Here is a 115,343-nt window from a genome sequence, read left to right on the forward strand (position 1 = left end):
CTGAAATTACCTACGGAGAGGGTAAGGTAGACGTAACGGCAGATGCTAATTTAAATAATAAAAAATGGCAAGCAAGCCTAGACGCAAATTCTCTCAACCTCAGACCCTTTGCCGCTCAGTTTAGTAATCCTAATTTAAACCTAGATCGACCTCTGGCGGTAGATACGGCTCAGGCTAAGTTTAACGGCAGCTTAGATCGCCTAGGCTTAGAGCAAATTGCGGGGAGTGTGGATCTCAATCTAGATGTTAATGGTGGAGATGTTGTAGTTGATAGTCAGCTTAATGGGGGCAATATTCAAGCCCAAACTACTACCAACAATATTAAGCTAGATTCTTTCATTCCCAGTCTACCTGTTGCCACATCTTTGACAGGGGGAACAATTAATACTTCAGGCACAATCAAGCAGCTACTAGCATTTAAAGATAATCCTAACTTAAATAGTCTCCAAGCTGATGCCGATTTAGATCTATTGCTAGATGGTGAAGCCGTTGCGGTCAACAGCCAATTAAACTCAGGTAAGATTCAAGCAACAGCCAATACCAGCCAGATTAATCTTAATCGCTTTGCCTCTAATTTACCTATCCCCGCAAATATTAGGTCGAGTCAGCTAACGGCTTCTGGGGAATTACGACAGTTATTAACCTTGGCTGATGATTCTAGTCTCAGCACTTTTGTTGCCCGTGTAGATGCTGATTTAGATGTGGCTGAAGGAACGGTAAAAGCGATCGCCAATCTGAATAATAACCAGTGGCAGGCGAATGTTGATGCCAATGATCTTAGCTCCCAACTCTTGTTAGATCGATTTGCTCCCCCTAATCTGGCTGGGCTACAGGTAGATAATATTAATGCACAAGGTAATCTGGCGGGAGATATTCGCCCTTTAATCAACCAAGCTGCGAGGATTCCTGTGGCGGTTAATCAACTTACGGTGGATTCGGGAGTGCAAAACCTTCAGGCTCAGGGCAATATTACCTTAGCGAACATTGCCAGTAAGTTAGATGCTGATAGTAATCTTAATGTGATCGCTAACCTCGACTTCGATCGCCTACCCATCGATCAGCTGGTGGCAGCAACTAGCCAAAATAACGAGCTAATTAAAGAGAGTGTTAATTTCAAGGGGAAAGCTGCTTTTAACGGTCAATTTAACGGTCAACAATTACTTTCAGCGCCAACGGAAAACGTCAGTCTGACAGGAGATCTCAATCTCCAGAATTTTGCCTTCAACGATATTGTTTTTGACTCGATCATGACAGGGAGGCTTAATGTACAACCGCAGCAAGCAATTGCCCTCAATCTTCAAGGAGAACAGGATATCATCGCCGCTAGAGCCGTTCCCTGTACCAGGAGGGACTGTAAACTTCCCTATCTACCTACCAATTTAGAAATACGTCAGGGAGAAAATACCGAGCAACCTGTAATAGCTGTTGGCACGCGCCAGGGCGATCGCTTTGCTTTAGATATTGATAATTTTCCTCTAGCATTACTCAATGTTGCTCCAGGTAAAGCAGCAGGTATTGAAGGCCCGATCAGCGGTACAACTACAGGAGAAATAGATCTTAATCTCTATACTCTGGCAACCACAGGAAATATTCAAGTGGCTCAACCAGGGTTGGGCTATATTCAAGCCGATCAGCTTAACGCCGACTTTAACTATGACCCCGCTAATAGTCTTGCCGAAGTTAGCAGCGCTTCTTTGAAACTAGATCGGAGTCAATATGATTTCAATGCTGCTTTAAATTTAGCTACTGGCGCGATTGACGGTAGATTAAACATTCCCCAGGCATATATCCAAGATGCTCTGACTACCCTAAACTGGTTCACTGTCGAAGACGTAATTAGCCTATTGCAGACCCCCATCTATGCCGATCCCTCGGTGATTAGACCTGCACCAGAAAAAGATACAGTCGATCAGTCGATCGCCCGCAAGCTCAATCAGTTACGTCGGGTTAATCGCCAAATCCAAGCAAATGCAGCTATTCGGCAAGCAGGAAGTATTCCCACCAAGTTAGATATTAAGGGTAAATATGCAGGAGAAATAATTCTGGGGGGGACAATTCAAGTCCCTGAAGCTGATTTTCGAGTTGAGGGTAATAATTGGCAATGGCAACCTCGACAAGCTTACCCCGATCTTGTTAGTCCTCTGGGCTTAGTTATCGAAGAGTCACAGTATATTGCTTTACCCAAACTGTTAATTGATGGGGAGCTGCAAGGGACAACAGTAGATTTAGCCGAAGCCAGAATTGAGGTGCAAGAAGCAATCTTATCCCTCAAAGGTAAGTTATCTGCCCAACAAACTGATGCGAAGTTCGCCGTGGCTAATTTAACCGTGGACGACATCGACAGTTTCGTCGAGATTCCCGTAGATCTAGCAGGAGAAATCAATAGTGTCGGGACAATTAAAGGAACGCTAGAACAGCCACGACTAGAAGGTAAAGTAGCTTTCTCCAATGGAGCGTTTAACGGCAACCTCTTGCCCGCTAAAGTAGCAGGAAACTTTAATTATGACGGTAGCAAGCTGGGCTTTAAAACCACTGCCCCAGATGAGATTCAGGTCGAGGCTAATCTTCCCTATCCAATTATCCCTGGTAAAAGCGATCGCTTTACGGCAAAAGCCAATATCGAATCAGAAGCCTTTGTTTTTCTAGATGCTTTTAGTCAAAACTATCTTAACTGGGTAGGGGGTGAAGGAGATGCTCAACTTGAGGCGAGTGCGCGTTTGGATTTGAACCGAGCAGAAAAAATTTATGACTTGTCCGCTCAAGGAGTAGTAAATCTCGATGATGCCAACGTGATCGTCCAAACTCCCTTCTTTACTGAGCCATTTCAAGGTACAGGCAAAATTACCATCAACAACCAGATAGTTAATGTTGAGACTCTCGATGCTACCTTCGCTAATAAAGATTTATCAGCAACAGGTAAATTTCCCATTCTCACCCCAGTACGAGGTTTAAAAAATCCTTTAACAATTAATTTACCCAAAGGAGATATTGAGATCGATAAACTTTATCAAGGCGGAGTTGAAGGACAAGTAATAGTTACAGGGGTATCCCTTAAGCCAGTCATTAGCGGTGAAGTTACTTTAGCTGATGGAAAAGTATCTATTCCTCAAACGAAAACTCCAACGGCGGGAGATGCAGTCCAAGTTGGTAAATCTCAGGCAATTAATGCGGTGTCTAGAGTTAAAACCCGCAATAATTCCCGTACAGCACAGTCACAAACTACTGCTCCAAAGTCTGTGATCACAGCGTTAAACAATCTTAAAGTCAATCTTAAAGACTTTAAGCTACAGCAAACTCCCCTCTATGATTTTCAGCTAAAAGGTGGTTTAACTCTCAACGGCACAGCAGATGAACCCAACAATATTATTCCCCAGGGCAAATTAACACTGACCAAGGCAGATGTAGATTTATTTAGCAATACCTTTAAACTGGCTCGTAATCGGGATAATACAATTGTTTTTAGTCCCAAAGCAGGTGTTTTTAATCCCGAGCTTGATGTCGTTTTAAGGACTTCCGTCGAAGATGTCCAAGGTGATGCAAGCAGCTTACGTTTGGCAGACTCTAACGCCAACGAAATTAACGATCCTCTAACTCAAGGCAATGACAGTCAGACTGTTCGCATTAGTTTGACCGTTGATGGGGAAGCACAAGAAATTTTGCCTAATTTGGGTCAAACAGCTCGTTCTAATTGCGATATCCGCCCTAGCAATCAGCCTTTTGTCAAAAATCAAGCATCTTACAATCAAGCCGAATTAAACCGCTTCACTCAATGTTTTGGCGATAATTTTTCCCTTAACACCCAGAATAATCCTGGCGATGTCGGTTCACAGCGTAGTTTAATCAATTCCCCAGCGGTAGCACTAACTAGTACGCCTTCTCTTAATCAGGGAGAAATTGTCAACCTTTTAAGCAATCAGTTTGTCGGTTTTGCTAGAGACATTAGTAGTGCTAGCCAATCAGAACTATTTGATTTAGGGGTACAAAGGTTTGTGGTTAATCCTCTTTTAGATAGCGTTCTCTATCGAGTAGAAGACACAACAGTTGGTTGGGGTAAGAAAATTAATTTAGACTATCTAACCATCTACCCCGCTCTTGAAGGCACTTACCAAATCAATCAAGATTCTTCAATCCGCTTTATCTATAGCCACAACTTATTCACTAAATTAATTGAAACGATTAATAGTACTGGAGACGAGGAAACCAGTAGCAGTAATGAAATCAAACTTGAATACCAGAGAAATTTTTAACTCTAATCGTCTAGCATAGTTCGTGGAACATTAAACTTGTAGCAGAATGCAGCTCAAAATTACAGCTTTTCCGCGTATTATTGCCAGATATCTCATGATTGGCGTGATTTTTTTCACCATCGTCGGTGTGGTCATTCAAATCGGCAAATATGTATTTAACTATCAAGATGAATGGCTAAATCTGTTTAATGTCGATCGCGAATTAAACTTTCCTACTTGGTATTCCGCCTTGATGATTGCCTTTTGCGCAGTATTACTCAAAATTATTGCTACGGGTAAAAAACAACAGGGCGATCGCTATACTAAAGACTGGCAATTATTATCCCTGATCTTTTGGTTTCTGGCGATCGATGAAATAGTTAGTATCCACGAAATCTTGATTATTCCTGAAGTCAGTCAAGCGCTTAATTTACCTTGGTTTCTCCATTCAGCTTGGGTCATCCCTGGCATGATTTTTGTCGCCTGGTTTGCCCGACGCTATAGCAAATTTGTCCGCCATTTACCCGCCAAATCTCGACTGCACTTTATTTTTGCTGCCTGTATTTATGTTGGGGGGGCATTAATTATGGAAATGATTGGGAGCTATTTTGCTGAATCTCTTAGTCAACAGAACATCATCTATGCCCTAACTACTTCGGTTGAAGAATGCCTAGAAATGACTGGCATTGTCATTTTGATCTATTCCTTACTTTACTATCTAGGTCAATGGGCGCATCAACTCGATCTTCAGATCGATATTTTGGGGTAGTAGGTAGTGGTTATATCAAGTCCGCTTAATTACTTTTAATAAAATCTTTGCGTCTTAGTCGGTAGTGCGAGGCACACCCCACGCTACTTAAATGAACACAATATCTTAGCCTAGACGCTTTAGTAGGTTGGGGAGCCACTGCGTTGCCCTAAAGGACTGATTACTAATAGGTGAGCATCAACATTTGAAATAAACAAGTAACATTTGCTAGTTTACTCACCTTAATACCTCTACTACCTATATGCGAAGCGGTATCTCCAACTATACGACTTGTCCTAAAGGATACTGCTCCGCATATGCCGCTTAGTTCGGTAGACAAGTCCTTTAGGACTACCCACTACCCACTACCTACTACCTATTTCCCAAATGCTCCTCGATCTTTTGCACTAGCTCATCGGCATCAACGGTTTTACGTAAAAAGTCGGATGAGCCTACCATTCTTGCTCTCAGGCGATCGACCACTCCTGAACTGCTAGTCAAAAAGATAATTGGCGTTTGGGTAAATTCTGGATATCGGCGTAATTGAGCGCATAAATCGTATCCGCTAACTTTTGGCATCACAACATCCAAGAAAATTAAATCTGGTTGACAACTCATCAGAACTTGAGCTGCATCCTGCGGATCGTTAACTGCCAGAAAGCGATAGCCAGCCATACTAACAATTTGCTCCATCAGATGAGAAACCATTGGGCTGTCATCAACACAAGCAATTAAAGGACGATCTTGATGCTCATAATCCTTGCTTTGAAGATTAACTATCTCTAGCAAGTCGGGAATATCAACTAAACCAAAAATTCCTGACTGAATATAGGGTAAGAGAGAACAAATTACCTGTAAGGGTGAAGTTCGTAACTGGACAGATAGATCTCTGAGGGTTCGATTGCCATTAAGTAGTTTACAGAGGCTTTGATAAGCAGAAATTGAAGTTTTTTCTTGAAGCTGTTGAGGTTGTAGGATGACAGGAGCCATGTTGGGCAGGCGATCTACTACTTGAGCTTCTTGCCAAAGCGACCAAACCTGCTCTATTTGAGTGATTACACTCTCAGGTTCAATTAATTCTAAAGTTGCCGCTAAAACATTGTCTTGATTGAGACGACAGATAACTTGTCTTGCTTGAGTTAGATCAAAAATAATTTCACTAATTACAAAAGCGATCGTATTTTTAGCCTGCTGAGGGGTGATAACCTGCTCTTGTACCCAGCGGGATAATTGCTCATATTCCCAGATATTGTCCTTTAAGTCTGCTCTTTGCTGCGTCAGTTCTTCTTGTAGATGAGAAAGCTGCAAAGGAATTTGTGGCAAATTTAAAATTAGATTCCGCTGCCAACGACGAATCGGATGAATACCTCCCGTAGCATAGACAAAATCTCCCTGATAGAGATAAACATGCCATTCATCTCCTTTAACTGGATCGCTAAAGGTTAACCGCCCGCTCAGACGCGCTTTTTGTAAGGAAGTAAACAGTTTAATCTGCTTGGGAGCAGTGAATTCTCGAATGATTAAATTGTCGGAAGTATTTTTGGGACTCATGTGCTTATGCCCCTTCGCTGAAGAAGATTAACTATTTGGCTATTGGCGCTAGGAAATTGATATTGATTGATTTGGGCAGGTTCTACCCAGTGAATTTCTTCGCACTCCAGGGTTTGTGGTTGACCACTTAAGTATTGGCAGTCATGAACATATAAAGTTACGTCAAAGGTTTTATAGGTATGAGTAATTGTAATCAAGCGATCGCCTACTGCAATCTCAATCGCTAATTCTTCTCGGACTTCACGCTGAATGCATTCTTCGATCGTCTCTCCTGGCTCAATTTTGCCCCCAGGAAATTCCCATAGTCCACCCATCTCTCCTGATTGTTTTCGACGATCTATCAGGATTTTTCCCTGCTGATTGTTGATTACAGCTACTCCAATCTGTTTGTGTGTCAGAGGAAGTGAGTTTAATGACATAAAATGTTTGATATTTTTGTCTGGATTATAAGCTAATTTAAAATTGTAGAAGTTATAAATAGTACAAAGCAACCTTTAACTTAGTCAAGGTTGCTAATATTACATATATATTTACATATGTTCTTTTAAATTGATATTGAGATTTTTAACTATTGAGCTGAGTTTTCATTAGTGATTGTTCAAAGCCCATTCTTTGCTCGGCATTGCGTAAAAAATAACCACTGAGCATAGCAGATGCTAATAATTGCCCTAAATTCTGCCGATTGGTGCTGATTTCTACCTGAAAATCTGACTGGGGCATATTGCCTAACAAACCAGTAATGTTGTGTTCGATAATCTCAAATACCTCTTGAGATTCAGGCTGGGAGAGATGAGTGATTGTTTCTGGACTTAGAGATTGAACATAATACCATAGTGAGTTTTCATTTTCGCTACGCTTGAAAGCACTCTGAGAAATATCTTTATTGCTCACTTTGAGCCTCCTGATTAGGATTAATAGAACTACGACTGATATGCCCTATTAAAACACCCTGCTATTAATCTAAGGTTACGTAGAACCGAACTCCCAACAGCGAGTTTTCCGATCAATAGCAAGATTATTTGACTTTTAGCTGGCAAGATATTCTCTAATTGCCATTTTGCGTTTACGCAGCTTGGATAAAGCTTCTCGCTCGATTTGTCGCACTCTCTCACGGCTAATACTCAGACACTCACCAATCTTGGCTAATGTCATCGGTTTACCATCAGCCAAACCAAAGCGTAAGGAAATTACTTCTTTTTGCTGAGGGGTTAAATCTCCCATTAGTTTTTCCAAGTCTCTTTTTAAGGAAGAGGAAGTAGCAAAGTCTTCAGGGGATTGTCCTGAATCTTCCAGCATATCACCAAGTTCAGTATCATTATTGTCCCCAACTCTTACGTCTAGGGAAATTGGCTGACGAGACTTTTCTAAATAATCACGCACCTGTTTAGGAGTAAGCTCCAACTCAATAGCTAGTTCGGCAATAGTCGCAGTTCTCCCTTTTTGTTGAGCTAACTGTCTTTGAGCCTTTTTAATTTTATTGAGTTTTTCCGTAATGTGAATTGGCAACCGAATGGTACGACCTTTTTCAGCGATCGCTCTAGTAATTGCCTGACGAATCCACCAGTAAGCATAGGTACTAAAACGATATCCTTTGGTTGGATCGAATTTTTCTACTCCCCGCTGCATCCCAATTGTTCCCTCCTGAATTAGATCTAACAGGTCTAAATTCCGTTTGAGGTATTTTTTGGCTACAGACACTACTAATCGCAGGTTTGCTTCCACCATTTTTCGCTTAGCAGACTCTCCTGAGTCGATCGCCGTCAATAACTCACTTGGAGTTGTTGCCGCTGCTTTTGCCCATTCTTCTGTGGTAGGTTCTACGCCAAGCTCTTCGATTAAAGACTCTTTGACTTTAGTTAAAGCGATCGCTTTTTGAACCCTTTTGGAATAGAGAATTTCTTCCTCATGAGTTAAAAGAGGAACACGACCTATTTCTTTGAGATAGCTTCTAACCAAGTCGTTAGATTTTTGTGCTGTTTTCATTACGCGATATGCTAATTGATGTTGGTGGTGTAAGAAAAAGTTTTCAAGGTGTCATACTCATAATTACTATTTATGAGAACATGTGTTTACTTTTGTTAAAACTCTGATGCATTTCCATTGTCAAAAATTCTTGAATACTTGACCAACGGTCAGGCAGCGCGAAAAGCCGTTGCCCTAAAGGACTAGCCCTAAAGGATTAGCTCGCAAGCTCGCGTCCTTCGCGTCGCGGGGGTTTCCCCCGTTGAGGCTATTGAGTAAGCAAGCCCTGTCGTTCTAAGGCAGGGATCCTGACCTTTATTTTTTCATCTTAGCTATAACAGCTTTTTTTTAGTTCTATCTCCAACATTTTGGGAAAACTAATAGTATTTGTGTTCTTACTCACTTAGTTCTACAATACACGATTTTCATTAACTTATGTAAAGTTTATTTAAAATATTTGCGATTGAATAAGAACTGACATTTATTGGGCATTGTTTCTCATGGAAAGATCATATCGATAACATCGAGGCAAAAATGCAACGCAGGCAACAAAATCAGTCTAATTACCCATCTAATCTGGTATTGTGTCTAGTCCCTTTACCTAAGATACTACTATGGGAATTGGGGTCAGAAAACTGTAAAAATAATTAAGTGTAAGACACAAGAATTTTCCTCCAGCAAATTAAAATTTTATGAATACACCTCAAATGGCTTCTTGTGGTTCTTGGAAATCTCCCATAACCTCAGATTTAATTGTTGACCAAACTGTTGGCATTGGTAGTGTGGCTGTCAACCAAGGAAATATTTATTGGCTAGAAAAAAGACCCCAAGAACAAGGAAGAAATTTATTGATCGGCTACGGTAACCCAGAAGAGGTAAAAATTTTCACCCCAGCACCCTTAAGCGTGCGGAGCAAAATTCATGAATATGGGGGAGGTGCATTCGTAGTTGATGGAAATACAATTTATTTTTCTAACTATCAAGATGGCAAAATTTATCAGCAGGTAATTGGCACGCAGCCTTATCCTTTGACGGACAAATTGGAGCAACGTTATGGAGATCTGATCGTTGATCGATCCAGAAATCGCCTAATTTGTGTTTGTGAAGATCATTCTGTAGCTGGCGAAGCCGTTAATAATCTGGTGACGATTAATCTCAGTACTGGGAGAAAGCAAAATTTAGTTACAGGTAACGATTTTTATTCTTCTCCTCGTTTAAGTCCTGATGGCAGATATTTAGCGTGGTTGAGCTGGAATCATCCTGATATGCCATGGGATAGCACTTATCTCTGGTTGGCACAGCTTGACGCGGAGGGGATGGTTTTAAAGCCTGAATTAATTGCGGGAGGAATAGCCGAATCGATCTGTGAACCCAAATGGGGTGATGATGGTACGCTTTACTTTTCTAGCGATCGCACTAACTGGTGGAATTTATACCGACGACAACCCGATGGCAAGGTGGAAATTCTTCATCAAAAAGCTGCCGAGTTTGCCTATCCCCATTGGGTATTTGGCTTATCTACCTATGCTGTTGTGGGAGAGCGTCTAATTTGTGCTTATTCAGCGGATGGCTATTGGCATTTAGGCACAATTGACCTAAAAACTAAGCAGTTTAGCGAAATTAGAACTAGATACACCAATATTTCCGATCTTCAAGCTGGTAATGATTTTGTCGTCTTTATTGGCGGTTCGTCAACCGAAACTACTGCGGTAATCAAGCTAGATTTAAAGACCTTGAGAGAACAAATACTACGGCGTTCAGGAGAGCTGGAGATCGATCCTGGTTATTTATCCTTACCAGAGGCGATCGCTTTCCCTACTACTGATGGTCTTACTGCTCATGCTTGGTATTATCCCCCGCAAAATAAAGACTACATGGCGCTATCAGCAGAACTTCCTCCTCTAATAGTCAATAGTCATGGAGGCCCTACCGCAGCGGCTGCTGTCGAATTGAACTTGCGAATTCAATACTGGACTAGTCGTGGTTTTGCCTATTTAGATGTGAATTATGGTGGTAGTATTGGTTATGGTCGTCAGTATCGGCAGCGACTAGACGGCAAGTGGGGTATTGTCGATGTGGATGATTGTATTAATGCTGCTAAATACTTGGTTGAACGCAAAAGCGTCGATGGCGATCGCCTAGTAATTACAGGCAGTAGCGCTGGTGGTTACACTACCTTAGCAGCCTTGACCTTCCGTGATACTTTTAAAGCGGGAGCGAGTTATTATGGCGTGAGCGATCTAGAGATCTTAGCCAAAGATACTCATAAGTTTGAGTCGCGCTATTTAGATCGTTTAGTGGGCAAATATCCTGAAGACAAAGCTATTTATCAAGAGCGATCGCCGATTTACTTTATAGAACAGTTAGACTGTCCCGTAATTTTCTTCCAGGGATTAAAAGATCAAGTCGTACCCCCCAATCAGGCGGAAATGATGTTTGAGGCGATTAAACACAAGGGTTTACCCGTGGCTTATATTGCTTTTGCCCAAGAGGGTCATGGTTTTAGAATTGCTGAGAATATTAAAAAAGCTCTCGATAGCGAATTTTACTTTTATTCCCGCGTCTTTGGCTTTGAACCAGCAGATCGGCTCGAACAGATCGAAATAATTAATTTATAGTTGATTTTTATGGCGATTAACCAAGTATTCTTATATGTCCCTAATCTGATTGGCTATGTCAGATTTATTTTGTATCTGGCCAGCTTTATTAGTCATAGTTTAGGTTACTGGCAACTGTGTATTGGACTATATGCGATCGCCTTTATCTTAGATGAATTTGATGGTCGTGCTGCCCGTGCTTATAATCAAAGTAGTAATTTTGGTGCTGCCCTAGATATGGTGGCGGATCGTTCGGCAACTGCGGGTTTATGTCTGATTTTGGCGCAGCTATATCCTGATTATTTATTAGCTTTTATTGGTGCGATCGCTCTTGATATCAGTAGTCATTATTATTTAATTTATGCTACAGGAATGCGGGGATCGGCCAGTCATAAAGATTCGGCTCAATGGTCAAATAACGGACTATTGAAACTTTACTATGGCAATAAATCTTTCATGGATTTGCTGATTCTGGGTAATGAGCTATTTTATTTACTGCTATATCTCGATTTTTATCTGGTGGGTATGAGTTTCAATCTGGCTGGATGGCAGACCAATATTTGGCAGTTGGCGCTCATTGTTTCCTTGCCGATTTACTTATTAAAACAGACGACAAACATATTTCAATTACAGACAGCAGGACAAGAAATAGCCAAACTAGACTTGGATAATCGTGAATCTAAATCAGCGGCTGAATAATATTGTTCTATACTAATTAAGCCAATACTCAGCCTTAATCATATAGATAGAGCGCGATCGCTGATGAAACAGTCCCCTGAAGCAGATCTTCCTGAATCAAGCATTGCCAGCGCAGTGGATATTGCCCTTGCTTGTGCATTACTACAACGCACAGAGAATGGAAGCTTAACCCATTGTCCCTTAATGCTTTCCCCCGCTAAGGTCACTGACTTATTGATTACTCAACTAGAGTCTTTGGCTCAACCGCTAGCACTACTGATTCATCGAGTAGCCAACAATTTAGAGTTTCTGGAAGAACAGCTGCAATTTACTGCTGCTAATGATGAATATACAGGCTTTTTATTGTCTCTCGCTCAGTCACAAGGTCATCAGGATAGGCTACGGTTTTCGATTACCCGCAGTGACTACTTTATAACGCAACAGGGAGATAGCTTACGCCAGGTCGAATTTAACACCATTGCTGCAAGTTATATCGGTCTGTCCGAAAAAATCACTGAATTTCATCAAATATGGGGGAATCTCAGTAACGAAACCTGGGATTTACTACCCAATCAACCGATCGCTATAGTTGCTGATGCATTCGTGACAGTAATGAAGGAGTACAATGTTGATGATGCTTACGTGCTGTTTGTGGTTCAAGCTAACGAGCGTAATGTTTTCGATCAGCGCCTATTAGAAATCGCCCTGATTGAACGAGGTATAAGAGTTGTACGTGCTAGCCTAGAAGCTATTGGTGAACAGGGAGAATTACGTCAGGGTCATCTAGTATTGAACGGTGAAATTGCAGCTATTACTTATTTTCGAGCGGGTTATCGTCCTGATGAACTCGAAAGCGAAATAGCTCGTCAAGGTCGTCAGTTAATTGCTCGTTCAACGACAATTTCTGTGCCAGATCTACCGACTCATTTAGCAGGGACAAAGAAAATTCAACAAGTATTGACGAATCCCGAACTGTTAAAGCATTTCCTTAATGAGCAGGATATTGCTATAGTTAGAAGCGCCTTTGCTCAGATTTACCCCCTTGATGCTTCCATTGAATTTGCAGGCAAAACCATGCTAGCCAAAGAAGCTGCTATTTTACAGCCAGAGCAATTTGTCCTCAAACCCCAGCGAGAAGGAGGTGGTTTCAATCTCTACGGTGATGAACTGCGCCAATGTCTGCAAAATCTACCGACAGAAGCAGGTAACGCATACATCCTAATGGAGCGATTATATCCCCCTGTGTCCCAGGGTTGGGGTCTACGGGAAGGAAAACTCTGGCAAGGACAGGTTGTACATGAAATTGGTCAATATGGCGTTTTAATTGCCCAAGGCGAGCGCATTTTAACCAATCAAGCAGCAGGCTATCTCGTCCGCACTAAACTTGGCGAGATGAACGAGGGGGGTATATCGGCGGGATATGGACATCTTAATAGTTTGGTCAAAAGTAATATCAAGTCCGCTTGATTACTTCTTATAAAATCTTTGCGCCTTTGCGTCTTGGCGCGAGTTTTAATTGGAATTATCTAAACGGACTTCATATAAGACCTAGATTTTGGTTGGTCATTACATTCTTTCTAAGACATTAATACCTAATAAAGATAAACCTAACTTAATTGTACGTGCGGTTAGATCGGCCAAAATCAAACGAGATGTTCTTTGTGGCTCGGCTGCATTTAAGATCTCACACTGTTCATAAAATTGATTAAACTTTTGGCTCAATTCAAAAAGATATAAACAAATACGATTAGGTAGTAAACTAGATTCAACTTCTTTAAGCACTTCTTCAAATTGCAAAATATGTTTTGCCAAAGCTAATTCTGGTTCTGCCGTCAAGCTAATTTTCGTGTTCTGATCTAACGCAGAAAAATCAATATTACCTTTGCGACTAACCCCTTGAGGACGTACATAGGCATATAACAAGTACGGTGCTGTATTACCTTTTAAGTCGAGCATTTTATCGAAGTCAAACTTATAGTCTGAGGTACGATTCTGACTTAAATCTGCGTATTTTACTGCACTTAAACCCGTTACCTGAGCTACATGATTGATAAATTCTGGAGTTTCTTTTCTTGCTTCTGCTTCTAATCTAGTTTCTAATTCTGCACGAGCATAATCTACCGCTTCATCTAATAAGTCTTTAAGCTTAAATGTTTCACCAGAACGAGTTTTAATTCTCTTACCATCTTTACCCAATACTAACCCAAAGGGTACGTGAACTACTTCCACTTCATCGGGTAAGATTTTTGCTTTTCTAGCTACCTGAAATACGGCTGCAAAATGATTAGCCTGTCCAGAGTCAGTAACGTAAATAATTTTGTTAGCGCCATCTTCTTTGACTCGATATTTAATTGCTGCTAAATCAGTTGTGGCATAGTTAAAACCACCATCAGTTTTCTGGACAATTAGAGGTAGAGGCTCACCATCTTTATTAGTAAAGCCATCTAGAAAAACACACATTGCGCCTTCACTTTTTTCTAGTAAACCTGTTTGTTTTAATTCACTAACAATGTCTTCCAGAAAAGGATTGTAAAAAGATTCACCTCTTTCTTCTAGCTTAATATTAAGCAGATTGTAGATTACCTGAAACTCTTGGCGAGACTGATCGCATAATAACTGCCAAGCATGAAGGCTATCTTCAGCACCCGCCTGTAACTTAACGACTTCTTGTCTAGCGGTTTGCTTAAACTCTTCATCTTCGTCAAAACGAACCTTGGCTTGTTTATACAGAGATACCAAATCACCAATATTTAAAGCATTAGCAGTAGTTAGCGCTTCGGGATAAGCTTCTCTCAGGTAAGCAATCAACATGCCAAACTGAGTCCCCCAGTCGCCTACATGATTGAGACGCAATACCTGATAACCACGAAATTCTAAAATACGCGCGATCGCATCACCAATAATGGTTGAGCGCAAGTGTCCCACATGCATTTCTTTGGCAATATTGGGACTGGAAAAATCGACAATTACCTTTGATGTTGGCTGTACCTGGGGAATGCCTAATCTTTCGTCTGACTGGATCTGACTCAGCAACTGCTCAAGATAACTAGATTTGAGCATAAAATTGATAAAACCTGGCCCAGCGATGGTGGGGGTTTCGCACATATCCTCAATTTGCAGATGATCGATGATTGCTTGAGCGATCGCTCGCGGATTTTGCTTGAGGGGTTTGGCTAGAGATAAGGCTACATTAGACTGATAATCGCCAAATTTGGGATTATTCGTCGAGGTTACCAGAGGATCGGTATCTGCTAACTCATCACCAAAAGCAGATAATAAGGCTTGGCTAACAGAATCTTGAAGCTGTTCTAGTATGGAGGTCATAGTATTTGTTGATTTTAGCCTGAAGACAGTTTTAGCCGACCAGCAGCTATTCCTAGAATAATCAATTTATCATCAATCGATAATTTCAATGATTATTTTTGATTTGTGCCAAAGGTCTATTAAAGCAAATACTCTCTGTAATCTAAATCACGATCATCGATCATCATCTGTCTCACTCCAAAGGATTACACGCTAAGCATGATTACTATCCATCATTAGCAAGAAGCAACTCAAAGAGAACTTATTTAAGCTAAAAGAATATTTTACTTTAGTTCAACCTATGACTTTACAATCAATTGCCGAGTTTAGTCCCAACTATAATCAAGAAGATTTGATGGATAATGAGCTGATTTCAAAACCAGTGTTTATCGCTCAAACAGACGAAAAACTAGGTGTGGTCGAGGACGTTTTGGTAGATGAGTTTGGGCATTTTCGTTATTTGGTAGTCGGTGCGGGTTCTTGGTTAGCGGATCAAAAATTTCTGTTGCCTATTGGTAGATGTCGCGCTATTCAAGACGGTCAGGCGATCGCTGTTATGGATATTAACAATATCCAAGATCTTGAACAGTTACCTCCTTATCAAAGCGATAGTCAGCTTGATTATGATTATGAGGAAAGTATCCGCAACATCTATCGTCAATTTTTGGCAGGGGATAATTATGAGATCCCTAATTACGACAGAGATAGTTATAGTTATGACCATGAACCTGAACTGTATCAAATACCCACAGAAGAAGGTCAAACTATTAGATTTTACGAAGAAAGATTAGTTGCCGATAAACAACGCCATGAAGTAGGGGAAGTAACTATAGGAAAAAGAATTGAAACAGAAGTAGCGCAGGTAGAAATTCCTGTAGAGAAAGAAAAAGTCTTCGTTAAAATTCATGAAGTCGGCGATCAGAATATTGCTGTCTCTCCAGAAGAAGCCAAGTTTGAAGGAGGTACGGTAGCTACATTTAAAGTTCACGAAGAAACCGCCGAGATCAAGAAGCAGGCATTTGTTCATGAAGAGGTAGAGATCAAAAAAGAAGTCAAAAAAGAAATAGTTAATGCAGAAGAAACTTTGCGTAAGGAACAATTAGAGATGACAGGAGAAGAAAACATCGAAATAGAACAATCATCAACTTCAACTCCAGAAAATTACTAATTATTCATTTCCCGTAGCTATAAAAATTGCACCTGTATGATTTTGCGGTGCCGAAATATCTTCGACGGTAAGGGCAATTTTCTTAATCGTTCTAGGATTTAGATGGGGTTGAGGCACAGTAATTTCTTGGGTAAAATCTCCTGCTTTGTTTACCTGAAAAACCGCAGTCAAGATCGCTCCTTTTTCATCGGTGGTATAAGGAACATCTTTACCTACCACTGTCCACAATGCATAAGTTTTTTCTGGAGGTAATGGCGGTAAGTTGTTGGCAATCAAAGTAGCGTTCAATTGATTAGGATTAACTACTAGTTTGGCTTGTGTCGTCTTGGGTAGATTTTTGCCCCGAAGCAAATATGTTCTTTGATTTGTTACTTTAACTGTATCTTTGACTAGATCTGCCGTTTGTACAGAACGCCACAGTCGATAGTTAGCAATACTAAGCAAGGCAATTGTCAAGAGCGCGATCGCCATGAAGATTCTTGATAATCTGGCTCTGGGTGTCGTTGCCTTAATATTGCTTAAAGACTTTGCTATTGTAGGCTCGATTTGTGGGGAATTAGCCGCCGTCAAAATGCGATCGCGTAAGCTATTAGGAGGAGATACTTCTGGCGGATTATATACCAGATCTAATGCTTGCTGCATTGCTACTATTTGTTCAATCAGATGGCTATTTTCCGCTAACATTTCTTCAAACAGCAGAGCTTCAGCCGGACTCAAATTACCTAATACATAGCCCGAAATAAGTAGTTGTTCGCATTCTGGAGGAATTGACATGATCCTAAAACTCCTCGCTAAAATTAATTAAAGCTTGACGCAGTTTAAGTAAGCCACGACGAGATCTAGATTTAACTGTTCCTAGTGCAATGTTTAGCTGATTGGCAATTTCAGATTGACTTAAACCTTGATAATATGCCATTTTTAGCACTTCTTGTTCTTTGGTTGATAGTTGTTCTAAGGCTGATTGAACCTCTTGCGATCGCTCTGATTGGGTAATCTCTTCAAAGGGACTATCGGACAATACCTTAGCATTTTCATTGAGGGATTGATGATGAAGTCTTTGTTGTTTTCGGGTGCGAGATCTGAGGCGGTCTAAAGCTCGCGATCGCGTTAAAATTGCTAGGTAAGTGCGTAATGTTCCTCTTTTTGGGTCGTAAGAGCATTTTTTAGTCAGGAGCAAAAAGATATCCTGAGTTAAGTCCTCTGCTTCTGCCGTATTACCCAGGAGTTTCCCAGCTATCCCATAAACTAAGGCTGCATGGCGATCATACAAAATGCTTAAAGCATCAGTTTGCCCATGCTGCAACTGCCAAAATAAATCTGCATCAGTCTGATTAGGAAGATCATCCCCACAAGAATGGCTGGGTGGTTCAAAAGACATATATGAATGCAAAGTATAGCAATTATATAATATATGCTTTTAGCCTAGCCGAATTTTATTGCTTTGGAATTTTGAATCATTTGTTTACTCACGCGCTAAAAATTGAGGGAAGAAAAAGAGAGTAAAAAAAGCCCAAATAAAGTTTACTTCACAGCTATTTCTTACTCCTCTATTAAATTAAAATTATTACTTTAATTAAGCAAAGTCATATTCAACAGTCAAATCATCAAAACTCAAATTACCCCCATTGGGTAAATCCTCAAAGCCGAGAATATTGTCACCTAAGCTGCGAACATGTTCTGCTCCGTCAGAATTAGCTTCTAAGAAGGGAAAATACACCAGAGGATCGTTGCTACTGCCATCTTCTAGCTGTTCAATTGTGCCATCAACTACGATAAAGGGTGCGTAAGTTGAACCACCTGCAAGCTCTGTAGTAAATGTGCTAGTAACGCCATTGACTCCATTAAGACTGAGATCAGAGCGATTAGCGATCGCAGTAGCAGTGTAGTCTTCGTCTCCCACAGCGATCGTCTCACCTGATTCTGAGTCGATAATATTACCTGCTGCATCTACTGTATAAAAACCGACAGTATTATTGAACCCACTATCTCGGCTAACGGTAAAGTTAATTGTGGAATCTCCAAGCTCACTAAGATCGATTAAAGGAGCAGCAACTTCAGGTAATGTTTGAGCTTCTTCTGAGGATAAACTATCTCCATCATTGTCGCCAGATACAACAGCTAATCCCTGTAAATTGCGAGCATCTGTACCAATTTCTCCTAGGCTGAATGCCATACCTAAATCTAGATCGACATTATATAAAGTGCCATCAGCAACAGCAAAGGCTGTATTGTCACCATTGGGAGAAGAGACAATCTCAAATCCGCTTAAAGTATCAAGATCGATTCCCAAATCGCCTACTGTAACTAAAGTTCCATCATTAGGAGGGTTTTGCAAGACTAGATCGTTAAGTAAGGTATCAAGATTGTATAGCTGAGTACTGTCAGTCCCGTCAAAAGAATTAGTATAGGCAGCAGCAGTAATATTAGGATTGACTCCATAATTAGTATCTCCCTCAGCAAAAGCTAAAGTACCATCAGCGGTAACTTCTCCCGTGTCTACATTAATTCTAAAATTTTGGTCATTATCTCCTACTAGACGCAGGCGATCGGCAACAGGATTAAAGTCTAATCCTGAGATAGTTCCCCCTGTAAAAGGCAGATTTAAAGTGCTGACATAGGTTGCAGCACCACTTTCAGCATCAATTGTATAAATATTATTGGCAGTAGTAATGCCATAAATTAGACCATTGGCTGGGCGAGTATCAATACCGAATAGTACACCATCAACTCCTGAGACAGCTATTGAATCTATCTCGCCAGGATTAGTGGGATCAAAAGAAATTAAAGTATTGTCGTCGGTCAACGCCACAAATTCCGAGTTGAGGGCAATCTCTGATATTGGGGGAATTTCGACGTTATCGCGATTGAGAGTGGCTAAATCTGCGGTAAATTGCTGCATAATTGGTAATTTTTTGGATTTTTTCCCAGCAAAACCGTCCCCTCTATTAAGACAGGACAAGTTGTTTGCATCGGCTGTGATGCCCGTGAGCAATGAGTAAATAGTTATGAACAATTTGAACAATACCTAGGAGCAAATAGTATCTAGTTAATTAGCTATTTTCCCTAACTTCTCTGCAACCTATTGATGGACATCAATCAAAATTGTTCTTACAGACAAAAATAAAATTAATCATTTTTCCTGCTTGTATAACTAGTACGTCTGAGTAGTGCGATCGGATTCAAATCAATATTAGGGGAGAATTACAATGCAATAAACTTAAAAGCCTACTGCTGTATTTAATGGAAATCTGCCGACCACACAGCTAAGTAAATACGATCCTGCTGATTGCGTTGAATCGTACCCTGCAAATCTCCTGCGGTAAAATTGTAAACAGTTTGGCGACGTTGATACACTGCTTCTAATCCTTGCTTTAAATCAGGCTCGATTTTCGTTGATAAAAGAGAAATTAAAGCAGCTTGTAATGTATTGAAGCTAGTCGAAGGAGGAACAGCTATTTCTGCTTGACGTAATTTGTTAGTTTGAACGTCAAATATGTATCCCAGATCGATTCCCTGAGAAACAATATTTTTATATGACCAAGCAGCGCTATTTTGCCAAAACCCAGGTTGACGCCAGACAGGTTCACCCAAAGCCTGAAGAATTTCTCGATCTGAAGTGCCAACGGTAAAAATTATGCCTTGAAAAATATTCTCAGTCGCATTATCTTTAGTTAGCGCTACATTATCTTTAGTCGGCGATACATTATTTTTAGTTAAATCTGTATCATCTTCAGTCAGTAAAAGTGATTCTTCAGGAAATAGATCGGCAAAATTTAGAGGTGGTCGTTCATCTAATTTAGCCACAACTTGCCAACCTCTCCAGGCAATAGAAAATAATATCCCTAACGTTAAAAACATTGTCCAAGTTTTTAAGGCAGATTTTTGGCTATTGCTGCTGAGTAATACAGTTGAGGAAGAAGACAGTAGCGCCGAGCGCATTTTTGCTGCCGAAGCAAATCGTCGCTCTGGTTGAGGTGAGATTGCCCGACTAAGTACTCTGATTAAATTATGGCTAATTGAAATTTTTTGGCACTCAAAATCAAGATCTAAAGGCGATCGCCCTGTGAGCAAATGAATTGCAGTTAAAGCCAAACTGTAAAGATCGTTATTGTATGTTGCCTGTCCCATTGCTTGCTCAGAAGACATATATCCAGGAGTCCCAGCGACAACTCTTAGCTGCTGGTGATTACACCCATTCGAGGGCAAGTCCTTTGAGTACCCTAAAGGATTCCTCAAGGATATAGCTTCGCGATCGCTAATTGGTTGTGCTATGCCAAAGTCAATCAGTACAGGTAAATTGTCTTGAGAACGTAAGACAATATTATGGGGTTTAATATCGCGATGGACAATGCCCTGGCTGTGAATATACTCTAATACGGATAATAAATTGAGTAAAATATTTCTGGTTTCTAATTCAGATAGCTTCTTTTGTCGATCTAGCTTTTCTTTGAGAGTCTTGCCAGCAATCCATTCCTGGACTAAATATAAAGAGCTATCATCTCTAAAATAATGATAAAACTGGCTGATTTGAGCATGTTTGCCGCTCAGATGCTGGAGTATTTTAGCTTCCTGTTCAAATAGAGATATTTTGGTTGACCTAATTCTCTCAGAACAACAATTGAGATCGAGCCGTTTGACTATACATTTACGATGTTCAATAAAATCCCTAGCTACAAAAACCTGACTCTGATTGCTGTTTGCTATTGGTTCATAAAGATAATAGCGATTGTTAACTAATTTATTTGGCAAACTTAGGGTAAGGTTGGTCATATCCAATACGATATCGCTATGGTATTTCTATTTATTAAGTACGCCGAGCAACTAAAATTGGTTTCAAATAAGTAATTAAACTAAATCTTGTAAATCTGGTAAATTTTGCTGCTAAAATTTTGGGCTAAAAGTTGCCGCTTAAATTAAATGAATGAAGAACTAGAATCATTGCTTGGCTTGGCATCTCGTCGGGGAATTAGCCATGCGGAAGTATATCAAGTATCGTCTCAGTCTCAACCAGTCTTTTTTGAGGGAAATCGTCTCAAGCAATTAGAAAGCTCTCAATCAATGGGGACAGCCTTAAGACTGTGGCAAGATCATCGTCCTGGTTTAGCTGTAGCCTATGGCAAAATTGAACCTGAATTATTAATTGATAAAGCGATCTCCTTATCTCAACTCAATGCGCCAGAAATTATTGAGTTAGCACCACCGCGTCAAGTAACTTACGATTTAACTGGAGTGGGTGCATCGGTTCAAGATTTAATTACCTACGGCGATCGCGCAATTACTCGATTGCGGGAAGAATATCCTGAAGTAATCTGTTCGGCAGAATTGGAATTTGAACAAGAAAGTATTACTTTGCTCAATTCTCAAGGATTATATTGTCATTATTACGAGTCAGGTTTGAGTTATTCCCTAGGTGCAGAATTGATTCGGGGAGAAGATTTTCTGGGTATTTTTGACGGTGACTATAGCAAAGAGCAATTAAACCTCGATCCTCTGATCGAGGGAATTATTCGGCGTTTAGATTGGGCAAAATATAACGTCGATCCCCCTCAAGGAAATATCCCCGTAATCCTCACGGCTAATGTGGCAACTTTGCTGTGGGAAACTGTTTCCTCGGCTTTAAATGCTAAAAGAGTTAAAGAAAAATCTTCTCCTTGGAGTAATCTAAAGCAAGAATTAGTTGTTTCGGAGCAAATTAGCTTATCTCAACAGCCAGAATTGCGACCTTATGACTGTCCTTTTGACGATGAGGGAATGACAACCCAAAAGCTAGATTTAATTACCAAGGGAGTATTAAATCAATTCTATTGCGATCGCGCGATCGCCAGGGAATTAAACCTCAAACCCACAGGCAATGGCTTTCGTCCTGCTTTGGATAGTTATCCTAGTCCATCTTTAGTTAATTTAATCGTCGCATCGGGTAAAGATTCTTTAGACGAGTTAATCACTAAACTAGATAATGGGATCATTGTCGATCAAATACTGGGTGGGGGTGCAGATATCAGTGGTGACTTTTCGGTTAACGTCGATCTTGGCTATCGGGTAGTTAATGGCAATATTACAGGACGAGTTAAAGATACGGCGATCGCAGGTAACGTCTATCAAATCCTCAAACAAATTATCGCTTTAGGTAATGACTCAATCTGGGATGGTTCTTGTTTTACTCCTTCTCTATTAGTCGAAGGGATTTCGGTAGTCGGCTAATTTAAACAGCTTATGATTTAATTATTTCTCTGCATATTTAACAGATTGAATAATGCCATCCAAAACCAAGTTAATTTTTACATCATTTCTCAGCGGCATTTTAATGGGTTTAGCACCCGCACCATTTAATGCTTGGTATTTTGCCTGGTTTGCTTTGACCCCTTTATGGATCTTAATTAGACAACAAAAGTCGCTTCAACAAATAGCTATTCTGGCTCTGGCTTGGGGGATTGGTTATGACGGATTAGCTTTGTTTTGGATTACTGGGGTGCATCCGATGACTTGGATGGGAGTACCTTGGTTAGCTAGTTTAGCGATCGCTATTTTTTGCTGGGTTTTTATTACTTTATGGGGTGCAGGAGTTGTCGTTACTTGGGCAGTTTTATTCAGCTTTATTAATCAAAAATTAAATAATCAGAGCAATAAAAATATTTCCAGCAGTTTAATTAAAGCTTTAATTGGCGCAGCTTTATGGTCAGGTCTAGAAACATTATGGAGTCACACACCTCTGTGGTGGCCAGCGATCGCCTATACTCAAAGTCCGCATAATTTAATCATCCTGCAACTAGGCAAGCTATCAGGAGTTAATACCGTTGCTGTAGTAATAATTATGGTCAATGGTTTACTAGCAGAGGCAATCTTAGCTTGGCATAAATATTCTAGTTTTAAAAGCAAAATATTATTAATTACTGCTCCTTTAGTTATCTTAATTATTAGCCATTTATTAGGTTTTTATTTATATCAAATACCTGTAGCTAAAGATAATTTAGCACCATTAAAAATTGGTATTATTCAAGGCAATATTCCCAATGAAATCAAGCTATTTTCTGAAGGTTGGCGTAAAGCGATCGCTGGCTACACTTCTGGTTATCAAAGATTAGCTAAACAAGGGGTTGATGTTGTCCTTACTCCTGAAGGAGCATTACCCTTTTACTGGGAGGATATAATTGATGATTCTAGTTTTTATCGGGCTGTGATTACGGAACAAGTTCCTGCTTGGGTGGGAGCAAACGGTAGAGACGGCAACAGTTACACCAACAGTATCTTTACCCTAACAGGAGATGGTAAAACCTATAGTCGCTACGATAAATATAAACTAGTACCTTTAGGCGAATATATCCCGTTTGAATCTATTGTCGGTAAATTAATCGATCGCCTATCACCTTTAAATGCTCATCTAGCAGCAGGTAAACCAAACCAAATCTTCGACACTCCTTTTGGTCAAGCCATAATTGCTATCTGTTACGAATCGGCATTTCCTCAACATTTTTTACGTCAGGCACAAGCAGGGGGAGAATTTATCATTACCGCTTCCAATAATGCTCATTATAGTAAGACCATGCCCAGTCAACACCATGCCCATGATGTCATGCGGGCGATAGAAAGCGATCGCTGGGCTGCTAGAGCTACCAATACGGGTTATAGTGCGATCGTCGATCCTCATGGTAATACTCTCTGGATTTCTGCAATAGATCGCTATACCATTCACGCCGATACTATTTATCGTCGACAAAACAAAACGCTATATGTGCGTTGGGGAGACTGGTTAACACCGTCAATGATTTTACTCAGCGCATTGTCAATTTATAGTAAATTGATTAAAAGCTTATAGCTGCGAGCAGTAATCCTTTGTATAGCACTACTTAATCAGCAACGCTCTGCTATTTTGGCGAATTAGAATTTTTTTCGTGAAATATTTCTCTAACTTCATGCCAAAGTTCTTTTAATAGCTGTTTTACCTGCTTTTCTTTACGTGCTACGGCAGTACCTGTTGAGCCTAACTTTTCTTCAAATTCAGCTCTTTTGCGCTTGGTAGGCTCGGTAAAAACTTCAGGATCTTCTTTGGCTTTGTCGTACCAAACTTTTGCATCTTCTAAATATTTGCTAACTTCTCCATACTGTTCACCATAACGATTAGCTAAGTTTGCCTGGAGTACGGCAGTTTGCGCTTTCAGACGAGCATAATGTTTTTGCAGAATAGCAAACTCTTCGCTGTTGCTGATGTTAATCATCGCTTCGGCGATCGCTTCTTTAACTTTATCAGGTTGGGTATTATTAGTTTTAACTTCCGCTAAAGCCTCGTCGATTTCAGTTTGTAATTCTTGTTCGTCTTGAACTACTTGAGCCTCTAAAGTGGTGATTTCCGATTGGGTTTGTGCAATTTTCTGTCTTTTGGCTTGACTAACACCATCAATTACTCCTTGAATTGATGCTGTCACTTCGTCTTTAACTTCCCCACCAGATTCTTTGACAGTTTCTGTAACGGCAGCGATCGCATCTTGAACTAAAGCAGCTATTTCGCTTCTACCCGATTTGACTTCAGAAACCGCTTCGGCGATCGCATTTTTAATAATCTCGCGAATTCTTTCGGTTTTTAATTCTCCTGTTTGTTTTGCCCGCTGCAAATCGGCAACTATTCTTTCTTTGCTTGAGTCTGGCATAATTTAATACCTCTTACTATCTATATTGAATGAATCATAAGATCTGGTGATATTTTTATCTTAGAATTCTCACTAGAGTTTTGCACCTTTCTAAGGGTAGAAATTTCGCTACTCAAACTCCCGATTGGAAACTAATTTTAAAGTGAAAAGCGATCGCCAGAACAAAAATAATTGCTGATTTCGTAAAATATAGGTCAAAGCTGATAATTAGAATATGTAAACATTTAGCACTTCTATGCAAGCGTACAAACTAACAGGAAAAGTCGATCACTCTGGTCAATTAATTATTACTGAACCAATTAATCTTAATCCTGGTGATGTAGAAGTTATTATTTTGCAGTCAACTACTACGACAGAAAATCAACTTTTTGATGAGCAACTTCATACCGTTAAATCTGACAAAATCTTGAAAATGCGTGTTTCTGGAATTGATGAAGGACGTTTTGTTGTCCCAGATGATTTTGATGATCCTTTGCCTCCAGATATTTTAAAAGCTTTTGAGGGTAAAGATTAAACTAGTTTATTATGGTTGAGCTATAAATTAATATTTCACAGCAAGCTGTATCTAAATGACTAAACTTTTAATTTAGCTTTCAGCTTATATCTTACTAGTTCATGAACTGTTCGATAAGCTACATCAATTTCAAAACAGGTTCTTAACCACAGTTGAATTTCACTATAGCTTTGGAATCCTTCGGTATTTTTCAATTCTTCTTTTAATTTGGCGCTCGCCTGAGAAGGAATTGCCCTTGGTCTTCCTCCCTTGTTTTTCTTTGATTCTAGTAGTAGATTTATTCCACCAGTAGGAAATAGGAAATAGGAAGTAGGGCGAAATTCCTTTGCCCTAAAGGATATGCGAATATACTGATGAAAGTCAATTACATCTGAGCAATTGCACCTCTTGCCATATCGGCGATCGCTCGATCCGTAGCTTTAGGTAGATGATAATAAGTTCCACCAGCTTGTTTAGCTAGTTCTTTGGCAAAACCTGTGGACACAAAACGGCTTTCAGTGTCAATTACCAGGAGTTTCATGCCCATCCCGCGCACTTTACCTGCAATATCTAGTAGTTCTTCTTTGATATTGGGCTTTTCTGCTCCCTCTTCGGGGACTTCTCCTAATGAACGGGACAAAGGAATATTACCTCGTCCATCGGTAATAGCGACAATTACTACCTGTCCAATATCTCCCGACATTTGAGCATTGATACCGACGTTTACTGCTTGGGTTAAACCATGAGACAGGGGCGAACCACCACCACAGGGTAAGGATTCTAATCTACCTTTTGCCATCGTAATGGAACGGGTGGGTGGGAGTAATACTTCAGCACGTTCACCACGGAAGGGAATCAAAGAGATTTGATCGCGATTTTCGTAAGCTTCGGTTAACAAGCGCATGACCGCACCTTTAGCTGACTGCATTCGATTTAATGCCATAGAACCAGAAGCATCCACGACAAATATAATTAACGAACCAGCTTTGCGCGCCATCCGTTTGGAACGGAGATCACTTTGTTCCACAATTACATTTTTGCCAGGGTTACGCTCCCGTCTCGCTTTTTGATAGGGAGCAGCACTACGCAGGGTGGCATCGATCGCAATTCGTTTGACCTTTCCTTTAGGAATCATCGGCTTAATATAACGCCCGCGATCGTCGGAGAAGATTAAATTGCGCGCCCCTGATTTACCCTGTCGCTGCATAGTCTGGGCAAAGGTTAACACTTCGGGGTCTAACACCACACCTTCAATATCAAAGATAAACTCATCGGGAATTGCGGGTGGCTCTTGTTCTTGCTCCTGCTCGTCTTCCTGTTCATCTTCTGGCTCGTCTTCATCCTGATCTTGATTTGATTCGTCTTCTGGCTGCTGCTGTTGAGGTGGTGGGGGTGGTGGTTGAGGTGCGTCTTCTGGCGGTGCTTCAATCGTCGTGGCGCGAGGAATAATAACTAGCTCTACTGCTTTACGTAAATCATCAGCAATCACGTTATCTCGACCATCTAGGGCAGCACAGGCTTTGGCTACCCTGACAGCAAACAGTTCAGCGCGATGCCCTTCCACAGTTCCCCGAACTGCTTCCTGGACTAAATACATAATCTGATCGTGGCTGATTTTGACTTCCTTAAGCCATTCCCGCGCCAGGATAATATCGGTCTTCAGACTATCAATATCTCCTTCATAAGCAGCGATAAAGTCTTTGGGAGAATTAGTAAAATCAATCACTTGGTTTACCGCTTCAACTCGCTGTTCGAGGGACAACATGCTATCAGCAGAAAGAGCGATCGCAATGCGGTCTAGTAAATGTTCTCGCAACACTCCTTCTTCAGGGTTGTAGGTGGCAATCAAAATCGGTTTACAGGGATGCTGAAAACTAATGCCTTCCCGTTCAATGACATTACGTCCATCGGTTAAAACCGTTAATAGCTGGTTGGCAATCTGATCGTCTAGGAGATTAAGCTCATCGATATATAGAACTCCACGATGTGCCTGGGCTAACAATCCTGGCTGAAAGATTGGCTTCCCACGCTTAACCGATTCTTCCACATCCACTGAACCCAATAGCCGATCTTCTGTTACCCCCAAAGGTATCTGCACAAAAGGAGCAGGCACAATCTGCGTGGGTATATCTTCTACAGCGGTATCATTGTATTTAACTGCGGTGTCATCATCCCAGTTTTGCGGCTGATGGGGGTCACAATTATAGAGAGAACCCTTAATAATTTCAATCGGTGGCAAAAGACTGTAAATCGATCGCGCCATCACTGATTTAGCCGTTCCTCGACGACCAGCGATCGCCACGCCCCCTAATTCTGGATCGATTGCCGCTAATAATAAAGCCAGCTTAATTGATTCCTGACCAACAATGGCAGTGAGGGGAAAGTTAAAATTTTTGGGGGCAGTAGTTACAGCAGACATGCGATCGCCTTTTAGTTCCTTTGGGTAATAAAACCTAGACTCTTAACTTTAGTCTATTTAGGGGGTCAAACTCAAAGGTACAATTGCAACCGTGTTTGTCTTATCTCTATTTTTTACTCTATCGCTTAAGCATACACAACTAGTGTAATCAAACTTAGTTAAGCACTAGCTATTAATTGCAGTATCCCTCAACCAATTTTGCTGTTTAAGTCGTTCCCAGGCTTTTTGTAGATGACTGGGTTTGAATAGTTGGCACTTTCTTTCATTCCATTGTTGCACTAGGGCGATCGCTTTTTCACAATCTTCTGTTGCTTGAGGATCTTCTTTCATAGCTACCCAATGAATTGTGGCTAGCATTTCCATTCCGTAAGGAGTTTCAAACCCAGCAATCAAATTACTGACTTTTTCCAAACGTTCATTAGCTTCGGGATGCTATTCTAGAAAATGATGCGCTGCTTTTTTTCCTTCTGGTAAAACATACATTTGCGATCTTTGGGTTCGATCTCCATACCCACAGATAAAATGCCCATCTATTCTTTGTAAAACATGATTTAGGTTATTAGCATAGGGGCCGAATTGATGTTTTACATAGCGTAGTTTTAAATTTTCTCCCGCTTCTTGAAGAAAATAAGCAAGTTTTTGGATTTCCAGCTTTGTTAGTGTGTACCTAGGAATTTCATAAAGCTCCAGCAACCTTATGAATAAAACCTAGGCTTTTAACTTTAGTCTATTTAGGGGGTCAAACTCAAAGCAACAGTTTTTACCTTACAGCTTTGGTAGCCTCAAAATCCGCCAAATAAGTCGAAATAGAGCCGAACAAGTAGGATATTATCGCTTTTTGGAGAATGAAAACGTGACAGTATCAGAACAAAGACAAAGTATTGCCCAGCATTGCCAACAAAACTTAGAAGAACGTCACGTATTAGCAATAAGTGACAGGAGCGAAATTAATTTGCAGTCTCATGTAGGAAGACTAAAATCAGAAAACTTGGGAGTAGTAGGAAATAACATAGATGTCGGATTTTACATTCATCCAACATTAATTGTGGATAGTGAAAATGGATTTCCTTTAGGATTAAGCACTATACAGTTGTGGAGCAGAGATTTTAACCATCAAGACAAATACGAACGAAACTATCAAAAATTGCCTATAGAGGCGATTTGAATCTATTTTCTTAGGCTGGAAACTCTCTCAGAATCAACTTGTGTGTACACGGTAGCCGAAATTCGGGGGGAATCGGAATCAAAGTCCCCCTTAACAAGGGGATTTAGGGGGATCTACCCACTGAAAACGTAGCAATTAGACTTTTCAGATATCCTCTTATAACTCAATCTTTTAAAAGCAGATCTTGATTCGTATTACATATTAATCATACAGAGAAAATATTTAATTTTTTATTAGTATTGACGATTTGTAAAGTGTCATTGTTGCTGGCTTAATTTGTAATTACTGGGCATAATTGTTATTGAATACTAATATAATAATCGCCAAGCTAATTTAATCCATTTTGGCAAACTATTAGTAACAAGATAACCTCAAGTTTATAATTATTTAACTACTAAAAATGAAAAATCTCTTACAATTTTTATTAACAATAGGAATTAGTTTTGCTCCTCAATCAGTTTTGTTGGTTTCAGCTCAAGCTGAAGTTAAACCCAAGCCTAGTTTAGCTCAGTCGCCAACTCAAAATGACAAAATCAAACAATTTACCTTCGATTTCAAGAATACTTATGATTATGCTACCTGTTTGGACATAATTTTATTAGCCTACGAAAAACGTAACGCTGAACTAGAAAAGGCTTTTAAAAATGATTGTGCTAATAATGTTTTGCAAACCTTTGGTAACAATTTATCGAAAGATGTGGCTTTACAGTTGGTTAAATCAGCTAATTTATACGCTACGGAAAGACTAGAAAATCCACTTTATCCTTCTCTTGGTTTAAGAAGAAGAATCGCGATTAATCTGGGATATGTTTATGACACAGATAAAAACAATCCCGATATTTTGAAATATATTAATCCTGAGTCAGAATAAAGGAACTCTGTTCCAGCTATAAGCCATAAGCTATAAGTTTAAAGCCACTATATGCGGAGCGGTATACCATTTGCGAAGCTTATCCTTTAGGACAAGGGTATATCCGAAGGTGTATCCTTTAGGACAATGTGCCACGGCATTTGCGGAGCTTATCCTTTAGGACGCATTTAGTAGCATATCAGTGATAAATAAAGCTACAACGTAACATCAATCAAACGGCTTCAGGGCTATTTCATTCTCATATATCCAGAGAATAAATTCTCTGTCTAAGTACATTAAGTCCGTTTAAACGGACTTTGATTTTAAGCCAAGAAATTTATTTCTTGGTTCACTACAGTTAGAACGAAATAGCCCTGAAACGGCTTATAGCTTAAAGCGTATAGCTATCGATTAAAGTCCTCTAGTTTTTTGTGACCAAACTCTGGTGGGTAGACCCCAAATATAAATAAAGCCTTCTGCTGCTTTATGGTCGAACTTATCTTCAGCACCGTAGGTAGCAAGATCTGGTGCATAGATAGAATTATCAGACTGACGACCAACTATGGTTGCGTTACCTTTATGTAATTTAATTCTGACTTCTCCAGAAACTCTTTCCTGAGTCTGTTGAATAAAGCCATCTAAAGCAGCTTTTAGCGGACTGTACCACAAACCACGATAGATTAATTCACCATAAGATTGTTCAATGCCTCGCTTATATTGAGTAACATCACCTGTAAGAGTAAGGCTTTCTAAGTCACGGTGAGCATGAATTAAAACTAAGAGTGCAGGTGCTTCGTAGATCTCCCGCGATTTAATCCCGACCACACGGTTTTCTAACATATCGATGCGTCCGATGCCATGTTGACCAACGGTTTCATTAAGTTGAGAAATCAAGGCTACGGGGTCTAATTTCTTGCCGTTAATTGTAGTGGGTAAACCCTGCTCAAAACCAATGGTAATATATTCTGGCTCATCAGGAGTATCGGCGATCGCCTTAGTCATTAAGTAAATTTCTTCGGGAGGCTCTGCCATGGGATCTTCTAAGATACCTGCTTCAATACTGCGACCGAGTAAATTGCGATCGATACTATAGGGAGAAGACTTTTTCACAGGAAACTCTAAGCCAAACTGCTCACCATAAGAAATTGCTTCTTCTCGGCTCATATTCCATTCTCTTGCAGGCGCTAATACCTTCAGGTTAGGGTTTAGTGCCATAATGCCCAAATCAAAGCGTACTTGGTCATTTCCTTTAGCCGTACAGCCATGAGCTACCGCATCTGCACCATATTTTTCCGCAGCTTCTACCAGTAATTTAGCAATTAGAGGACGTGCTAAAGCAGTAGAAAGAGGATAGCGGTTTTCATAGAGAGTATTAGCTTGGATAGCAGGAAAAGCATAATCTGTCACAAAGCTGGCTGTGGCATCTACCACCAAAGATTCCGCAGCACCAAATTTTAAAGCCTTTTGTTGAATTGGCTCTAATTCATCCCCCTGTCCCAAGTCAGCAGCAAGGGTAATTACTTCTTTAACCCCCCACTCATTTTTGAGGTATGGAATACATACGGTGGTATCTACTCCCCCTGAGTAAGCTAAGACAACTTTATTGGCACGTCCCATGATTAGATTTCCTAGAAATATATAACTAAAGGGGTATTGTACATAAAAGCTTACTCTTTAAAATGTTTTTCTTGGTCAATTTTGAGTCATGTAGGTGAAAAATCTCAATCACTCAGTAATTTTTAACTGATCCAGATTCCAAAAAGCACCACCCAGAGCCGAATATTCCACTCCTTCGATGTTGTTGCGGACTGCTGCCATGGAGTAAGGATTAACTAAATAGATAAAAGGCACTTTTGCCGACACTAGCTCCTGAATTTCGGCATAGATAGCTTTACGTTTCTCAACCTCTAATTCTCTTGCTGCCTTAATAAATAATCGACCAATTTCGGTTTCCCAATCAGCAACGACTCTACCTTCTAGGGGTTTTCCTTCTGCTGGCGTGGCAAGATTGAAAATATGGGAGTTACCATCTGGCAACCATACATTTGCTCCGTTATTAGGTTCGTTACCCCCCGTAAAGCCTAGAATAATCGCTTCCCAAGCTAAGGAGCCACCCATTCTACTAGTCAAAACGTTGAAGTTAATAGTTTTAAAGTTTACGTCTATACCAATCGCTTCTAGGTCTTCTTCTACTTGATTACCAATCGCTTCCCGAATTTGGTTACCAGTATTCGTATTCAGACTAAATTTGACTCGATTCCCTTGAGCATCAAATAGTTGACCTTGTGGGTTGTATTTAAACCCTGCTTTTTGGAGCAATTGTTTTGCTTTCTCTGGGTTATAGTCATAACCCTTTAAATCGGGGTTGTAAAAAGGAGACTGAACAGAAATAAAAGACTGCTGTGGTTGACCCAAACCTCGATAAATATTTTTGACCATTCTCTGACGGTTCAGAGCATAAGCTACAGCTTGCCTAAAGTTGAGATTGTTAAACCAGCGAGACTTGATTGGATTAACTACAGGCTTGCCGTTTTGCTTACCTGTATTGAGATTAAATGTTAGATAGCTAGTAGTATAGTCGGGGCCACCATTATAAATGGTAAAATTGCCTTTTTCTTCTTCCTGTTTTAGTAACGAGAAATATTCAGGCTTAACTTCAACTGAATTGAGACTACCTGAACGAAATTGCGTCAAAAAGGTATCTGTAGATTCCACAATTTCCCAGATAACTCTTTTAATATAGGGAATATCTTTGTTTACTACTTCTTTTTTCCAGTAGTAAGGATTCTCTTCAAACACGAGTCTTTGAACAGTGGCGTAGCTTTTCAGCTTATAAGCACCACTGGCAACCAGTTTTTCTGGAGGTGTATCTACTGACCAGGTGGAAAGAAACTTCAAATTGCCAGATTCATCTTTTTGTTTAACAGTTTCTTTTAAGACATGAGCAGGAAAAATAGATGCTCCAGTTACCCCCAAAAAAGGCGCAAACGGTTCGGGGACAGTAAATTTAACCTGTCGATCATTAATCTTCGTTACTTGAGGAAAAGCTCCACTCTCACCAATTTTGAGTACATCTTGCATCCCCGTTGGAATATCAGGATTGAGGTAAAGCTGATTGTAGGTGAAGACAACATCTTCTGCTGTCAAAGGTTGACCATCAGACCATTTGAGGTTTGGTCGTAGAGTATAAACAATTTCTAAATTATCGTCAGAAATATCCCAAGATTCGGCTAAAGCAGGTTCGATCTCGCTCGTAATGGGATGCTGTTTGGTTAAACCCTCCAGCATCATTGCACCTACTAAGCTACTAGTTTGATCGCTAGCGATTACAAAGTTGAAAGTTTTAGGATCGCTTAAAATGACATCAACTAACTGAGGTGGTTGGTCGGGATTTGCCAAGAGAGTACTAGGATTACAGGCTGTCAGAGGAATTAACAACAGCACTGCTAAAACAAGAACCAGACAGTTAGTGACGAATCTTCGGAGTGAGTTGAGCAAATCCAAGACTTATATTTTCCCTTACTCATTTTTAGACAACATTTAGACCACATTATATTTGCTGCCACCAATTTTGAGGCATGAATTTGAGAGTAATATTGTTCAGAGCTATCAGTAGCAAATAAGTATTAAGCGATCGCAAATTATTATTAAATTATTAATTACGCCTAGTGTGAATTAAATTTTAGTAGGTAGACAAAGAATGAAAAGTCAAAACATCAATTTCAAAGGGACGTATAAGATTTGGGCGATTAGCAAAGATTAGTAAAGCTATGCCTTCGGCGATCGCCTTTATTCTTTTCCTTCGCCAAAATAAGCATCGAGTTTGTCTAAAAGGGCAATTCCTCTTGCGGGATTTCCCTTAGCTGCCATAGCTTTAAATCTAGTTTCTGCGTCAAATTCTGCTAGGGCAATAGTGCTTAATTCTTCCATTAACTTATTGAGACTCATTCCTCTAGCTTGAGCTAATTCTTTGAGCCGATCGTGTTTATCGTCTGGGATGCGAACCATAAAAGCTGCCATAGATATCTCCTAGATTATTTGTTCTGGTTTGAGGATTTTAATTTGAGGGAACTGTAATTGAGAACTCTGGAAATCATTGATATTTTTAGTTACGATTATCTGTGCATTACCAGCGATCGCCAACTCGACTAAATGATTATCGGCTTCATCCTTTAGATTTGGTCGCCACAGATAAAATATTTTTACCCATTGACAAACACTCATAAAATCTGTCGATAAATCTTCTGCTTCTTGGGTAGTTAAAGGACTTTTAGATTTGATTTCATCTCGATTCATTACGTCTAGGTACTCGTTAAATAAAGCATTACTCATTAAGAGTTGATAGTTTCCCTTTAGACATTGCCTTAGTAATTCCCGATTAGCCGCTCTTTCCCTGCCAATTAACGCGCCAATATAAACATTGGTATCAACTACTATTTTTGTCCCCATGTCTACATGATATCTTATATGATATCAAATATCAGAGTGTAGTTGTTTGCTCTCTTGGTAATTGGTCAGCTTAGTTAATTCTCAATTAACCTCGTTAATTATTTATATGACATCTAGTAATCAGATTGGTGTAGCCGTAGTTGGGACAGGATTTGGGCAAAAGATCCACATTCCAGGTTTTCAGCATCATCCCCGCACTGAAGTAGTCGCTATATATAATCGCGATTTAAATAAAGCTAAAGCAATTGCCGATCGACATCAGATTTACTATGCCTATAATGATCTAGCTAAAATTCTCTCCTTGCCTGAAGTAGATGCCGTAAGTATCTCCACTCCGCCGTTTTTACACTACGATATGGCGAAGCAAGTCCTATCAGCTAAAAAGCATCTGTTGTTAGAAAAGCCAATGGCAATGAACGCCACCCAGGTTAAAGAACTATATCATTTAGCTCAGGCTCAAGGAGTAACGGCGATCGCTGATTTTGAATTTCGCTATGTCCCCGCTTGGCTAGCTTTAGCTGAACATCTGGAAAATGATTATGTGGGCAAAAAAAGATTAATTAAAATCGACTGGTTGGTAACTAGTCGTGCTGACTCCCAAAGAGACTGGAATTGGTATTCTCAGCAGCAAGCTGGAGGGGGTGCTTTAGGCGCAGTGGCTTCCCATGCCTTTGATTACATCAACTGGCTGTTTGGCTCTGTATCAAAGCTCTGTGGCTATCTTAACTGTGCTATACCCGAACGTCCTGACCCCAAAGACGGCGGCATAATGAAGCCTGTCGATGCCGATGATACCTGCTTAATTATGCTGGAATTAGCCGATGGTACTCCCGTGCAGCTATCTATTAGCTCTGTTACCTATGGTGGTAGAGGTCATTGGTTAGAAATTTATGGCGAAACAGGAACTCTAGTTCTTGGCAGCAGTAACTTAAAAGATTATGTCCACGGCTTTGAACTGTTTGCTGCTCCCGCAGGTAAATCTTTAAAAAAGATAATCATTCCTAAAAATTTAGAGTTTCCCCAGATATTCACCGACGGTAGATTAGCTCCTTTTATTCGTGTAGTCGATCGCTTTGTGGCATCAATTGATACTGGAACATCTCTAGTTCCGTCCTTAAAAGAAGGGGTCTATTCGCAATTACTGATGGATTTAACCCATAGATCGCACCAACAAAAAACTTGGGTTGACGTGCCTAATCTCGAACAATTTATGACTAACTAGATCGCAGCCTAAAAGTCAAGACTTATTGACAATTCGCAATTGGCAAAATGAGAAAAGAAGCCTATTATTGAGTTAAGGTCAGTAAAAACACTTAATAGTATCAACTAAAGAGAGAATAACTCTGTAACAAATTTGACTGTCGCTCAAAGTATTATTTTTCATTGAAGTAGAACCAAACAATAATAACGCTGTTGATATTTAATCGCAGTTAATTACTGTTGAACTAGACTGAATTATTTAAGCAGAGAGTATCACCTATGCTATCCACCACTTCAATCAAACGTTATTCTATTTCCGCAATTCGCGAAGAAGCTATCAACCTGTTAGAAGTTGGCGCTATTGCACTCAATCAACCTTTAAGGATTTTATTTGAATATCTGCCCGTTAATGAATGGAATACGATTGAATCTGAACTTGAAAGATATGATTATTTCTTGCGCGATCGCATTATTGATTTAGTAGGTGAAATTAACTGGGAAAGTGACTAAGTTTTGCAGTTAAAAATAGATATTTCTGCGATCGCAGAATCAGATTTACAGGTAATAGACTTGTTGTAAAATAGGCTCTAAATTTGTCTGAAACGTAAAGACTGAAGGTGTTTCAAGCGACAAAACATTTTGATAGCTGTAAGCTAGATATAATAAGCGTTTCAGCGACTTTTTTCGTTATTACGCAACAAGTCTAATATCTCAGCTATTTTTACTTTAGAAGAACCAATAGTATCTTCCGCTCTTTCATAGAATGCGATCGCATCTTCTCCATTATGCGCTCCACTGAAAATCAGACCATCAACTCGGTCGTATAATTCTAGGTGTTCGTAGAAATAACGTCCCCATGCTTGGGTAATCTCTCTTTTATTAGTTACTACACAATTGATACGCTAAAATTCAAAGTTTGATTTCACTGAGCATCATCATACTATTTAAAGTGTATAATGTGCATAACAATACACATTAAGCAGATTAAGCAAACTATGCGTACCAACATTGAAATTGACGATGAGCTAATGGAAGAGGCTTTTAGACTGACTAATGTTAGAACGAAAAAAGAACTAGTTCATTTGGCTCTAATGGAATTTGTCAAAGCAAAAAAGAAGAAAGATCTTTTGGAATTGAGCGGAAAAATTCAGTTTCATGAGGGTTACGATTATAAGGCTCTAAGAGGCAGTTAACTATGCTGCTGATCGATACATCAGTTTGGATTAAGTTGTTTCGCAATCCTGATAACAATTTCAAGCAGATTTTGATTGAGGCTATTGATGGTCAAGACTATTATTTGTCTCGATTTACCCAAACTGAGTTGTTGCAAGGAGCTAGAAACGAGAAAGAATGGACGGAGTTGAATAATTATTTGTCAACTCAAGACTATATCGATCCTGGTGTTCAGTCATGGAGCCATGCTGCTCGAATCTATTATGAACTGCGTCGTCAAGGAATAACAGTTCGCAATACTATTGACTGTCTGATCGCAGCTTCAGCTATTGAGCATGATCTATTATTAGTACATGATGATCGCGATTTTGAAGCAATAGCTCACGGTACTCCTCTTAATGAAACTCGCGTTTGAATCAAACAATGGTAGAAAGCTTAATCCTACATGTGTTTACTGCGCCAAGAATTACCGCTAATAGTTATTGAGTGAACTAAAGTGAATCAGATTGATTGGCATCGGCTAGCTACTTTATATCGTCAAAAATATTTAAATAATCGACTAAAGGAAGGTGGCAAAAGTTATCAAGATGCTAATCTTGGTATTCCTATTTTTCCTAATAATTTGCAACTAAGAAAATATCAGCATCAAGCAGTAGCTAACTGGCTTGAAAATAAGGGCAGGGGAACACTAAAAATGGCGACAGGTAGTGGCAAAACCATTATTGCTTTAGCGATCGCCCAAGAACTTTATCAGCAGATTAGATTACAAGTACTATTAATAGTCTGTCCAACTCAGCATTTAGTTTCTCAGTGGTCAAGAGAATGTCAAAAGTTTAATCTTCAGCCGATTATTGCCATGACGCGGGTAGATAATTGGCAAGGAGAATTATCCAATCAGCTATATAATTTACAAAATTCAGCTCAATCTTTTCTGACAATTATTACCACTAACTCAACCTTAATTAGTGATAGTTTTCAATCCCAGTTAAAATACTTTCCTGCCAAAACTTTAATTGTAGGAGATGAAGCACACAACCTCGGTTCAACTCAAAGCGAATCCTGTTTACCTCGTAACATTGGTTTGCGTTTAGCTCTTTCCGCCACTCCAGAAAGACAATACGATGAATTGGGTACACAAGCATTATTAGACTATTTTGGGGCAATCCTTCAGCCAGAATTCACCTTAGCCGATGCCATTAAACAGGGTGCATTAGCTCGCTATCTTTATTACCCCGTATTTGTCGAACTAACCACCTCAGAAGCCTTAGAATATGCCAAACTTACCCAACGAATTGGCTGGAATTTACACAAAAATCCGAGTTTTCAGGGTAATGATACTTTAACCTCTTTGTTAAACAAGCGATCGCGTTTAATTGCCACCGCAGCGAATAAACTAACCTGTCTCAAAGAATTAATGGCATCGAGATTAAATACTAGCCATACTATTTTTTATTGCGGAGATGGACATCTCGATAATGATACACGCCAAATTGATGCTGTTACGCACTTGTTAGGTAAAGAGTTAGGCTATCGCGTCAATACCTATACTACCGATACCTCTTTAGAAGCAAGAGAACGTTTACGTCGTCAATTCGAGTCTGGAGAATTACAGGGTTTAATTGCGATTCGGTGCTTAGATGAAGGAGTCGATATACCTGCAATCAAAACTGCGATTATCCTTGCTAGCAGTAGTAATTCTCGCCAATTTATTCAGCGTCGTGGTAGAATTTTGCGTCCTCATCCTAGTAAACAACAAGCTACACTATTCGATACAATAGTCATCCCGCCAAATTTAGATCGAGAAACTTGGGAAGTAGAAAAGAATCTTTTACGTAAAGAATTACGCCGATTTCTCACTTTTGCCGAATTGGCTGATAACGCCGAAGAAGCGACAACACAATTATTGAGGCTACAAGAGCAATATAAACTATGAAGAGCAAAGAGTATTTACAGCAGTTTTCAATTGAGTAGACACATTAATTTATCGAAGTAATGAGTAATGAGTAATGGGTAATGGGTAATGGGTAACTGAAATTCGCTGTAACTTATTTACTATTAGTGAGACAAAAATTAGATAATGATGAAACGTGAGTATATCTAAGTAAAAATTAAAGCAAAATGATTACTAGTAATGAGTTAGATTGGTTGGCGGTATGTGGTTACTTGGGAGTAACTTTGTTTGTGATGTGGCGCATCTTTACTGCTGATTAAAAAGTCTAAAGATCGCTTTTCCCCTTAATACCTTTAAACTAGATAGAGCGATCGCTTTATTGTTTTTTGATGGTCATATTTAATTTAAACCGTCCATTTCAGTAATTAAAAACTCTCGCTCTATATTTGTTATTTCTGTTTGAATTTCTGAATCTTCAGCCATTGCTTGCAATTGCTTTTCTAGGCTAGTTTGATTAGCTTGTTTTTTGTTTTTGCTTTTAGTCAATAGCAAAAAATTTAATACTTCTTTGATCAAATAATCAGGAGCTTTTTCTATCTCTTTGAGCAATTGCTCTTTTTCCTTCATAGTTAACTCAAGCTTATATAATATTCAATATTGATTAATTTTTATTTTATCTAAAATATATTTCAAAGAGCGATCGCACTTTGAACTTAAATCATTTGTAATTTAAAAATCAGGAGAGTATTAAGTCAAACAATAACTTCATTTTGTAACGATCAATGTTTGTTGCTCACGCTATGCTGCATAACTCAGACAAGCTAATATATCCTCTATTGTTAGATAAGCAAAATCCTCAAGTATCTCTTCGTAAGTCATTCCCGCAGCTAAATAAGACAGCACATCATAAACTGTAATTGTCATGCCACGAATACAAGGCTTTCCACTTCGTTTTCCTGGTTCGATTGTAATGATGTCGCGGTAATCCATAATAATTTTTACTGTAGACTTGTTTGCTATCTTCTTATGTTATCCAATGCGATCGCAACTCTCCCAATATCTTTAAAACTAAATAGTGCGATCGCTTTTCATCTCAATAACTCTAAATCAGATTGAATCTATAAAACTGGCGATCGCGTTAATATTTTATTATGCCAAACAATTTTTTCATTTTGATCTTAAAATCAGGAATAATTAATTTAAATCAGCTATAAAAGCTTTAATATTTTCTCGCCATAAATTTTGATTTGCTGTTACTAATAACTCATGTTCGGCATTAGAAAAACTAACTATTTTTTTAGGAGCATTAATATTTTGATAAAGATTATCTATAGCTTTTTGATCGACTGTTAAGTCTTGCTGACCTTGCAATATCAAAGTAGGACAATTAACCTGTTGAGCATAATTAATGGGATTGTGAGTAAATCCGTTAAAGCCGTGCTGTATTCCTCCCCAAAAGACAATTAATTCACCTAAAGGAAAAGACGGGATTTGAGATTCGGTCAATCTATTTTTTACTGCACTTAGAAGAGTACTGAAAGGAAGCTCTAAAATAATTCCTTCAACTTGAATATTATCTTTAGCGATCGCTCTCAAAATAGCAGCACTGCCCATTGAAATGCCATATAAGATTATTGGTTGTTCGGGATATAAATTTTTAATATAATTAGTCACCAAAGTAACATCTTTACTTTCTTTGATTCCTACAGTAGTAACACTTCCACTTGAGCCACCCGATCCCCGAAAATCTACTAATAAAGTTGTATAATCTAGTTGATTAAAAATTTGAGCTGAAGTTAATAAACTACTTTTAGTACTATTTTTACCGTGGAATAAAATTATTGTACCTTTAGGTTTTAAAGCAGGAGATTTAATTAACCATGTATCCAACCATTCTTGTTGATTGATTTTAAGACGAATGCTAGTATATGCTAATTTTAAACTACTCGGTGTTTTATTATTTCCAGGACGAAGATATCCCAAACCAAATAAAGTGCGATCGTGATAATTAGTTAGAATATATGCACCTAAATAACCTGCAATATTGATACTTACAAGAGTAACTATAAAAGTTATCCAAAGATAATTTTTTTTATTGAAAAAACTATGTTTCATGTAGATATTAAATTGGTTTTAGCAACACACAATACTACATTTTGTTAAGATAAATTATTAAAAAGTTTTGAATTACAGCTGGAGGGTGGACATTTGCCCACCTTAGCCATTTAAAAACCTAACCAATTAATTCCATTGCCCGTTTAACAAAATTATCCGCAGGAAAGTAGGGTGGACATAGTCAAGTCTATAAAGACAAAAGACAATTGTTGATAATGCCCACCGCAATTCAATTGACATTGGATAATAAAATGATTCAGATTATTATTTGGTGGGCAATAAGCTAATTAATGAAACGTTAATTTAAATCTTGTGATTTTTTGTACCAAAGTATTTGTGGAGCTTATCTTTTAGGACTAGCTTCGCGTCGCCCATCCTACAAATGAGATCGCACTTTTAAATCAGACAGAGTGATAAATTAAAAACCTTGAGTTACACTTCGCTCAACATAATTATAAAAAATTATAAAAAACTTTAATTATTTTGATAGGGGCAAATATGGGGAAAGTTCTCTATGCTCTAGTAAATCAGGGCTATCTTCACAAGCTAATTGCCAATATTTAATTGCAGGTACTTCTATCAAAGCAATATTATCTAAATTTAAAAACTCACTGTACCCATCTTGTTCGTATTGCTCTAGAAACAATGCTCCTGAAGGAATTTCATTATTATCAGAGAAAAAAATTGGATCATTACATAATGTTCTTAAATCAGCCAAAGTCCACCACAGTCTTTTATCTAATAAATAAGAATCTTGTTCCCCATCCAACCAATAAACATTGGCTTCACTAAATGATATCCAATTCCAAGATTCTTGCTTCGTTTTTTCGTGATTCATAATTACTCCAATCACTTTTTCGGCAAAATCTTTAGAAAGATTATAATTGATTGCAATTTCTGAAGCCGTTACTCCATCTTCTAGTTGTTCTACATCGCAATCAGTAAGAAACCTATATATTTCTGGATGAGAAAATGGAGGAGAACCTTCATAATGATCTGTGTAAACTTGTACTGTTTTTAATGCTTTAGTATTAACGAATACTATCTTATTATCCATCGTTTCAAAAAATATCCAATTAAAGGATAAAAAACCCTCATCGGGTGCAGGGAAATAACTATGTATATTTTTTGCTGCAAGATCGTCAATAGGATAATCTTTAAGTTGAGAAATTCCTCGTAGTTTTAAATGAACTCCTCCATAATAACCAATTAGCTTTTGCCGACTTTTTTTTTCTGATTCGCTCAAAAACCAATTACCATATCTTGTTCGACTATATTTAGCTATTCCTAATAGTTCATCTACAGAGCAATCAAGAACAATAGCAAGTTCTTTTAATGACTCAGAGGGAATATTTGTTTTGCCTGTTTCCCAACGTTGAATAGTTTGCTGGGTTGTATTTAATCTCTCAGCTAGATTTGCCTGAGTTATGTTCTTTGCCTGACGAAGTTGTTTTATTCTAACCATAGATAGTATGGATTCAAATGGATAAAATAATTTTAACACTTTTAATGTGTATTAAGAGTGTTAAAACATCTTTTACGTGTTTTTTTAGCTAAATATCTCTTGGTAAATAAAACAACAAAGTAGTTGAGGGGCGGACAAAAGCCCACCTTCCCCATCTAAAAACCTAACCAATTAATTCCATTGCCCGTTTAACAAAATTATCCGCAGTAATCCCGTTAAACTGCATAATCTGTCCTGCACTAGCTGTAGTTTCGCCACGCTTCCAAGCAAAAACATCGCGTTTACTATTACTGCGTAACATCACAGGTTCTAACATGGCACTTGAACCACCAGTAACACCTAGTAAAGCATCGCCATCAAACAGGTTAGAAAATTCAGCATCACTAAGAAAATCACCATCTTGTTCGCGACTGCAACTATCCCAAGCAACATCAGTTGAGCGATATAAACGACGGGGATTAATTATCGAGATGATTTTTGAGCCAATACCCTGAGCTTTTAATTGTTCTGCTGCTTCAAAGACAGGAATTAAAGTCATGTCGCCAATTACGGCAAACACAACTTTACCCCCCTTATTAAGGGGGGATTGGGGGGGATCAATTTCTTGAAGGACGATGCCACCTTTAGCTAATCCCTCACGGGTTTGTTCGAGGGTAGTACGAATTTCTAGGGGAGATTTACTAGCGGTAATGGTAACGCCTTTATTTTTGGTGCTTAATGCCCATTCATAACAAGCCTGGATACTATTAGCATCACAGGGAAAGAGGGGAAAGATATTACCGTTACGCATCATCCCTGCAAAGTAATTTTCTACTTCAGGACGTTGATGTGTCCAGCCGTTGCGCCCTTGTTCTAATGCCCCTGCGGTAAATAAAGTGATGGTCGATGGTGTGGAACGGCGTAATTCTGCCATTGCTTGGGTTACTGTCTGCCAAATGGGTAAGCCGTTAATGACAAAGGATTCATAGGAACACCACAAAGTGCGCGCCCCAAATAAAGCTTGGGCAGCTGCTAATCCCGCACAGGCATCTTCGCTTAAGGGTTCATATACCTGTCCTTGAGGCTGTTGGAAATAGGTTGCGTCTGTGGTGGGGTGGATAATTTTTAGGGCAGTATTAATATTATTAATCCCTGATGCAGCATTGCCATCCGCATTAGCCACAATAAAGTCTTTGTCCTGTTGTCCTACATAACCAACGATCGCACCCATGGCTGTCGTGGCTACTTGCTTTTCCCCACCGACGCTATATTCTTGCAGGGGAATGTTACCTAAATCGCAAATTGGGTATTCATGCTCAGTTACAACTGTATTAACCGCAGCACCGCCATTCGAGCGCAGATAATTATCTCTGACCAGCTGCCAAGCTTCGGGAGTTAAGGCTCTTTCTTTCAAAGCTGCCACAATGTAGTCTTTGTCTAAACTATCTCCAGCATAAAGATTGTGGGATTGCGCGCCCCGCTTATGCACTCCTGCTCCTTTGAGCTGCTTAACAATCAAGACAGTCAATTTACCATCAAGAGCTGATTTGGCTGCCATATCGGTTGCTTCTAATACCGCTTGGGTAAATGCCATTCTCCCAGCTTGAGAAAACAGGGTGCTGTCTACATAGTCGCTGACTTGATTACTATCGTCGTAATCTTTTGCATTTACCAGAATCACCTCGGTAAAGCCATTACCTGCCCAATAGTCAATCATCTCCTCGTTGGTTTTAGTGGAAACCATGCTGTGATGTTCTTGGGAATAGCCATTCCAAACGAGAATGGGCAAGAAGTTGGTCACCTGGGGAAACGCCGTATTAAAGTGACCAAAGCTACTCATGATATAGGGTTCACCTAAGCCACCATCACCAATAGTTACGGGGAATAAGACCCCTGGATGTAATTTTGCCCCCGCCATGGCGAAATGTTGCCCCTGTCCCAATGGCCCTGCGGGGTTCAACAAGCCAGGAATTTGTCCTGAAAGATGACCGAGCAAACCATGAGTTTCTCGAAAGCGATCGCCCATTTCCTGCACATTATTAATGCCCATCGCCTCTAAAGAAGTATCGAGGAAGACGTTGCTATAGAAGCCTGGAGCGTGGTGTCCCACTTCCGTAATAATGTTTTTATGACCCAGCATTACCAAAGAAGCGATCGCCTCAGCAATAGAAGCAAAACCCCCAGGATGTCCTGACTGCTTACTGGCAGTAACTTGCAGGGTTAAATAACGTAAGGCATCAGCAGCCAACATGGTTTGGTAAACTGCTGCGGGATCTGTCGGGGAGGCGATCGCAGTTTGGCCTTCTTTAATGGCTGGAGAACTATATTGGTCAAAATCTGGCAAGCTATCTTTGAAATGTTGAATTCCTTGACAAAAAGTGGGAACATTTGTGGCAACAGTCATAAATCTATCCTTCTTTGAGGGAACTGCAAGTTTTAAGTAAATCTTACAGTTTTGGGGTGGCTCAAGGAAAATAATCTCGATCGAGACTGTGATCGATCGATGATCATCGATCATTGAGTTAGCTACTCTTGCTCTAGCAAACGACTCAACTTGTTTTTGACATCCTGAATCTTTTCCTCACATTTAGAGAGAGCAACCACGCGCAGATCGATTTCTAAAATATTGTCTAATCTGGTTGTTTTTTCCCACACTTTCACTTCCTCAGCCGACTCATGCTGATAACGGAAAGTTACTGTGTCTGATGCTACCTCTAATATTTCGACATTTTTGACCCAACCATTACTGCTTTTGACGTATAGCCAAACGTTAGGCTGACCGATAAGTTCCTGTAGTTTAGTTTCCATAATTAGAAATTAAATTAGTCGCATGGATGTATAAAATATTGCATCCACTATAAGATATATCTTTCTCCTTTGCACGATCAATTAAGACAAAATTTGTCTAACTTAGGATAGATGACTAAAAATGATCTAGTCAATTGGCGATCGCTTGTCACCGAGATAAATTAAGATCGTAGAGTCGAAAAGTAATTTAAGCCTACATGTCCAATATTCAATACGTCGGCATGACTGTTGCCAATATGGAGCAGTCAATCAAATTTTATTCAGAAGTCCTCTCGTTTCAAAAAATTAAGGATTTAGAAGTTGCGGGAGAAGATTGGTCTAAGTTACAAGGGGTATTTGGTTTAAGAATGCGAGTTGTCCAGATGCAGCTTGGCTCGGAAATTATTGCCTTAATGGAATATCTCACTCCTCAAGGACGACCAATGCCCGTAGATTCCCGTAGTAACGATCGCTGGTTTCAACATATTGCGATCGTCGTCAAGGATATGGAGCAAGCTTATCAGCACCTGCGTCAGTACAACGTGAAACATACCTCTACTAGCCCGCAAACACTACCAGAGAATTTAAAATCGGCGGGGGTAGAAGCGTTTTACTTCAAAGATCCTGATGGGCATAATCTAGAGTTAATTACCTTTCCTCCAGACAAAGGAGATCCTAAATGGCTACAAGAAACTGACAAATTATTCCTAGGCATTGACCACAGTGCAGTAGGGGTAAAAGATGCTCAAGCTAGTTTTGGATTGTATCGCGATCGCCTTAAGTTAGAATTAGCAGCAGATGTAGAAAACTACGGCATTGAATTTGAACACGTAACCTGTGTCTTTGGCTCAAGGGTTCACGTTAACAGTCTAAAAGGCAGTGATGGTATTGGGTTTGAATTATTGGAATACATTGCGCCTACCGATGGTAAAAGTATGCCTGTAGATAGTCGAGCTTGCGATCTCTGGCACTATCAAACCGTAATCTGTGTCACTGATTTGGCGAGTCTCGAACAGGAATTACGCTCTGCACCCTGTCAATTTATTTCCCCTGGCATAGTTAAGATGTCGAGTAATGAGCTGGGTTTTAGTCAAGCTTTATCAATTAGAGATTTAGATGGTCATGTTTTGCATTTAGTCGAAGCATAAACTACTAGTCGGTCAATTTGGAATTGATGGGTTGAGATTAGGTAGTGGGTAGGGGCGAACGGCGACGCGAAGGACGCGACGTAAGGAGCTAATCCTTTAGGGCTAATCCTTTAGGGCGTTCGCCCGTACAGGCAGTGGGTAGTAGGTAACAAACTCATTACTCACATTGTCCCCTTGTGGGATTACTATTCCTCAAATGTTATACATGATCTTAAACTAGCAACACTGCGATTAATGAGCGATATTCTGTTTAAGGAAATTCCGACTGTAGATCTTCATGATTTTGCTTCAAATCGTCCTCTGGTCAAGCAAAATTTTGTGCAAACTTTGGGCAATGCTTTTGAAAATATAGGTTTTGTTGCTGTGAAAAATCATGGTTTAACCGATGCCATGTCTGAAAATCTTTATCATGCAGTTAAACAATTTTTCGCCCTTCCCGAAGCAACCAAACTAAACTACGAAATATCAGGTATCGGGGGGCAAAGAGGCTATACCGCCAAAGGAAAAGAACATGCTAAAGGTAGAAGCGTCGGCGATCTCAAAGAGTTTTATCATGTGGGACAAGAACTAGCTGAGGCAGAGTTAACTCGCTTGAATTACCCTGCGAATATCTTTCCCTCAGAAGTACCAGAATTTGCTAATGCCACAATCACCGCTTATCGCACTTTAGAAGCAGCAGGAGTGCAAATCCTCAGAGCGATCGCCCTTTATCTTCAGCTAGAGGAAAACTATTTTGATCGTCAAGTCAAACTAGGTAATAGTATTTTGCGCCCAATTCATTATTTCCCCATTAATAATCCTCAAGATATTCCCGCCAATGCAGTACGAGCAGCGGCCCACGGCGATATTAATCTAATTACTCTATTAATGGGTGCAAGTGCGGAAGGTTTAGAGATTTTGCGTCAGGATGGCAACTGGATTCCTTTTACCGCCCTACCTAATCAGATAGCGGTTAATGTAGGAGATATGTTGGAAAGATTGACTAACAAAAAACTTAGGTCAACTATTCATCGGGTAGTCAATCCAGCGCAAGGATTTTGGGATACTCCTCGATATTCGATTCCCTTTTTTATGCACCCCGTTTCCGAGATGGATCTAAGCTGTTTAGCTGAATGTATTGATGAGCAACATCCTAAGCAGTTTGAAGATCTTACCGCTGGAGAGTTTTTGACTCAGCGCTTGCGAGAAATTGGCTTAATCAAAGAAGATGTTTGACTTAATCATGTTGTGTCGTTGCTGGCGATCGCTTTGCTGCTAGATAAATTGGCCAAACGTTTATGCCATTGCTGTTGATTTTTGTAGGCATCTTTCACATATGGCGAGTAACGAATTAAGTTGATTAAACAATGGTTGAGAATTGAAACAGGAAACTTGGTCGGTCTAATAATATCCATAAACAATATGACTCGAATTTCGTTAGTTTTATTCCAGACTTCATGGACAAAAGAATCATCAAATAAAAGACTTTTTCCTTCTGACCAATGGCGAAATTCAGTTCCTACCCGAATAAAGCAGTTGTCTCGATCCTGGGGTATTTTTAAGGCTAGTTGATAACGCAATAATCCTTTATAGGGACCACGATGTTCGGGAATATGTTTTCCTGGTAGCAAAATTGAAAAGAATGCTGTTTTCATCCCTGGTATGCTCTCGATGAGCAAAACCGTCAATGGGCAACGCTGGCAGTTTTGCTCTATTTTGATGCCATAGCCATACAAAAAGAAAGTTTTCCATAAACCATCGTTACTCAAGCGATATTGGTCCTGAGAAATATCGTGAAATCCAGGTAATTGCTCTGTAGATTTTAAAACTATATCTAGTTCTTTTCTAATAGTTTGCCAGTTCTCTTCAAGTTTGGATGACCAATCAAAGTAATTGGCATCGAAAAAAAAGTTATTGCCGATCGCCGAATAACGCGAGATCGTATCTTCTAACCAATTAAGAATTGTTTTACCAACTTTATAAATTAAAAAATATCTGATTGTTTGTTTGAGCTTCATAGCATCAATTTTCCAGACAACTAAACTTAATTAACTTAAAGTTATGAGATTACTATAACTATGTTTTTAATTTTGGTGCAGAATACTAATAAATTTAGGTAAAGAGACTTATGAAATCTTCAAATCTCTTTACCTCGACTTGAGCCAATTCTCCCAGTTGTACTAAGATTAAAATTGATTAAAATTTAATAAATTTTCGGGGAATATCATCAAAAGAATAATTATCATCACTATTTTGTTGATTAATAATCGGCTCTAATAAGCGATCGCCTTCGGGGATTAGCGCCTGATATTTATACTTGGTAATGTTTAATTCAGGCTGGCTCAGAATTTTACGGAGATAATCTTGCTGTTGGGGACTAGAACCATCGCTAATCAGATCTTGAGCTTGATTGCCTTGATGATCGCTAATCGTTACGGATGCTCCACTGCTAACTAAAAGCTCAACTACTTCTAAACGAGAATTAGCTACTGCATACATTAAAGCTGTTTTTCCCTCTGGTGTTTGAGCATCAATCTCTGCACCACTATCTAGTAGATGCATAATGATTTGTAGTTTGTCCTGCATCGGTCGAGCATCTTGAATACCTAAGATAGCAGCTTTCATTAAGGGAGTCTGACCGTTTTTTGCTTTAAAGTTGGGGTCAGCACCATTGAGGAGTAATAGCTTAACGGTATCAGTCAAACACCAAAGAATGGCAATGTTTAAAATAGTGCGCCCTTGACTGTCTCTAACATTAGGGTTAGCACCATGTTTAAGTAGTAAACTTAAGCACTTTGATTTAGCGGTGATCTTATATGAAGTCTTCGGGCGATCGCCTAGTTTTTCCAAAGGCAAAGTAAACCAGTCTTTGCTAAAAGCCAGAAAGATTAGAGGCTCATGAGCTTGACCGACAAGCCGTACATTTGGGTCAACTCCTTTATCTAATAGCTTTTTGACCATGCTCGGATCGTTATTCGCCACCGCCTCCGCTAACTTCAATTCCTGAGCCTTGCTAAAAGTGCGATGTTTTTTGACAAGATGATAAATGATCCAACTCACAAGCTTAAATTTCACCATTTCAAGATCTAACCTGTTGCCCTAGTGCTGGTTATATTGATAGATTACCCAACTCCTCAACTTAAATTTCATCTTTATTTTATCTTTGATTAGATCAAATGTATGTTAAGGGCTGGGTGATCAATACACGATCGCAATTCAGCTATTCAGGCTGGGTCGAGGTCAGGGTATGGGTCGGGACAGGGCTACGTCCATAAAGATGGGTTAAATATTTTAGGCGACCGCTCAATTCATCATTAAACGCCTCCGCGCGACAGCGCCAACTCCAGTTACCTGTAGGTTGAGAAGGAGTATTCATTTTAGCATCTGTGCCTAAACCCAAAATATCTTGAAATGGCAGCACGGCAGTATTGCCAACTGAACTAAGCGCTAACCGAATCATCGCCCAGTGAATGCCGTCGTTACCCACGCAGCCAAAATAATCGCTTACTTGAACATTAGCTTCAGGCGATCGCTCATTAAACCAGCCTACAGTAGTGTCATTATCGTGAGTACCTGTGTAAACAATACAGTTGCGGTCTGTATAGTTATAGGGTAAAAAACCATTAGCTGGATCGCCATCAAAGGCAAACTGCAAGATTTTCATACCAGGGAAGTTAAATTTATCCCGTAGCGCCTCAACTTCAGGAGTAATGACCCCCAGATCTTCTGCCACAATTGGTAGTTTGCCCAGCTGTTTGTCTAGCCGTTGGAAAAATTCATCTCCAGGAGCATCTAACCAAGTGCCATTCATCGCGGTAGTCTCTCCGTGGGGTACTGCCCAGTAAGCTTGAAAACCTCTAAAGTGATCGATCCGAATAATATCGACATATTCCAAGATGGCTTCTACTCTTCTAATCCACCATTTAAAATCGGTTTTTTCCAGTTCTTGCCAATTGTAGACAGGATTACCCCAAAGCTGTCCTGTCTCACTAAAATAGTCTGGAGGAACACCAGCCATAAGCGAGGCTTCTCCTGTATCGGGGTCTAGCTGAAAAATGTTGCGGTGCGCCCAAACATCTACACTATCATGAGCAACATAGATGGGGATATCGCCAAACAGCTGGATGCCTTTCTCGTTGGCATATTGCTTGAGATTTTGCCACTGAGCGAAAAACTGATACTGAACAAACTTGTGAAAGAAAATATCATCAGTCAATTTTGCTCCCCATTCTGCCATTGCTTGAGGTTGACAAGCGGAAATATCTGCTGGCCACTGATTCCACCCACTACCATGATGAGCATCTTTTAAGGACATAAATAGAGCGTAGTCACTCAGCCAATCATTTTGTCGGTTACAAAAACGTTGAAACTCTTCTTTGGCTTCGTCTGAGGCGATCTCCTTAAAGCGATCGCTTGCCTTGCGCAGCAAAGGCATTTTCATTTTAATCACCCCCTCAAAGTCCACCCGATCTTGAGGAAAGTCTGGCAAATTCTGTAGATCCTCCCAGGTTAATAAATCCTGTTGTTGGAGAATTGCGGGGCTAATTAATAACGGATTTCCTGCCAAAGCAGAATAAGATAGATAAGGAGAGTTGCCATAACCTGTCGGTCCAATTGGTAGTATTTGCCATATTTGCTGGTCACTATTTGCCAAAAAATCGACAAATCGATATGCGTTCTCGCCCAAATCGCCAATCCCAAAACGGCTAGGCAGAGAGGTGGGATGAAGTAATACACCGCTAGCGCGAAAATCTAACATTTATGATTGATGAATTTTAGTGATTTTTGTCTTTATGCTCTGGTTAGAGATTATTCTGTCGCGAGACGACAAACTAATCTTTGCCCGTTGCTGAAACCTTAACTTTTTCAAAGCTTTGGTATCTGTCTAATTTACAAAAGTTTGAATAAAGTTATCTAGCATTGTGTAACAAATTTCTGCTCAGATGTAGTCGATTTTTGGTAGCGTAATATATCAGGAAAAAATAACTAACCTCGACAATAACCTTATCCGAAGGTGTATGCTAAAGCACTAGCGGCGGCTTTTGGGTAAGAAGATTCTTACCCAAAACGCGCCTTAGCTTCGCGTCGTCCTTTAGGGCAACGGGTCACAGACCCGCAACGGTTTTGCGAGACAGCACGGTCTTGAGGGTTTCCCTCATAAAGTGACTGTCGAGGTTGTCTCACAAATTAAAACTTTATTTAAAGATTTGCCTTCGGCTATCTTGATTTAGGAGAATCAAACGATGACTATTTTATTTCAGTTGGTACTAGCTGCTCTAGTTCTATTTTCTTTTGTCATGGTAATTGGCGTTCCCGTTGCCTATGCTTCCCCCCAAAACTGGGAGCAATCTAAATCTTTGATCTATGTTGGATCGGGGATTTGGACTATTCTTGTGATAGCAGTGGCAGTGTTGAATTTTTTTGTTATTTAGACGACAAATGTAGGGGGAGAACAGTCGTTTCCCCTTACAAAGTTAATGCTCTAGTAAGCGCAAATTACTCTTAGATTTAAATTTATTTTATTTTATGGCTGTTTTTGAAGGAACGTTTGCTGGAGATGTATCAAATCTGCGGATGGCGATCGTAATAGGTCGTTTTAACGATCTTGTAACGGAAAAGTTAATTTCTGGCTGTCAAGATTGCTTAAAGCGCCACGGTATTAATATTGAGCCTGATAATGGTCAGGTAGACTATGTATGGGTTCCTGGTAGCTATGAGATTGCCATGGTAGCTCGACAATTAGCTTTCTCTGGTGGTTATAATGCCATCATTTGCTTGGGAGCAGTTATTCGAGGGCAAACCCCTCACTTTGACTATGTGTCGTCTGAGGCAGCTAAAGGGATCGCAGCAGCCAGCTTCCAATCAGGTGTCCCCGTAATTTTTGGCGTACTAACGGTGGATACAATGCAGCAGGCGCTTGAGCGAGCAGGTATCAAAAGCAACTTGGGCTGGAACTATGCTTTAAATGCACTAGAAATGGCAAGCTTGATGCAGCAGCTTAATAATCGAGTTTTGTCTACTTCTCCCGTTGGCTTACCACCAGGAAACGAGGCAATTACGCTACCTAAAGTTATTGGACAAAATGCATCTGATAGTTAGGATTATTAGTATTAGTTGATGTTGAAATTTTAATTTAGGCTAGATAGAGCGACAAAAACTAAAAATCCGAGAGAAAAAAGAATAATAAAAATAAGCAGCTTAAACTCAAAGCTCATCATCGTCTTCTTGGCTCGGCTGATGGTAACATCATGAATTCCAGAGTTTTGACGCTGCTGTTTAAAGGCAGAATACTTTTGCCTGACTTGATTTCTCGCGAGTAAAAGTTCTAATTCAGCTGACTTTTTATCTTCTTTGGGTGACGCCATAGATGATGTTGGTGAAGCTAAATTATGCTCGGCTGGAAATACTTTATGGGCTTTAGTCGAATTAGTTGATTTTAGCTTTATTGGCTGATTTTCTGGGTTGAGAGATGTTAACAATTCCGATTTAAATGCTGAGTATCCTTGATGTACTAATTTGATTGACCATTCAAGTTCTTCAGCCGATATATTTTTGAGCAGATATCCTTTGGCGCTTGATTTTATTGCTTGGCTGACATAGCTTTCGTCTTCATAGCTACTAAGCATAATAACCTTAATCTGGGGAAATTTAAGGGCAAGCTGATTAGCAACCGCTATGCCATCAATGCCTGGTAAATTGATATCTAATAACACGACATCTGGTTGAGTAGCTTCTATTTTAGCTAATGCAGTCTCACCATTTTCAGCAAAACCTACTAGTTCAATTTCGGCGGAATTTTCTAGCAATACTTTTATGCCTTTGCGGATGATATTTTGATCATCGACTATTAAGGTGCGAATCATATTAAATTAACAGGGTGAATAGAAAAAATAAAATATTGGGGAAATTTATTGAATTTAATTTAATTTATAGGTTACCATCATATATTTTTTTACCAAAATATACTAATTGGTATTATCTTTGAAAATTTTTAAACATCATAAAATAATTAAACGTATATAATATCGACAAACAAAATGCAGAACTTAGCTTAAATTCTGTGGAGATAGATCTAAAATTAGGTAAGTTGTTTTCTACAGAGCAAAAAATCTATGACTAGTGCTGCACCAGCCAAAACAGAGTACGAGGCAATTATTGGCTTAGAAACTCACTGTCAGTTAAGTACCGAAACCAAAATATTTAGTCGCGAAGCTACTAAATTTGATGGTGATAATCCCAATGCAAATATCTCTCCAATTTGCTTAGGTTATCCAGGAGTACTTCCTGTTCTCAACGAGAAAGTACTGGAATATGCAGTGAAGGCAGGGTTAGCTTTAAACTGCCAAATTGCGCCTTACAGTAAATTCGATCGCAAACAGTATTTTTATCCTGACTTACCCAAAAACTATCAAATTTCTCAGTTCGATCTGCCGATCGCCGAACACGGTTGGGTGGAAATTGAGATTGTGGAGCAACCTAACACTGAACCGATTAGAAAGAAAATTGGTGTTACTCGTTTGCATATGGAAGAAGATGCGGGGAAACTGACTCATGGTGGGAGCGAGCGCCTTGATGGTTCGACTTATTCTCTGGTAGACTTCAACCGTGCGGGTATACCTCTGGTGGAAATTGTTTCCGAACCCGATCTGCGTACAGGGAAAGAAGCAGCGGAATATGCCCAAGAAATTCGTCGGATCATGCTGTATCTTGGCATCAGTGACGGGAAGATGAATGAGGGTTCTCTGCGCTGTGATGTGAACATTTCGGTGCGTCCTGTGGGACAAAAAGAGTTTGGCACGAAAGTAGAAATCAAAAACATGAATTCCTTTAGTGCGATTCAAAAAGCGATCGACTATGAAATTGAGAGGCAAATTGCAGCAGTAACCAACGGTGAACCGATCTATCAAGAGACTCGTCTGTGGGAAGAAGGTACACAAAGGACGAAGAGTATGCGTTTGAAGGAAGGAAGTAGCGACTATCGTTATTTCCCTGAGCCAGATTTACCGCCGATTGAAGTTTCGACGGAACAGTTAGAAGCTTGGAAAGCAGAATTACCCGAACTACCAATCAGTAAACGTCATCGTTATCAAGCAGACTTAGGTTTATCAGCTTACGATACTAGAGTGTTGACGGACGATCGCGCTGTTGCCGAATATTTTGAAGCGGCGATCGCTGCGGGTGCCGATACTAAGCAGGTAGCTAATTGGGTCATGGGAGATATTGCTGCCTATGTTAATAGTAATAATTTAAAGATTACGGAAACTGAACTCAAGCCTGAAATTTTAGCCGAGTTAATCAGCTTGATTACGGACGGGACAATTAGTGGCAAAATTGGGAAAGAAATCTTACCCGAACTGTTAACTAAAGGCGGTTCAGCAAAAGCTTTAGTTGAAAGCAAAGGCTTGATTCAAATTTCTGATACAGGAGAAATCGAGCAAATTATCGATGCGGTCATTGCTGCACATCCCCAAGAGTTAGAACAGTTTCGAGCTGGTAAGACGAAGCTAAAAGGCTTTTTTGTCGGTCAAGTTATGAAGGAAACTGGTGGACGTGCCGATCCCAAATTAGCGAATCAATTGTTGGCTAAAAAATTACAAGGTTGATTAATAACTGACGTTACGCAGAGTTAGTTATTACAATTATGTAGGGAGATAGGGAGATAGGGAGATGGGGAGATGGGGAGATAGGGAGCTAATTATTGCCCCAAGTCCCCTAATTCCCGACGCGAAGCTAGTCCTTTAGGGCAACACCCCTACGTAAAAACTATATGGTATAACTCTTGAATTACAGCAACACCGCTGCTCTTTCGGCTAACCCCGATCGCTCTCCTTTAAATAGAGTAATATGACCTGCTAGGGGTTCGTGTTTAAATCTTTCCACCACATAGGTTAAACCGTTACTGGCAGCATCAATATAGGGATTATCAATCTGATCGGGATCTCCTGTGAGAACTACCTTAGTGCCTTCTCCTGCGCGGGTAATAATAGTTTTTACTTCATGGGGAGTTAGGTTTTGCGCCTCATCGATAATGAGAAACTGTTGGGGGATAGTGCGACCGCGAATATAGGTCAGAGGTTCAATTTGCAGCATTCCCATTTCGATTAATTCTTCGTGTCCTCGACGCCAATGTCCAGGTTTTTCCGAGATTTCTTGAGTACGAAAGATTAAGTCAAAATTATCGTATAGAGGCTGCATCCAGGGAGTGAGTTTGTCATTGATATCTCCAGGGAGGTAACCAATATCTTTGCCCATTGGGACAACTGGACGCGAGATTAATAGGCGATTATAGAGCTTTTCATCTGCCACTTTTTGTAGTCCTGCGGCGATCGCCAAGAGAGTTTTTCCTGTACCTGCTTTTCCCACTAAAGTAACCAGCTTAATTGAGTCTTGTAATAACAGGTTGAGGGCAAATCTTTGTTCCCGGTTACGGGGTTGAATGCGAGAAACACCAAGTTTTGGTAGCGCTATTAAAGGAATAATCTTGCTGCTTTTCCCTTCTGCCATGCCTAATGCAGTATGAGATGGATTCAGACTGTCTACTAGGGTAATATCCTGATTGGGTAAAAATTCTCGCTCCAGGGTTACCGAACCAGCTTGGAAAAATTCAGCTATCTGTTCAGCGCTAACTAAAACTTCTGTAGTGCCAGTATAAAGCTCATTAATATCTACTTTATCAGTTTCATAATCTTCAGCATGTAAACCTAAAGCATCGGCTTTAATTCTTAAATTAGTATCTTTGCTAATTACTACCACGGGACATTGACAACTGTATTTAGACTGCAATCCCACCGCCAAAATTGCATTATCAGCAACATCACCGCTTAATTCTAGGGGTAAAGTCTTGAGGGTATCGCGATCGCTCAAGGCAACTCTGAGAGTTCCACCATTGCTTAAGCTTACTCCTGTGGTTAAATTACCTTGTTGACGCAATTGATCCAAAGTACGGGCAACTTCTCTGGCGTTACGACCAGTCATTTCTGGCTGTTTTTTAAACCGATCTAATTCTTCAATTACAGCGATCGGCAAGACTATTTCGTTGTCTTCAAAGCGTAAAATAGCGTTGGGGTCATGAAGTATTACATTAGTGTCAATTACAAAGATTTTTTTCATTAATACTGATTACTGATTACTGATTGAATTTTCTAAAGCCTGTTGTAAATCTTGAGTTAGGTCGGCTACGGCTTGACGACGATTAGTTTGATATGGTTTCCAATAGTCAACAATTAAAAATGGGGGCATGGCGGTAATTTTTACCCATTTTTTGCCCAGATAGGGAGTTTTAGCTTTAGAATCTCCCTTTAATCTAGTGACCATAGTCCACAGTAGTAAAATTGTATCGGCAAATCTTTCGGCGCTGAGATTTTCTGCTAAATAATTCCCCGTAACGCTGACAAAGGTTTCTACTAGCCTCATATGCCATAGTCGCAATTCGGCTTCTGAAGCAACCAAATCAGCCAATCCTTTAACTGCGGGAGCGAGATTGGTTAATTTTGAGATATCTTCACGATAGATACGATTCCAGCCTGCTTGTTCAACTCGACGACAGCGATCGCTAATACTGCCGTTAGACTTGAGACCAAATGATTGTTCTGCGACTTTTAAAGCTGCATCCAATAGAGCTTGTAAACGTTGGGATAAGTCTTGACTAGACTCTAGCTGCTGTTGATAGAATTTGCGATAAAAATCTTCCATTAAAGCTAAAAGATGTTCGGCTAGGGTAATTAGCCGTTGATAAAGTTCCGTTTGTTGATTCTCATTCGGCGTTTTACCATTAACTAATCCCATGGTGCGGTTGGGAGTAGCTGGTAAACCGCTATCAACTTCTAGTTTAGTCAATAACTCATCTAAATATTGCCAAGGTGCTGTTTGATAGAAATACCTAATTCCGATCGGCGCGATCGCTACTGCTTCATCTCGTTTTGCTTTGATTAAATCTTCTTGACACCAAAAGCCAAACTGGGCAATACCAGGCTCAATCGGACTAACTATTTCATTATGACCATTAGTCGCTCCTTCGGGGGCAGCAGCCAGGGGAAACTGTCCATTGACAAACAACTCTCGAATTGAGCGCAAACCCGCCCGATCAACTGCTCCACGCCGAATAGGAGTCCCCCCCAGCTGAGAAATGCCCCAGCCGACTTTTGCTCCTGCCCATAGGGGAATACCGCGATCGTAGATAAAATGAGCATGTACAGGCGATCGCAAAGAAACTCCTGTTTGCTGTGCCAAGCTGGGCAATTGATTCCACAATAATTGAGCCAGACAAGGAGGATCGATCACGGTGGGATGACGAAATGCCAGCAGAAACCGCATCTTCCCCTGTTGAAACTGATGATATAGATCGATTAATTCCCCCGCACGATCTACCTCAACCCTAACAACACTGTGGTTATAGCGTAACCAAAAGGGATTGATTGCCTTAGCGATGTGCCAAATAACTGGGCTATAAGCGGGAGGAATAAACTCCAAGGAAGACTGGGCTTGGGCCATTGTGGTCAACTCAATTATTCAGATATTCAGACTGTATAGCAATACTAGACAATGTTAGGACGTTTTTTACTAATATCTATTTGCGAAGCTTATCCTTTAGGACTACCTGCTACCTACGAGCCGATCACCCTAATTGTCTATCGCTAATTTTGTACGGCTATAGCTGCCAGTTTAGTCCTTTTCGTTCATTGCACCAACACCTTGAAAGAGCAAAAATAAGCCACTAAGAACAATCAGCAGTGCAGCTACGCCGAAAGCAATGTCGGCCCAGTTAGTGTTTTCCATTTGCTTTTTCAAATTGAATATAGAATACTAAAAACATTATCTACTTTTCATCTACCGAATCGAACATAATGTTTCGAGTTATAACTCCTAGTTTTGAGGCGCATTATGAGCGTTGGACAGATGCGCTCAATCAAGCAAACTCACTAATTCCCAATTGCCACGGTCTTTTGCAAGATATTCGGATTTATTACGGCAAAAACTTGATCTGGCTTTATAGTCGCTCCCATAAGTATCCTCAATATATCGGGGCAGGAATTTACGATAAGTTAGCCAAGCTTTTTATTACCGAAGCAATGGAAGAAGCTAACCAAAACCCCAACCCGCAAGAATCTTAATAACCAAGGTAAAACTGAGCTGTCACCATAAATATAAATTTTGTTTTGCCCAAAGTGCTGCTTGAGTGCGATCGCTTACCCCAAGTTGATTGCACGCCGTTATCAATATATTCCTGTATTTTTTCTCGAAGTTCTTTGGGCTGTCTGATGAAGAACGCAGTTCAATCACAAAATCAGGACTAATGGAACTGGTAATCACTTTTAGTTTACAACTGGGGTGCTAGGATTCGAACCTAGGAATGTCGATACCAAAAACCGATGCCTTACCGCTTGGCGACACCCCAACGTTTCGCAACAGAATTCAGTATAGCAATTTCCTCTATAAGTTTGTCAAGTAATTGGGAAAAAAAATTTTATTAAGATTCTACTGCCCTATTTTGGATTGCCTTAATTGCCTGACGCAAACCCTTAGCATGAATTAAACCTACGTATCCTGCATAGAGACATTGCTGTTGTTGACCCAGATAAACATGATTAACGCCAAAAGGGTTATTCCAGGTATGAAGAGTAACGTCAGAAAAACGGACAACAATGCGCGATCGCGCAAAATCACGATAGTCGGTATCAGTCATCCCTCGTACTGTACGCAAACGTTGAATCAACTGATTAGTTAAAGTGGCTTCTGGTGCTAAACCGAGTTGGGGATTTGCCCAAAAATTCTGTATGATCGGCACCATCTCAGCATGGTGTCGCATGGCATTATGAGTAATATCGGATATTAGTAAGCAGTTAGCATAGTCAAACTTAGTATTTTCTACCGTAACTAAACCATCTGTCCCCATTCCCAGATCGCTTGCCACTGATAGGGTGGGAATATGCTGAGCTATCTTTTCTGCCATAGCACGGCGATTTTTACCCAAATCTGCTGCTGTACCCACACCAATAGCTAAAGGATCGACAATCCGCGCAATATTAGACCCCCCCACAGGAGAACCCAACAGAATCAGCGAGTGCACCTGATCCCACCATTGAGGATTACGTTCTAGTACCTCTAACCACATCAAACCCCCCATCGAATGCCCAATTATTTTAATTGGGGTGTTGGGATGACGCGCGATCGCCTCAGTAGCGATTTGTTCTAGGCGTTTAACTAAAGGCTCAATCCGAATAAAAGTTTTAATCAATCCCAAACTAGGTACAATTAATTTAGTCTGGGGATCGACTGCTGCTTTGACTAGCCGACCAAGATTATTGCCTGTATCAGCCCAGCCGTGTTGAGCAAATAATAAGTATTCAGGATGATCATTTACCATCGATTTTCAGAATTAGTTTAAAAGGCAGCTGTTTGACAAGGCTGCCAATGAGCGATCGCTTCGAGCAACTCTGAGGGTTCAGCAACTAGGTAATCTGGCTCATGCTCTTGGAGAATTTCGGCTGCATTAAATCCCCAACTTACCGCAACTACGGAAATGAGGCTTTTTCTCGCCGATCTAATATCTCTAGTTTCATCCCCAACATAAATTATGTCAGATTGAACAATGTTATGTTCCCTAATTACTTGGTTGAGTACTCGATGTTTGCCAAAGATTGCCGTACTAGAATATATATAGCTAAACAAATGATCTAACTGATTTTTTTCCAAAAATATATTGACATTTTCTTTATTGTTAGAAGTGACAATTCCTAAGATATAACCTTGCTTTTTTAACTCTAATAAAACCTGGGCAATACCTTTGATCGGTTGTAGTTCAGCAATTTCTTTACTCAATTCAGCGCGAACTCTTCTGACCAAAAAAGGTAACTTAAAGATCGATATTTCTGAGCGCTTAACTATTTCACGAGAGCTGATATTTTTGATTAAGATTAACTCTTCTTGGTCTAATGCTTTATAGCCAAATTCAGTTGATAGCTGATTGGTTATCTTAGCGATCGCTTGATACGTGTCAGCAATGGTACCATCAAAGTCAAATAAGATTACTTTCACAGTCATGAGAATAATTAAATATATAAATAAAACGCTAAAAAATTAAAGTAATGATAAATAATTAAAATCTTTATATTTGTAATATAATTACAGTTACTTCTCTTCATTAAGATTAGCACGAGCATTGCGTCGCCACATATCAGGCTTAATTCTTCTGAGGGCTGAAGCGCGAAATTGCCTATCCCATTGTACTTCATTAAGATTGGCTAATGCGCTTAATTGAGGTTGTAAATTACCAGTATAAGGCTGAAATTCATTAATGTCTGTCTCTTGAGCAAAACGCTGATTCCAGGGGCAAACATCCTGACAAATATCACATCCTGCCACCCAACCTGATAAATAATCGGCGATCTGTGGCGGTAATTCTGGCTCACGATTTTCGATCGTGTGATAAGCAATACAGCGATTAGCGTCAACAACATAAGGCTGAGTAATCGCCCCCGTCGGACAAGCTTCTAAGCAGCGAGTACAGGTACCACAATGACTAGTATGAGGAGGATCGTTTGTTAGAGATAAATTAGTGACAACTTCGCCTAAAAATACCCAACTGCCATATTTTTTAGTAATTACGTTACCGTTTTTCGCAATCCAACCCAAACCAGCCCGTTGCGCCCAAACTTTGTCTTGAATTGGCGCAGTATCCACTGCATAACGAGTAACAATCGATTCATCTTGCGATCGCAACCAGTTACATAAAGCCTTGAGCTTTTTACCCATAACTTTATGATAGTCTCTACCCCAACCATAACGAGAAATTTTACCGATTCCAGGCTGCTGGGAGTGTTGATGGGGAGTATAGTAATTTAACGCCACTGAAATAACTGACTGCGCTTCGGGCAAATAAGCACGGATATCGGCTCTGTTTGGATTAGCCATCCACGCCATGTCAGCTTGATAGCCAGAGTTCAACCAGTTATTGAGATGCTTGTTGGCTCCATCTTGATGGTTATCTACTGTAGTTATGCCTACTAAGTGAAAGCCAATTTCTCGCGCCTGTTGCTTCACCTGAAAACTATCAATCATGAGATTTTTGAGTTAGGAACATAGCAAAGACAATAATCATCTAAAAAATATACAATTAGCTGCTAAATTAAACCTCACCCTTATTAAGTTTAAATCTTACCGCGATCGCCATGCCATATTTTATTTATTCTCTCTTAAGTCTGGTTCTTCTAACCACAGGCGGTGTAGCAGTTGCCAGCGGTTTGGTGAATACGAAAAAAGCTCATCAATATCCTGCCGAGTTTGTTCAAAGCTATAACCAGGAATGTCTGCAAACTTCCATGCAGGAGGGATTAGCCGAAGTGGAAGCTAAAAGACTATGCGACTGTACCCTTGGTGAATTTGAACGACAATACAGTCTGACAGAATTTAAACAGCTTACCGCAGCCTCCGCAACAGACAAAGCGGCTGAGACTACTTTGGTGGAAGTAGGACAATTTTGCTTTGAACAAATCTTATACGAAGAATAGTTTGCTAATCTCTTTATTTAATCACCTCTTGATTAATAAACTGTTGGAAAAGTGCGATCGCCTCATCTCTGACTTCGTGAGCCATCTCAAACTCATGATACTGAACTTTGACACCGATCTTGCTTAGTTCATCTTTAGCCTTGACAGCAGCCTGTATCGGTACGACAGAATCTTGTCTCCCGTGAATAATTATGGTTGGGGGATAGGTTTTGTTTAATTGCCCTTGCGGTTCATAATGTAAATAGCCACTAAAGCTACACACAGCAGCCAGAGGCAAAGTTAACCCGACATCTAAAGTCATCGCCCCACCCTGGGAAAATCCTGCCATAATAGTTCTTTCAAGCGGAACACCTGTTGAAGCTTCTAGAGAAGTTAACCAGTCTAGGAGTAGCTGTCTGCTTTCGGCTAAACCTGTAAAGTCTTTATTTTCTAAAGCATACCAAGCCCTACCCCCTGGCACTTGAAAATGAGCGAAGGGAGCATTGGGAAACAGATAACCAAAGCCAGGTAAGTTTAACACCTTGGCAAAAGGCACAAAATCTTGATAATTTGCACCCCAACCATGCAGCACTACTAGCAGATAAGTCGGTTGAGTGTGGTTGGGTATAGCGGAAATAGCTTCAATCGTTGGCTTCATCGATTTCATTTAGTCAGATCATGATTGTCTCAACTTTCAGCTTATAGCATACAACTTTAATCCTGAATTGTTAGTACTACCCTTCGTTGGCTCACCTCTTTGGCAAAAACCCTTTATTTACCAAATCTTCAGCTAGTAACCTAGGAGAAACAACCATAACTCCTGCTATAGTCTTACCAAAAAAAAGCCCAAAATCTCGCTTATCTCCTGTTAATAAATAAGTGCATTGTTGAGCGATCGCACTACCGAGAATAGGAATATCTTTTGATTTGATCGTGACTGGTAAATCTAAAACTAACTTATTACTAATAGTAACTGTTGTTAGCAACAATTCAAATATTTCTAGAGAGCCAAATTGTTTTAATTGCAAGTTTTTTCGTGCTTCTTCAACCGCATAAGGGCTAGTAACACATTGTCCATGTTTTTGAACGAGATCGATCAGTTTGGCAACATTACTCTTGGGTGCTGCTGCACTGAATAAAATATTGGCATCGAGAAAAACCTTCACTCTAGATCGAAATCCTTAAGTTCATCTTCGTTACACTCTTGAAATTCTTTCAGACGATCTTCGCTATAAATTTCCACAGAAAATGTCACCCCAGGGCGTAGGAGCAATCCTTCTTCACTCTCTTCTATCACAACCTTTCCACCAGTTTCTAGACCATACTTGCGTCTTAGTTCTTTTGGTAAGGTTATCGTACCGCGATCGTTAATCGTCACTATTTTCTTCATAATTACAGTATTTCATATTTACTGAATCTCTGCAATATGCATTGAACACCCTTCGATAGAAGAGATTTCTGCGATCGCGCTTGCATACTCTATCTTAAACAAACACTTCCTAATCACTAGAGAAACTAATCGAATGGACAGACCAAGGAGTCTCCTCAGCAACACAATTTGTTAAATCCAATCATAACTTTTTGATAATCCGTTTCCTCTATCCTCACTAGAAACTTACCTAGCCTTTTAATACTCAAGGTTCTTATTTGAGTAATTTTTACCCATGATGGTTTGGGTAGTAAATCCTTTGGTAACTCGTAAACTAAAGGATATTTAACTTGAGGCTGTTGGCTGGTAATTGCAAAAGCGATCGCACTATCACTATTGTTGTTAAAAGCTTCAATGCTAATTACTAATACTGGTCGCGTCCCTTGCTGCTCTACACCCACTGTTGGATCGAGCTTTGCCCAATAAATACCGCCTCTTAATATTCTTCTTGCCAAGAATCTAATTCTCCCTCAAACCATTCTTCCGTATCATTATTTTTTTTGAGCAATTTTGCTTGTTCGGCGATATGTTCGGTATCCAGCTTGAGAAGCATAGCTTGAATAGATGCCTGTACAAATTGAGAACGATTTGCATATTTTCCTTCAGCCACCAAGGAATCAGAAAGTGCCAGCAATTTCTCATCTATAGTTACATTGATACTTTTTGATGCCATCTGACAAGATATTACATACTATTTTTTACACTATAAATTATAGTGTATTATTTTCATCCTTACGGACATCCCTTTTTGAAATTGGCCCATTTTCTGAGATCGACTACGATTTTCATCGCACATTTTTAGATAAGTTTTTTTTAAAAAACTATAACCCCAAACTCAGGTTACTTCAGCCTTAACCAAGATAATTTTTGTTGTGCTTCATCCCAATGCCAGCGTAATAAATTAGCCTGTTGCCCAACAGTTATATTTGTACTTAATAAATTAATTGCTTTTCTGGGAGATGTTGTTGCCATGGCGATCGCCTTTTCTAGATCGCAACCCCATTTAACTAGGTTTTCTACTCCGACTAATAATGGTAGAGTTGTGCCTGATAAAGTCCCGTCGGCTAGTCTGGCTGTACCTTGGGTGACGGTAATTTGCCGTTCATCCCAGGGATAAACCCCCTCAGCTAAACCGATAGGAGATAAGGCATCACTAACTAAAAAGATACCCTGTTCGTAGTTACTAGCCTTGAGGATAATTTCTAACATAGTGGGGCAGACATGATTGCCATCGGCGATTAAACCGCAATAAACATCAGGATTGACGATCGCTGTGCCTAATAATCCTGGTTGGCGATGGTGCAAACTGGGCATGGCATTAAAAGCATGAGTCACCATTGATGCGCCTTGGCTGAATGCCTCCTGTGCTTGGCTAGCTGTCGCGAGGGAATGTCCTAAGCTGACGATAATATTTTGGTTTCGCAGATAAGTAATTGCTGTGTTGCTGCTGTCTAATTCTGGTGCGAGGGTGATTACCTTGACAATCTGGCTATATTCTCCCAAAACTTGTTGAATATTTTCAATGGTTAAAGGTAATAAATATTGTTGTGGATGTGCGCCTCGCTTCTGGTAGTTTAAAAAAGGCCCTTCTAAATGAACTCCCAAAATTTTTGCTGTATTATCTGCTGTATTGGTTTTGTCTTGAGTAGCCATAAATTGGGCGATGGTAGCAAGCGATCGCTGTATTTTATCCACGGCAGTAGTTACAATTGTCGGTAAAAAGCCATCAACTCCCTGTTGCCAAAGAAAGTCACAGATCTGTTTGAGCTTGGGTAAGTCGGTTGCTACCAGATCTGGAAAAGCCAAACCCAAAGCACCATTGATTTGGAGATCGATCCCGCCTAAAGATAGCCAATCTCCTTGCAAATCTAGTCTGGGAATATCTGTTAATCTTAGTCGGGTTGCAGTGGAACTAGTCGCAGACATTTCTTTAATTTGATTAATTTTGCCTGTAGCGATCGCTAATTGATATAAGCCTTCATGTCCGATAATCTGCGCATTCTCAATCAACAGATCCGTTCTCATTGAAATAGTCTCCCTAGATTTCCTTGGTTTAAAGATAAAGCTAAATTTTGTCAAATCACATCAATAAACAAGATAAAATACAGAACTAAGAATTTTAACAACAACTTTGAGTGAAACTACACCGTTAATTGGCATTATTATGGGCAGCGATTCTGATTTGCCCACGATGGAAAAAGCGATCGCCGTTTGCGAAGATTTTGCTATCCCCCATAAGGTAGGAATTATTTCCGCCCATCGTACCCCAGACAGAATGGTTGAGTATGCTCGTAATGCTCATCAACAAGGCATTAAGGTAATCATTGCTGGGGCGGGAGGTGCTGCCCATTTACCAGGAATGGTGGCTGCTTTGACTCCTTTGCCTGTGATTGGTGTACCTGTGACTACTCGTCAACTACAGGGAGTAGATTCTCTCTATTCGATTGTGCAAATGCCCAGAGGAATTCCCGTGGCAACTGTAGCAATCGGCAATGCTCAAAATGCAGGGTTGCTTGCCGTACAAATATTGGCAACAAGTGATCCACAACTGCAAAATAAGATTCAACAATATCGTCAAGATTTAGCACAGACAGTACTTGACAAGCAGGATCGCCTTGATAAATTAGGTTATCAAACCTACTTGAGCCAGATGTAAATTTACATAATTTACAGTATGGTTATTGCCCAATTATACTTGTCAAGCAATATTTCAATTTAAATGGTGAAAACATTAGCCAAATTAATCTTTAATTGACCGTTAAATGAGAAATTCGGGAAAATACTTTACAATTCTTTACCTAGGTTGGGAATTAGTGTAAACTACCTGAGAAAAGTCGTAAGATCAAAAGTAAGAGGAGCAAACGAAAAGATGCAGTCGGCTCAAACACTGCGAACAGTACCCAGAGAGTATTTAAAAGCTCCTGGGGGATTAAATCCCAATGTGTTGATGGTGATTGCAGCGATCGCGTTGCTGACAATATCAACCACGGGTTATTTTATGGGCAAATTCCCAGATTGGTGTTGTTTTATCGCCAATGTTTTGGCATTACATTTATCAGGAACAGTTATTCATGACGCTTCTCATAATAGCGCCCACAGCAATCGTATAATAAATTCTATCTTGGGTCATTGCAGTGCCTTAATGCTAGGCTTTGCTTTTCCTGTGTTTACTAGGGTACATTTACAACATCATGCCCATGTAAACGATCCTGAAAATGACCCCGACCATTTTGTCTCTACAGGTGGCCCTTTATGGCTAATTGCTGCCCGCTTTTTTTATCATGAGTTTTTCTTTTTTAAAAGACGCTTATGGCGTAAATATGAATTACTAGAGTGGTTTCTTAGTCGCCTATTTTTAATCACGATAGTTATGTTGGGGATTCATTACGGCTTTATCGGTTATGTAATGAACTTTTGGTTTGTGCCAGCAATGGTAGTGGGCATGGCTTTAGGTCTATTTTTTGATTATTTACCCCATCGTCCTTTTCAAGAGCGCGATCGCTGGAAAAACTCTAGAGTTTATCCCAGTCCGATTCTCAATCTGCTAATTTTAGGGCAAAACTACCATTTAGTACATCATCTTTGGCCGTCTATTCCTTGGTATAAATATCAGTCAGCTTATTATGAAACTAAGCCTTTGTTAGACGCTAAGGGTTGCGAACAGTCTTTAGGATTATTAGATGGCAAAAACTTTTTAAACTTTTTGTACGATATTTTTTTGGGTATTCGCTTCCATAAACATTAGTAGAGGCGATTCGCCCTAAAGGATATGCCCTAAAGGACTAGCTCCGCGTCGCGAAGCGGTATACCATTTGCGAAGCTTATCCTTTAGGACAAGGGTATATCCGAAGGTGTATCCTTTAGGACAATGTGCTTTAGCACTAGCTCATTACGTCGCGCGTCGCGAATCGCCCCTACAAGATCATATATTTTTTATTTGGAATGACTATATATAGCGATCGCGGGAATCAACAAGAACTACATGATCTTGGTTTTGAGCAGATTTAACTCCATTTATCTACTGGCTGTCTTAATTGGCATAAGCTAACATTGCTTCAGGTTCTTCCTTTGGTTCAGCTTATGTTGTCTGCGAATGTTAGTGGTTATGGAGGCAAATTCACCGCCACCCTGACGGTTCTGGTAATAATGCTCGACAGCAATGTTCAGGCGCAGATAGTAGAAGATAATACTACCAAGACTCAGGTTCAGAGCGATCGGGGTGTTTCCGTCATTACAGGTGGTATTCAGTCTGGGACAAATCTGTTTCATAGTTTTGAACAGTTTTCTGTAATCACTGAGGGAGTAGCTAACTTCGATCATGCTTTAGAGATTGAGAATATTTTTAGTCGAGTTACGGGGGGAACAGTTTCCGAGATTGATGGCTTGATTCAAACCCAAGGCGATGCTAGTTTGTTCCTGCTCAATCCCGCAGGAGTTATTTTTGGTGCTAATGCTCAACTAGATCTGGGTGGATCTTTGATTGTAACTACAGGCGATCGCCTAATTTTTGCCGACGGGACAGAATTTAGCGCAGTTGCACCAAAAGTTGAGTCTTTATTAACTATTAGCGCACCGATTGGCTTGCAATATGGCAATGGCGCAACGATTGAAGTTCTACCCAATCATAATCGAACTTCTACTAGTCCTGGTTTGAATATTAACCCTGGCAATACTTTGGCTTTGTTGGGTGGCGATGTATCGATCGGTAGAAATACTCTCAACGCGATCGATAGTAATCTCGAAATTGCTGGAGTTAAATCTGGAGCGATCGCGCTACAAACAGACGATCGTGGTTGGCAGTTTGACTATCAGCCTGGTGCAGAATTCGCTAACATTGACCTCAATAGTCGCGCTTTAATCAACAGTAGCGGTCAGGTCAATTTTCAAGGTAAGACCATTAATTTCTCTGCTGGTTCAGGCATCCTCGACTTTAATCAACTCAGTGAGGCAAAGAGCAATATTAATCTTAAAGCTTCAGAATCGATTAATCTTGATGCTGGCTTATTGATAACTCAAGTCGGTTTACGCAGTGGCTTAGGCGAGCAAGCCGCTAATGCGGGAGGAGATATTCTCATCGAAGCACCTCAAGTTTCTATCAGCAACGGCTCAATAATTTCTGCTGGAACTTTAAACGAGGGAACCGGAGGAAGTATTACGATCGATGCTCCAGATCGGGTGAGATTGTCTAGTGACAAGGATCACAATCCTGTTATTATTAGCACTTCCACTGGCGGAACTGGTTCAGGAGGACAGATCGGCATCAACACAGGAAAGCTAGTAATTGAAGATGGTAGCCAGATTCAGGCTTTGGCAGGAGAAGGCGCAGGAGGAACTATTACAGTCAATGCAAGTGAGTCAGTCGTTCTTTCTGGTCAGGGAATATTGCGATCGCAAGACAATGAAGGAAATATTGCCGAAACTAAACTAGCTAGTGGCTTTTCTGCCTCATCAGGTGTTGATGGTTTACCGGTAGGACAGCAACCCCAAGGAGACAGCGGTAGCTTGATGATTAATACACCCCAGCTAACTATTGAGCAAGCAGCACAAATATCTGTAAGTAACTATGGATTGGCTAATGCAGGGGATATCGAAATTGCTACTTCTGTTTTGAATTTAGATACTCAAGGAGAGATTGTCGCCAATACGGCATCGGGTGAAGGTGGTTCGGTTAATATCTTGGCAGATCACTTAGTCACTCTCGACCACGGCAGCTCAATTTCTACCACCGCAGCACAAGATGGTAATGGGGGGAATATCACCTTGAAAACTGAAAATTTAGCTTTGTTAAATTTCAATCGAATCAGTGCTGATGCTAGTCGAGGAAATGGCGGGAGTGTTTCTATTGATACTCAAGGACTATTTATCGATCCCAGTAGTCGGATTACCGCTAGTTCTGAAGTTGAGCAGAAGCAGGGTAATGTGGCAATTTCTACGTTAGATCTTAATTCTCGCTTAGTTACAGATTATATCGAACAGTCTCCTTTAGTAGCCGAAGATCAGATTACTTCTAGTTGTGGTGTCGGCACAGAGTCTAGTTCTAATCAAATTCGCGATCTTGGACGAGGAGGTATTCCCCGCAATCCTTTACACGAGACTACCTATTGGGAAACATTGAACGATTGGGGTATCGAGCAGATCCCTGTTGTTAGCCACGCTAACTTACAATTATTAAAAGCAAGTTCTAGCGATCGAGTTAGTCCCACAAAACTAAATCAGCCAATTGTGGAAGCGAATAGCTGGGTGGTAAATCAAGGTGTTGTTGAGCTAATTGCTAATACTGTGCAAAATTTGCCCCTCTCTCCCTGTCAACTTAATCGATTCTAACTAGTCTAATATGGTAATTTTATCTATTTTACCTATTTGAGTTAGTTTATCGGGTTTTTCTGCGCCCAAAATGTTTTTCCACCAGGCGATCGCCTGGAAAATAGTTCATTTCTATTGGTAAGTTTAAATCTTAGATATTTTTACTGCATCTTGAGGGATCGACAAACTGAGCTAAAGATATTAATTCATCTAGCGAAGAACATGATTATTTAGATAACATTATCTGCTTAGTCATATTAATTAAAATCACAATTTTGAGCAATTAATTTCTTATTTAAATTATAAATTTATGATTTTTCTCTAGTCCATAAAGCTAGACCACCACCTTTACCTCTAGCAGCAATAAAATTATCTTTGATTAAAAAATATTTAAAAAATGCTTGATATTTCAGTTCTTTTTCGGCAAAAAGCTTTTCTCTTTCCACTCCATTTTGAATATATCCTTGATACAAGGTTAAACCCCCTACTGAAATTTTTAAATAAGTGAAGTCAAAAGCTAATATTCTTTTTTGTGGTAAAAACCTAATTGGCCCTGTTAAAGATAGTTCACAAAAAGCTAATTTTACCAAATTTATTACTTGCCCTATATTTACGGTTGAAGATTCAGTTTTATATGTAATTTGGATCTTAATTAATTTAGGAATATACTTGCCTGTACCTAAAATAATTCCTGCTTTTTGACGAGTTTTTTTGGTTCCCGTAATGAACCGCAAGTTCCAAGAACCAGCTAAATCAGACAAATAATAGCTATCTTGTTCGTTTTTAGGAGTTTTTTCTAACTTAAGTAAAGCATTTACTACTTGTGCTGAAGATGGTAATTTAGTTTGGCTATTTTTATCAATTGCCACCTGTTCTATTATAGAGATTTCATCTAACATAATTAATCTAATTACTTTTAATTATCAATTTTAATTTTAATCTATTACTTAATTTATTGATTTAAAATACAATCTAAATTATCCAACCAAATCTTTTGAGTAATTGGCTTTAAAAAATAATGTTATATTTTACCTAATTACCGTAATAATTAATAATAGTAAATTTGTAGCCAATTCACATATCAATATATATCGTATTTATAAATAAATTTAAACAGAGTGACAAAAAAATTATTGTTATTCTAGAATTTATTAAAAAAATCTATTTGATAAATGCGAATAATCATTAAAACAAGTAGAATCTAAAAACTGGAATATCGACTGGAAGATCGTAAAGGCAAAATGAAAGATAGAGACAAAACTAATCAAATCGATCGAAGACAAGATTATCAGCCTAGTTTGAGAGTTATGCTGAGAGCGATCGCTCATTTAAGCCAAAATCGTAGCTTACTTTTGTAATTTCCTCGCTGAAAGATTTACATCCTCATATAGATGAGATACGGTAAGCAAAAATACACATTTAGTTACCTTTCTTTCAATAGTATCTAGTTTATTTCTCAGCCATCAAGCGCTAAAACTAGTTTTAATACTAGAAAAAAGCTTTTTTATAGTTTTAAATTTAACCAAAAATTTCAGTTCTATTATGTCCTTGGTTACAAAATTCCTCAGCATACTCGGAGTAAAAGAGCAGAAGAGACTACCTTATTGGCTTAAAATAACCACTAAAGTTCCTCGATGCACCTACTATTTTGGCCCTTTTGATAGTCCCTTGGAGGCAAAAACACTTCAGCCTGGATACATTGAAGATCTTATGGCAGAGGAAGCACAGGGTATACATATCGAGCTGGAGCAAGCTATACAGCCTGAAAACCTAACAGTCTGTGAAGATGATGTTTTTAACGATTAGTTCGCTATTGCAGTTTAAACATAAACCTTTAACTTTTTCAACATTCGCTGAAAAGCAGTCAAACAACTTAACAAAACTACAAATTATCTGAGAATTGAGTAAACTCATATACAAGTATTCTGTTATCTTGATATTCAATGCAACTCAGTTCTAATTCGACCTCATCTTTACCTAAAGCCTTGCTGCTAATTGCTCCTTTTTTCCTTTGGGGTACAGCGATGGTGGCGATGAAAGGAGTAATTCCCCACACCACACCCTTTTTTATGGCAGGAGTAAGACTAGTACCTGCGGGAATTTTGGTTTTGCTAGTTTCACTCTTGCTAAAGTTGCCTCAGCCTAAAACTTGGCAAGCTTGGTTATGGATTTTAGCTTTTGCCTTAGTTGATGGGGCAATGTTTCAGGGTTTTCTTGCTCAGGGAATTGTCAAAACAGGAGCAGGTTTAGGATCGGTAATGATCGATTCTCAGCCTTTAGCCGTGGCACTCCTGTCAAGCTTCTTATTTGCTGAGGTGATTGGCTTCTGGGGTTGGTTGGGATTAGGAATTGGCGTTTTGGGCATCAGTTTAATTGGCTTACCCGATCGCTGGATCTATAGTCTATTTGCGGGAGACTTAGCAGCAGTAGATCTCAACTGGTGGGGATTATTTGATAATGGCGAATGGCTTATGCTACTGGCTTCCTTGTCGATGGCGCTAGGCACGGTAATGATTCCCTATATCAGTCGTCACACCGATCCTGTGGTAGCTACGGGTTGGCACATGATCATTGGGGGAGCGCCGTTATTTGGTCTATCCTGGCTACAGGAATCACAACAGTGGCAAAATATAACAATAGAAGGCTGGTTAGCATTAGGATATGCTACGGTTTTCGGCAGTGCGATCGCCTATGGGATTTTCTTTTATCTAGCGTCTAAAGGTAACTTAACTAGCCTCAGCGCCTTAACTTTCCTCACGCCGATTTTTGCCCTACTATTCGGTACGATTTTGCTATCGGAAGTCTTGAGCAACCTGCAATCAGTAGGAGTTTTCCTAACTATCATTAGTATCTATCTAATAAATCAACGAGATGCGATCGCTGCTAAATTTACTGTTAAAACTAATGAATTAGAACTCGAAGAACCTTCTCAAGCTATTAATCCTCAACCAAAAATCTCCCTTAAGCTTACTTCTTCAGAAAAAATAGCTGAATAAATTGCGTTCAATCAAAGTCAATTAGAAATAAGAAACTAATACCATTTCTCCTTGAGGTTGCACTTAATATTTTAAGTTTAAATCTCGCGCCCTAAAGGACTAGCTTCGCGTCGCAAAGACGCAAAGACGCAAAGGGGTTAAATTTAATTTAGCGCATTGTTATAGAGAATTGGTATGAGGAGCGATCAGTTTAGATTGACTCCTCAATAATTTTGCTGATTAACCACTAATAGATACAAACAAAGCTAAATATTTAAATATTTATGATTAAATAGCCTGTTGCTTTAAGCGTAGTATTAAAACTGGTTACGATAGGGAATTGTGCCTTTTTTCTTCTTACCTTTATTTTTCTCGTAATCAATTTCTTTTAATTTTTTCATAATACGACTAAAGTACTCCTTCATATATTCTTCTAAAGTAGTAGTCTCTTGAGGATCTAACCCAAAAGTTTGATAAACCTCTTCCATCGGCGCATCTTGAGGTTTCCCACTAGCCAAAACTTCGGCAAACATGAGTCGATCGGCGGTATTTTGTCCCCATTCACAGAAGCGCGCAATGCGACGCAGAAGACCTAATACGACTAAAGACACGCGGGAAATTCGCGTATTTTTACCTGAGAGATTTTCACAAAGGTTCATGATTTCATAAGCACCCCAGGCTTTTGTTCCCACCACAGGAAAAGTTTTCTTTTCGGTTTCAGGCACTGATAAAGCTCGAACGGCAAACTTAGCGATATCTTGAGTGTTCATATAGGCAATAGGAGTGCTTTCTCCAGATACCCAGACTACCTGCTCTTCTAAAATCGGGATGGCATATTGGCTGATTAAACCTTGCATAAAACCAGCAAGTTGCAGCACAGTATAATTTAAGCCAGATTCAGCCAAAAATAGTTCGGTACAGTGCTTAATATCCATCAACGGTACTTCAGGATATTTATCTGCATTCAGTACCGAGAAAAAGATATATCTATTTACTCCCGCAGCTTTAGTCGCCTGGATTAAATTAACTTTGCCTACCCAATCTACATCTCTGGCGCGAAGATTATCAGTAACTCTAGCGGTAGCAGCATCAATCACAGCATCAACACCTTCTAAAGCAGGAGCAAGAGTCGATGGATCACAAAGATCTCCTTTAACTATCTCCGCACCCCATTCTTTGAGAAAAATTGCCTTGTTGGGATTCCGTACTAAACAGCGTACCTCATGGTCTTCATCCAAAGCCTGACGAGCTACCTGTCTACCCAAGGTGCCAGTTGCGCCAACTACCAATAATTTCATTTAAGGAATTTTGTAATATTTTTTAACGTTTCTCTAAGTATTTTATCAAAGAGTCATTTGTTTATCGAACTAGATTCTACAAAGATCGATCAAACCAAGTTTAAATCATACTTTCCAAGGCTGCACCTACGACTCGATGATCGGAATCTGTCTTAAATTTGTTCAAAGTAGCGATCGCCTCTGGATGGTCATATCTACCCAAGGATCTGGCTACCTGAAGACGAACACGCCAAGATCGATCGTCAGCAAAAGCTAACAGGAGCTTTAAGGCTGCTGACTCTTGTTCTGATTCGGCTAACAAACCCAAGGCGCTAAGACAGGATTCCATCACGGGTTCATCTTCCCCTGATAAGCCAATTTCACAGATTTCTAATAATTCTTGAGGACTTTTAAGATCGACGATCGCTGCAATGATACTACGGCGCACTAGCCAATGATCGTCAGACTCATACATTTCCCTAAGATAAGGGAGTGCGACTTCACCATAGTAAGACAGGGAATTGGCAGCCTCCGATCTAACGTTTGGATCTCGATCTTGTTTAATCATGATTAACAATGCCTCAAAAGCAGCATCACTCTGTTTTCTCCCCAAACCCATCGCCACAAATGAACGAACTAAGAATTCTCGATCGTTGACATGATTTAACAGTAGTGGTGTAGCCAGATCTGGTTCATAATTTCTCAGTTCTCGAATTCCCTTCATTCTTTGTTGGGGATCGGCATCATTGAGAGCAGTTTTGATTTGTTCTATGTCCATAAATTAAAATTTGAATTATAGAATTATAAGTTTCCTTTACTTTATATTGTTGTTGCTCAATAGCCGTCTTGAGAAAGATATATAGTAAATAAGTCTGAACCTGAAGGATAAAAGAATGCTAAGTGACAAAGTAAAAGAATTAATCGCCAAGTCGCGTATTGTTAGTTTTGACTGGCAGGATTATCCTGAGTCGGTAGTGAATATTTTTCAACAGGCAGATGATGAGAGTAAATATTTAACTGATGAAGATATAGCTCAGATAGAGGCGATCGCTCCTAATTTAGCCTCTAATTTAGCTCAGGGAAAAGTATTGCGCGATCGCGTTGTCGAGATAGTTTCTAATGCTAGAGCAGTAGTGTTAGATGCTAATCCAGGGATTACTGAACCTGGAGGTGGTCTATATCCACCCGTGCGAGCAGAAGCCTGCTGGCGTGACTTTTGGCACTTTCTTCGCTGTATTAGTTACGGAGTTAGTGGTCAACAAATCGACTACACTAGCGATCGCGGTTTGAACTATATGGAACAGCTTTATCAAGAGCTACAAGTTCCTTTAAATGCTATGATTTTAGGCTTGGAACAGTTAAAAGTTTTTAGTCTTAAGCATTTTGAACCAGCGACACAAGATGAGTTGAAACCTTATTTTGATCGCTTGATTCAATCCATGAGTCAATTTTCTGCTGCGGACTAATGATGAGTGTTAATCGCTGCCAATCTTGCCTCTAGACCATTGCGCCTGAATTTGAAAAACTTTAGTCTACGTTTCTCGAAAAATAGATCATCATCGCCCTCAAAAAAATAGTAAGCTCTAATTAAACTGAGAAAAGTTAAAGATATCTCCCTCAATTCCGATGTCAAAGCTATGGAATTAAATCTTGACAAAGATCGAGACTGGTATAACCGAGGCGTTGCGCTAGACGATTTAAAGCGTTACAAAGAAGCACTCCAATCCTATGACCAGGCTGTTAAATTAAATCCTGATGATGACCAAGCCTGGTATAACCGAGGCGTTGTACTGGACGATTTAAAGCGCTACAAAGAAGCACTCCAGTCCTATAACCAAGCTGTTAAATTAAATCCTAATGATAACCAAGCCTGGTATAACCGAGGCGTTGTGCTAGACAATTTAAAGCGTTACGAAGAAGCACTTCAGTCCTATGACCAGGCTGTTAAATTAAATCCTGATGATGACCGAGCCTGGTATAACCTAGGCATTGTGCTGGTTAATTTAAACTATTGCGGCGAAGCACTCCAGTCCTATGACCGAGCTGTTAAATTAAATCCTAATGATGACCAAGCCTGGTATAACCGAGGTAATGTGCTGGCTATTAACTTAAAGCGGTACGAAGAAGCATTGCAGTCTTATGACCAAGCTCTAAAATTAAAACCTGATAAAGGCGAAGCTTGGAATAACCGAGGTATTGTGCTAGTTACGTTAAAGCGGTACGAAGAAGCATTCCAGTCCTATGACCGAGCTGTGTCCTTAAATCCTGATGACGACCAAGCCTGGCATAACCGAGGCAATGTGCTGGCTATTAACTTAAAGCGGTACGAAGAAGCATTCCAGTCCTATGACCGAGCTGTGTCCTTAAATCCTGATGATGACCGAGCCTGGCATAACCGAGGCATTGTACTGGCTATTAACTTAAAGCGCTATGAAGAAGCACTCCAGTCCTATGACCAAGCTGTGTCATTAAATCCTTATGACGACCAAACCTGGAGTAACCGAGGCATTGCGTTGGTTAACTTAAAGCGCTATGAGGACGCGCTCTACTCTTTTGACCGAGCTGTGTCCTTAAATCCTGATAAAGATGAAGCTTGGTATAACCAAGCTTGTATTTACAGCCAACAGAACAATATTGACTTGGCAGTTGAGCATTTAGCACAGGCAATTAAGCTTAATCCTAAAAATCAAGAGATAGCAAAAATTGACTCGGATTTTGACAACATTCGAGAAGAACCTAAATTTAAAGCTTTGATTGGGTAGATTAACTCCAGTAACCAAATTAACCAAACGTCTTTAATGTTAAGTACTGTATGTTGGGGAGCCAGTCGCTTGCGGGGTTCTCCTCGTTGTGCGACCTGGCGTTTGAGGCACGAAACCCAACGATTAAAAGATTTTGTTGGGTTTCACTATCGTTCTACCCAACCTACTAGCTATATATTTATGCCACTTGCCAATATTTATAAGCAGCATAAGCCATCGTTACTACTCCCGTGAGAATTGCATCTTCATCTACTTCAAATTTAGGATGATGGAGAGGATAATTGGTTTTATTGTCATGTCCTACTCCCAGACGAAACATACAGCCAGGGACATTATCGAGATAAACTGAGAAATCTTCCGCACCTAAAGAAGGTTCGGGCAGAATTTGGACGCTTTCATCTCCCCAAGCTTCGCGAGTTGCTGATTCAATAATTTGGGTTAGAGTTTTATCATTAAGTACGGAAGGCACTCCCCGACGATAATCAACCTGACACTTAGCGCCGTAGGTTTGACATACTCCTTGAACTATATTTTCAATCCATTGAGGTAGATTAGCATGGCTTTCAGGATGAAGCGATCGCACTGTTCCCGTCATCGTCACGCGATCGGCAATTATGTTCGGCGCTCTGCCACCTTGTATCTGTCCCACTGACAAGACAATCGGATGTAAGGGGTTTTGAGTACGGCTAATTGCCTGCTGTAAGTTCGTGATTACCTGAGCAGCGATCCAGATAGCATCGATCGCCTGGTGGGGACGCGCTCCGTGTCCTGACTCTCCTAGAATGACAATTTCTAGTTCATCTGCTGCCGAGGTTAAAGCACCATAGCGAATGCCAACGCGACGAGCAGGAATTGAAGGGAAGACATGCACCCCATAAATAGCATCAACATCCTTCATCGCGCCGTCCTGCACCATCCATTTTGCCCCTAAAGCGATTTCTTCTGCTGGCTGAAACAAAAAGCGCACATTACCTGGCAAGTTATCCGAGAGCTGAGATAGCACCATTGCTGTTCCCATCCCTAAAGTGGCGTGAACATCATGACCGCAAGCGTGCATGATTCCTGGATTCGCCGAAACAAAATCTAGTTCAAGATGTTCTTGAATGGGTAAGGCATCCATATCGGTGCGAATTGCTAAGGTTCGGCGATCGCTCCCTTTGCCCACTAGCTCCCCCACTACTCCTGTCTTCCCCACAGCTTCTTTGACATTCAAACCACAGGAGGATAAAACCCCTGCAATGTAGGCAGAAGTCTGATGCTCCATACCACTTAGCTCAGGATGAGCATGAAGATGACGACGAATTTCAATTAATCTGGGGGTAAATTTCTGGGCAAGATCTTTTATTTCAGCAAGCATGTAATTTTAATGGCGATCGCCCAGTTAGGCTGGGACGATAATCTAGATTATTCTTGTTTGACTATGACGATAGTGATGTTGTCAGAACCTCCTGCTGCCTTGGCTGCATCAATTAGCTCTTGAGCAGTTGCTTGACAAGACTGTAGATTGGTTAAAGCAGTTTCAATTTGTCCATCGGTCACTTCTTCGGTTAAACCATCACTACAAATTAACAGGCGATCGCCTGATTTAACTTCAAATTTTTGAATTTCAATGTGCTGTAGATCTTCCCGCCCCAAACATTGAGATAAAACATGTCTCCAGGGATGAAATTTTGCTTGTTCTGCGTCAATCTCTCCCTTCTTGAGTGCCATACCAACCCAAGTGTGATCGTCGGTAATTTGCTCTAGATGTGAACCTCGAAGACGGTATAGACGAGAATCACCCACATGAGCGCACAACGGCTGCTCGTCGCGGAAGATCAGAACTACTACTGTAGTACCCATATCTCCCCGTTCGGGATGATGTTGCTGGTCATCAACAATGCCCTGATTTGCTTTACTTACGGCTTCTTTTAACAGCACGTCTGATTCTACAGGGGAATCCCAATTCTCTTGCAGGTAAGCATAAATTATTTCTGTGGCAATTCTACTGGCTTGTTCTCCTCCAGCATGACCGCCCATACCGTCAGCGACAATAAAAAAACGCCCCAGCTCATCATCAACAAAATAATTATCTTGGTTGGCTGTTCTTACAACACCTGTATCTGTAAGACCTATAAATTGACGCTTCATAAACTATAAACTACTAGTCAGGATGATAAAAATCAAAGATAAAGTAAGAGATTGATTCGTCTAAAGAGGACGAACTTATCTTGACCACTCAACAACACATAATCGTGTTGTTAAACTCATGATATCTTGTTAAAACATACGGTCAATACGATCGAGACGTCTCAGTATTCGCAATAATGCCCATCCTGGCACTAAAGCAATAATAGCAGCGATCGCTGCCAAGATTTCGAACTCACTAACCAAAAGGAGAGTAGCACAAATTAGTAATGCACTTAACAAAACAGTATAGTTAGTTCCCAACTGAACCGCACTTAAACGACGCATTACTCGCTCTGATTCTAGGGAACGAACCCGAACCCGCAAATCTCCTCTTTCTAACTTATCTATTGTATCGTCGATTCGTCCAGGTAATCCCAAGGCAGCTGTCCCCACCTGAGCAGCCTGTCTACCTAATTCATCAAAGATTGTACCGCCATTCGAGCCATTGCTATTAGTCATAAGCTTCATTGCATAGGGTTGAGCTACTTCCATAAAGTTAAATTCGGGGTCTAAACCTTTGCCAACACCTTCTAAGGTAGAAAAGGCGCGCATGACAAAGGTAAAGGTGGCAGGAAAACGAAATGGTTGTCCGTAAGCAATCTCATAGAGATCTTCACTAATGGCATCCACCGACTGTTCTTCAAACGGCTTGTCCATAAAGTTATCCAGCATAAACTGAATTGAACGCCGTACCGAACTCATGTCGCCTGTAGGCACTAATGCCCCTAAGTTAATTAATGAGTTAACTACTTTGTCAGAATTTTTCTGCGCCACCCCCACAAGGGTATCCATTAGACCTTCTCTAATGTTGCTTTCTATTTTACCCATCATGCCGAAGTCGTAGAAAATTAGTGCGCCATCGGCATTGACGGCAATATTTCCTGGATGAGGATCGGCATGAAAGAAGCCTCCACCAAGAATTTGCTGTAAATAGGCTTTTGCGCCTAACTTTGCCAAAAGTTTACGATCTAGTCCAGCAGCTTCAATTGCCTCGTAGTGACTGATTTTGATGCCAGGCAGATACTCTAAAGCCAATACTCTAGGGGAAGCATACTTCCAGTAGACTCTAGGTACACAAACCCAATCTTCTCCGCGAAAATTGCGTCTAAAGGTGTCGGCATTACGCCCTTCTAGAAGATAGTCGGTTTCTTCCCACAAAATGCGACAGCACTCGTCGTAGATGCCGATCCAGTCGCGGTTTTCACCCCATTTGGGATGATTTTGAAAATAGCGGGCAATTTGGCGTAATATAGCTAGATCGATGGTAAATAGCTGTTTTAATCCTGGTCGCTGTACTTTAACAACTATATCCTCACCATTAAAAAGCTTGGCTCGGTGTACCTGCCCCAAACTAGCTGCTGCCAAAGGAATTGGATCGAAGCTAGAAAACAGTTTATCGATTGGTTTGGCAAAGTCAGATTCAATAGTTTCTTTAACCTGTTCATAAGAAAAGGCAGGAACTCGATCTTGAAGCTTGGATAATTCTTCTACGTATTCCACGGGAAAAAGATCGGCGCGAGTAGAAAATAACTGACCTAGCTTGATAAAAGTCGGGCCTAAATCGAGGAAAGTCTCTCGAATCCAAATCGCTTGAGATCTGCGTCTTTTTGCCTGTTTTTCTGGGGTAAATCCGCCAGAATAAGTCCATTTGCGACCATTGCGCCAATTACTAAATAAAAAGGCAAATGCAAATACCCAAATATCGAAGCGACGACGATTGCGCGAATACTTGGGGCGATTCCAGCGATAGGACTTGCCAGAAATCGGCAAGATAACTTTGGGTTCGCTAGGCTGGGACGACGTAACCTCTATCGACAAGGGTTGATCTGACTTACTTGAACCGTAATCTGGTGATTTTTGATTGGGAAAAGCAGGAGACACAGAGTTTATGACAAAAAATTAATTATGATGTTATTTGGTTAACTGTGATTAACTAACCTAAATAGTAGCGACTTATCGACCAAAAAACTGAGGTGAATTTCCCCACTTGGTTAGTTGCTACCGATATTAATAGTTAAAAACATAAGCGCAAAAGCATTATCACGATTGCGAGAAAGCCTAATAAGATTTGTATTAGGTCAATTGTTTAGTATAAAAGTACTGACTTAATAGTCCAAGAACTATTAGCATGGTAGTTCTTTTTCACTCTAATAAGCTATAAGTACAAGCAAGCTCAATGACAACTACATGACAACTACCAATAATTTTAATTCGCGCACGAATCGGGTACAGCTACCACTCATTCCTGTAGTCGGTGAATTAATTCGCGCTCATCCAGGGACTATTTCTTTAGGACAGGGGATAGTTAACTATCCGCCGCCACCCCAAGCGATCGCCGCGCTGCAAGATTTTCTTGCTCAACCCAGCAATCATCTATATCAAGCTGTTACAGGGATAGAACCTTTAGTTAAAGCGATCGCCAAAAAACTCGCTACAGACAATCAAATTGAAATGACCGCTCAAAACAAGATTGTGGTTACGGCGGGCAGCAATATGGGTTTTCTCAACGCCATTCTGGCGATTACGCAAGCGGGAGACGAGATCATCCTCAATACCCCCTATTACTTCAATCATGAAATGGCAATTACCCTGGCTAACTGTCATCCAGTGTTGGTTAATACCGATCGCAACTACCAATTAGATCTCCAGGCGATCGCTCAAGGAATTACCGCTAAAACTAAAGCGATCGTGACTATTTCCCCTAACAACCCGACAGGGGTAGTCTATTCTCAAGCTAGCTTACAAGCAGTTAACGATCTGTGTCGCGATCGCGGTATTTATCATATTAGCGATGAAGCCTATGAATACTTCACCTATGATGGCGTTGAGCATACCTCCCCTGGAAGTTTTGCTGATAGTGCAGCCCATACAATTTCCCTGTTTAGTCTTTCCAAAGCCTATGGTTTTGCTAGCTGGCGCATTGGCTACATGGTAATTCCCGAACACTTAATGATGCCGATCAAAAAAGTACAGGACACCAACCTAATTTGTCCTCCTGTCATATCTCAATATGCAGCATTAGGCGCATTGACGGCAGGCAAAAGTTATTGCCAGGATCATTTAGCAGAAATTGCTCAGGTACGTACAGTTGTCGCCGAACAATTACAGTCAATCAAAGATATTTGTGCGATCGCTCCTGCTCATGGCGCATTTTATTTCCTGCTGAAAATAGACACGAAACTAAATGATTTTGAATTGGTCAAACGGCTAATCGAGCAAGATCGGGTAGCAGCAATTCCTGGTAGTACTTTTGGTCTGAAAGATGGCGCTTATCTGCGGGTGGCTTATGGTAGTTTGGATTTAGCTACGGCTAAAGTAGGAATTGAGCGATTAACTAAGGGTTTGGCTAGGGTGGTTTCCAGCTAAAAGCCGACAAAACCTGATTGCTATTAAGTAGGTAGGCAAAATAATTGATCAAACCCCTACCCTTAGAGCTATTTGTTACTCGTCCTAAAGGATTCCTAAAGGATTAGCTCCTTCGTCCTAAAGGATACCGCTCCGCATATCGCGTCACCGCTCCGCATATTACTCGTTACTCGTTACTTGTTACTCCCTAACCTCATTTCCAATTTAATTACACCCACCTATTTAAGAGCTAATCATTACTTGGAGAGTTAACCCTGTCATACGCCAAGTCGCAAAGCAATTTTCAAATAAGACTTCACTGGCTGCGCCCAAATCACCATCTGCGCCAACAAAGCCACCTTCAATTAACTTGCCGCCTCTAGTTTCCAGATTTAAACGAGTGCCATTGTCTGTTGTCTGAAGCACTAATTTACCTCTAGCTAAGACTTGTCCTGCACGGCTAATAATTGCACATTCCATCGTCAATCAATATCTAAAATTTAGCAAGACATATATCATCTCATACAGTCGTTCAAAGTTACTCCACTTTTAGCTCAACAAAACTCAACAGCGATGATCGAAGCCTTAACAAATTTGGTTAAAATACCCAAGCAAGAGATAATAGACCATAAATAAACCATTATATTTGACTGCTATATGGTACAAGCCGACAAGAAACTAACTGAGCCAGAAACGCCTACCATATTTGACTTGAACAACTATTTAAAACAGCAGCAGATTATAGTTGAACAAGCCTTAGACCAGTCAATTGCGATCGCTAGACCCGAAAAAATCTACGAAGCGATGCGCTATTCTTTGCTGGCTGGAGGCAAAAGGCTACGTCCTATTTTGTGCTTGGCAACCTGTGACTTGATGGGGGGGACAGAAGCAATGGCGATGCCTACCGCCTGTGCTTTAGAAATGATTCATACCATGTCCTTGATTCATGATGATTTACCCGCGATGGATAATGACGATTTCCGTCGAGGCAAACCTACTAATCACAAGGTGTATGGCGATGATATTGCCATTTTGGCGGGGGATGGTTTATTGGCTTATGCGTTTGAATATGTGGCGACTCAAACCAAAAACGTCGCTCCAGAAAATATTATTCGGGTAGTGGCTGCCTTAGGGCGTACGGTTGGCGCAGCGGGTTTAGTTGGGGGACAGGTATTAGATTTAGAATCAGAAGGAAAAGCGGATATTACGGCAGAAACCCTCAGCTTTATCCATACTCATAAAACTGGGGCATTATTAGAAGCTTCTGTAGTCTGTGGGGCAATTCTAGCCAACGCCCAGCCTGAAGATATCACACGGTTATCTCGGTATGCGCAAAACATTGGTCTAGCTTTTCAGATAATTGATGATATTTTAGATATTACCGCCACTGACGAACAGTTAGGCAAAACGGCGGGGAAAGACTTGCAGGCACAAAAAGCTACTTATCCTAGTTTATGGGGATTAGAAAAATCTCGGCTCAAGGCGCAAGAGTTGGTTGATGATGCTATTACCCAGCTATCTACCTATGGGATTAAAGCCGAGCCGTTAAGAGCCGTCGCTAGCTATATTGTAACTCGCGATCGCTAATCACATCTGTATTACACAATATTTTAGGGCAAGGAAAACCGACCATGCAGGAAGTTGCTGATATCTTACACAACCAGATATTGATAGTTGCACTCATAGCCTGCATCACGGCTCAGGGATTAAAGTTAGCAATTGACTTAATAAGAAGCCGTCAGCTCAACGTGACTTATTTGCTGGCTCCAGGCGGAATGCCCAGCGCTCACTCTGCCTTAGTTGGTGCTTTGGCTACTAGTGTTGGTCTAACTATGGGATGGTCTGGTGCAGAATTTGCGATCGCCTGTCTATTTGCCATCATTGTCATGTACGATGCAGCAGGAGTCCGTCAGGCAGCAGGTAAGCAAGCAAAAATACTCAATCAGCTCATTGATGAGTTATTTCAAGAAAAACACAATCTTAATGAAGAAAGATTAAAAGAGTTACTCGGACATACTCCCTTTCAAGTATTAGTTGGTTTGAGCTTAGGTATTAGTATTGCGATGGTCTTTTCTAAATACGTCTGGCAAGTTACTTAATTCAATTGAATAGACTACGCTGTTGATTAACTAGCTTTTAGCTCTTAGCTCTTAGCTCTTAGCTTCTTGCTCAATAACCTCAACGGGTGGAACCCCCGCAACGGTTTTTCGCGCTTTTAGCTCTTTAAAGTTAAACTCATGTATTCTACTCAACTGAAAAGCGTAGTAGGTAAATTAGACAGTGAGTAAATTAGACAGTGAGTAAATTAGACAGTGAGTCTCGTCGATTAAAGTGTCGAGTAATCTTTACAATTTTGCCGATCTGAGTTCATGATATGTCAACGACAAATTTGTTGGTATTTTAATTATTCATGAACAGTCTTAGCAGTCAATCTAGTCAATCTTCTTTAGCAATCAATCAATGTCCTGCAAAGAAAGTAATTGTGGCACATTATCACTTTTTTAAAAATGCGGGAACTTCCGTCGATGTTATTTTAAAACAAAATTTTGGCGATGCCTGGAGTCCAATTGAATTTCCCAAAATTAGTCAACAGTCAAACTCTCAGTTGGTACAAAATTGGCTCGTAAAGCAGCAGAATATCTCGGCTTTCTCTTCCCATACGGCGCTTTTTCCGTTACCTACTTTAGACAATACATTAGTATTGCCAATTGTTTTTCTGCGCCATCCGATTATTCGCCTTTGGTCAGTATATAACTTTGAACGTAAGCATCGAAAGATTCTCAATCACAGCATTAAACTTGCCCAATCAAAAGATTTTGCGGGCTATCTTAACTATCAACTAGATCAAGCGCCAAATAGATCCTGTCGTAACTTTCAAACCTACAGATTTTCCTGGTTAAATTCTCAACCCGACAAGACTGAATTAGAACAAGCCTTAAATGGTTTAGACTTATTACCCATAGTGGGTATTGTTGCCGAATTTGACTTATCAATGAAGCTTTATCGTCAGGCGATCGCTAAATATTATCCCTTGTTTCAAGTTCAGTCTGTGCATAAAAATATCACGTCTGAGGGCAATCTTTCTCAAACCGAAAAATTAGACTTGATCCGCGCTAATTTAGACCAGAATACCTATCAAAGGTTACTGGATGCTAATGAAGATGATTTACAGCTTTATGCAGCAGCCAAAAATAAATTAAGCTTGCAGTTTAGTAGTCAAGTCAATGATCCTGACTGACAGAATTCACATTCTGCATTTGTTAGTAATTAGTAATTAGTAATCAGTAATTACTAATTAGATTGGCGATCGCATGGATAATTACGCTGACCATCAGGGAACTCTAGATTAAGTAGTACAACTTATCTAATCATATGAGTTTTCTTCCTCCTCAATGTTCGGAACTGTCCAATAATGTCAACAGCATTTTAGATTTAGCACAAGAATCAAATATAAATCAGCAAAATATTCCAGTTATCGAAGCATCTCTCAAAAAAGCGATCGCCCCTAAGTTTGAAATTGTCTTTGCGGGTGCGTTTAGTGCTGGAAAGTCGATGTTAATTAATGCACTGTTGGAACGGGAATTACTTTATAGTGCCGAAGGACACGCTACAGGAACAGAATGTTACATTGAATATGCTGAGCCAGAAGCCGAGAGGGTGGTTCTAACTTTTCTCAGTGAAGTAGAAATCAAACAGCAAGCGGTTAGTCTTTGCCAGCATTTAGGATTATCAGCCAAAGATAATATTAGTGAACCAGAAGTAATAGATCTGCTGCATCAAGCTTGCGCTGCCATTATTGAACAAGAAGGTGGTGTCAGTAAGTCAGAAAGGGCAAAAAAAGCCAATGCTTTACACTTGCTGCTACAAGGGTTTGTCGCTAATCGCGATCGCATTGATGCTCAGAAAAATAATACTTACTCGATGGAGGAGTTTAATTTCTCTAATTTGTCTCAAGCAGCAACCTATGCTAGACGGGGTAGTAATAGCGCAGTACTAACTAAGGTTGAATATTACTGTCATCATCCACTTTTGCAAGACGGAAACGTACTGGTAGATATGCCAGGGATTGACGCTCCTGTAAAAAAAGATGCTGAACTTACCTATCGTAAAATTGAACATCCTGATACATCAGCGGTAATTTGTGTACTAAAACCTGCTTCGGCTGGTGAAATGACTTCAGAAGAAACCGAATTGATGGAAAAGATGAAGTCTAATCTGGGAATACGCGATCGCGTTTTTTATGTCTTTAATCGCATCGATCAGACTTGGTACAACGGACAATTAAGACAGCGTTTGGATAACTTGATTCAGACTCAGTTTCGAGATAACAAGCGAGTATATAAAACCAGTGGCTTACTTGGATTTTATGGTAGTCAAGTTAAATTTACCAATAATAGCGATCGCTTTGGTTTAAATTCTCTCTTTGCTGAAAGTGTCAAAGGAATTGGCGGTGAAGAGGAAACACCTCAGTTTGTGAGTGAGTTTAATAATTACTGTGCTAACTCTGGTAAATTGACTCGGACGAACTTTAGAGTATCTGTTAATGGCTATGAAACACCGAATGAAAACTATACTCGTATCCTGGGGGAATTTGGTACGCCGTTAATTGAACAATTAATTACCGATAGTGGCATCGAAGAATTTCGCAGTGCAATTAGTCGTTATCTAACAGAAGAAAAACGCCCTCAGCTTTTTGCTAATTTGGCTGAAGATCTCAAGCCTATTTGTGACGATCTTAAACAGAGTTATCTCCAGCAACTTCAAGAATTAGATAATCAACCTCATGAGATTGAGGCGATGAAGACTCAAGAGTTGACGTTACTCAATCAAAAGCTACAGGTAATAGCGAAAGAATTCGCCCAACATTTAGAACATGAAGTAAATTCCATCGTTACCAATCAAAATTCTGAATTTGAGTCAGATTTTCAAAAACTCAAAGCACAAATGGTAAGCCGTCTTGATGAACTGCTACAAACCTTTTCTGTACAGGATGCCTATAGTCGCGCTACTCTATCCCATCCCCGTAATGCCACTGCACCTTTAATTGCTGTTTTGGTAGAAGCTTTGTATTACTTAGCTAACGAACTTGAGGTTATTCTAGTTACCGCATCCCAAGTGTTGGTGCAAAACTTTTGCCAGCGTTTGAGCGATCGCTTTAAGCAACAAGACTACTATCGCGCCTTAGATCGCTTACTGGGTGAGGATACTGGTATTCAAGCAGAATTAAAAGAGTTAGAAAGCAAACTGATTTATGCCTTAGTCAGTGAAGCCAAAACAGAATGCGATCGCTATGTGCGAGAAAGTCCACGCTTTTATGATGAAGGAACGTTTTCCATCTATCAATTTCGTCAAACATTACAGCAAACTTCCCAAGGTTATGACTGCGCCAGCATGGTAGAAGCCGAACCCGCGATTCGTCAATTGTTAAAGTTAGATTTTGAACCAAAAGTTTCCACAACAATTCGGCGTAATTTCCGTCAAACCATTAACCAAACTATTAAAACTCAACTGTTACCAATGGCGCAGCAACAGGCAGAGAAAATCTTGCAATATTATCCTCAAGCAAGAATATTTCTAGAACAAACTTTGGAACAGGAAGCTATTGCTAAAATTGCCCTTAATCAAAAAATGCAGTTAGAAATAGAGCAAAAAATAAAGCAGTATAACCAATCAGTGAATGAAATTAATAGCTGCTTGCGATCGCTTAATTTATTCGAGCATCAATTACCAGTTATTAATCAACAAGAAATAGTTGTCAAGATTGAACTAAAGACTGAAAGTATTGAACTTAAGCATCAAACTCATAGCAATTTTAATTCAATAATTTCTACAACAGAAATATAATTTTATCACTAAACTAGACAAAAAAACAATTATGTCTGATAATTTTGAAATCAATACCAATGAATATTTACATCAATGCGATCTTAAAGATGTAATATCTTTTGACAATCAAAAGTGGCTTGATATTAATCAATTAAAAGTAATTATTTATCAATCTTTTAAAAATTCTGCTATTAGTCCAATTGATAAGTATATAAATATAAACTATGGCTTAAGAAATAGTTCTTTATGGTTTTATCAAGGAGGAGAATGTGAGATCTTAAGAGCTGGTTCTCCAGGATGGCAGAAAGGCAAAATTAAAATCAAAGTTACCTTAGAATTTAGTCCTGATGAACCTGAAGAAACAAGTTCACCTCTTGATGATATTCGTCAAGAAATAGATAAATCAAAGCCTTAGCTATAGTGAGATAAACAAAATATGAATGAGCAAAATTTAGATATTTTAGATAACGGTGATGTGATCGCTGTCTCTGAAGAATTTCAAAATGAATTTATTAGAGGTAAGACATTAAAAATTCAGCAGCTACTTGAAGAATACCAAGAATATATTGCGGACAGCTATGGAAGTAGCAAATCAGAAATTTTTATTGAAGGTATTGAATGTGAGGTCTTAAGCAAAGATGGCAATTCAAAAGGCTGGAGAAAAGGAAAAATTAAATTTGTAGTTCAGTTTGAACCTGAAGTAGCTGAAATTAGTAATAACCTAAACTCTTTAGAAGACATTCGTAAACAAATCAATAGTACAAATTAAAAACTTTAATTGAGGAACAGATTATGATGAGAGAAGGAAGCAAATTGATTATTAGTAATGAAGTTATTTCAATTGATAATCAAGAAGATAATATTGTAATTTCTCATTCTACTTATATAGCAGAAGAGTTTTTCAAGCAATTGAGATCTCGTCTTGGTTGCCACAATAAAGACCAATGGACTAATGAAGGAGTACCTTGTAAGATTCTATCTCCCAATCAAAATTGGCAAAAAGGTAAAATTAGAATTTGCTTACAGTTTATTCCCGATCGCTCAGAATCTGTTCTGGATGATATTAGAGAAAATAAATAAAAGTATTACTCAATTATCTATAAAATTATTGGAGATATTAATATGAAATCAGAAATTATTTTTCACCAGATAGAACACGAAGAATCTAATGTAGTTGTTTCTTTTGACAATGGAACAACATTTAAAGTTAGTAAGCTTATGGGACAGTTAAATATCTTTTTTAGAGATTCAGTACTTTATAAGTTATCAGAAAAGATGACGCAAATTGGAATAGGAACTCCTCCAAATTATCAAGGTAATTGGAATCAAAGTGTTGATGCCGAAATTTTAGAACCGCAATCTGGAGAGTGGAAAAAAAGCAAGGTGAGAATGAGAGTAATCTTAGAATTTTGCCCTGATGAACCAGAAGAAGTCAAAATTGAGCATACTCAAGACAATGCCAACTCATTAGATGATATTCGTCAGATTATTTCTCAATAATGTCTAAAAAAATGTTTAAAAGATGTCTAAAACACCAAGAATAAGCTTGCCCCAATCAGTCAGGAATTATGTGTTGCAGCGAGATAATTATCAATGTCAAAGTTGCGGTAAACAGAATACTGAGACAGAACTAAATATAGATCATATTATCTCTCTGGCTCAAGGTGGCAGTAATGACATGAGTAACTTACAAGTCTTGTGTAGTCGATGTAATCAAAAGAAAAAACATCATTTTGATTCTCGTTTTCAACGTCATTATGATTAATTAAGTAAAGTTGGATTAAATAATAACAATTCTCAAAAGTAATAGAAGACTTGGTAGACTTGGTAGGTTGGGTAGAACGATAGTGAAACCCAACAAAATCTTTTAGTCGTTGGGTTTCGGGCCTCAACCCAACCTACAATACTACTTCCTGATTTAATGATTTTTAAGCTTAAACTGGTCAAAGATAATCGCTGGAGCATCGGGTTCACGAATATCATAGCGATAGCTGCTCACTGTTCCTGTAGCGGTATCAAAAATACTAAAAGCAGTAATCTCATTACTAGCAATATAGGGTAATGGCTGCCCCATATTATCGGTCAAGGGTGCAATATTCGGCACAATTGGGTTTAAACCATTAGGATCGCCTATGGGAACAAAATTTTGGGGACTGTAGGGGGGAATCTCTCGTTTATTATCTCCAACATGAGCGCCGTAACTATTGCCCACATTAGAAGATTCCAGAAAATGCATTCCTGAAGTACTTTGAAATCGATTCCAAAGATGGGAATGTCCATAATAAACTAGCTGAACTCCTGCTGATTCTAATAACGGCAAGAGATCGCGGATAATATAGTCATCTTGGATCGGATAATCATAATAGCGAGATGTTAGCTTGCCAGCTTCAGAGTAAGATTCCTTGGGCTGAGGATCGGTATATGGGGGAACAATATTACCCCCAAGAGTATGGGGTGGATGATGAAACATAACGACCTTGTATTTAGCCTGCTGATAAGCCTCACTGGCTAATTCTTGCTTTAACCATTCATACTGAGGGCTTCCCTTGGCGATCGCTTCAAAGATATGCTGTCCATAACCCCAATCTTGAGGGCGATCGAGACTGCTTGCACTCTCTTTATATCGACCCTGTGCATCTACATCTAAACTAGGACTGCGCCAAATATTAGTTACATATAGAGAAATTAATCTAATCTCGCCAAAGGTACTCGCATAATATCTTTTTCCGCCTGAGTTACTTTGAGGCAGAGTAAAAATTTCTTCGTAGGTATCAGTATTGAAAGAGTTGTTCTCGATCCATTCGGCTGTGGAAACCTGATTATCACTCAGGCTTCTCCCTTGTACTGACTGATTTAGTTGTGCTTTCGCTACTCGACGAGGCAGAGGTTGAGCGAATTCTTCCTTCAAACTGCGATCGCCTGATACTTTGCCCATTACTTCATGATTACCGATCGCCGTAAATAAAGGTGCGTGTTGAATAATCTCGCCACCATGATAGGTAGTAGTAATACCGCTATGTTCTAGCTGATAGTTAGCTTTACCCTGAAGACTGGGAAAAAATGCTCCCCCTCGGCGATCGTCAAACCACTCCGAAGCGCGATCTGGAACGTTGACTAAATCTCCAGGAAAAAAGACAGCATCCACACGACCAACGGTTTTGACAACTTGCTCTAGGTTAGTCGCTACCATGGGCATTAACTGATGATCTGAAGTCAGTAAAATTTTGAGTGGGGTTTCTGGCGTGGGTAGACTGGAAAGGGTAAAGACATCGCTACTGTAGACTTGTTCTCCTTCACTGCTAGTTACTTGATATGGCACACGCCGACTAGGAGAGAGATCCTTAACTACAGCTTCATGTCGCCAAATATTGCGCACCGACTTTGCGGGAGGGTTATCGATTTGCGAATCTCGATCCTCACGGACTCGGCTGAGTTTTGTTGTCTTGGCGATCGCAATTTGTTTTAATCGATCGCCATATTTAACCTGATGGCGATCGCCTAAAAATTCAGTAAACCAGACTACATTTACCGTAGTTTTTGTCGGTAATTGCAGAAAAGGATCGCTCAAAATAGATGTATTGTTGCTGATTACTGGCTGTTGTTCATGGGCAAAAGTCATGGGCAAACAATTAATCACGATCAGGGTAAACATTGTCAGGGACAGCAGTATTAGTTTAACGATTTTCACTAAACAAATTAGAGGCTTAAACCTATTGACGACATTACATTTTTGGGAACTTGAATGAGTCTGTTGATAGATGAGTATTCACTTGATTAGAGTAATCCGTAAAAACCACTATTACTTAGTTTGTTTAACTATAAATAACACAAGAAGGTTGAGAATTAAAGCATTTGTCAGCTTTTTGAATTGTAATCGCTTTAGCCTCTTTATTAAGTTAAGGTAATGATATGAAGTAGCTAAAATCTAATTAACTAACCAAGTAAGATTTTGAGTAATTGCTACTTAAAGCCATATAGCAAAAGAATTATAGCTGAGAATCGAAACCGATCCACTTAATTAAAATAATTGACAAGAACTTTGCTTAAACCCTTGATAAATAGACTTAGTAGCACTTTTAAAGGTAGCTAAATCTACTTTTTAAGCGTAAGATAAAGTCAATATCTAATCTAGATATTTCCAACTAAAGGTGTTTATAATAGCAGGTAAGAAAGAAAGTAATTCTACTAGGTTATTCAAGCAGAAATATAGCCAAGCTAGTGAATACAATTACTAGCAGATAAGCGTTTTTAGCTGTTTCAGAGTCCCTGATAGGTTATTGAATTTTGTGTGTTTTGTGGTATTTTTCTCGATCCCACGCTCTTATGGTTGAGTCGTGGGATTTTTTATGTCGGTCGAGAATAATTTCTCTTGATTAGGTAATCTCTCAAAAGCTATGAGATGCTGATTTATTTAATCAAAAACCCAAAAATTAGCTAACAAAAATTACCAGCAATTACCATCAATTACAATGGGTATTGTCCCTGAAATACTTTAGTCGCTGGGCCAGTCATATAAACGCGATTATCTGCTGCTGACCAATTTATTTGCAGACACCCACCAGGAAGTTCTACAGTACAAAAGCGATCGCATTGATGATTTAATACCCCAGCCACCACAGAAGCACAAGCACCAGTACCACAGGCGAGGGTAATTCCAGCCCCTCTTTCCCAAACCCGCATCTTGATATAGTCTGGTTTTACCACTTCAATAAACTCAGTATTTGTCCGTTGAGGGAAAACAGGGTGATGTTCAAACAAAGGGCCAATTTGCTCTAGGGCGATCGCATCACTATCTTCGACAAAAGTAATACAGTGAGGATTTCCCATACTAACGGTGGTAACTAACCAAGAGCGATCGGCAACTTCTAAGGGCTGTGCGATAACTTTCCCCTCGACACCTGTAAGAGTTGTCGGGATCTTGGAGGCGGTTAACTCTGGTTCTCCCATATCTACTGTGACTTCACCGTTCTCCTCTAGCTTTGGTACAATTAGCCCTGCTAAAGTATCAATCTTGTAAGATTTATTAACTTCGGTATTTCCTTCAAGATCGGCGATAAACTTAGCGAGACAGCGGATACCGTTGCCACACATTTCTGGTTCAGAACCATCAGAATTATAAATTCTCATGGTGTAGTCTGTATCTGTATCTGCCTTGCCGGTCAGGGCAAAAATAACCCCATCAGCACCAATACCAAAATGGCGATCGCAGATGGCGATCGCTTGTTCGGGAGTAATTATCGGTTTGGCAGTATGACGATTATCAATCAGAATAAAATCATTGCCTAATCCTTGGTATTTGCTAAACTCGATTACCATCTTTATTTTTTCCTCCATAGATACGAGAACTGAAAATATGACTGAATTTAATACCGAACTACCTGGCGTCAGACAAGTCCAAGGCTATATTAAAAACAAGCAAGAAGTAGAACTAAAGTTAGTCACCGACGATTTAGTGGTCGGCAAAATTCTCTGGCAAGATGCAGATTCTCTCTGTATGGTGGATCACTACAGCCAGGAAACTCTAGTATGGCGACAAGCCTTGGTCTATATTAAGCCAAAAGCCTGAGCTTGGGTGGGCAGCGCCCACCTATATTACAATCAACTTACCCAAGCTTACTTTTAACTATTTCTTGGATTTTCTTGCCGTCGGCTTTACCTTTTAACTGTTTCATCGCTGGGCCCATGACTTTCCCTAAATCTTTCATGGTAGTTGCACCAGAGGAGGCGATTAGCTCATCGATAATTTTTGTCACTTCTTCATCGCTAACCTGTTCGGGCAAGTAGGTTTCAATAATTGCCAATTCCTGACTTTCTTTTTCGGCTAAGTCATCTCTACCAGCATTGGTGAACTGCTCAATCGAATCACGGCGTTGTTTTGCCTGTTGGGTGAGTAATTCGATTTCGTGTTCGGGAGTCAGGGTATCTTGACCCTTGGGACGTAGCTCAACTTCTTTTTCTAAGATTGCCTTTTTGATTCCCCGCACTGTTTGTAGGCGCAGTTTATCCTTGGCTTTCATTGCCGTTTTGATGTCTTCTCCAATCTGTTCTTTAAGACTCATCTTTTCTTTCCTTTACATGAGTCATTTATTATAAAATACTTTTTACGTAATACAAAAGAAATCAGATTAATTATCGATCTGGTGATGTAAAGTTCGTTTAGACAATGTTAATTAAAACTCGCGCCAAGACGCCAAGACGCCAAGGCGTTTATCCCGCTTAGTTTGAGTGCGAGATTCGGCGAATTTATTTCGCCTTGAATAATCGCGTTGTTGGGGCCCTAAAGGACTAGCTTAGCGTCGCAAAGATGTTATAAGAAGTAATCAAGCGGACTTGATATGAGATATTGCTTAAGATAAATGCGATTCATCAGTAGACGTATAATGTTGAAATTCGTAGACATGTAAATATACAGATTGTTGTGACACTTTCAACAGACAAACTAAAACCAGATTGGGCGGGAGATGATTTTCTGTCTCGTATGGTTAATATTTTGATTCAAACCAAGCCAATTTACCGCGTTATGCAGCGCCAAGCTCGCCGAGTATTAATTAATACCGCCGAAAAAAACGGCATACCCTGGCGCAAAAATTATCAAGATTTAGAAAATTCCTCCGTCAAAGACTTATTAGATTCGATTACTAATCCCGCGATCGCCTATCCTGATTATTATCAAGTACCCTTCCATGCTTACGATCGGGGAAATCTTTGTTGGCAGGCAGCTTTTGAGGCAGCTTCAGCCACGAATTCTATGGCACTAAGAATCTGGAAAGATGAGGATTTGACTTGGCAAGAGGCACAGCAACGTTTACGCCATAGTGTTTACAAGATCTTAGACACATATCTTCCTGAAACCATTACTGATGTTCTCGATCTGGGTTGTTCGGTGGGAATTTCTACCCTGACACTGCATCGATATTTTACTGCTCGACAAAATATACCAATTAATACGATCGGTTTAGATTTATCCCCCTATATGTTGGCGGTGGCGCAAAAGGCTGATACCCAACATGAAATTAGTCAATGGCTTCATAGCTTAGGAGAATCGACAGGATTAGCTGATAATTCCCAAGATCTAGTAACTTTACAGTTTGTGATCCATGAATTGCCTCGTCAGGCAACAGTGGGCATCCTGCGTGAAGTGTTACGCATTCTTAAGCCAGGAGGAGTTATTGGCATAGTCGATAATAATCCTGCTTCCCCTGTAATTCAAAATCTCCCCCCCGTATTGTTCACCTTAATGAAAAGTACTGAACCCTGGAGTGATGATTACTATACGTTTGATGTGGAAGCGGCGATGCAGCAAATAGGCTTTGATTATCAAGCAACTATCGCCAGCGATCCTCGCCATCGCACTTTGATTGGGATTAAACCAAACACTAGGAAATAGGAAATAGGAAGTAGGAAGTAGGAAGTAGGAAATAAGGAGATAATTATTGCTCTAAGTCTAAAAGTCTCAAACAACAATCATTAACCGAAGAGATAAGGTAAATGATGAGAAAAAGCCTTTTTTCTCTACGCTTAAAAATTTGAACCAGGTTGAGTTAAAAACTCTGCTTCGGCTTGAGTTGATTCTCTGCTTAATATTTGATTGCGGTGGGGAAAACGTCCAAAGCGATCGATAACAGCTTGATGTTTAATCGCAAAATCGAGATTATCCTCTTTACCTAACTCTTGAAAAAGCTCAACGGATAGTGCCTGATCTGCCTTATTTTCGCTGTGCATTAACGGCATATAGAGAAAACCTTGCTGTTCTACTGCTAGCTCCTGCGGATAGTTATGACTTAGTGCATATTTAGTCAAAGCTACAGCTTGAGCATCGGTGGCAAAAGCTTGAGCTGTATTGCGAAACATGTTACGGGGAAACTGATCGAGGATAATAATTAAAGCAAGCAAATCAAAAGAGCGATCGCGCCAACTAGTTAACTCCCCTGTTTTAGCCAATTGATAGGTATCAAGAAAACGTTGTTTAATTTCGCGATCGAACTCAGCACTTTTCTTGAACCATAGTGGCTTTACTCTCTCTGAGAACCAAAAATTCAAGACATCATCAGGGGTAGTTGATTTATTCATGAGTGGATACGTATTTGTTCTAATTAATCGCGATGAATTGTCTATTACATTGTTTTAAATCTTTTAGTTTTTCCTAATAATAACCACAGGAACATTCCTATCTACAGTTAAAAACCAGTCAATGTATCCTTTGCTACGGCAAGCAAAAAAAAGAGAAACTATTGTGTATTTGGATACTAATATGAATGCTTTGTCAAGATAATTTTGTCATAATCAAAATATTCGTAATCTTTGTTCATGCAAAGTAAAACGTAAACTTGACCTTTAGGAAACACAGTCACTAATAATTATGGGATTAATAACAGGTGTAAGTGTTGAGACAATTAAATCTATTCAAGGAGGAATGATCGAATTTTATAATCTTCAATCTAGTAACGAAACGATGGTGGTAAAAGTACCAGCCAATACTATTGACGATCTTTTTGTCCATAAGCAGCAGACAGATCAGCTATTAGTAGTTAAGGGGAGTTTTGTTCTAGTAATTTTATACGATCGCCAATATCAATATATTCCGCTGACGGAAGAATTACCCCAGGTAGTGACTATTCCTAGAGGAATTTTGCATGGCACAATTAATTTAAGCGATCGCGATTGTCTATTGGTTAATGCAGTATTACGTCATGGTCAACCCAGTCCAAGAGATTATCAGCCCATGGTCAGACCTTTTCCTTATGATTTGGCAGAAGCTAAACTCAGTTTGGAACGTATAAGAGCAACAATTGCAGTTTAAGTAGTGTTGAATATTCAATCAGACTTATATTTTGGCAATGTCTATCGTTTTTATTGACGCTGCCAAATTTCAATGGTGCGATCGCTAGTACCAGTAATAATTGTTTTAAAATTGGCACTAACTACCATAGAAAAAACTGGCGCAAATTGCTGAATAGTACAGGTATTTTTCCAATTATTTAATTGCCAGAGTCTAATTGTTCCATCCAAACTACCACTTACAATGGTTTCTCCATCAGAGCTAAAATACACAGAAGAAACTTTATCTATATGCCCTGTTAAAGTACAAATTAATTTACCCGTATTAACATTCCACAATCTAATTTTTCCATCACAACTTGCTGTAACAATAATTTGACCATTTGGACTAAAAGCTTGTGATAAAATCTCAGAATCGAGCAGGATTGATGCAATAACTTTTCCATTACTAATATTTCTAATTTTTAGATTGTTTTCTGCAACAGTAGAAAAAATCGTATTGTTATAGTTTATAGCGACCGATAAAACTTGTGCTTTATAGTCGATAAAAGTATATAACTCTTTTCCGCTAAATATATCCCAAAATTTAACTGTTTTATCGGCACTAGTACTAATTAAATTTTTACCGTCAGGACTTATAGCAACAGATAAAACTTCTTTTAAATGTCTAGTAAAGTGGTCGCCAAAAGTTTTTATTAATTCTCTTTTTTCTAAATTCCACAGCTTAATTGTTTGATCTGCACTTCCACTAACAAGTATTTTGGCATCACGACTAATTTCAAGACAATTAACGCGATCGCTATGTCCTTTCAATGTAAATATATTTTGTCCCGTACTTATTTGCCATATTTTAATATCATTGTCATAACTTCCACTAATAAAAAACTGATTATTTTGATAAACAGCTAGAGATGACACAATATTTAGGTGTTCTCTAAGTGTAAATTTACGTTCCCAAGATAATAGATAATTCTCTGAAATTGAAGTAGGGTCTTGAGGTGAAAAATCAGGTTGTTTTGATGATACAGAGGTTTTGGGTTGCGATGAATATGGTTTTGATGGTGTACGATCTTGTGCCTTTGGATAAGATTGTTTCGATGCAGAAGCAGAGGTTTTAAATTTAGATGATGATACTTTTTCACCTTTTGCGAGCTTTAATTTAAATACCATCTGAAAATCTGACTCGGCAGATTTTTTCAAACCTAATTTTTCCCTAACAAAACCTCGATACTGATAAGCTCTAATAAATTTTGGGTTGAGACGAAGCGCACGAGAAAAATTTTCTATTGCCTCATAATAATTCTCTCGTTCTGCATTGTCTACACCCTGTTGATAATAATATTCTGGATTCGTTTTCTCAATTGCCACTCCACCGCCAGAAACCAATGAACCAGAATTAACAGCATAATATTTTAATGCTTCATAAGCTTGGTTGATCTGCTTAATTTTTTCGTCTGCTTGCTGTTTCATTTTTGGATCGTTGTAAAAACGATCTGGATGCCAAATTTTAGCTAAATGGCGATAAGCTTGTTTAATCTCTTCTTGTGATGCGTTTGGCTTAATTTCTAAAATTTTGTAATATTCTTCAATAGCCATTAGAAAATTAGAATAATTTTTGATTAATTTATAACCCCAATCCTATCTTTGAAATTTAGATAAAGAGTGTAATCAAGATCGCTATCTCATCATCTAAATTAAATTACTGAAATCCTCAATTAAAAAAAAGCCTAAATCACCTTGTATCTGCTGAAAAAATAAAAATCTGAAATCAGTGGTGCGATCGGGTAATAATATACTGAATAAAGAACGAAAAAAATCCTTAGCCAAATTCAACTTGTTGAAACTGTGACAGAAGCAAAAAGCTACGAACAGCACGAGCGTCTGAGGAAACCTCAGACGACGTGTTCTTACAAAGAAACCGTAAATCTGCCTCAAACAGAATTTAACATGCGGGCGAATGCCGTGCAGCGCGAACCAGAATTACAACAATTTTGGGCGGATAATCAAATTTACGAGCAACTGTCACAGAACAACCCCAAAGATTCTTTTATTCTCCATGATGGCCCTCCCTATGCTAATGGTTCACTGCATATGGGTCATGCGCTAAATAAAGTCTTAAAAGATATCATCAATAAATATAAGTTATTGCAGGGACACAAAATAGACTATATCCCTGGTTGGGATTGTCACGGGCTTCCCATTGAATTAAAAGTTCTGCAAAAAATTAAATCTAAAGAACGGCAAGAATTAACTCCCCTTAAACTACGCCAAAAAGCCAAGGAATTTGCGATCGCAGCACAACAGGAACAGTGTGCAAGTTTCAAACGCTACGGTATTTGGGGCGACTGGGAACACCCCTATTTAACCCTGACTCCCGACTACGAAGCAGCGCAAATTGATGTCTTCGGCAAAATGGTCTTAAATGGGCATATCTATCGCGGTTTAAAACCCGTTCACTGGAGTCCTAGTTCTCGTACGGCATTGGCAGAGGCGGAATTGGAATATCCTGAAGGGCATACTTCTCCTAGTATCTATGTGGCATTTCCTGTAACTAGATTGGGAGAAAGTGCCACAGAATTAGCCGAATATTTGCCTAACTTGAAAGTAGCTATTTGGACAACTACACCCTGGACTATCCCTGGTAATTTAGCAGTGGCGGTTAATGACGAATTGGAATATGCAGTAGCCCAAGCCACTGATGGACAGTATTTAATTGTTGCCAAGGATTTAACCGAACAACTATCAGCTACTCTAAAAACCGATTTAATCGTCAAAACTACTATCTTGGGCAAAGAGTTAGAGAATACGGTTTATAGTCATCCTTTATTTGAGCGCGAAAGCCCCATTGTCATTGGTGGCGATTATATTACTACGGAATCTGGTACAGGACTAGTACACACTGCCCCTGGACATGGACAGGAAGACTATATCACAGGGCAAAAATATGGTTTGCCGATTCTTTCCCCTGTGGATGATGGGGGTAATTTTACTGAGGAAGCAGGCAAATTTGCAGGGTTGCAGGTAGTAGCTAAAGGAAATGAAAAGGTAAGTGCGGGTAATCAGGCGATTATCGATGCCCTAACTGAGGCGGGGGCATTACTCAAACACGAAGAATACGCCCACAAATACCCTTATGACTGGCGTACAGGTAAACCGACGATTTTCCGTGCTACTGAACAGTGGTTTGCTTCGGTAGAAGGGTTTAGAGATCAAGCCTTAAAGGCTATTTCCGAAGTTACTTGGATTCCTAGCCAAGGAGAAAAACGCATCACGCCTATGGTAAGCGATCGCTCTGATTGGTGTATTTCTCGTCAGCGTAGTTGGGGTGTACCAATTCCTGTCTTTTACGATCGAGAAACAAATCAGCCTCTATTAACCGAAGAGACGATCGATTATGTTAAAGGAATCATCGCCGAAAAAGGTTCTGATGCTTGGTGGGAATTATCTGTAGAGGAATTATTACCTGAATCTTACCGCAACAATGGACGCACCTATCGTAAGGGTACAGATACGATGGATGTTTGGTTTGATTCTGGTTCATCTTGGGCTGCGGTAGCTAAAGGCAGAAACTTAAAATATCCCGTGGATATGTATCTTGAAGGTAGCGATCAGCATCGCGGCTGGTTTCAATCTAGCCTACTTACTAGTGTGGCAACCAACGGTATTGCACCTTATAAAACCGTTTTGACTCATGGCTATGTGGTGGATGAAAATGGCTACAAAATGAGTAAGTCTAAGGGTAATGGTATCGCTCCTGAGTTAATCATTGCAGGAGGTAATAACCAGAAACAAGAACCGCCTTACGGTGCCGATGTGCTGCGTCTTTGGGTAGCTTCGGTTGACTACAGTTCAGATGTCCGTGTAGGTAAAAATATTATCAAACAGACTTCCGAGATGTACCGCAAGGTTCGTAATACTGCCCGTTTCTTGCTGGGTAACTTACACGATTTCCATCCGAAGCGAGATGCTGTAGCTTATGCAGACTTACCAGAATTAGATAAATATATGCTGCACAGGCTAACAGAGGTATTTACTGAAGTTAGTGAAGCCTATGAAAGTTATCAATTCTTCCGCTTCTTCCAAGCAATCCAAAACTTCTGTGTCGTCGATCTATCTAACTTCTATTTAGATATCGCCAAAGATCGACTTTATATCAGTAGTCTTAATTCCTTCCGTCGTCGTAGTTGTCAGACAGTTTTAGCCGTAGCCATTGAAAATATTGCTAAAGCGATCGCACCTGTATTGTGTCACATGGCGGAAGATATCTGGCAAGCTTTACCCTACGATACTGGTTATAAATCCGTATTTGAATCTGGTTGGGTAGAAATTAAAGACGAATGGCGAAAACCAGAATCAAGCGAATTCTGGGGAAATATCAGCCAGCTACGAGATGAAGTCAACAAGGTAATGGAACAGGCGAGAACAGCAAAAGCGATCGGTTCTTCTCTAGATGCCAAGGTTTTACTTTCTGTTGGCGATCCCAACTTAAAAAACCAACTTGCTGCTTACAATTCCTCTGATACTCTCAGTGAGAAAAATATAGATGAACTGCGTTATTTCTTCCTTGCTTCCCAAGTGGAATTAGTCGATTCTATTGCTGAGGCAGAATATAAAAGTGAATCTGATTTAGCAACCATTGCTGTAGTTAAAGCTGATGGTAAAAAGTGCGATCGCTGTTGGAATTATTCTTTATCTGTAGGTAGTTTTGTAGATGATCCGACAATTTGCGATCGCTGTAATGCTGCCTTAAAAGGTGAGTTTTAAATGATTGATATTATAGGGATGATCGAGCGATTATCTCTATGATCATAAAAACTAAAGCAAATTTATCTTAAAAAACGATAAAAACTATGTCTAGAAAAAGATTTACTTTTTAATTTTAATTCTTGCTCATATTCATTAAATATAGCCCTTAAACTAACTTTGTTGATTGTTTATTCAAGCTAAACTATGATGTAGGTAAATAATTGAGAGGAATAATTAAGGTGTCTAACGATTTTGGTGAACTGATTCGGCAAGCGCGAAAAGAGCAAAAGTATTCTCAAAGAGAATTAGCCAAACTATTGCAAATAGATTTTACCTATTTATCTAAGCTAGAAAACAATCGCGCTGACTATGCTCCTAAAGAAGATGTGATCCGTGGCTTGGCAAAGCATCTAAAATTAAATGAAGAACAGTTAATCTTTTTGGCGGGGAGAATTCCGCAACAAGAAGAAGACTTACTTAAGCAGCATTATAAAGACATGCCAGCTTTGTTTCGTCGAATGCGAGAAAATCCTGAATTTGCTCAAAGAGTGTTTCGCGAAGCTGCTAAAACTGACAGTTAATTATTAGATTGGGTTAATCTTTTGTGAGTGTTTTTCGTCCGTATCGATTCATTTCCAAACTAGAAATCGAGGCTTCTGCTTTAGATATTTGGTTGCAGATGGAGCGATTAGGCTCCGCCTACGCTTCGCGATCGCACAATCAACTACAGCTACCCATAGATACCAGTATCATTGCGGAATTTCTGGATCTAGATCTTGTTTGGGACACAATTCCTGATGACGAATATGGGGCGATCGCTGCCAGAATTTTACCCCTAGAAAAACTCATTGAAATTAACGAAAATATTCCTCAATTAAAAGGTGGGTTTGGTGAATCAACTATTGCCCATGAAATTGGACATTGGGTGCTGCATATTGATGTAGAACAAGTAGAACGCTATATTCGATTGAAGCAAAAAGGTATCGATGTTCAGGTAAAGCCTTTTCTTTGTCGCAGTAATAATCTGGCAAGAATTGAATGGCAAGCGCAGTACTTTGCAGGATGTTTGCTCATGCCTCAACATATACTAAAGGAATTAAAGCAGGATAAAGATCTAACTAAATGGCAGCATCTTTATCAAATGGCGGAAAACTTAGGAGTGACAATATCTAACCTGACAACTCGCTTACAGGATTTAGGTTGGATCTATCTAGATGCTGATACTCGCAAGATTTCTTTAAACCGCATTAACTAAAACATCGACTTCAATTGTTCTAATTATTTCCATACAATAAGGCGATCGCTATATTAAACTATGATTGTCGATTGTCAGTGATTAAGTCAAGCAAAAATTGTCTGAAAATACTAAGATCAAAGTAACACAGCTAGTTGTACTAGAAAGTTACCTACCATCCTCATTGTTAGATCTTCTCTTATGAACTTATCAAAAAAAGCTTTAATTGGTCTAAAGGCAGATCTCTTTCGTCATCCCCTAGATTTACAGGCTACTAATACTCTTAAGCAGCTACCAGGATTGGATATCGCCATCAGGAGCGTTTTAGGTTCGGTAGCGGAACAATTTTTTTATTTGAATAATATTGCTTCGAGCGTTTTAGTCAGCGAAAAACAGTTACCCGATCTGCATAAACTGTTGATTGAAGCTTGCGAAATTCTCGATCTAGAGCCACCCCAACTATACATACAGCAAAATCCCACCCCCAACGCCTACACCTTCGCCATGAGAGGAAAACAGCCTTTTGTAGTGCTGCATACATCCTTAATTGAAATGTTGACTCCTGAAGAAATCCAGGCGGTAATTGCTCACGAATTAGGACATTTGAAGTGCGAACATGGAGTTTATTTAACCATGGCAAATCTAGTAGTGCTAGCGGCTAATATGCTACCGCCTTGGGGAACAGTGTTAGCTCAATCATTACAGGATCAAATGCTGCAATGGGTTCGTTGTGCTGAATTTAGTTGCGATCGCGCTGCTTTACTAGCTATTCAAGATCCTAAAGTAGTCATGTCTGTCTTAATGAAGCTGGCAGGTGGTTCGCCAACTCTAGCACCCCAGTTAAACCTTGATGCTTTTATCGAACAGGCTAAAGCTTACGATTCTATTGGTACAGATAGTTTAGGGGAAGTACTCCAGGCTGCACAAACAGCGCAGTTAACTCATCCTGTTCCCGTGATTCGAGCCAGAGAAATCGAGCGTTGGGCGAGTTCGGTTGAATATCAGTCTATTTTAGATAAACGTCAGTTGGACAAAGAGAAAAAATTAGGCTGGAGTAATTGGTAGGTTTGATTACTGGTTACTAATTACTGATTACTGATTACTGATTAATAATTACTGGTTACTAATTACTGATTACTGATTACTGATTACTGGTTACTGATTACTAATAGCGTAAGATTGATTTTGTTGATAATTTTTGTAATTGTTTAAATAAAGAGTTCAAATAAAAAAATGCCAAAAGCAATTTGGAATGGTCAAGTTTTAGCCGAAAGCGATCGCACTGAAGTGGTGGAAGGAAATCAATATTTTCCCCCAGATTCGCTTAATCAAGAGTTTTTTCAAGCTAGTTCAACTCACACTAGCTGTCCTTGGAAGGGTCAAGCGAGCTACTATACTGTGGTGGTTGATGGTAAAGAGAACCCTGATGCTGCTTGGTATTATCCTGAAACTAAGGAAAAAGCTAACAATATTAAGGGCTATGTAGCTTTTTGGAAAGGAGTTAAAGTAGAAGCCTAAAGCGATCGCCACTTATGATCGGTGTTTAATGATCGTCAATAACTGCTGTAAAAACACAATGCTCAACTTTACCAAACCTTTTTATCCTTTACTTCTGGCTACTGTTAAAAGCGATCCTGAGACGGCTCATCGTCAGATGCTCAAAACATTAAATAATTTAGAAGTTAATCGTCATTCTGTGTGGGGTAGTTTGGCAATTAAGCAATTAGAAAAGTCTTTTTGTGTTCAAAATAGCCGTTTACACCAAACTCTCTGGGGATTAGATTTTAATAATCCTCTGGGGTTGGCAGCAGGCTTTGATAAGGATGGTACAGCAGCAGGAATGTGGAGTAGTTTTGGCTTTGGTTTTGCGGAATTGGGTGCTGTCACTCTCCACTCTCAACCAGGAAATCCTCGCCCGCGTATGTTTCGTCTGCCAGAAGATAAAGCAGCACTTAATCGCATGGGTGCAAATAATTTGGGTGCAGCAGTGATGGCGGATACCCTAAAGCAAACCTGGAGCCGACAACCCCGCCAAATTCCGATTGGGATTAATCTTTGCAAGTCAAAAACCGCTGCTTTAAATGACGCAGCAGCAGACTATGTAGGCAGCTTTAAATATTTACAGGCTGTGGCAGATTACTTTGTGATTAATGTCAGTTCACCCAATACTCCAGGATTGCGATCGCTTCAGTCAGGAGAACAGTTAGAACCGATCTTATCAGGCTTACAAAACGCCAACCCCCAGCAAAAACCAATTTTAATTAAGATCGCGCCAGATTTAGAGTGGAATGATATCAAGGATATTCTGAAGTTAGCTACTGACTATAATCTTGCTGGTGTTATTGCTACCAACACTACTATTCGCCGTGATAATTTAAATACCAAGATTTTAAAAGAGACAGGTAAAAGCATCCGAGATGAAGCTGGTGGCATTAGTGGTTTACCCGTAAAAGAGCGCTCTACAGAAGTAATTCGTTTTATTTATCAAGAAACAGCAGGCAAGCTACCTATAATTGGTGTGGGTGGTATCTTTAACGCCGATGATGCTTGGGCTAAAATTATTGCGGGAGCGAGCATACTCCAAGTCTACACTGGATGGGTATATGAAGGCCCTTGGATGGTTAATCAGATACTCTTAGGATTATTGTCTAAACTAGACGAAAAAGGTTTAGATCGTCTTGCTGATGCGGTAGGCTTAGAGCATCAATAGACATCATTTATCTACCTATTTACTGGTAAATTCTTAATTATCCCGAATGACTTCGATTTTAGAACAACTAACTGAATTAAATAAAACTGCCGTCAAGGCGATCGCTTCTACCGAAAACTTAGATGATCTCGAACAGCTAAGACTGAAATATTTGGGCAAAAAAGGAGAATTATCGCAAATTTTGCGGGGGATGGGTAAATTATCCCCAGAAGAAAGACCCCTAGTTGGTTCTCAGGCTAACGTAGTTAAGGAAGAAGTTCAAACAAGTCTCGAACAGCGTAAGCACGATTTACTACAAGCGCAGATTGAGGCGCAAATTAAGGCAGAAAGTATCGATGTGACCATGCCTGGTGTCAGTCGTCCTTTAGGTCGCATTCACCCCCTTAACGGCGTAGTAGATCGAGTTCTAGATATATTTGTCGGCTTAGGCTATACCGTAGCAACAGGGCCCCAAATAGAGACAGATTATTATAATTTCGAGGCGCTCAATACTCCTGCCGATCATCCCGCCAGAGACATGCAGGATACTTTTTATTTACCGGGAGGAAATTTATTACGCACCCATACTTCCTCGGTACAAATTCGCTACATGGAAAACCACCAACCACCGATTAGGATTATTGCTCCTGGTCGAGTATATCGTCGAGATACTGTGGATGCGACTCATTCTGCGGTGTTTAATCAGGTGGAAATTTTGGCGATCGATCGAGGTTTAAAATTTACCGATCTTAAAGGCACAATTAAAGAGTTTCTCCAACGGATGTTTGGCGATGATTTACCTGTCCAATTCCGCACCAGTTATTTTCCTTTTACTGAACCTTCAGCCGAGGTGGACGTACAGTGGCAAGGCAAATGGCTGGAGGTTATGGGTTGTGGCATGGTCGATCCTAATGTGCTTAAGGCGGTGGGTTACGATCCTGAAATATATACAGGGTTTGCAGCAGGCTTCGGCGTAGAACGGTTTGCGATGGTGCTACATCAAATTGACGATATTCGCCGTTTGTATAATAGCGATCTGCGTTTCTTACAACAGTTTTAATTTTTAATTCTTAATTTTTATTTTTCAGGGCGATCGCATTATCTTGGCGATCGCTGTTGAGATTGTCCAACCTCAATAAGCTTTCGTAGATGGGAGAAAATTAGGGCGATCGCTTTAGCTTAATCATTTATTATTACTTCTTCTTGTTTTTCGGCTATATCTATAAACTCGGTTATTTCTTCTAGGAAATCTTGATATTCGGCAACAGTATGGCGTGTATCTTCAAGTGCTTTTATTTTATCTTCAAGTGCTTTTATTTTATCTTCAATTTCTTTTGTAAAAGGAGACTCAGCACCGATAACTTTTTCTCCTCGCTTTTCTTTAGCTGCTAATTCTAAATTTAATTCTAAAAGTTTGGCTAAAATATCGTCATCAGTTTTAAAACCATAAGCTTGCATTACTAATTTATCTAATTGTTGATGTAGCTGATAAAGTTTACTAGCTGGTTCATGAAAGTAGGTGTTATAAAGTTGCGTAATTCCCCATTGTTTCTTTGACATTTGTTCGGTGCGATATTGATGCAATTCAATGGTTTTATTACGAATTTGTTCCGTAGGGGCGAACGGCCGTTCGCCCTTACCTAAAACGCCCCTTCGCGATGTACCCTCACCAGGATTTTGCGGGAAAGGAAAGGTTTCAAAACAAGTTGTGTTGGTATAACGAGTATCGCCTTTTAAAGTGGAACGTTGAGCTTTTACCCAAGTACGATGAACGATTGAATTTAGAATTCCCAATATATAATAATCATCCGAGGCTATTACCATATTGGCTTCACAGGGCAGAATTGAAACATCAACAGGGCTAAACACAATATACTTGGCAACTTTAGGAATTGCAAAATAACAAGATAATTCAGTTAATGCTTTTCGCATCATTGGTCTACTTCGTCCATATTTCCACCAGTTTATTCTCCGTGAATTTTCTTTGTTAACATCCCTCTCAGGCTTGACTTTTTCTTTGACTCTCTTAAAAGGTAATTTATAATTACAAGCTTCTTCAAGACATATATCGTTAAAATCAATTACCCAATCTTTTTGTAGATGTAACTCAATCAAACTCTGTCCGTCTAACATTGGTTTGAGAATATCCTTATTTTTGGAATCTTTATTTATCCATTCTTTGGCTTCTGACTCTGAAACAATAAAACCTTGTCCCGATAATTCACAAGCTTGAAATGAATAATTTTTATTAGCTTTTAGTTTTTCTGCTAAGTTGACAGAGATTTCTTTTTTTAAAGATGTAGATATTCCCTCAACAGATAAATCATCTAAAAATAGCTTTTCTGGTTTTTGTTTTGACCAATTTACGATACTGACATGAACATTAGCTTTCCCTGACCAAACTTGAGAAGATATAGCTTCATAAATATAACCACCTTGTTCTACAACATAATCTAAACTTGCTTTACGACTTACATTTTGAGAAATAGAATTAGTTCCAACTAAGCCAGATCTACCATTTGTATCTAAATTATCTACTGCTTTTCTGAACCAGTAGGTGCAAAAATCAACTTGACCCTTTACTTCTTTAAATTGTTCGTATACTTTTTCTGTATATTCATCTCCCAATTCTTTTCTTAATTCTCTACCTCCCAAAAATGGAGGATTGCCAATAATTGCATCAGCTTTTATCCATTCGCTAAACAAAGCATCTTGACAAACAATATTATTATCCAAAGTATCGAGAGGTAATTCTCTTTCAGTTAAATCTAACTTATCGATCGCAACTTTTTTAGCAATAGTTAATGTTACTCTAGCTAACTCGACAGCAAAAGAATTAATATCCATGCCTCGCCCATTTTTCGAGCGGCTTTTTCCGTAATTTCTACTTGATTGTTGCGAAATACTGGAGTTTTTTCTTCTAACTCCATAAACCCAAAAGCACTTGCTCTCTGGGGTAATTCCGTTAGTGATACGATATCGACAGGATCGTCAAGTTGGTTATCAAAATCGTAAATCCAAAACTCATCAAAATTGCACAAGACAACGTGCTTGGGACGATGACAATGAGGAACGAGTCTAGCCCAATAATCATAAGCCTGACGATAATGTTTGCTTAGATCTACCCCCTGCTTCTTCATTTCAATCAAAACGCGGGGTTTCCAGACTAAATCTGCAAAACCTGTTTTACCTTTATTACTTCCTTTGGCGATCGCAACTTCGTATTCTGCACCAGCCTGTAACGCACCCTGATGTCCAAAAGCCTGAAAAAATCTGTCTAAAAATACCTGTGCCTGACTTCTTTCTCTGCCTGTAATGTATTGCAAACGATAATTAACAAATTCGTGCAGACTTTGGGGAGTAGCTACCATATATCTAGTTACAAGAGAAGATATATTGAGCTTTCCCTGCTCTTAGTAGCTATCTGTCGGGGAAACTACCTGATTTTGATTACTGAATTATGCCAAGGGAAGTGATTTCTCATATTTTGAAACGCGATCGCAATTTTTTCCAGTAAATACCCTTGCGATCGCTATCCTGAGAAACGATCTTGAGATTTGATATTGATATTATTTAACTAAAAATCCTGACAATCTACTTGCTACTTGCTGGGCTTTCGGGGGCAGCTTTCGGCGCGGGGGTTGGTTTAGCTTCTTGTTGTTTAATTAGCTTTAATACCCCAGCATACTGTGGTTGTTCGGGGTAATATTGCACTAGTTTTTCTAGAGTGGGAATAGCTTTTTTCGGATTGGTTTGAATATAAATCTGAGCTAATCCTTCTAAAGCAGTCACATTTTTTGGTTCCCGTTCTAATACTTTTTCATAGCCAGTTACCTGTAGCTGAATTTGCTCTTCCGTTGTGGGTGCATCAGGATCGGTAGCGGCGACATTGCTAGAGTTAGACTGACTAAAAACACTACTTAGAGCGATCGCCAAAGTTGAAGCAGCAAATCCTAAACCTAAAACCAGGGTAACAATACGGGATAGTTTTCTGCCTTTTGTTTCTTGCTTATTTTTTTTCTTAACCATCAAAACTAGCTCCTGATTTCTATTTGCCTATAAGTTCCATTCATAAAAAGCTAGTATACCTCCTGTAAATCCTAACCAACAGAGTACCACTAAAATTACAGAACACAGTCCACGACTACAGCCTACCAACTGTAGATCTAGTTTGCCTAAGAAAATTGCCGAAATTAGGATAAGAAAACGCGCAAAAAAGTCAATGCGCTGGACGATCATGGTAAAAGCGAAAGCTCCAATCAAAATTGATAACCACGATCTTATAGCCGACTTTAACCAATTATTTAAACCTACCGTTATCAGAAATACAGGCGAGGTAAACAAGACTACTAAAAAGGCAATACCCAAAACCGCTACGCCATACAGAATGCTAACGCGAGCAGATTCAGCAAAATTGTTTAAGATATTTTCTTGTTCGAGTAGTCCATAAATCCAAGAGCCATACAGCCAGCCTTCCGCACTGTAGGTTGAGAGTACCAGGAGCAAGGAAAATACCAGAGAAGACCGAGGATGATTTTTAAGCTGAATCATGTAATACAACTATAGGTAATTGAAAATAGATCGAGAGGGTAACAGTCTTTTTCCAGTGAATGTTAGATTATATGACGATCGCTCTACCAATGCAGTTGCGATCGCCAGCGAACCTTTAAGACTACACAACACTGGTTCAAACCTACGATCAATTACCTAATTACATCCTGATTAAATCAGCATTGAATTTGGCTGGCTGAATCTATGCCATGCTTTGAATGATGTAGTCAAAATAGGGAGCAGCCTCTTGAGCATCTTCTTTACTCAGCAGATCTACTGAAGCATTTTTTAGACAGCGAATCGCATCAACCATACCAGGTACAGGCACTTGAAGAGAATTGTACATCTCTCTGACGCCAATTAGACCAGATTTTTCAATCGGGTCTTTATCTCCTGCCATAACGCCATAGGTAACCAGACGAAGATACCAGCCAAAATCTCTCAGACACTGATTATATTGCTTTTGACCCGAAGCATTGCCCCCAGCAGAACGATACTCAGGGTGCATCCGAAACAAAGCTTTTCCTGCCTGATCGACGATTTTCTTTTCGTTAGTGGCTAAAGTTTCGGCAATCCGCACGCGCTTTTCGCCAGTAGTTAAAAAGTTTTTAATGCCTTCTAGTTCACCGCTACTTGGGTAGCGCAGTTCGTCATCTGCTTTGAGAATGACTTGACTAACTATGCTCATAATATCTGAATCAGTTTAATTAACTTTAATAATCTTAGTATCTCAATCAAGAGAAATCATTGATCAGAGCAAATACTGGGAAAACTCCAGTTTATTCTACTCTCATGTTGGCAATATCTTGCCATTCCTTGGTAGACAAAGGTTGCTTTACTAAATCAATCTTAAAAATTGCGATCGCAGCTTGAACCAAGCTCTCAATTATTATTTTAGCAGTCAGATCGCCCTGAAAATCTATGGTTAATCGATCTTTTTGCTGGTAAATAACTTGATGAAGATTTTGCTTTAAGTCTGTCTCAAACACCTGTCGATACAGCTGTCTATCTGTATTTAAGATCATTGATCCATGTTGTAATACTGTCTTTCCTCGACGAAGTTGAGCGCTGCCAATTACTTTATTGCCAGCGGTGGTAATCAAATCTGCACCTGTAGCCGTAGCAAAACAATTCTGGTGCTGAACATACTCTTTACTGGCAGTACCATAGTCTAAGTTGACACCAAGCGATCGCCAGCCTGTAATTAAAAACTGACATATTTGTTGATACACCGCCAATCTTTTCCCTGGGGGAATTGAAGTCACGATCGCATAGGTTAAATCACCCTGATGTAAAACCGCTCTACCACCCGTAGGACGACGTATGATCTCCAGTGGTTTACCTTGCCAGGTTAAGTCATGCCAAGAGTGGGGATATTCTTGCTGATGATATCCCAAAGAAATCGCCGCAGGTTGCCAAGTATAGAGCCTCAATGTTGGGGGCTGTTTTCCTTGACGGTGCTGTTCTAACAAATAGCGATCGATCGCCATCTGCATTGCTCCTGATGCTTCAATCGGCGGTATATAACGCCATGTCGAATTCATTAAATTTAGTAGATATGATATTAGGTAGTAGGGATTAAATAGTAGGGGCGGTTCGCGAACCGCCCCTACAGGTAGTAGGTAGTAGTAAAAAAATGTCCTAATATTGTCTAGATCTGTGGATAACTTGGGGAAAAGTTGCGCTATTTATTACTTTCCTGTGGAAAAGCAATTTAATTAGCAATTTAAATTACTAACGGCGAGTTAAGTTTGAAACTTCTGTCGGCTAACAAAATTAATGCGATCGCTTAATAAAGAAATTGTTTGATTTAAAGCGCGATCTTTTCTGAGCTGTTTGGCAATTTTGTCGCAGCTATACATCACAGAGGTATGGTCTTTGCCCCCAAATTTTTCTCCAATGCGAGGTAAGCTTAGGTCAGTATGTTGTCGCATGAGATACATGGCGATATGTCGAGCGTTACTAATTTCTCTGCGTCGGGAGCTACTTTTTAAATCTTCAATCGAAACATTTAAGATTTCTGTCGCCACCTCCAGAATTGTATCGGGAGAAGCCGTAATTTGTTCTACTTTCGGATTTAGGGCAGAGGCAACGTTTTCCACCGTCATGGAGAGGTTAGAAAGGGAGATATAGGCGATCGCTCTAATTAATGCCCCCTCTAATTCGCGAATGTTGGAAGTGTACTGACTGGCAATATATTCGATCGCCTCTGGCGGTAAACGAATATTTTCTGATTCGGTTTTCTTTTGTAAAATTGCCATGCGGGTTTCTAAGTCTGGCACCTGTACATCAGCAATTAAACCCATGGAAAACCTCGAACTTAAACGTTCCTGTAGTTTGGGAATTTGCTGAGGCGGGCGATCGCTAGCTAATACTACCTGTTTCCCAGCCTCGTGTAGAGTATTAAAAGTGTGGAAAAATTCTTCTTGAGTGTATTCTTTGCCCTCAATAAATTGAATGTCATCTACCAGCAGAATATCGGCAGTGCGATAATGTTCACGGAAAGCTTGAATACTATCGTTGCGAATTGCTGCAATCAGATCATTGGTAAATTGCTCTGTCGAAACATAAAAGACTTTAGCATCAGGATTAATCTCCAGATGATAATGCCCAATTGCCTGCATTAAATGAGTCTTACCTAATCCCACTCCACCACAGAGGAATAGGGGGTTAAAATCTCGTCCAGGGGATTCTGCCACCGCTAATGATGCAGCTTGTACCATACGGTTTGTTGGCCCGACAACAAAACTATAAAAAGTATATTTGGGATTTAATTTATTCGGTTTCAGGGAATTGTTGCTAGCAGATTTTTGCTGTGACTGAGCTACATCAGTTGATTCGGTTAAAAATGCTAGATCTTGCCCTTGCTGAGATTTGAGGCAAATTTCCCAAGATTTTCCCGTAACTTCGACCACGGCATCACTAATAATTCCCAAATAATGTTTTTGCAGATGGTTCATGACAAAAGCATTAGGGGTTAAAATCGTGATTCTTTCGGCATCAAAGCTTTCAATTATGGCATTCTGAATCCAAGTTTCAAAGGTAGGGCGACTTAACCTTTGTTTGAGAAGCTCTAGAACGTTTTTCCATAATTGCTCTGAAGAAATTGCCACTCTGTTATCTGACCAGTGAAGATGATTTGAAATAAAGCTCGGCTACTTTTTAAGTAGCTTGCAAAATTGACTGGTAGAATTTTACCAGTAGAGTCAGATTAGAATCAGTAATATTTACTATCTATTATCTATTTCTAATCGTTAAAACTTCCTTGAGAGACAATATACTTCATAAACAGCTTTTGCTCTAGAATCTAGCAATTAAAGTAAATTAACATATGAGTACTCCCAAGATCGCTCAAATAGGAACACCTATACTTAGAAGTCAGGCTCAACCCGTCGAGCAAGTCACAGACTCTAAGATCATAAAGCTTATTGACTGTTTAGTTAAGACAGTAACCGCCAATCAAGGAGTAGGAATTGCTGCGCCTCAAATTTCTCAACCTTACCGTATTTTTATTATTGCTTCTCATCCTAGCGATCGCTACCCGCACGCACCGACTATGCCACCAACGGCAATGATTAACCCCCGCATACTGTCTCATGGTGAAGAGCTGGAAAAAGACTGGGAGGGATGCTTGAGTGTCCCTAACACCAGAGCTTTAGTTCCCAGATATCAGCAAATTGAAGTCGAATATACTACTAAAACTGGAGAATTGAAACAGGAAGTTCTTACAGGCTTTATCGCCCGTATTTTTCAGCATGAATTAGACCATCTTGACGGTATTATCTTTACAGATCGCCTCAGCGATCCGTACGATCTATATACAGAAGCCGAATATCGTCAGTTAATCTCCACATCAACACAAAAAATTACAAGTTAATTTTTATTCGAGATTCCGACCGAGATCGGCGTTAATATACATCAGTCAAATGTCAGAAAACCAACTAATTTAGTAACTTGAGGGATTGGCGTTAGATGCGATCGCTAAAAGATTAAGATTTATGTTGTTTGGCAGAAACCGAAAAAATCAGTCAAACGAATATCTCACTGGCAAAATTTGCTTCTATTTGGGATAAAAGTGTTATTGTTAGGGATGAGAATGAACAGATTAAAGATTAAGTTTGTATCCAGTATCTAAGGGTTTCTTCCATAAAGTATTGAGCTATTTCTTTACCAATAATTCTGTCTCTCTAAACACAACACTCATTGAGAAGACGAACAAAACATGTCAATTTACGTAGGCAATCTATCTTACGAAGTCAACCAAGAAGACTTAAATGAAGTTTTTACCGAGTATGGAACTGTTAAAAGAGTTCATATTCCTAGCGATCGCGAAACAGGTCGTCCTAGAGGATTCGCTTTTGTCGAAATGGAATCCGAAGCTAACGAAGACAAAGCAATTGAAGCTTTGGATGGTGCAGAATGGATGAACCGTCAGCTTAAAGTTAACAAAGCTAGACCGCGTGAAGATAGAAGTGGTGGCGGCAGAAACAATCGTTTCTAATCTAAACTTGGCTCAATTTTTTGAGCAAAATTAACAAAAATTAACAACATTTGAAAGATTAGCGCTTCTGGAAACTAGATAGACCAACATCTAAGTTTTTCTAGAAGCTTTTTGTTGTCTGGAAGTCTTATATCAAATATGGATAAACAGTTGAATTAAAACTCGCGCCCTAAAGGATATGCGAAGCGGTATACCATTTGCGAAGCTTATCCTTTAGGACAAGGGTACAATGTGCTTTAGCACTAGCTTTGCGTCGCAAAGACGCAGAGGCGTTTATCCCGCTTAGTTTGAGCGCGAGATTCGGCGAATTCATTTCGCCTTGAATAATCGCGCTGTTGGGGCCCTAAAGGACTAGCTTCGCGTCGCAAAGATTTTATTAGAAGTACATAAGCGGACTTGATATTAATCTGAACTGGGGTCAATTAATCAATTACCGCAATACATTCGATCTCTACCAAAACGTCTTTAGGTAAACGAGAAACTTCCACACAGGCACGAGCGGGAGCGTTTTCTGCTAGGAAATATTCGGCGTAAACTTGATTCATCGGCGCAAAGTTAGCTAAGTCGGTGAGAAAAACGCTAGTCTTAACTACGTCTTCCCAGCCTGCTCCTGCTTCCCGCAAAATTGCCTCCAGATTAACCATTACCTGCTGAGTTTGTGCTGTGATGTCCCCATCGCCGACAATTTGACCCGATTGAGGATCTAGGGGGATTTGTCCCGCCACAAACAGCATTTGACCAGAAGTGGCGATCGCTTGATTATAAGGCCCTACAGGTGCGGGTGCTTTGTTGGTACGAATAACTTTTTTAGACATGACTAAAGATTAATCCGAGGATAAGTAGTAGTGAACTGGAAAGATAAAGATTAATAGCAATGAATTTACTGTTACTTACTTTTGCAGGAAAAGCATGATTTTGATTCACGTGATTAGCTAACTGATAGGCAAAGGGTAGACTACCAAAAATAATTAGACAAAGCAGGGGTAAAGTATTTGTAATTACCAAAATTACGGTTAAAACATAAATACTGGCGATCGCTACAGTTAAAATCTTTGCTCCCTTAGCTGTTCCCAAGCGGACAATTGGCGATCGCTTTCCTGCGGCTAGGTCGTCTTCAACCTGATGGAAATGAGAGCAAAAAAGAATAATTGCGGTGCTGATGCCAACAAGTGCCGAAATTACCAGATTTTCTGCTGAAAATGCTTGAGTTTGCGCATAATAAGCAGCAGATACTGCTCCAGGGCCAAAAGTAAAGAAACAAATTATTTCTCCCCAACCCAAATAG

General features: G+C 39.7%; 112 protein-coding genes and 1 tRNA gene (2 of these 113 cut by a window edge). 52 read left to right on the forward strand and 61 right to left on the reverse strand.

Annotation, left to right across the window (positions count from 1 at the left end):
- Both KME09_05250 and KME09_05255 read left to right on the forward strand, forming a co-directional pair.
- On the forward strand, positions 1 to 4,247 hold the 3' portion of the coding sequence (locus tag KME09_05250) for a translocation/assembly module TamB domain-containing protein (GenBank protein MBW4533324.1). Its footprint begins 1,585 nt before the window's first position; the window shows 4,247 of its 5,832 coding nt (coding positions 1,586-5,832); its start codon lies beyond the left edge, outside the window; it ends in the stop codon at positions 4,245 to 4,247.
- Between the two features lie 46 nt (positions 4,248 to 4,293).
- Positions 4,294 to 4,995, forward strand: a complete 702-nt coding sequence (locus KME09_05255) for a hypothetical protein (GenBank protein MBW4533325.1) — start codon at positions 4,294 to 4,296, stop codon at positions 4,993 to 4,995.
- A 351-nt stretch (positions 4,996 to 5,346) separates the two neighbouring features.
- On the opposite strand, the gene KME09_05260 is transcribed toward KME09_05255, so the two are convergent.
- From KME09_05260 to KME09_05275, 4 genes are all read right to left on the reverse strand, one after another.
- On the reverse strand, positions 5,347 to 6,525 hold the full coding sequence (locus KME09_05260; GenBank protein MBW4533326.1) for a response regulator: 1,179 nt from the start codon (positions 6,523 to 6,525) through the stop codon (positions 5,347 to 5,349).
- Positions 6,522 to 6,944 carry an 8-oxo-dGTP diphosphatase MutT gene (gene mutT, locus KME09_05265; GenBank protein MBW4533327.1) on the reverse strand — a complete coding sequence of 141 codons (423 nt, stop codon included), beginning with the start codon at positions 6,942 to 6,944 and terminating at the stop codon, positions 6,522 to 6,524. Before mutT ends, KME09_05260 begins: the two co-directional genes overlap by 4 nt.
- Before the next feature lie 145 nt (positions 6,945 to 7,089).
- Positions 7,090 to 7,416, reverse strand: a complete 327-nt coding sequence (locus KME09_05270; GenBank protein MBW4533328.1) for a DUF760 domain-containing protein — start codon at positions 7,414 to 7,416, stop codon at positions 7,090 to 7,092.
- Positions 7,417 to 7,551: 135 nt separating this feature from the next.
- A complete protein-coding gene (locus KME09_05275; GenBank protein ID MBW4533329.1) occupies positions 7,552 to 8,508 on the reverse strand; it encodes an RNA polymerase sigma factor, RpoD/SigA family in 957 nt (318 codons plus the stop codon).
- A 671-nt stretch (positions 8,509 to 9,179) separates the two neighbouring features.
- Here KME09_05275 and KME09_05280 point away from each other — a divergent pair.
- The 3 genes from KME09_05280 (at position 9,180) to KME09_05290 (ending at position 13,229) form a co-directional block, all read left to right on the forward strand.
- Positions 9,180 to 11,105: a S9 family peptidase gene (locus KME09_05280; protein MBW4533330.1), complete on the forward strand. Its 1,926-nt coding sequence runs from the start codon at positions 9,180 to 9,182 to the stop codon at positions 11,103 to 11,105.
- Positions 11,106 to 11,114: 9 nt separating this feature from the next.
- Positions 11,115 to 11,783, forward strand: coding sequence for a CDP-alcohol phosphatidyltransferase family protein (locus KME09_05285; protein MBW4533331.1), 669 nt, complete (start codon positions 11,115 to 11,117; stop codon positions 11,781 to 11,783).
- A gap of 63 nt (positions 11,784 to 11,846) precedes the next feature.
- Complete coding sequence (locus KME09_05290) at positions 11,847 to 13,229, forward strand: glutathione synthase (GenBank protein ID MBW4533332.1); 1,383 nt, start codon at positions 11,847 to 11,849, stop codon at positions 13,227 to 13,229.
- Between the two features lie 99 nt (positions 13,230 to 13,328).
- On the opposite strand, the gene argS is transcribed toward KME09_05290, so the two are convergent.
- Positions 13,329 to 15,086, reverse strand: a complete 1,758-nt coding sequence (gene argS, locus KME09_05295) for an arginine--tRNA ligase (protein ID MBW4533333.1) — start codon at positions 15,084 to 15,086, stop codon at positions 13,329 to 13,331.
- Between the two features lie 280 nt (positions 15,087 to 15,366).
- On the opposite strand from argS, the gene KME09_05300 reads away from it, so the two are divergent.
- A complete protein-coding gene (locus tag KME09_05300; protein ID MBW4533334.1) occupies positions 15,367 to 16,233 on the forward strand; it encodes a DUF2382 domain-containing protein in 867 nt (288 codons plus the stop codon).
- On the opposite strand, the gene KME09_05305 is transcribed toward KME09_05300, so the two are convergent.
- From KME09_05305 to KME09_05320, 4 genes are all read right to left on the reverse strand, one after another.
- A complete protein-coding gene (locus tag KME09_05305; protein ID MBW4533335.1) occupies positions 16,234 to 17,007 on the reverse strand; it encodes an anti-sigma factor in 774 nt (257 codons plus the stop codon).
- Positions 17,008 to 17,011: 4 nt separating this feature from the next.
- Entirely contained in the window at positions 17,012 to 17,611 is a 600-nt protein-coding gene (locus KME09_05310) for a sigma-70 family RNA polymerase sigma factor (protein MBW4533336.1), read from the reverse strand.
- Positions 17,612 to 17,806: 195 nt separating this feature from the next.
- Positions 17,807 to 19,246, reverse strand: coding sequence for a DUF4394 domain-containing protein (locus tag KME09_05315; protein MBW4533337.1), 1,440 nt, complete (start codon positions 19,244 to 19,246; stop codon positions 17,807 to 17,809).
- A 224-nt stretch (positions 19,247 to 19,470) separates the two neighbouring features.
- Positions 19,471 to 21,003, reverse strand: coding sequence for a serine/threonine protein kinase (locus KME09_05320; GenBank protein MBW4533338.1), 1,533 nt, complete (start codon positions 21,001 to 21,003; stop codon positions 19,471 to 19,473).
- 147 nt (positions 21,004 to 21,150) lie between these two features.
- Between KME09_05320 and KME09_05325 the strand changes: the two genes are divergently transcribed.
- Positions 21,151 to 22,434, forward strand: a complete 1,284-nt coding sequence (locus tag KME09_05325) for a TldD/PmbA family protein (GenBank protein MBW4533339.1) — start codon at positions 21,151 to 21,153, stop codon at positions 22,432 to 22,434.
- A 52-nt stretch (positions 22,435 to 22,486) separates the two neighbouring features.
- Positions 22,487 to 24,046, forward strand: coding sequence for an apolipoprotein N-acyltransferase (gene lnt / locus KME09_05330; protein MBW4533340.1), 1,560 nt, complete (start codon positions 22,487 to 22,489; stop codon positions 24,044 to 24,046).
- A gap of 49 nt (positions 24,047 to 24,095) precedes the next feature.
- Here the strand turns inward: lnt and KME09_05335 are convergent, their stop codons facing one another.
- Complete coding sequence (locus tag KME09_05335; GenBank protein ID MBW4533341.1) at positions 24,096 to 24,875, reverse strand: histidine kinase; 780 nt, start codon at positions 24,873 to 24,875, stop codon at positions 24,096 to 24,098.
- A 235-nt stretch (positions 24,876 to 25,110) separates the two neighbouring features.
- Here KME09_05335 and KME09_05340 point away from each other — a divergent pair, with 235 nt between their 5' ends.
- On the forward strand, positions 25,111 to 25,389 hold the full coding sequence (locus tag KME09_05340; GenBank protein ID MBW4533342.1) for a hypothetical protein: 279 nt from the start codon (positions 25,111 to 25,113) through the stop codon (positions 25,387 to 25,389).
- Positions 25,390 to 25,753: 364 nt separating this feature from the next.
- Here the strand turns inward: KME09_05340 and bchD are convergent, their stop codons facing one another.
- The 3 genes from bchD to KME09_05355 all read right to left on the reverse strand — a co-directional run bounded on the left by bchD (position 25,754) and on the right by KME09_05355 (position 28,480).
- Positions 25,754 to 27,787 (reverse strand): magnesium chelatase ATPase subunit D, encoded by a 2,034-nt coding sequence (gene bchD, locus KME09_05345; GenBank protein MBW4533343.1) that lies wholly within the window; start codon positions 27,785 to 27,787, stop codon positions 25,754 to 25,756.
- 165 nt (positions 27,788 to 27,952) lie between these two features.
- Positions 27,953 to 28,198, reverse strand: a complete 246-nt coding sequence (locus tag KME09_05350) for a hypothetical protein (protein ID MBW4533344.1) — start codon at positions 28,196 to 28,198, stop codon at positions 27,953 to 27,955.
- A gap of 21 nt (positions 28,199 to 28,219) precedes the next feature.
- Positions 28,220 to 28,480, reverse strand: a complete 261-nt coding sequence (locus tag KME09_05355; GenBank protein ID MBW4533345.1) for a hypothetical protein — start codon at positions 28,478 to 28,480, stop codon at positions 28,220 to 28,222.
- A 160-nt stretch (positions 28,481 to 28,640) separates the two neighbouring features.
- Here KME09_05355 and KME09_05360 point away from each other — a divergent pair, with 160 nt between their 5' ends.
- Together KME09_05360 and KME09_05365 are read left to right on the forward strand one after the other, a co-directional pair.
- Positions 28,641 to 28,952: a hypothetical protein gene (locus KME09_05360; protein ID MBW4533346.1), complete on the forward strand. Its 312-nt coding sequence runs from the start codon at positions 28,641 to 28,643 to the stop codon at positions 28,950 to 28,952.
- 400 nt (positions 28,953 to 29,352) lie between these two features.
- On the forward strand, positions 29,353 to 29,823 hold the full coding sequence (locus KME09_05365; GenBank protein MBW4533347.1) for a hypothetical protein: 471 nt from the start codon (positions 29,353 to 29,355) through the stop codon (positions 29,821 to 29,823).
- Positions 29,824 to 30,213: 390 nt separating this feature from the next.
- On the opposite strand, the gene KME09_05370 is transcribed toward KME09_05365, so the two are convergent.
- The 4 genes from KME09_05370 to KME09_05385 all read right to left on the reverse strand — a co-directional run bounded on the left by KME09_05370 (position 30,214) and on the right by KME09_05385 (position 34,251).
- Entirely contained in the window at positions 30,214 to 31,419 is a 1,206-nt protein-coding gene (locus KME09_05370; protein ID MBW4533348.1) for an argininosuccinate synthase, read from the reverse strand.
- A gap of 108 nt (positions 31,420 to 31,527) precedes the next feature.
- Positions 31,528 to 33,306, reverse strand: a complete 1,779-nt coding sequence (locus KME09_05375) for an ABC transporter substrate-binding protein (GenBank protein MBW4533349.1) — start codon at positions 33,304 to 33,306, stop codon at positions 31,528 to 31,530.
- 285 nt (positions 33,307 to 33,591) lie between these two features.
- Positions 33,592 to 33,822, reverse strand: coding sequence for a toxin-antitoxin system HicB family antitoxin (locus tag KME09_05380; GenBank protein ID MBW4533350.1), 231 nt, complete (start codon positions 33,820 to 33,822; stop codon positions 33,592 to 33,594).
- A gap of 9 nt (positions 33,823 to 33,831) precedes the next feature.
- Positions 33,832 to 34,251 (reverse strand): putative toxin-antitoxin system toxin component, PIN family, encoded by a 420-nt coding sequence (locus tag KME09_05385; GenBank protein ID MBW4533351.1) that lies wholly within the window; start codon positions 34,249 to 34,251, stop codon positions 33,832 to 33,834.
- Between the two features lie 106 nt (positions 34,252 to 34,357).
- Between KME09_05385 and KME09_05390 the strand changes: the two genes are divergently transcribed.
- The 5 genes from KME09_05390 to KME09_05410 all read left to right on the forward strand — a co-directional run bounded on the left by KME09_05390 (position 34,358) and on the right by KME09_05410 (position 38,557).
- Entirely contained in the window at positions 34,358 to 35,473 is a 1,116-nt protein-coding gene (locus tag KME09_05390) for a Gfo/Idh/MocA family oxidoreductase (protein ID MBW4533352.1), read from the forward strand.
- Between the two features lie 257 nt (positions 35,474 to 35,730).
- Positions 35,731 to 35,961 carry a DUF4327 family protein gene (locus KME09_05395; protein ID MBW4533353.1) on the forward strand — a complete coding sequence of 77 codons (231 nt, stop codon included), beginning with the start codon at positions 35,731 to 35,733 and terminating at the stop codon, positions 35,959 to 35,961.
- A 485-nt stretch (positions 35,962 to 36,446) separates the two neighbouring features.
- Complete coding sequence (locus KME09_05400; protein ID MBW4533354.1) at positions 36,447 to 36,644, forward strand: type II toxin-antitoxin system VapB family antitoxin; 198 nt, start codon at positions 36,447 to 36,449, stop codon at positions 36,642 to 36,644.
- Between the two features lie 2 nt (positions 36,645 to 36,646).
- Entirely contained in the window at positions 36,647 to 37,039 is a 393-nt protein-coding gene (locus tag KME09_05405; protein ID MBW4533355.1) for a PIN domain-containing protein, read from the forward strand.
- A gap of 81 nt (positions 37,040 to 37,120) precedes the next feature.
- Complete coding sequence (locus tag KME09_05410) at positions 37,121 to 38,557, forward strand: DNA phosphorothioation system restriction enzyme (protein MBW4533356.1); 1,437 nt, start codon at positions 37,121 to 37,123, stop codon at positions 38,555 to 38,557.
- 357 nt (positions 38,558 to 38,914) lie between these two features.
- On the opposite strand, the gene KME09_05415 is transcribed toward KME09_05410, so the two are convergent.
- The 6 genes from KME09_05415 to KME09_05440 all read right to left on the reverse strand — a co-directional run bounded on the left by KME09_05415 (position 38,915) and on the right by KME09_05440 (position 44,882).
- A complete protein-coding gene (locus KME09_05415) occupies positions 38,915 to 39,142 on the reverse strand; it encodes a hypothetical protein (protein ID MBW4533357.1) in 228 nt (75 codons plus the stop codon).
- Between the two features lie 171 nt (positions 39,143 to 39,313).
- Positions 39,314 to 39,505, reverse strand: a complete 192-nt coding sequence (locus KME09_05420; protein ID MBW4533358.1) for a DUF433 domain-containing protein — start codon at positions 39,503 to 39,505, stop codon at positions 39,314 to 39,316.
- 204 nt (positions 39,506 to 39,709) lie between these two features.
- On the reverse strand, positions 39,710 to 40,630 hold the full coding sequence (locus KME09_05425; protein ID MBW4533359.1) for a lysophospholipase: 921 nt from the start codon (positions 40,628 to 40,630) through the stop codon (positions 39,710 to 39,712).
- A gap of 478 nt (positions 40,631 to 41,108) precedes the next feature.
- Positions 41,109 to 42,095 carry a helix-turn-helix domain-containing protein gene (locus KME09_05430; GenBank protein MBW4533360.1) on the reverse strand — a complete coding sequence of 329 codons (987 nt, stop codon included), beginning with the start codon at positions 42,093 to 42,095 and terminating at the stop codon, positions 41,109 to 41,111.
- Positions 42,096 to 42,258: 163 nt separating this feature from the next.
- The gene (locus KME09_05435; GenBank protein MBW4533361.1) at positions 42,259 to 44,478 is read right to left on the reverse strand and encodes a phosphoketolase; all 2,220 of its coding nucleotides are present in this window, start codon (positions 44,476 to 44,478) and stop codon (positions 42,259 to 42,261) included.
- Positions 44,479 to 44,600: 122 nt separating this feature from the next.
- Positions 44,601 to 44,882: a hypothetical protein gene (locus tag KME09_05440; protein ID MBW4533362.1), complete on the reverse strand. Its 282-nt coding sequence runs from the start codon at positions 44,880 to 44,882 to the stop codon at positions 44,601 to 44,603.
- Between the two features lie 197 nt (positions 44,883 to 45,079).
- Here KME09_05440 and KME09_05445 point away from each other — a divergent pair, with 197 nt between their 5' ends.
- The gene (locus tag KME09_05445) at positions 45,080 to 46,009 is read left to right on the forward strand and encodes a VOC family protein (GenBank protein MBW4533363.1); all 930 of its coding nucleotides are present in this window, start codon (positions 45,080 to 45,082) and stop codon (positions 46,007 to 46,009) included.
- A gap of 234 nt (positions 46,010 to 46,243) precedes the next feature.
- Positions 46,244 to 47,224 carry an isopenicillin N synthase family oxygenase gene (locus KME09_05450; GenBank protein ID MBW4533364.1) on the forward strand — a complete coding sequence of 327 codons (981 nt, stop codon included), beginning with the start codon at positions 46,244 to 46,246 and terminating at the stop codon, positions 47,222 to 47,224.
- A 5-nt stretch (positions 47,225 to 47,229) separates the two neighbouring features.
- Here the strand turns inward: KME09_05450 and KME09_05455 are convergent, their stop codons facing one another.
- The 3 genes from KME09_05455 to malQ form a co-directional block, all read right to left on the reverse strand.
- Positions 47,230 to 48,006 (reverse strand): aspartyl/asparaginyl beta-hydroxylase domain-containing protein, encoded by a 777-nt coding sequence (locus KME09_05455; protein MBW4533365.1) that lies wholly within the window; start codon positions 48,004 to 48,006, stop codon positions 47,230 to 47,232.
- A 178-nt stretch (positions 48,007 to 48,184) separates the two neighbouring features.
- Entirely contained in the window at positions 48,185 to 49,048 is an 864-nt protein-coding gene (locus KME09_05460) for an ankyrin repeat domain-containing protein (GenBank protein ID MBW4533366.1), read from the reverse strand.
- 160 nt (positions 49,049 to 49,208) lie between these two features.
- Entirely contained in the window at positions 49,209 to 50,747 is a 1,539-nt protein-coding gene (gene malQ / locus KME09_05465) for a 4-alpha-glucanotransferase (GenBank protein MBW4533367.1), read from the reverse strand.
- 484 nt (positions 50,748 to 51,231) lie between these two features.
- On the opposite strand from malQ, the gene psbZ reads away from it, so the two are divergent.
- Both psbZ and ribH read left to right on the forward strand, forming a co-directional pair.
- The gene (gene psbZ, locus KME09_05470; GenBank protein ID MBW4533368.1) at positions 51,232 to 51,420 is read left to right on the forward strand and encodes a photosystem II reaction center protein PsbZ; all 189 of its coding nucleotides are present in this window, start codon (positions 51,232 to 51,234) and stop codon (positions 51,418 to 51,420) included.
- A gap of 94 nt (positions 51,421 to 51,514) precedes the next feature.
- Entirely contained in the window at positions 51,515 to 52,087 is a 573-nt protein-coding gene (gene ribH, locus KME09_05475) for a 6,7-dimethyl-8-ribityllumazine synthase (protein MBW4533369.1), read from the forward strand.
- A 29-nt stretch (positions 52,088 to 52,116) separates the two neighbouring features.
- Here the strand turns inward: ribH and KME09_05480 are convergent, their stop codons facing one another.
- The gene (locus tag KME09_05480) at positions 52,117 to 52,851 is read right to left on the reverse strand and encodes a response regulator transcription factor (GenBank protein ID MBW4533370.1); all 735 of its coding nucleotides are present in this window, start codon (positions 52,849 to 52,851) and stop codon (positions 52,117 to 52,119) included.
- Positions 52,852 to 53,100: 249 nt separating this feature from the next.
- Here KME09_05480 and gatB point away from each other — a divergent pair, with 249 nt between their 5' ends.
- Positions 53,101 to 54,591, forward strand: a complete 1,491-nt coding sequence (gene gatB / locus KME09_05485; GenBank protein ID MBW4533371.1) for an Asp-tRNA(Asn)/Glu-tRNA(Gln) amidotransferase subunit GatB — start codon at positions 53,101 to 53,103, stop codon at positions 54,589 to 54,591.
- A gap of 181 nt (positions 54,592 to 54,772) precedes the next feature.
- Here gatB and KME09_05490 read toward each other — a convergent pair whose 3' ends face one another.
- Both KME09_05490 and KME09_05495 read right to left on the reverse strand, forming a co-directional pair.
- On the reverse strand, positions 54,773 to 56,098 hold the full coding sequence (locus tag KME09_05490) for a PhoH family protein (protein ID MBW4533372.1): 1,326 nt from the start codon (positions 56,096 to 56,098) through the stop codon (positions 54,773 to 54,775).
- Between the two features lie 9 nt (positions 56,099 to 56,107).
- Entirely contained in the window at positions 56,108 to 57,478 is a 1,371-nt protein-coding gene (locus tag KME09_05495) for a 1-acyl-sn-glycerol-3-phosphate acyltransferase (protein ID MBW4533373.1), read from the reverse strand.
- A gap of 353 nt (positions 57,479 to 57,831) precedes the next feature.
- On the opposite strand from KME09_05495, the gene KME09_05500 reads away from it, so the two are divergent.
- Positions 57,832 to 58,098, forward strand: coding sequence for a hypothetical protein (locus KME09_05500; protein ID MBW4533374.1), 267 nt, complete (start codon positions 57,832 to 57,834; stop codon positions 58,096 to 58,098).
- A gap of 22 nt (positions 58,099 to 58,120) precedes the next feature.
- On the opposite strand, the gene KME09_05505 is transcribed toward KME09_05500, so the two are convergent.
- From KME09_05505 to queG, 5 genes are all read right to left on the reverse strand, one after another.
- Entirely contained in the window at positions 58,121 to 58,297 is a 177-nt protein-coding gene (locus tag KME09_05505) for a Uma2 family endonuclease (GenBank protein MBW4533375.1), read from the reverse strand.
- A gap of 13 nt (positions 58,298 to 58,310) precedes the next feature.
- A tRNA-Gln gene (locus KME09_05510) sits at positions 58,311 to 58,382 on the reverse strand.
- A gap of 72 nt (positions 58,383 to 58,454) precedes the next feature.
- Positions 58,455 to 59,351 (reverse strand): lysophospholipase, encoded by an 897-nt coding sequence (locus KME09_05515; protein ID MBW4533376.1) that lies wholly within the window; start codon positions 59,349 to 59,351, stop codon positions 58,455 to 58,457.
- Positions 59,352 to 59,368: 17 nt separating this feature from the next.
- Positions 59,369 to 60,028, reverse strand: coding sequence for an HAD-IA family hydrolase (locus KME09_05520; protein MBW4533377.1), 660 nt, complete (start codon positions 60,026 to 60,028; stop codon positions 59,369 to 59,371).
- An 87-nt stretch (positions 60,029 to 60,115) separates the two neighbouring features.
- Positions 60,116 to 61,045, reverse strand: a complete 930-nt coding sequence (queG, locus tag KME09_05525; GenBank protein ID MBW4533378.1) for a tRNA epoxyqueuosine(34) reductase QueG — start codon at positions 61,043 to 61,045, stop codon at positions 60,116 to 60,118.
- A gap of 110 nt (positions 61,046 to 61,155) precedes the next feature.
- Between queG and KME09_05530 the strand changes: the two genes are divergently transcribed.
- Positions 61,156 to 61,494 (forward strand): hypothetical protein, encoded by a 339-nt coding sequence (locus KME09_05530; protein ID MBW4533379.1) that lies wholly within the window; start codon positions 61,156 to 61,158, stop codon positions 61,492 to 61,494.
- A 13-nt stretch (positions 61,495 to 61,507) separates the two neighbouring features.
- On the opposite strand, the gene KME09_05535 is transcribed toward KME09_05530, so the two are convergent.
- From KME09_05535 to nagA, 6 genes are all read right to left on the reverse strand, one after another.
- Entirely contained in the window at positions 61,508 to 62,131 is a 624-nt protein-coding gene (locus KME09_05535) for an alpha/beta hydrolase (GenBank protein ID MBW4533380.1), read from the reverse strand.
- Positions 62,132 to 62,222: 91 nt separating this feature from the next.
- Positions 62,223 to 62,639 carry a PIN domain-containing protein gene (locus KME09_05540; protein MBW4533381.1) on the reverse strand — a complete coding sequence of 139 codons (417 nt, stop codon included), beginning with the start codon at positions 62,637 to 62,639 and terminating at the stop codon, positions 62,223 to 62,225.
- On the reverse strand, positions 62,636 to 62,863 hold the full coding sequence (locus KME09_05545) for an AbrB/MazE/SpoVT family DNA-binding domain-containing protein (protein ID MBW4533382.1): 228 nt from the start codon (positions 62,861 to 62,863) through the stop codon (positions 62,636 to 62,638). Before KME09_05545 ends, KME09_05540 begins: the two co-directional genes overlap by 4 nt.
- A gap of 155 nt (positions 62,864 to 63,018) precedes the next feature.
- The gene (locus KME09_05550; protein MBW4533383.1) at positions 63,019 to 63,357 is read right to left on the reverse strand and encodes a type II toxin-antitoxin system PemK/MazF family toxin; all 339 of its coding nucleotides are present in this window, start codon (positions 63,355 to 63,357) and stop codon (positions 63,019 to 63,021) included.
- The gene (locus tag KME09_05555; protein MBW4533384.1) at positions 63,339 to 63,575 is read right to left on the reverse strand and encodes a ribbon-helix-helix domain-containing protein; all 237 of its coding nucleotides are present in this window, start codon (positions 63,573 to 63,575) and stop codon (positions 63,339 to 63,341) included. Before KME09_05555 ends, KME09_05550 begins: the two co-directional genes overlap by 19 nt.
- A 167-nt stretch (positions 63,576 to 63,742) precedes the next feature.
- On the reverse strand, positions 63,743 to 64,927 hold the full coding sequence (gene nagA, locus KME09_05560) for an N-acetylglucosamine-6-phosphate deacetylase (GenBank protein MBW4533385.1): 1,185 nt from the start codon (positions 64,925 to 64,927) through the stop codon (positions 63,743 to 63,745).
- A gap of 139 nt (positions 64,928 to 65,066) precedes the next feature.
- Here nagA and purE point away from each other — a divergent pair, with 139 nt between their 5' ends.
- The 3 genes from purE (at position 65,067) to KME09_05575 (ending at position 69,226) form a co-directional block, all read left to right on the forward strand.
- The gene (gene purE, locus KME09_05565; GenBank protein ID MBW4533386.1) at positions 65,067 to 65,558 is read left to right on the forward strand and encodes a 5-(carboxyamino)imidazole ribonucleotide mutase; all 492 of its coding nucleotides are present in this window, start codon (positions 65,067 to 65,069) and stop codon (positions 65,556 to 65,558) included.
- A gap of 213 nt (positions 65,559 to 65,771) precedes the next feature.
- The gene (locus KME09_05570; GenBank protein ID MBW4533387.1) at positions 65,772 to 66,647 is read left to right on the forward strand and encodes a fatty acid desaturase; all 876 of its coding nucleotides are present in this window, start codon (positions 65,772 to 65,774) and stop codon (positions 66,645 to 66,647) included.
- 335 nt (positions 66,648 to 66,982) lie between these two features.
- Positions 66,983 to 69,226, forward strand: coding sequence for a filamentous hemagglutinin N-terminal domain-containing protein (locus KME09_05575; protein MBW4533388.1), 2,244 nt, complete (start codon positions 66,983 to 66,985; stop codon positions 69,224 to 69,226).
- A 287-nt stretch (positions 69,227 to 69,513) separates the two neighbouring features.
- On the opposite strand, the gene KME09_05580 is transcribed toward KME09_05575, so the two are convergent.
- A complete protein-coding gene (locus KME09_05580; protein MBW4533389.1) occupies positions 69,514 to 70,104 on the reverse strand; it encodes a hypothetical protein in 591 nt (196 codons plus the stop codon).
- A 643-nt stretch (positions 70,105 to 70,747) separates the two neighbouring features.
- Here KME09_05580 and KME09_05585 point away from each other — a divergent pair.
- A complete protein-coding gene (locus KME09_05585; protein ID MBW4533390.1) occupies positions 70,748 to 71,011 on the forward strand; it encodes a DUF1816 domain-containing protein in 264 nt (87 codons plus the stop codon).
- Between the two features lie 137 nt (positions 71,012 to 71,148).
- On the forward strand, positions 71,149 to 72,201 hold the full coding sequence (locus KME09_05590) for an EamA family transporter (protein ID MBW4533391.1): 1,053 nt from the start codon (positions 71,149 to 71,151) through the stop codon (positions 72,199 to 72,201).
- Between the two features lie 296 nt (positions 72,202 to 72,497).
- On the opposite strand, the gene KME09_05595 is transcribed toward KME09_05590, so the two are convergent.
- Positions 72,498 to 73,478, reverse strand: coding sequence for an SDR family oxidoreductase (locus tag KME09_05595; GenBank protein MBW4533392.1), 981 nt, complete (start codon positions 73,476 to 73,478; stop codon positions 72,498 to 72,500).
- 100 nt (positions 73,479 to 73,578) lie between these two features.
- Positions 73,579 to 74,235 (reverse strand): HEAT repeat domain-containing protein, encoded by a 657-nt coding sequence (locus KME09_05600; protein ID MBW4533393.1) that lies wholly within the window; start codon positions 74,233 to 74,235, stop codon positions 73,579 to 73,581.
- A gap of 115 nt (positions 74,236 to 74,350) precedes the next feature.
- Here KME09_05600 and KME09_05605 point away from each other — a divergent pair, with 115 nt between their 5' ends.
- Together KME09_05605 and KME09_05610 are read left to right on the forward strand one after the other, a co-directional pair.
- Complete coding sequence (locus tag KME09_05605) at positions 74,351 to 74,923, forward strand: phycobilisome protein (GenBank protein ID MBW4533394.1); 573 nt, start codon at positions 74,351 to 74,353, stop codon at positions 74,921 to 74,923.
- A 171-nt stretch (positions 74,924 to 75,094) separates the two neighbouring features.
- Positions 75,095 to 76,219: a tetratricopeptide repeat protein gene (locus KME09_05610; GenBank protein MBW4533395.1), complete on the forward strand. Its 1,125-nt coding sequence runs from the start codon at positions 75,095 to 75,097 to the stop codon at positions 76,217 to 76,219.
- A 178-nt stretch (positions 76,220 to 76,397) separates the two neighbouring features.
- On the opposite strand, the gene KME09_05615 is transcribed toward KME09_05610, so the two are convergent.
- The 3 genes from KME09_05615 to KME09_05625 all read right to left on the reverse strand — a co-directional run bounded on the left by KME09_05615 (position 76,398) and on the right by KME09_05625 (position 80,269).
- Positions 76,398 to 77,576 carry an amidohydrolase gene (locus tag KME09_05615; GenBank protein ID MBW4533396.1) on the reverse strand — a complete coding sequence of 393 codons (1,179 nt, stop codon included), beginning with the start codon at positions 77,574 to 77,576 and terminating at the stop codon, positions 76,398 to 76,400.
- Between the two features lie 47 nt (positions 77,577 to 77,623).
- The gene (locus KME09_05620; protein MBW4533397.1) at positions 77,624 to 78,349 is read right to left on the reverse strand and encodes a Stp1/IreP family PP2C-type Ser/Thr phosphatase; all 726 of its coding nucleotides are present in this window, start codon (positions 78,347 to 78,349) and stop codon (positions 77,624 to 77,626) included.
- A 129-nt stretch (positions 78,350 to 78,478) separates the two neighbouring features.
- Entirely contained in the window at positions 78,479 to 80,269 is a 1,791-nt protein-coding gene (locus KME09_05625) for an AarF/ABC1/UbiB kinase family protein (GenBank protein ID MBW4533398.1), read from the reverse strand.
- A 306-nt stretch (positions 80,270 to 80,575) separates the two neighbouring features.
- Here KME09_05625 and KME09_05630 point away from each other — a divergent pair, with 306 nt between their 5' ends.
- Positions 80,576 to 81,754: a pyridoxal phosphate-dependent aminotransferase gene (locus KME09_05630; protein ID MBW4533399.1), complete on the forward strand. Its 1,179-nt coding sequence runs from the start codon at positions 80,576 to 80,578 to the stop codon at positions 81,752 to 81,754.
- Between the two features lie 222 nt (positions 81,755 to 81,976).
- On the opposite strand, the gene KME09_05635 is transcribed toward KME09_05630, so the two are convergent.
- Positions 81,977 to 82,213 carry a hypothetical protein gene (locus KME09_05635; GenBank protein MBW4533400.1) on the reverse strand — a complete coding sequence of 79 codons (237 nt, stop codon included), beginning with the start codon at positions 82,211 to 82,213 and terminating at the stop codon, positions 81,977 to 81,979.
- A gap of 177 nt (positions 82,214 to 82,390) precedes the next feature.
- Here KME09_05635 and KME09_05640 point away from each other — a divergent pair, with 177 nt between their 5' ends.
- The 9 genes from KME09_05640 to KME09_05680 all read left to right on the forward strand — a co-directional run bounded on the left by KME09_05640 (position 82,391) and on the right by KME09_05680 (position 89,324).
- On the forward strand, positions 82,391 to 83,320 hold the full coding sequence (locus tag KME09_05640) for a polyprenyl synthetase family protein (GenBank protein MBW4533401.1): 930 nt from the start codon (positions 82,391 to 82,393) through the stop codon (positions 83,318 to 83,320).
- Between the two features lie 44 nt (positions 83,321 to 83,364).
- Positions 83,365 to 83,832 carry a divergent PAP2 family protein gene (locus KME09_05645; protein MBW4533402.1) on the forward strand — a complete coding sequence of 156 codons (468 nt, stop codon included), beginning with the start codon at positions 83,365 to 83,367 and terminating at the stop codon, positions 83,830 to 83,832.
- A gap of 311 nt (positions 83,833 to 84,143) precedes the next feature.
- Complete coding sequence (locus tag KME09_05650) at positions 84,144 to 84,971, forward strand: sulfotransferase family 2 domain-containing protein (GenBank protein ID MBW4533403.1); 828 nt, start codon at positions 84,144 to 84,146, stop codon at positions 84,969 to 84,971.
- Positions 84,972 to 85,105: 134 nt separating this feature from the next.
- Positions 85,106 to 87,577, forward strand: coding sequence for a dynamin-like GTPase family protein (locus KME09_05655; protein ID MBW4533404.1), 2,472 nt, complete (start codon positions 85,106 to 85,108; stop codon positions 87,575 to 87,577).
- 31 nt (positions 87,578 to 87,608) lie between these two features.
- Positions 87,609 to 87,974, forward strand: coding sequence for a hypothetical protein (locus KME09_05660; protein MBW4533405.1), 366 nt, complete (start codon positions 87,609 to 87,611; stop codon positions 87,972 to 87,974).
- Positions 87,975 to 87,995: 21 nt separating this feature from the next.
- On the forward strand, positions 87,996 to 88,328 hold the full coding sequence (locus KME09_05665; protein MBW4533406.1) for a hypothetical protein: 333 nt from the start codon (positions 87,996 to 87,998) through the stop codon (positions 88,326 to 88,328).
- Between the two features lie 26 nt (positions 88,329 to 88,354).
- Positions 88,355 to 88,639 carry a KGK family protein gene (locus KME09_05670; GenBank protein ID MBW4533407.1) on the forward strand — a complete coding sequence of 95 codons (285 nt, stop codon included), beginning with the start codon at positions 88,355 to 88,357 and terminating at the stop codon, positions 88,637 to 88,639.
- A 42-nt stretch (positions 88,640 to 88,681) separates the two neighbouring features.
- Positions 88,682 to 89,059, forward strand: coding sequence for a hypothetical protein (locus KME09_05675; protein MBW4533408.1), 378 nt, complete (start codon positions 88,682 to 88,684; stop codon positions 89,057 to 89,059).
- A gap of 22 nt (positions 89,060 to 89,081) precedes the next feature.
- Entirely contained in the window at positions 89,082 to 89,324 is a 243-nt protein-coding gene (locus KME09_05680; protein ID MBW4533409.1) for an HNH endonuclease, read from the forward strand.
- Positions 89,325 to 89,477: 153 nt separating this feature from the next.
- Here the strand turns inward: KME09_05680 and KME09_05685 are convergent, their stop codons facing one another.
- Together KME09_05685 and dapF are read right to left on the reverse strand one after the other, a co-directional pair.
- Positions 89,478 to 91,211, reverse strand: coding sequence for a fibronectin type III domain-containing protein (locus KME09_05685; protein ID MBW4533410.1), 1,734 nt, complete (start codon positions 91,209 to 91,211; stop codon positions 89,478 to 89,480).
- Between the two features lie 812 nt (positions 91,212 to 92,023).
- Positions 92,024 to 92,875, reverse strand: coding sequence for a diaminopimelate epimerase (dapF, locus tag KME09_05690; GenBank protein ID MBW4533411.1), 852 nt, complete (start codon positions 92,873 to 92,875; stop codon positions 92,024 to 92,026).
- Between the two features lie 37 nt (positions 92,876 to 92,912).
- Between dapF and KME09_05695 the strand changes: the two genes are divergently transcribed.
- On the forward strand, positions 92,913 to 93,125 hold the full coding sequence (locus tag KME09_05695) for an RNA-binding protein hfq (protein MBW4533412.1): 213 nt from the start codon (positions 92,913 to 92,915) through the stop codon (positions 93,123 to 93,125).
- A 37-nt stretch (positions 93,126 to 93,162) separates the two neighbouring features.
- On the opposite strand, the gene KME09_05700 is transcribed toward KME09_05695, so the two are convergent.
- Positions 93,163 to 93,618, reverse strand: a complete 456-nt coding sequence (locus tag KME09_05700; protein MBW4533413.1) for a GatB/YqeY domain-containing protein — start codon at positions 93,616 to 93,618, stop codon at positions 93,163 to 93,165.
- Positions 93,619 to 93,977: 359 nt separating this feature from the next.
- On the opposite strand from KME09_05700, the gene KME09_05705 reads away from it, so the two are divergent.
- Positions 93,978 to 94,946, forward strand: a complete 969-nt coding sequence (locus KME09_05705; protein ID MBW4533414.1) for a class I SAM-dependent methyltransferase — start codon at positions 93,978 to 93,980, stop codon at positions 94,944 to 94,946.
- Positions 94,947 to 95,077: 131 nt separating this feature from the next.
- On the opposite strand, the gene KME09_05710 is transcribed toward KME09_05705, so the two are convergent.
- Positions 95,078 to 95,629, reverse strand: a complete 552-nt coding sequence (locus KME09_05710) for a DUF924 domain-containing protein (GenBank protein MBW4533415.1) — start codon at positions 95,627 to 95,629, stop codon at positions 95,078 to 95,080.
- 289 nt (positions 95,630 to 95,918) lie between these two features.
- On the opposite strand from KME09_05710, the gene KME09_05715 reads away from it, so the two are divergent.
- Positions 95,919 to 96,359 carry a dTDP-4-dehydrorhamnose 3,5-epimerase gene (locus KME09_05715; protein MBW4533416.1) on the forward strand — a complete coding sequence of 147 codons (441 nt, stop codon included), beginning with the start codon at positions 95,919 to 95,921 and terminating at the stop codon, positions 96,357 to 96,359.
- A 50-nt stretch (positions 96,360 to 96,409) separates the two neighbouring features.
- On the opposite strand, the gene KME09_05720 is transcribed toward KME09_05715, so the two are convergent.
- The gene (locus KME09_05720) at positions 96,410 to 97,933 is read right to left on the reverse strand and encodes a DnaJ domain-containing protein (GenBank protein MBW4533417.1); all 1,524 of its coding nucleotides are present in this window, start codon (positions 97,931 to 97,933) and stop codon (positions 96,410 to 96,412) included.
- 351 nt (positions 97,934 to 98,284) lie between these two features.
- On the opposite strand from KME09_05720, the gene ileS reads away from it, so the two are divergent.
- The 7 genes from ileS to pheS all read left to right on the forward strand — a co-directional run bounded on the left by ileS (position 98,285) and on the right by pheS (position 106,066).
- Positions 98,285 to 101,101, forward strand: a complete 2,817-nt coding sequence (ileS, locus tag KME09_05725; protein ID MBW4533418.1) for an isoleucine--tRNA ligase — start codon at positions 98,285 to 98,287, stop codon at positions 101,099 to 101,101.
- A 221-nt stretch (positions 101,102 to 101,322) separates the two neighbouring features.
- Complete coding sequence (locus KME09_05730) at positions 101,323 to 101,664, forward strand: helix-turn-helix domain-containing protein (GenBank protein ID MBW4533419.1); 342 nt, start codon at positions 101,323 to 101,325, stop codon at positions 101,662 to 101,664.
- 23 nt (positions 101,665 to 101,687) lie between these two features.
- Positions 101,688 to 102,338 carry an ImmA/IrrE family metallo-endopeptidase gene (locus KME09_05735; protein ID MBW4533420.1) on the forward strand — a complete coding sequence of 217 codons (651 nt, stop codon included), beginning with the start codon at positions 101,688 to 101,690 and terminating at the stop codon, positions 102,336 to 102,338.
- A 180-nt stretch (positions 102,339 to 102,518) separates the two neighbouring features.
- The gene (locus tag KME09_05740; GenBank protein ID MBW4533421.1) at positions 102,519 to 103,382 is read left to right on the forward strand and encodes a M48 family metallopeptidase; all 864 of its coding nucleotides are present in this window, start codon (positions 102,519 to 102,521) and stop codon (positions 103,380 to 103,382) included.
- 168 nt (positions 103,383 to 103,550) lie between these two features.
- Positions 103,551 to 103,835: a DUF427 domain-containing protein gene (locus tag KME09_05745; protein MBW4533422.1), complete on the forward strand. Its 285-nt coding sequence runs from the start codon at positions 103,551 to 103,553 to the stop codon at positions 103,833 to 103,835.
- A gap of 58 nt (positions 103,836 to 103,893) precedes the next feature.
- Positions 103,894 to 105,027, forward strand: a complete 1,134-nt coding sequence (locus tag KME09_05750; protein MBW4533423.1) for a quinone-dependent dihydroorotate dehydrogenase — start codon at positions 103,894 to 103,896, stop codon at positions 105,025 to 105,027.
- A gap of 55 nt (positions 105,028 to 105,082) precedes the next feature.
- On the forward strand, positions 105,083 to 106,066 hold the full coding sequence (pheS, locus tag KME09_05755; GenBank protein MBW4533424.1) for a phenylalanine--tRNA ligase subunit alpha: 984 nt from the start codon (positions 105,083 to 105,085) through the stop codon (positions 106,064 to 106,066).
- A gap of 119 nt (positions 106,067 to 106,185) precedes the next feature.
- On the opposite strand, the gene KME09_05760 is transcribed toward pheS, so the two are convergent.
- From KME09_05760 to dnaA, 7 genes are all read right to left on the reverse strand, one after another.
- The gene (locus KME09_05760) at positions 106,186 to 107,853 is read right to left on the reverse strand and encodes a hypothetical protein (protein MBW4533425.1); all 1,668 of its coding nucleotides are present in this window, start codon (positions 107,851 to 107,853) and stop codon (positions 106,186 to 106,188) included.
- Positions 107,823 to 108,377 carry a hypothetical protein gene (locus tag KME09_05765; GenBank protein MBW4533426.1) on the reverse strand — a complete coding sequence of 185 codons (555 nt, stop codon included), beginning with the start codon at positions 108,375 to 108,377 and terminating at the stop codon, positions 107,823 to 107,825. The genes KME09_05760 and KME09_05765 overlap by 31 nt, the downstream gene beginning before the upstream one ends.
- Positions 108,378 to 108,600: 223 nt before the next feature.
- Positions 108,601 to 109,035: a tetratricopeptide repeat protein gene (locus KME09_05770; GenBank protein MBW4533427.1), complete on the reverse strand. Its 435-nt coding sequence runs from the start codon at positions 109,033 to 109,035 to the stop codon at positions 108,601 to 108,603.
- Positions 109,036 to 109,062: 27 nt separating this feature from the next.
- Entirely contained in the window at positions 109,063 to 109,557 is a 495-nt protein-coding gene (locus tag KME09_05775) for a hypothetical protein (protein ID MBW4533428.1), read from the reverse strand.
- A gap of 202 nt (positions 109,558 to 109,759) precedes the next feature.
- Positions 109,760 to 110,245, reverse strand: coding sequence for an allophycocyanin (locus KME09_05780; GenBank protein ID MBW4533429.1), 486 nt, complete (start codon positions 110,243 to 110,245; stop codon positions 109,760 to 109,762).
- A gap of 91 nt (positions 110,246 to 110,336) precedes the next feature.
- Positions 110,337 to 111,101, reverse strand: coding sequence for a lipoate--protein ligase family protein (locus tag KME09_05785; GenBank protein ID MBW4533430.1), 765 nt, complete (start codon positions 111,099 to 111,101; stop codon positions 110,337 to 110,339).
- 201 nt (positions 111,102 to 111,302) lie between these two features.
- Positions 111,303 to 112,670, reverse strand: coding sequence for a chromosomal replication initiator protein DnaA (gene dnaA / locus KME09_05790; protein ID MBW4533431.1), 1,368 nt, complete (start codon positions 112,668 to 112,670; stop codon positions 111,303 to 111,305).
- 218 nt (positions 112,671 to 112,888) lie between these two features.
- Here dnaA and def point away from each other — a divergent pair, with 218 nt between their 5' ends.
- Positions 112,889 to 113,434, forward strand: a complete 546-nt coding sequence (def, locus tag KME09_05795) for a peptide deformylase (protein MBW4533432.1) — start codon at positions 112,889 to 112,891, stop codon at positions 113,432 to 113,434.
- Positions 113,435 to 113,779: 345 nt separating this feature from the next.
- Positions 113,780 to 114,058 (forward strand): RNA-binding protein, encoded by a 279-nt coding sequence (locus KME09_05800; GenBank protein MBW4533433.1) that lies wholly within the window; start codon positions 113,780 to 113,782, stop codon positions 114,056 to 114,058.
- A gap of 422 nt (positions 114,059 to 114,480) precedes the next feature.
- Here KME09_05800 and KME09_05805 read toward each other — a convergent pair whose 3' ends face one another.
- On the reverse strand, positions 114,481 to 114,873 hold the full coding sequence (locus tag KME09_05805) for a RidA family protein (protein MBW4533434.1): 393 nt from the start codon (positions 114,871 to 114,873) through the stop codon (positions 114,481 to 114,483).
- Positions 114,866 to 115,343, reverse strand: the 3' portion of a protein-coding gene (menA, locus tag KME09_05810) for a 2-carboxy-1,4-naphthoquinone phytyltransferase (protein MBW4533435.1). Its footprint extends 425 nt past the window's final position; 478 of the gene's 903 nt are visible here — the last part of the coding sequence; the start codon falls outside the window, past its right edge; the stop codon is at positions 114,866 to 114,868. Before menA ends, KME09_05805 begins: the two co-directional genes overlap by 8 nt.

The sequence above is a fragment of the Pleurocapsa minor HA4230-MV1 genome, assembly GCA_019359095.1.
Taxonomy (GTDB): Bacteria; Cyanobacteriota; Cyanobacteriia; order Cyanobacteriales; family Xenococcaceae; genus Waterburya; species Waterburya minor.

Bases quoted from the DNA above. Each gene is read 5' to 3' on its own strand.
- KME09_05520 (MBW4533377.1), bottom strand. From the start codon at position 60,028: ATGACTGTGAAAGTAATCTTATTTGACTTTGATGGTACCATTGCTGAC.
- KME09_05310 (MBW4533336.1), bottom strand. From the start codon at position 17,611: ATGTCTTTTGAACCACCCAGCCATTCTTGTGGGGATGATCTTCCTAAT.
- KME09_05300 (MBW4533334.1), top strand. From the start codon at position 15,367: ATGACTTTACAATCAATTGCCGAGTTTAGTCCCAACTATAATCAAGAA.
- KME09_05610 (MBW4533395.1), top strand. From the start codon at position 75,095: ATGGAATTAAATCTTGACAAAGATCGAGACTGGTATAACCGAGGCGTT.
- ileS (MBW4533418.1), top strand. From the start codon at position 98,285: ATGCGGGCGAATGCCGTGCAGCGCGAACCAGAATTACAACAATTTTGG.
- KME09_05685 (MBW4533410.1), bottom strand. From the start codon at position 91,211: ATGTTTACCCTGATCGTGATTAATTGTTTGCCCATGACTTTTGCCCAT.
- KME09_05800 (MBW4533433.1), top strand. From the start codon at position 113,780: ATGTCAATTTACGTAGGCAATCTATCTTACGAAGTCAACCAAGAAGAC.
- KME09_05435 (MBW4533361.1), bottom strand. From the start codon at position 44,478: ATGACTGTTGCCACAAATGTTCCCACTTTTTGTCAAGGAATTCAACAT.
- nagA (MBW4533385.1), bottom strand. From the start codon at position 64,927: ATGAGAACGGATCTGTTGATTGAGAATGCGCAGATTATCGGACATGAA.
- queG (MBW4533378.1), bottom strand. From the start codon at position 61,045: ATGATTGATAGTTTTCAGGTGAAGCAACAGGCGCGAGAAATTGGCTTT.
- KME09_05640 (MBW4533401.1), top strand. From the start codon at position 82,391: ATGGTACAAGCCGACAAGAAACTAACTGAGCCAGAAACGCCTACCATA.
- KME09_05275 (MBW4533329.1), bottom strand. From the start codon at position 8,508: ATGAAAACAGCACAAAAATCTAACGACTTGGTTAGAAGCTATCTCAAA.
- KME09_05630 (MBW4533399.1), top strand. From the start codon at position 80,576: ATGACAACTACCAATAATTTTAATTCGCGCACGAATCGGGTACAGCTA.
- KME09_05635 (MBW4533400.1), bottom strand. From the start codon at position 82,213: ATGGAATGTGCAATTATTAGCCGTGCAGGACAAGTCTTAGCTAGAGGT.
- psbZ (MBW4533368.1), top strand. From the start codon at position 51,232: ATGACTATTTTATTTCAGTTGGTACTAGCTGCTCTAGTTCTATTTTCT.
- KME09_05480 (MBW4533370.1), bottom strand. From the start codon at position 52,851: ATGATTCGCACCTTAATAGTCGATGATCAAAATATCATCCGCAAAGGC.
- argS (MBW4533333.1), bottom strand. From the start codon at position 15,086: ATGACCTCCATACTAGAACAGCTTCAAGATTCTGTTAGCCAAGCCTTA.
- purE (MBW4533386.1), top strand. From the start codon at position 65,067: ATGGGCAGCGATTCTGATTTGCCCACGATGGAAAAAGCGATCGCCGTT.
- KME09_05325 (MBW4533339.1), top strand. From the start codon at position 21,151: ATGAATGAAGAACTAGAATCATTGCTTGGCTTGGCATCTCGTCGGGGA.
- malQ (MBW4533367.1), bottom strand. From the start codon at position 50,747: ATGTTAGATTTTCGCGCTAGCGGTGTATTACTTCATCCCACCTCTCTG.
- KME09_05320 (MBW4533338.1), bottom strand. From the start codon at position 21,003: ATGACCAACCTTACCCTAAGTTTGCCAAATAAATTAGTTAACAATCGC.
- mutT (MBW4533327.1), bottom strand. From the start codon at position 6,944: ATGTCATTAAACTCACTTCCTCTGACACACAAACAGATTGGAGTAGCT.
- KME09_05670 (MBW4533407.1), top strand. From the start codon at position 88,355: ATGAGAGAAGGAAGCAAATTGATTATTAGTAATGAAGTTATTTCAATT.
- KME09_05390 (MBW4533352.1), top strand. From the start codon at position 34,358: ATGACATCTAGTAATCAGATTGGTGTAGCCGTAGTTGGGACAGGATTT.
- KME09_05740 (MBW4533421.1), top strand. From the start codon at position 102,519: ATGAACTTATCAAAAAAAGCTTTAATTGGTCTAAAGGCAGATCTCTTT.
- KME09_05495 (MBW4533373.1), bottom strand. From the start codon at position 57,478: ATGGCCCAAGCCCAGTCTTCCTTGGAGTTTATTCCTCCCGCTTATAGC.
- KME09_05395 (MBW4533353.1), top strand. From the start codon at position 35,731: ATGCTATCCACCACTTCAATCAAACGTTATTCTATTTCCGCAATTCGC.
- KME09_05605 (MBW4533394.1), top strand. From the start codon at position 74,351: ATGCTAAGTGACAAAGTAAAAGAATTAATCGCCAAGTCGCGTATTGTT.
- KME09_05255 (MBW4533325.1), top strand. From the start codon at position 4,294: ATGCAGCTCAAAATTACAGCTTTTCCGCGTATTATTGCCAGATATCTC.
- KME09_05340 (MBW4533342.1), top strand. From the start codon at position 25,111: ATGCAAGCGTACAAACTAACAGGAAAAGTCGATCACTCTGGTCAATTA.
- def (MBW4533432.1), top strand. From the start codon at position 112,889: ATGAGTACTCCCAAGATCGCTCAAATAGGAACACCTATACTTAGAAGT.
- KME09_05585 (MBW4533390.1), top strand. From the start codon at position 70,748: ATGTCCTTGGTTACAAAATTCCTCAGCATACTCGGAGTAAAAGAGCAG.
- KME09_05500 (MBW4533374.1), top strand. From the start codon at position 57,832: ATGTTTCGAGTTATAACTCCTAGTTTTGAGGCGCATTATGAGCGTTGG.
- KME09_05405 (MBW4533355.1), top strand. From the start codon at position 36,647: ATGCTGCTGATCGATACATCAGTTTGGATTAAGTTGTTTCGCAATCCT.
- KME09_05700 (MBW4533413.1), bottom strand. From the start codon at position 93,618: ATGAGTCTTAAAGAACAGATTGGAGAAGACATCAAAACGGCAATGAAA.
- KME09_05260 (MBW4533326.1), bottom strand. From the start codon at position 6,525: ATGAGTCCCAAAAATACTTCCGACAATTTAATCATTCGAGAATTCACT.
- KME09_05745 (MBW4533422.1), top strand. From the start codon at position 103,551: ATGCCAAAAGCAATTTGGAATGGTCAAGTTTTAGCCGAAAGCGATCGC.
- KME09_05385 (MBW4533351.1), bottom strand. From the start codon at position 34,251: ATGGGGACAAAAATAGTAGTTGATACCAATGTTTATATTGGCGCGTTA.
- KME09_05415 (MBW4533357.1), bottom strand. From the start codon at position 39,142: ATGAAGGAAAAAGAGCAATTGCTCAAAGAGATAGAAAAAGCTCCTGAT.
- KME09_05285 (MBW4533331.1), top strand. From the start codon at position 11,115: ATGGCGATTAACCAAGTATTCTTATATGTCCCTAATCTGATTGGCTAT.
- KME09_05535 (MBW4533380.1), bottom strand. From the start codon at position 62,131: ATGAAGCCAACGATTGAAGCTATTTCCGCTATACCCAACCACACTCAA.
- KME09_05305 (MBW4533335.1), bottom strand. From the start codon at position 17,007: ATGTCAATTCCTCCAGAATGCGAACAACTACTTATTTCGGGCTATGTA.
- KME09_05590 (MBW4533391.1), top strand. From the start codon at position 71,149: ATGCAACTCAGTTCTAATTCGACCTCATCTTTACCTAAAGCCTTGCTG.
- KME09_05545 (MBW4533382.1), bottom strand. From the start codon at position 62,863: ATGAAGAAAATAGTGACGATTAACGATCGCGGTACGATAACCTTACCA.
- KME09_05715 (MBW4533416.1), top strand. From the start codon at position 95,919: ATGGGATTAATAACAGGTGTAAGTGTTGAGACAATTAAATCTATTCAA.
- ribH (MBW4533369.1), top strand. From the start codon at position 51,515: ATGGCTGTTTTTGAAGGAACGTTTGCTGGAGATGTATCAAATCTGCGG.
- KME09_05575 (MBW4533388.1), top strand. From the start codon at position 66,983: ATGTTGTCTGCGAATGTTAGTGGTTATGGAGGCAAATTCACCGCCACC.
- KME09_05675 (MBW4533408.1), top strand. From the start codon at position 88,682: ATGAAATCAGAAATTATTTTTCACCAGATAGAACACGAAGAATCTAAT.
- KME09_05720 (MBW4533417.1), bottom strand. From the start codon at position 97,933: ATGGCTATTGAAGAATATTACAAAATTTTAGAAATTAAGCCAAACGCA.
- KME09_05780 (MBW4533429.1), bottom strand. From the start codon at position 110,245: ATGAGCATAGTTAGTCAAGTCATTCTCAAAGCAGATGACGAACTGCGC.
- KME09_05660 (MBW4533405.1), top strand. From the start codon at position 87,609: ATGTCTGATAATTTTGAAATCAATACCAATGAATATTTACATCAATGC.
- KME09_05455 (MBW4533365.1), bottom strand. From the start codon at position 48,006: ATGAAGCTCAAACAAACAATCAGATATTTTTTAATTTATAAAGTTGGT.
- KME09_05760 (MBW4533425.1), bottom strand. From the start codon at position 107,853: ATGGATATTAATTCTTTTGCTGTCGAGTTAGCTAGAGTAACATTAACT.
- KME09_05695 (MBW4533412.1), top strand. From the start codon at position 92,913: ATGACTGAATTTAATACCGAACTACCTGGCGTCAGACAAGTCCAAGGC.
- KME09_05770 (MBW4533427.1), bottom strand. From the start codon at position 109,035: ATGGTTAAGAAAAAAAATAAGCAAGAAACAAAAGGCAGAAAACTATCC.
- KME09_05400 (MBW4533354.1), top strand. From the start codon at position 36,447: ATGCGTACCAACATTGAAATTGACGATGAGCTAATGGAAGAGGCTTTT.
- dapF (MBW4533411.1), bottom strand. From the start codon at position 92,875: ATGGTAATCGAGTTTAGCAAATACCAAGGATTAGGCAATGATTTTATT.
- KME09_05765 (MBW4533426.1), bottom strand. From the start codon at position 108,377: ATGGTAGCTACTCCCCAAAGTCTGCACGAATTTGTTAATTATCGTTTG.
- KME09_05430 (MBW4533360.1), bottom strand. From the start codon at position 42,095: ATGGTTAGAATAAAACAACTTCGTCAGGCAAAGAACATAACTCAGGCA.
- KME09_05665 (MBW4533406.1), top strand. From the start codon at position 87,996: ATGAATGAGCAAAATTTAGATATTTTAGATAACGGTGATGTGATCGCT.
- KME09_05370 (MBW4533348.1), bottom strand. From the start codon at position 31,419: ATGGGACGTGCCAATAAAGTTGTCTTAGCTTACTCAGGGGGAGTAGAT.
- KME09_05805 (MBW4533434.1), bottom strand. From the start codon at position 114,873: ATGTCTAAAAAAGTTATTCGTACCAACAAAGCACCCGCACCTGTAGGG.
- KME09_05775 (MBW4533428.1), bottom strand. From the start codon at position 109,557: ATGATTCAGCTTAAAAATCATCCTCGGTCTTCTCTGGTATTTTCCTTG.
- KME09_05615 (MBW4533396.1), bottom strand. From the start codon at position 77,576: ATGCTTGCTGAAATAAAAGATCTTGCCCAGAAATTTACCCCCAGATTA.
- KME09_05425 (MBW4533359.1), bottom strand. From the start codon at position 40,630: ATGAAACATAGTTTTTTCAATAAAAAAAATTATCTTTGGATAACTTTT.
- KME09_05750 (MBW4533423.1), top strand. From the start codon at position 103,894: ATGCTCAACTTTACCAAACCTTTTTATCCTTTACTTCTGGCTACTGTT.
- bchD (MBW4533343.1), bottom strand. From the start codon at position 27,787: ATGTCTGCTGTAACTACTGCCCCCAAAAATTTTAACTTTCCCCTCACT.
- KME09_05440 (MBW4533362.1), bottom strand. From the start codon at position 44,882: ATGGAAACTAAACTACAGGAACTTATCGGTCAGCCTAACGTTTGGCTA.
- KME09_05620 (MBW4533397.1), bottom strand. From the start codon at position 78,349: ATGAAGCGTCAATTTATAGGTCTTACAGATACAGGTGTTGTAAGAACA.
- KME09_05380 (MBW4533350.1), bottom strand. From the start codon at position 33,822: ATGGCAGCTTTTATGGTTCGCATCCCAGACGATAAACACGATCGGCTC.
- KME09_05515 (MBW4533376.1), bottom strand. From the start codon at position 59,351: ATGGTAAATGATCATCCTGAATACTTATTATTTGCTCAACACGGCTGG.
- KME09_05490 (MBW4533372.1), bottom strand. From the start codon at position 56,098: ATGAAAAAAATCTTTGTAATTGACACTAATGTAATACTTCATGACCCC.
- gatB (MBW4533371.1), top strand. From the start codon at position 53,101: ATGACTAGTGCTGCACCAGCCAAAACAGAGTACGAGGCAATTATTGGC.
- KME09_05445 (MBW4533363.1), top strand. From the start codon at position 45,080: ATGTCCAATATTCAATACGTCGGCATGACTGTTGCCAATATGGAGCAG.
- KME09_05280 (MBW4533330.1), top strand. From the start codon at position 9,180: ATGAATACACCTCAAATGGCTTCTTGTGGTTCTTGGAAATCTCCCATA.
- KME09_05580 (MBW4533389.1), bottom strand. From the start codon at position 70,104: ATGTTAGATGAAATCTCTATAATAGAACAGGTGGCAATTGATAAAAAT.
- KME09_05645 (MBW4533402.1), top strand. From the start codon at position 83,365: ATGCAGGAAGTTGCTGATATCTTACACAACCAGATATTGATAGTTGCA.
- KME09_05655 (MBW4533404.1), top strand. From the start codon at position 85,106: ATGAGTTTTCTTCCTCCTCAATGTTCGGAACTGTCCAATAATGTCAAC.
- KME09_05555 (MBW4533384.1), bottom strand. From the start codon at position 63,575: ATGGCATCAAAAAGTATCAATGTAACTATAGATGAGAAATTGCTGGCA.
- KME09_05595 (MBW4533392.1), bottom strand. From the start codon at position 73,478: ATGAAATTATTGGTAGTTGGCGCAACTGGCACCTTGGGTAGACAGGTA.
- KME09_05710 (MBW4533415.1), bottom strand. From the start codon at position 95,629: ATGAATAAATCAACTACCCCTGATGATGTCTTGAATTTTTGGTTCTCA.
- KME09_05785 (MBW4533430.1), bottom strand. From the start codon at position 111,101: ATGAATTCGACATGGCGTTATATACCGCCGATTGAAGCATCAGGAGCA.
- KME09_05450 (MBW4533364.1), top strand. From the start codon at position 46,244: ATGAGCGATATTCTGTTTAAGGAAATTCCGACTGTAGATCTTCATGAT.
- KME09_05420 (MBW4533358.1), bottom strand. From the start codon at position 39,505: ATGGATTACCGCGACATCATTACAATCGAACCAGGAAAACGAAGTGGA.
- KME09_05335 (MBW4533341.1), bottom strand. From the start codon at position 24,875: ATGCCAGACTCAAGCAAAGAAAGAATAGTTGCCGATTTGCAGCGGGCA.
- KME09_05570 (MBW4533387.1), top strand. From the start codon at position 65,772: ATGCAGTCGGCTCAAACACTGCGAACAGTACCCAGAGAGTATTTAAAA.
- KME09_05290 (MBW4533332.1), top strand. From the start codon at position 11,847: ATGAAACAGTCCCCTGAAGCAGATCTTCCTGAATCAAGCATTGCCAGC.
- KME09_05365 (MBW4533347.1), top strand. From the start codon at position 29,353: ATGAAAAATCTCTTACAATTTTTATTAACAATAGGAATTAGTTTTGCT.
- KME09_05530 (MBW4533379.1), top strand. From the start codon at position 61,156: ATGCCATATTTTATTTATTCTCTCTTAAGTCTGGTTCTTCTAACCACA.
- KME09_05680 (MBW4533409.1), top strand. From the start codon at position 89,082: ATGTCTAAAACACCAAGAATAAGCTTGCCCCAATCAGTCAGGAATTAT.
- lnt (MBW4533340.1), top strand. From the start codon at position 22,487: ATGCCATCCAAAACCAAGTTAATTTTTACATCATTTCTCAGCGGCATT.
- KME09_05600 (MBW4533393.1), bottom strand. From the start codon at position 74,235: ATGGACATAGAACAAATCAAAACTGCTCTCAATGATGCCGATCCCCAA.
- KME09_05650 (MBW4533403.1), top strand. From the start codon at position 84,144: ATGAACAGTCTTAGCAGTCAATCTAGTCAATCTTCTTTAGCAATCAAT.